Raw genomic sequence first — 110,452 nt, 5'->3', positions numbered from 1 at the left:
CGACAAGGTGCCGGTCGCCACGATCGCGCGGGCAGCCGACGTCTCCGAAGCCACGGTCTTCAACTACTTCCCCAGCAAGGAAGACCTCGTCTACGACGGCATGGAGGCGTTCGAGAACGCCCTCATCGACACGATCCGCGGCCGCCCCGCAGGCACCACGGTGCTGACCGCGTTCCGCGACTTCGTGCTGCAGCCGCGCGGCGCCCTGGCTGGCAGCGAGCCGGCGGGCATCGAACGGATCGCGACCGTCGCGCGGCTCACCGCCGGCAGCCCCGCCCTGCAGGGGCGTGAACGCCAGACCTTCGACCGCTTCACCCGCGCCCTGGCCGAGCTCGTCGCGGACGAGCGCGGCGTGCGTCCCGACGACCCGGAGGCATGGGTCGCGGCCAACGCCCTCATGGGGGTCAACCGGGCCATGAAGGAGTCCGTGCACCGGCAGGCGCTGGCCGGGCACAACGGCAAGCGCATCGCCAAGGATGTCCTGGCCCTCGGCCGCCGCACGCTCGACCTGCTGGAAGACGGGCTGGGCGCCGGCCGGGTGTAGCCTCGCCGAGCGCGACCGTTCCTCACCGAGCAGCGGAGAAACCTGTGGAACACGCACCGACGGAGCCGGCATGAAACAGCTTGACCTGGGCGTCATCGCCCACACCGCCAAGGAGAACGAGCGGCGCCTGCCGATCCACCCCCGCCACCTCGAGCGGCTCACCGAGGCACAGCGTCCGCACGTGTTCCTCGAGGAGGGCTACGGCGAGAACTTCAGCTGGTCCGACGACGAGCTCCGACCGTACGTCGGCGGCATCCTCAGCCGCACCGAGCTGATCCAGCAGTGCGACGTCATCCTGCTGACCAAGCCGCAGCCGTCGGACCTGCTCGAGATGCGTGAAGGACAGACCCTGTGGGGCTGGCCGCACTGCGTGCAGGACCGCGCGCTCACGCAGGCGGCGATCGACCGCAAGCTGACCCTCATCGCGTGGGAGGTCATGAACCACTGGAGCAAGGACGGCACCTTCCAGCTGCACGTCTTCCACAAGAACAACGAGCTCGCCGGCTACTGCTCCGTGCTGCAGGCCATGGAGATCGGCGGGCTGACCGGCACGTACGGCCGACAGCTCAGCGCCGCCGTGATCGGTTTCGGGGCCACCGCTCGCGGCGCCGTGACGGCGCTCAGCTCTCATGGCATCCATGACGTCGACGTCTTCACGCAGCGGGGAGTTCCCCAGGTCAGCGCACCGATCCACTCGGCCCGCATCGTGCACTTCGACCCGGCGGCGTCCCCGGCGGAGAGTCGAGCCAGCATCGATGGCGACTGGGTGCCGATGCCGGCCCTGCTCGCCGAGCACGACGTCATCGTCAACTGCGTTCTCCAGGACCCCAACTCCCCCATGACGTTCCTGACGAACGACGACCTGCCGAAGCTGGCCCCAGGCACGATCGTCGTCGACGTCTCGTGCGACGAGGGCATGGGCTTCGAGTGGGCGAAGCCGACCAGCTTCGAGGATCCCGCCTTCACGGTGGGCAACGGCGTGATCTACTACGCGGTCGATCACAGTCCGTCCTACCTCTGGGACTCCGCGACCTGGGAGATCAGCGAGGCCCTGCTCCCGTATGTGCCTGAGGTGCTGGCCGGTCCCGAGGCCTGGGACGCCGACGAGACGTTGCGCCGGGCCATCGAGATCCGCGACGGTGTCATCCAGAACCCCGACATCCTGGCGTTCCAGAACCGCTCCCCCGAATACCCACACCTCACCTGATCCCGCATGCTGGAGGGCATGGACCGCATCACCACGCCCTTCGACATCGCCTCCACAGCCGCTGACGTCGTCGCCGGCATCGATCTGCACGGCAAGCGCGCGATCGTGACCGGTGGCGCCTCCGGCATCGGCGTCGAGACCGCGCGAGCGCTGGCCGGCGCCGGGGCGGAGGTGACCCTGGCCGTGCGCGACCTGGACGCCGGCGACCGGGTGGCGCGGGACATCCAGGAGACGACGCAGGGCGGCACGGTCGACGTACGCCGCCTCGAGCTCACCGACCTCGCCGGCGTCGACTCCTTCGTGGCCGACTGGACGGGTCCACTCGACATCCTCGTCAACAACGCCGGCGTCATGGCCACCCCCGAGACGTACACCGCACAAGGTTGGGAGCTGCAGTTCGCGACCAACCACCTGGGCCACTTCAAGCTCGCGCACGGGCTCCGCGGTGCGCTCGCCGCCGCCCACCACGCGCGCATCGTCTCGGTCAGCTCCAGCGCGCACTTCCGCTCACCGGTGATCTTCGACGACCTGTTCTTCCGGTTCATGCCGTACGACCCGTGGGCCGCGTACGGCCAGTCCAAGACCGCCAACGTCCTGTTCGCGGTCGAGGCCACGAGGCGCTGGGCCGCCGACGGCATCACCGCCAACTCCTTGATGCCGGGCGCCATCGCGACCAACCTCCAGCGCCACACCGGAGGCGCACAGACCCCGCCGGACAAGCGCAAGACGACCGAGCAGGGGGCTTCGACCTCGGTCCTGCTGGCGACGAGCCCGCTGCTCGAGGGCGTCGGCGGCCGCTACTTCGTCAACAACCAGGAGGCGGTCGTCGTCGACCGTCCGACCAACGACATGACCGGGGTCGCGCCGTATGCCCTGGACCCGGCCAATGCCGAGCGGCTCTGGGACGTGTCCCTCGAGCTGCTCGGCATCTGAGCCGGTACGACTCAGCTGGCAGCTGGACCGTAGACGAGGTGCAGGACACCCGTCGCGAACGTCGTGGCGGACTGGAGCTCCAGCGGCACCTTGGCGCCGTCGGCGAACAGCTTCTTGCCGCCACCGACGACGACGGGATGCACCAGCAGGTGCAGCTCGTCGACCAGGCCCTGCTCCAGCATCCAGCGCACCAAGGTGGCGCTGCCGGTCGTCCCGAGCCGGGTCTCCTGCTTGAGCGCGGTCAGCTCGGCCACGACGTCACCGCTGATGATCGACGAGTTCTCCCACGTCGCCTCGGTCAGCGTGTCCGACACGACGTACTTGCGGGCGCCGTTCATCTGCGCCGTGAACGGGTCCTGCGGGTCGGCGGCCGGCCAGTACGCCGCCATCTCCTCGTACGTCTGCCGGCCGAACAAGGTCGCGTCGGCGTTGCCCATGAGCGCGCCGACCGCCGCGCCCATCTCGTCGTCGAAGTAGTCGAAGTGCCAGGTCTCGGGCGCCTCGATGACGCCGTCGAGCGAGATGAAGAGGCTTGCGGTGATGGATCCCATGATCGTCTCCCGGGTTGTCGTGGACGCCGACTGTCGGCGCCTTCACCCATGCGTCGAACGGACGCGGGGCGATTCGACAACCCGGGACGATCTTTTTTCAGCCGGCCGCCGGACCGTTGGTGTGCTGGCCCAGGAGGTCCGGACCGATGATGTCCATCTCGACGGCCTTCTTGCCGGCGTAGCAGGTCCAGTGCAGCCCGGCCGAGTCCTGGCCGATGCAGCCGCCGGCGATGTTGTCGTCGGCGTCGTTGAACGTCTCCTTGGCCCCCTTGTAGTCCGGGAGGATCTCCTTGCTGGGCGCCTTGGCGAGCGTGCAGTCGAACTCGACGTCGCTCTTCTTGGTGCACGTCGGGTCGGTGTCGATGAAGATGACGCTGCTGCCCGGCATGCCCTGCTCGACGGTGTCGGACGACAGCAGGCTGACCGCCGCCGCTGCCCCGCCGCCGATCACGACGACACCCGTCGTGACGAACGCGGCGATCGTCGTGCGGGAGCGGTGCTTGCGGCGGCGACGCACCACGATGGATCCGGCGATCTGGGCGGCGACGGCTCGTTCGAGGTCGTCGCCGATGCGGGTGAGCTCGGTGTTGTCGGTCGTGTTCATCAGGATTCCTTGGGGTTCGAGACGGGCTGGAGTGAGGTCCGCATGCGGGCCAGGCCACGAGACACGCGGATGCGGGCCGCGGTCGGCGTGCAGTCGAGCGCCTCGGCGACCTCGTCGTACGGGCGATCGTCGAGGACGCGCAGCTCGACCGCGATGCGCTGGGCATCGGGCAAGCTCGCCAGGGCGGTCTCGAGGTCGGCGTCCATGCCGTCGACCCATGAGGTGTCCGGCGTGACGGACGAGCGACCGTGGGTGATCCGCAGGGCTGCGCTGGCCTCGCTGATCAGCCGGCGCTCGCGAGCCGACCTCAGCAGGACGTTGCGAGCCACGCCGAACAGCCACGGTCCGGCCGAGCCGCCCTTCTGGTCGACGAACCGGTGCCGCGACGTCCACACCTGGGCGAACGTCTCGGCGGTGAGGTCGAGAGCGGCCTCGCGGTCGGACGTACGGCGGAGCAGGAACGCGTGGATGGCCTCGGCGTAGCGGTCGTAGAGCTGGCGGAACGCCTGCGGGTCGTGCCCCGACGACGCGAGGAGCTCGGCGTCGGACTTCACGTGGGGACTTCGATCATGGGTGTGACAACCTCCGGTCGATGTGGACATGACATCACGTACATGCCGCAGCACGGCCCGAATGTTTCACTGCCTCGACACTTTCTGACCTGTTCGCGTGCAACCCCTCGCAGTAGCGTCGGTGGGACACCCGACGGAAGAAGGTTTCACGATGCCCACACGCACAGCTCGCACCGCCTGGGACGGCGGCCTGCAGGACGGCTCCGGACAGGTCGAGCTCACCAGCTCGGGCCTCGGCACGTTCGAGGTCTCGTTCCCCAAGCGCGCGTCGGACGACGGCGGCGGGGTCACGAACCCCGAAGAGCTCGTCGGCGCGGCTCACTCGGCCTGCTACGCCATGTCGCTCGCCGGTCAGCTGAACGCACGAGACGCCACTCCGCAGTCGATGGAGATCACGGCGGAGGTGACCCTCGGCCCTGATCCCGAGGGTGGCTTCAAGCTCACGGGCATCGTCTTGAAGGTACGTGGCGAGGTCGACGGCATCGACGAGGCAGGCTTCCTCGAGGCGGCGCACGCTGCCAAGGTCGGCTGTCCGATCAGCAAGGCGCTGGCCGGAGTCGACATCACCCTCGACGCGGCCCTCGAGACGCCCTAGTCCCTAGGCCCTAGGCCCTAGGCCTTGGGAGCGCTGAGCGCCTTGGAGGTCGAGGTCTTCTCCTCGCCGCCATCGCGGTCAGTGATCTCGAGGCGCGCACGCAGCGGCTTCTCGGGATCGTCCAGGCACCTCAGCGGCACGTTCATGGTGAGCTGCACACCCTTGATCCGCATACCGGCGGTGCACGCGAACTGCTCGTCCTTGCCGTCCTTGACGCGGTAGAACTGCGGGAACACGAAGCCGCCGCGGGAGTCCTGGAACGTCGTCACACGCCACAGCTCCTCCCCGTTGTCCTGGCCCAGCATCAGGTTGACGGTGTCGATCTTCTTGAGGTCGATGTCCGGGAGCTCGGCACCGACGGCGAACACCGTGGACCCGCGCGCGACCGTGGCGGTCTTGATCGTGATCGCCTTCGGCGCGTCGCCGGAGCCCTTGAGCTTGTCCTGCGGCGCCTTCTTCGGAGCTGCCGTGGTCTTGGTCGCCTTGGGCGCCGCCGGGGTGTCGTCGTCGCCGTTGCTGACCAGGAAGATCCCGATGATGATGACCAGCAGGATGGCTCCTGCTGCGGCCGGCACCACGAGCCGGTTGCGTCCTGAGGTCGTCCCAGTACTCATCGATCTCCACCTTCGTCTTGGGTTCTCGCCACGCGAGCCTATTGCACCGCCCGCACGCGTACGCAAAACGTCGGGTTCGTACGAGATGCTGGGCCCGTGAAGCCAACCATCCCGGGACGCCTGCACGCCCAAGGCCTGGTCTCGCCGCGATTCGATTCGGCCGCCGACGTCGTACGTCACCTCGGGTGTGTCCAGTCGCAGCTGCACGACATGGCGCTGTGGGCCGTGGCCCGCCGCACCACCGGACTGACGCTCGCGGACGCGCAGGCCGTGTTCGAGCGCGGCGACTTCCTGCGCACGCACATCCTGCGGCCGACGTGGCACTACGTCGACCCCGCCGACCTGCACTGGCTGATGACCCTCACCGCGCCCCGCATCCGCAGACTCATGAACTCGAGCTGGGCGGCGATGGGTCTCGGCCAGCACCTCATCGACCAAGGCCTGGAGGTCATCCATGCCACGCTCGCCGACGGGGCACCGCACACGAGGGCGGAGCTCGGCGCCGCCCTCGTCGAGGCCGGCCTCCTGGGCGACGGCCGCTTCCTCGTGCACCAGCTCATGAACGCCGAGATCAGCCTGCTCGCGGCCAACGGGCCCATGCGGGGCAAGCAGCACACCTACGTCGCACTGGCACCGACCACGGTCGAGCAGACGTACGACGAGCTGCTCGCAGCCGCCGCCCGCCGCTACGCGCAGGGTCACGGCCCGTTCCGTGACAAGGACCTTGCGTGGTGGACCAGCCTGACGCTGACCGACAGCCGGCGGGCCATCGAGCTCGGAGAGCTTCGGCCGCTCGACGTCGACGGCCAGGCGTACTGGACGCTCGACGGGCCGGTCGACGCCGAGGTGCCGCGGGTCATGCTGCTGTCCAACTTCGACGAGTACATCTCCTACGCGCGCGACCCCGAGGACTATGCCGGATTCGACGGCACGGTCGACGACGTCATGCGCGGCAGCGGGTTGCTCATGATCGAGGGCCGGCTGTGCGCCCGGTGGTCGCGCACCGTCACCGCCAAGGCCGTCACGGTCGTCGTCGACCATCCGCCGCGACTCAGCGGCCCGGTCCGCCGTGCGCTCGATGCCGAAGTGGCGGCATTCGGTGCCTTCGTCGACCGCGAACCGGTGCTCGTGCTGGCCGACTGACCGGCGGTCTGCTCGCGCAAAAGGTGAGATCCACCACGTCGGCGTGTGCCGCGGTGAAGATCACCGGGAATTGCAGTGCGAACCTGCCTGCAGCCGGATGGGGCGCCGCGTTACCCTGTTGAAGGTAGTTTTCGCACGCGCGCCAGCACACAATTCGGAAGAGGCGATCGAGGCTGTGGCCGAGTCCTCACAAGACCATTCAACCCCTGATTTCGGCACCAACCAGTGGCTCGTCGAAGAGATGTACGAGCGGTTCCGGCAGGATCCCGCATCGGTCGACGCCACGTGGGTGACGTTCTTCCAGACCGGCGATGGTGCGGCGCTGGCCAACGGGGCCTCCACCAACGGCACCTCAGCCAACGGCGCGGCCAGCACGACCGCCACGCAGGCACCTGCCGCCAAGGCCGAACCGGCCGAACCGGCCGAGAAGCCCGCCGCCGCTGAGCCGGCCGCCAAGACCGAACCAGCTCCGACCGCGGCCCCCAGTCCGGCACCGACGGCTCCGACGTCGTCGGCTCCCCCGGCACCCAAGACCGAGCCCGCGACCGTGACTCCCGCGCAGAGCCAGATCGCCGCGCCGTCACACGTCGATCCCCCGGCGCCCGTGCCGCCCGTGACCGATGCCCCCAAGGCACCGGCCACGCCCCCGGCGACGCCCAACGCCAAGACTGCCGACGCGCCCAGGACCGGACCCGGCGAGGTCGAGAACGTCGTGCTGCGCGGCGCCGCCGCCCGCACCGTCGCCAACATGGACGCCAGCCTCGCCGTCCCGACCGCGACGAGTGTGCGCTCGGTTCCCGTCAAGCTGCTGTTCGACAACCGCATCGTGATCAACAACCACCTCGCTCGTGCGCGAGGCGGCAAGGTGTCGTTCACGCACCTCATCGGCTGGGCCATCGTCAAGGCGCTCAAGTCCATGCCGGAGATGAACACCGGCTTCGAGGTCGTCAACGGCAAGCCCAACCAGCTCAAGCCCGAGCACATCAACTTCGGCCTCGCGATCGACCTCAAGAAGCCCGACGGCTCGCGCACCCTGCTGGTGCCCTCGATCAAGGCCGCCGAGACGATGGGCTTCGCCGAGTTCTGGGCAGCGTACGAGTCGATGGTCCGCAAGGCGCGCGACGGCAAGCTCGAGGTGCTGGACTTCCAGGGCACCACGGTCAGCCTCACCAACCCCGGCGGCATCGGCACGAACCACTCGATCCCCCGCCTCATGCAGGGCCAGGGCGTCATCATCGGCGTCGGCTCGATGGAGTACCCGCCGGAGTTCCAGGGCGCCAGCGAGCACACGCTCGCGCAGATGGCCATCTCCAAGATGATGACGCTGACCTCGACCTATGACCACCGCGTCATCCAGGGTGCGCAGTCCGGCGAGTTCCTCAAGAAGATCCACGCCCTGCTGCTCGGCGAGGAGAACTTCTACGACGAGATCTTCCGCGCCCTCAAGATCCCCTACGAGCCGATCCGCTGGGCCCAGGACATCGCGGTCAGCCACGACGACGAGGTGCACAAGCAGGCCCGCGTCCTCGAGCTGATCCACGCGTTCCGCGTACGCGGTCACCTGATGGCCGACACCAACCCGCTCGACAACCGGCCGCGCAGCCACGCCGACCTCGACACGGCGTCGCACGGCCTGACGCTGTGGGACCTCGACCGCGAGTTCGCCACCGGGTCGTTCAAGACCGACAAGCGCTTCATGAAGCTGCGCGAGATCCTCGGCATCCTGCGCGACTCCTACGCCCGCACGATCGGCCTGGAGTACATGCACATCCAGGATCCCGACGAGCGCGCCTGGTTCCAGGAGCGCATCGAGCGCCCGCACACCAAGCCGCCCCGCGAGGAGCAGCTGCGGATCCTGCAGAAGCTCAACCAGGCCGAGGCCTTCGAGACGTTCCTGCAGACCAAGTTCGTCGGCCAGAAGCGCTTCAGCCTCGAGGGCGGCGAGACCACGGTCCCCGTGCTCGACGAGATCTGCGAGGCGGCCGCCGCCGACCAGCTCGACGAGGTCTGCATCGGCATGGCGCACCGCGGCCGGCTCAACGTGCTCGTCAACATCGCAGGCAAGCACGCCGGCTCGGTGTTCCGCGAGTTCGAGGGCAACATCGACCCGCGTACGGTCCAGGGCTCCGGTGACGTCAAGTACCACCTCGGCGTCGAGGGTGAGTTCACCTCCGGCAACGGCGACAAGATCAAGGTCTCGGTCGCGGCCAACCCGTCGCACCTCGAGGTCGTCGACCCCGTGCTCGAGGGCATCGCCCGCGCCAAGCAGGACCGGCTCAACCGTGGTGCCGAGTACCCCGTCCTCCCCGTGCTCGTGCACGGCGACGCCGCTTTCGCCGGGCAGGGCGTGGTCGCCGAGACGCTCAACCTCTCGCAGCTGCGCGGCTACCGCACGGGCGGCACGATCCACCTGATCGTCAACAACCAGGTGGGCTTCACGACGGCACCGTCGTCGTCGCGCTCCTCGACGTACTGCACCGACGTCGCCCGGATGATCCAGGCGCCGGTCTTCCACGTCAACGGCGACGATCCCGAGGCCTGCATCCGCGTGGCGCACCTGGCCTACGAGTACCGCCGGACGTTCCACAAGGACATCGTCATCGACCTGGTCTGCTACCGCCGCCGCGGTCACAACGAGGGCGACGACCCCAGCTTCACCCAGCCACTGATGTACGACACGATCAACGCCAAGAAGTCGGTGCGCAAGCTCTACACCGAGGCGCTGGTCGGTCGTGGCGACATCACGCTGGAGGAGGCCGAGGCCGCACTCAGCGACTACCAGGCGCAGCTCGAGCGCAACTTCGCCGAGGTCAAGGAGAGCACGACCGACCCCGGCTACATGCGTACGCCTGACTACCCCGACAAGCCCGAGCACGCCGGCGAGCTGTTGACGGCGATCACGCCCGAGACCATGAAGGCGATCGCGGACTCCTACACCAATGTGCCCGAGGGCTTCACGGTCCACCCCAAGGTGCTGCCGCAGCTGCAGCGCCGGGCGCAGTCGATCAGCGCAGGCCCGATCGACTGGGGCACCGGAGAGATCCTGGCGCTCGGCTCGTTGCTGCTCGACGGCCGGCCCGTACGCCTCGCCGGTCAGGACTCGCGACGCGGCACGTTCTCCTCGCGGTTCGCGACGATCATCGACCGCACCAACGCCAACGAGTGGACGCCGCTGTCCAACGTCGGCGACGACCAGGCCACGTTCTACATCTACGACTCCCTGCTGAGCGAGTACGCCGCGCTGGGCTTCGAGTACGGCTACTCCGTCGCCCGTCCCGAGGCGCTCACGATCTGGGAGGCGCAGTTCGGCGACTTCGTCAACGGCGCCCAGTCGGTCATCGACGAGTACATCTCGGCCGGTGAGAGCAAGTGGGGCCAGAAGTCCGGCGTCGTGCTGCTCCTGCCGCACGGCCACGAGGGCCAGGGGCCCGACCACACGTCGGCTCGCATCGAGCGGTTCCTCGAGCTGTGCGCCAACGACGCCATGACGCTCGCGCAGCCCTCGACCCCCGCGTCGTACTTCCACCTGCTGCGCCGGCAGAACCTGCAGACGCAGCACCGCCCGCTGATCGTCTTCACGCCGAAGTCGATGCTGCGGAGCAAGGCCGCGGCCTCGCAGCCCGACGACTTCACGTCGGGCAAGTTCCGCCCGGTCATCGGCGACGACTCGGTCGACGCGTCCAAGGTCGAGCGCGTGCTGGTCTGCTCGGGCAAGATCGCCTGGGACCTGTTCGCCGAGCGCGAGAAGCGCGAGTCGGGCCAGTCCCGCACCGCGATCGTGCGCCTCGAGCAGCTCTACCCGCGTCCCACGTCGGAGCTCAACGCGGCGGTCGGCCAGTTCGTCAACGCCCGCGAGGTGCGCTGGGTGCAGGACGAGCCGGCCAACCAGGGTCCGTGGCCGCACGTCGCGCTGCACTTCAGCGGCGAGTTCGACGGTCTCCCGCTGCTCCGGGTCTCGCGCCCGGAGTCGTCGGCGCCGTCGGTCGGTTCGCACAACCGGCACGTCGAGGAGCAGGCCACGCTGATGCAGCAGGCCTTCAGCTGATCGATGTACTTCACGGACCGCGGGATCGAGGAGCTCCAGAGCCGGCGAGGTGACGAAGAGGTCACCTTCGCCTGGCTCTCCGAGCGCCTCGTCGAGTTCGTCGACCTCAACCCCGAGTTCGAGATCCCGGTCGAGCGCCTGGCCACCTGGTTGGCGCGGCTCGACGACGAGGACGAATAAGGTCTGCGACCAAGATGTGGCGGCACATCAACCATTCCAATGGCCTTGCGGCTGCAGAACGGTTGATGCGCCGCCGAATCTCGGTGACTAGAGCGTCAGGACGATCTTGCCGAAGACGTCGCCGTCGATGACCGAGGCGAGGCCGTCGGCGGCATCGGCCATCGGGATCTCCCGGTCGATCAGCGGGCGGGTGCCGGTGACGTCCATGAACTGCGCGAGCCGGTGCAGCTCGTCGCGCGTGCCCATCGTCGAGCCGTGCACGCGCATCTGCTGGAAGAAGATCCGGGTCAGCTCGGCGTGTGACGGGGCGTCGCCCGACGTAGCGCCCGCGATGACGATCGTGCCGCCCGGGCGCATCGACTTGACCGAGTGCGACCAGGTCGCCGCTCCCACGGTCTCGATGACTGCGTCGACCTTGCTCGGCAGCCGCGCACCGGACTCGAACGCCTCGTGGGCGCCGATCTCGAGTGCCTTGTCGCGCTTGTCCTCGTCGCGGCTCGTCGCGTAGACACGGAAGCCCGCGGCCCGCGCCAGCGTGATCGCGGCCGTGGCGACACCACCACCGGCACCCTGCACCAGCACGGTGTCGCCCTGCTGCAGGCCCGACTGGGTGAAGAGCATGCGGTACGCCGTCAGCCACGCGGTCGGCAGGCAGGCAGCCTCGGCGAACGACAGGCCGGCCGGCTTCGGGACGACGTTGCGGGTCGGCACCGCGACCTTCTCGGCGAACGTGCCCTGGTGGCGCTCGGAGAGCAACGACCGCTTGGGGTCGAGCGTCTCGTCACCGCGCCACGACGGGTCGCTGATGACGGCGTGCACGAGCACCTCGTTGCCGTCCTCGTCGAGCCCCGCGGCGTCGCAGCCGAGGATCATCGGCAGCGACTCCTCGCGCAGGCCCACACCACGCAGGCTCCACACGTCGTGGTGGTTGATCGATGCTGCCTTGACCGTCACGGTCGTCCAGCCGTCCGGCACCTCCGGGTCGGGGCGCTCGCCCACGACGAGCCCGCTCAGCGGGTCCTTGGGATCGATCGTGCCTGCGTAGACGGCGAACATGCGGCTCCTGTGGTTGATCAGTACGGGCGACGGGCCAGGCCCTCACGCCGCGCGGTGTCCGTGACGGCCCGCGCCACGGCCGAGGCTACCCGCGGATCGAACGGTGACGGGATGACGTACGTCTCACTGAGGTCGTCGCCCACGAGGTCGGCGATCGCATTGGCGGCCGCGAGCTTCATGCCCTCGGAGATCCGCGTGGCCCGCACGTCGAGCGCGCCACGGAAGATGCCGGGGAACACGAGCACGTTGTTGATCTGGTTGGGGAAGTCCGATCGGCCGGTCGCCACGATCCGCGCGTACTTGTGCGCGATGTCGGGGTGCACCTCGGGGTGGGGGTTGGCCATCGCGAACACGATCGAGTCGGGCGCCATCGAGGCGACTGCGGCCTCGGGGACCGTGCCGCCCGAGACTCCGACGAAGACATCGGCCCCGTCGAGGGCGTCGGCGATCGTCCCGGGCTTGGCCCAGGGCGCGGTGGCCTCGGCGATGCCGGCCTTGACCACGTCGAGACCCTCCCGGCCCGGGTGGATGACCCCGGAGCGGTCGACGACGGCGATCTTCCGCACGCCGGCCGACTGCAGCATCTTCATGATCGCGACCCCGGCTGCGCCGGCACCCGAGATGACGACCTTGAGATCGTCGAGCTCACGGTCGGTCACCCGTGCGGCGTTGATCAGGGCCGCCAGCGTCACGACCGCCGTGCCGTGCTGGTCGTCGTGGAACACCGGGATCTCGAGGCGCTCGATCAGCTGACGCTCGATCTCGAAGCACCGTGGGCTCGAGATGTCCTCGAGGTTGATGCCACCGAACGTCGGGGCGAGGCGCACGATCGTCTCGACGATCTCGTCGACGTCGGTCGTGTCGAGCGCGACCGGGATCGCGTCGACGCCACCGAACTGCTTGAAGAGCACGGCCTTGCCCTCCATCACGGGCATCGAGGCGGCCGGGCCGATGTCGCCGAGGCCGAGCACCGCGGTGCCGTCCGTGACGACCGCGACGGTGTTGGAGACCCAGGTGTAGTCGTGGGCCAGCGCCGGGTCGGCTGCAATCGCCTCGCAGACCCGGGCGACGCCGGGCGTGTAGGACATCGCGAGGTCCTGGGCGTTGCGCAGCGGGACCGTCGCGGCGATCGCCATCTTGCCGCCGCGGTGCAGCGCGAAGATCGGGTCGTCGGGGTCTGGAGTGTCGGCGTGCACGTCGATGTCAGTCGCAACCATGGTGGCTATCCCTCGGGGCCGTTCCGTACGTTCTCATCGGGACCGATCAGGTCGCCGGCGCGGCAAGTATGCCGCTCGTTGCTCCCCGCCGAAGCAGGGTCACACGGGTTGTGCCCGGCTGTCAGTCTCTCATACGTGCTGGTCAGCACCGAGCGCGCGGTTGACCGGGGGTGCCAGCAGACAGGCCAACGCGACCGCTGCCGAGGCGCCCACCAGGACGGGGATCCACACCGGTATGTCGGCGAGGTTGAAGGCGATGATGAGCTGGATGACCTGGGTCACCACGAGCGGGCTGCGCGCCCAGTGGTCGCCGAGGTTGACCCGCCACGCGGCCCAGGCCTGGAACCCGCCGTAGATCGCCAGGATCACCGACACCCCGATGCCCGTGCCGACGCTGTCGCCGTCGAGGTCCGCGATGCCGATGACGGCCAGGACGAGGCAGGTGATGGCCTCCGCGACCACGATCACGGCCGCCACGAGTAGCAGGATTCGGGCCGTGCCGGACGGCTTGGCGTTAGCGCTCACGGCATCAGCGTAGGGAGCGTGTGACGGATCCGACAATTCGCGCACGTCGTGGCCCTTGTAATGCAGTTGAAATGTTGAAAACATGGAGGTCAAAGCCTTGGTACCGGGTCAAACAGGCCTGCCCAGGGCGCAACACCGAACGGGAAGGAGTGTCCACATGGATTGGCGTCACAAGTCTGCATGCCTCGATGAGGACCCTGAGCTCTTCTTCCCCATCGGCAACACGGGTCCCGCCATCTTGCAGATCGAAGAGGCCAAGGTCGTATGCCGCCGCTGTGATGTCCGCGAGCAGTGCCTCCAGTGGGCACTCGAGTCCGGACAGGACCACGGTGTGTGGGGAGGCTTGAGCGAAGACGAACGTCGTACGCTGAAGCGCCGCAATGCTCGGGCACGTATTCGTACTGCCTGACGTACGCACGTATCGGTGAACCCCGTGGCCTCGGCCGCGGGGTTCTTTGTATCTAGACGTTGAGCGAGATGGCGACCGTCGTGCCGCCACCGAAGCGCGGCTCGAACGCCAGCGACCCGTGCAGCTCGCCCTCGACCAAGGTCGTCACGATCGACAGCCCGAGGCTGCCCGCGGGGTCGAAGTCCGCCGGGAGGCCGGAGCCGTCGTCGCTGACCCGCAGGCGTACGCGGTCGCGGATGCGGTTGACCGCCAGCGTCAGCGTGCCACCCTGCTCGCCGAACGCGTGCGCCGAGGCGTTCTGGATCAGCTCGGTCAGCACCATCGCGAGCGGCGTGGCGACGGCGCCGGGCAGCAGCCCGAACGAGCCGATCCGGTCGGCGCTCACCCGGCCGGCTCCGGAGGCCTCTTCGGCCACGTCGAGCACCGTGCGCAGCAGCCGGTCCGCGATCTCGTCGAAGGCGACGTTGTCGTCGAACGACTGGCTCAGCGTCTCGTGGACGAGGGCGATCGAGCCGACCCGGCGCACGGCGTCGTCGAGGGCCGCTCGCGCCTCGGGCAGCTCCATCCGCCGGCCCTGCAGTCGCAGCAGGGCGGCGACGGTCTGCAGGTTGTTCTTGACCCGGTGGTGGATCTCGCGGATCGTCGCCTCTTTGGACACCAGCTCACGCTCGCGGAGCCGCAGCTCGGTGACGTCGCGCAGCAGGATCAGCGCACCGCTGCGGTGGCCGCCTGCGCGCAGCGGGATGACGCGCAGCAGCAGCGAGGCGGCGGCGTTCTCGACCTCCGCCTCGGTGCTGGCATCACCGGTCAGGATGCCGCGAGGGCCACGATCGGTCGGCCGGCGGTCGACGAGCCCGGTCGTGACGTGCCCGAGCTGCGTGCCGACGAGGTCGCCGACGAGGCCCAGGCGCCGGTAGGCCGACATCGCGTTGGGACTGGCGTAGCGGACGGTGCCGGCGGCATTCGTACGCACGAAGCCGTCACCGACCCGCAGCGAGTCGGCGACCTCGGAGCGGCTGCCCGGCAACGGGAACTCGCCCCGACGGATCATCTCGGTGAGCTCCCCGGCGGCCTCGAAGTAGGAGGCCTCGAGCGTGCTGGCCGTACGCAACGCGGACTCGGCGCTGCGGCGGGAGATCACGGCGAGCGTGCGGCCCCCATGCGTGACCGGGATGACCTCCACGCGAATGCGACGACCGTCGGACAGCTCCTCGACCCGCTCGGCCACGACCTCACCCGTGCTGAGTGCGGCCTCGAGCTCGTCGATGCGTCCTGACGGCATGAAGGTGCCGGCCACGTCCTCGAAGAGGGTCGTAGGTCCCGTGGTCGGCCGGATCTGCGCTCCTGCCCACATGCCCTTGGCCTCGGCGTCGGGCACCCACAGGACGAGGTCCGAGAACGACAGGTCGGCGATGATCTGCCAGTCCGTCACCAGGGCATGGAGCCACGCGACGTCGTCAGGGCTGAGCGACGTCTGGAAGCGCGCGATGTCATCCAGCGAGGGCACCCCGTCAGGGTAGTGGGAGAAACGTGACACGATGAGTGAGTGTCTGAGGCGTACTGGCAAACCGTGATGCAGGACGGGATGAACGTGCCCGCCGACCGCAGCCTCGACGAGAGCACCGTCGAGCTGGTCGAGATGCTGGGACATTCCAACCCGCGCTGGCGCGAGGACCTCGCCTACCCGTTGCTGACCACGTGGATCACCCGCGGCGTCTATGACGAGCTGCTGTCCGGCCTGGGCGACGGCATCGCCCCCGGGCTGCGCTACGGCCTCGGCCACGACGGTGACGTCTCGGTCATGCGCCGGTCCTACAGCGCGCTGATGCTCGCCGAGATCATCGGCCGCGACAACAACGAGCACCTCATGTCGGCCTCGTCCGTCCTCGACTGGGGCGACCGGGCGACCGCCTGGTACGTCCGCGAGCAGGATCACCGCGGCTGGATTCCCGAGCAGGGCTGGGCCAACTCGATCGCCCACGGCGCCGACCTCCTCGCCGCCCTGGCGCGGTCGCGGCACTTCGGCCGGCTCGAGCTGACGGTCCTGCTCGACGTCATCGCCGACCGCGTGCTGACGCCCACGGCATACATCTGGCGCCACGGCGAGGACGACCGTCTGGCGTACGCCGTCATGACGCTCCTGCACCGCAACGAGCTCGACCCGAGCATCGTCGAGCCCTGGCTCGCCCGGCTCGGCGCCGGCATCAAGCCACCCCGCACCCGCGGCCACCTTGAAGCCGAGTGGCCCTCGCCCAGCGTCCGCAACACGTCGTCGTTCCTGCGCGCCCTCCACCTGCAGCTCGCGCTCGGCGTGCAGGGCCGCGACGACCTGCGCGCCGACGCCGAGTTGTTCGCCGAGCAGCCCGCGCACCGGGCCGACCTGCTGCTGGCGGTGCTCGACCAGATCCGGGCCGAGAGCCCGTGGCTCTACCGGCCGACCACCAGGGCCAAGCCGCTCGCCTGAGGCTCCAGTAACCTGCGTCACATGAGTTCTGAGCCCCGAGAAGGTCACGGCGGAGTCCACGCCGTCGACGTGGCCCGCGCACACGGTGTCGAGACGATGTTCACGCTCTCCGGCGCCCACGTGTTCCCGATGTACGACGCGGCGGTCAAGGCCGAGCCGGCGATGCCGATCATCGACGTACGCCACGAGCCCACGGCCGTGTTCGCCGCCGAGGCGATCGGCAAGCTGACACGTACGCCCGGCCTCGCCGTGCTGACTGCGGGTCCTGGCGTGACCAACGGCGTGAGCCCCATCGCGCAGGCCAGCTTCGCCGGCTCGCCGCTCGTCGTCGTCGGCGGCCGGGCGCCCAACAACCGCTGGGGATCGGGCAGCCTGCAGGAGCTGGACCAGCCGCCCATCGTCGACACGATCTCGAAGTCCGCCACGACGGCGCACAAGGTCGACGACATCGCCCCGGCGATGGACGAGGCGTTCACGCTCGCCGGATCGTCCCACCGCGGCCCGACGTTCGTCGACGTGCCGATGGACGAGTTCTTCAACAGCACGACCGTGACCACGCCGCCTCAGGGCAACACGACGGCTCCGATCGAGCCCGATCCGGACTCGCTGGCGAAGATCGCCGAGCTGATCCGCGCCGCCTCGCGTCCGGTGCTGGTCCTCGGCACCGATGTCTGGGCCGACCACGCCGAGGACGCCGCACTGCACTTCGTCGAGGAGACCGGCATCCCGGTGATCTCCAACGGCATGGGCCGCGGCATCGTGCCCGGCGGCCACCCACAGCTCGTCACCAAGGCACGCTCGACGTCGTTCAACCAGGCCGACCTCGTGATCGTCGTCGGCACGCCGCTCGACTTCCGCCTCGGCTACGGCATCTTCGGCGGTAAGGACGGCGCGACCCCGGCCCGCACGGTCCACGTCGCCGACTCCCCCGGACAGGTGTCGACGCACGCCGAGCTGGCTGCGTCGGCCAGCGGCGACCTGACACTGTTCTTCACCGGCCTGCTCGACACGTTGACGTCCCCGTCGCAGCACGGCCGGCGCCCCGACTGGTCATCGTGGATCGGCGCGCTGCAGGCCGAGGTCGCCGCCGCGACCCAGCGCGACAGCGAGCTGCTCACCGCCGAGGCCGACCCGATCCATCCCGCCCGCATCTATGGCGAGCTGCTCCCCCGGTTGGCCGACGACGCCGTGGTGATCGGCGACGGTGGCGACTTCGTGTCGTTCGCCGGCAAGTTCGTCGAGCCGAAGCGCCCCGGCGGCTGGCTCGACCCCGGACCGTACGGCTGCCTCGGCGCCGGCATGGGCGCTGCGATGGCTGCCCGCATCGCGCGGCCGTCCAGCCAGGTCGTGCTGCTGTACGGCGACGGCGCGGCCGGCATGTCGCTGATGGACGTCGACAGCCTCGTACGCCACAACCTCCCCGTCGTGATGGTCGTGGGCAACAACTCCGCGTGGGGCCTCGAGAAGGGGCCGATGCAGTGGCTCTACGGCTACGACGTCGCGGCCGACCTCGCGCCGCAGACCCGCTACGACCAGGTCGTGACGGCACTGGGCGGTGGCGGCGAGATGGTGACCGACCCCAAGGAGATCGGGCCGGCGCTCGACCGCGCATTCGCGTCCGGCATCCCCTATCTCGTCAACGTCATGACGGACGTCAACGCGGCATACCCGCGCAACACGACCGGCATCTGACGTGGTCGTCATCCGTCCGGCTCTGGAGGCGGAGTACGAGGCCGTCGGCGCGCTGAGCGTCGCGGGATATGACGCCGACGGCTACCTCACCTATCCCGACGGGACGTTCGACGACGCCTACGCCGGCTGGCTCGCCGACGCCGCCGCGCGCGCCGGCAAGAGCACGCTGCTGGTGGCGATCGACGACGACGAGCTGGTCGGCACGGTCACCTGGTGTCCGTACGGCTCGGGTGACGCACAACTGGCCAAGGAGCCGCACCAGGGCGAGTTCCGCACGCTCTCCATCGCGCCTGAGGCGCGCGGGCGCGGCATCGGCCGGGCCCTGGTCGAACGCTGTCTCGAGCTCGCGCGCGAGGCCGGACTGACCGAGGTGCTGCTGTTCTCGCTGCTGGAGATGGTGCCCGCCCACCGCTTGTATGCCCGGCTGGGGTTCGTCCGCCGCCCCGAGCTCGACTGGTCACCCGAGCCCGACGTCCACCTCTGGGCGTTCTCGCTGTCGATGTGACGCGACCTCGGTGACCTCGCCCCCGTCGGTGAGGTTAGCCTTACTCAGTGCCTGTCCCCTCTCCTCCACGGACAGCGGCGGCACTCCTGGCCCGCGGTCTGCGCCGCCACCGTGCCCGACTCTTCGGCTGCTACGCCCTGATCTGCTCGTGGCTCCTGTGCGAGGCCATGGTGCCCGTCGTCATCGGCGTCGTCATCGACCGCGCCGTCGCGACCGGCGACCTGGGCGAGCTAGCCACGTGGGGCGGAGTCCTCGTCGCGCTGTTCGTGGTGCTGAGCTACTCGTACCGTTTCGGCGCGCGCCTCGGAGTCGGAGCGCTCGAGCTGGAGACCCATCTGCTGCGCGTGGAGGTCAGCGAGCACGTCCTTGGCGCAGACGGTGCGCGTACGGGCTTGCTGCCCGGCGAGACGCTCTCCCTGGCCACCTCGGACGCCGAGACGATCGGCCGGTTCCTGTGGCACGTCGGCTACACCCTGGCCGGCCTCGTCGGCGTGCTGGTGAGCGCGATCGTCCTGATCAGGATCGATCTCACGATCGGCATCGTCGTCCTGCTCGGCGTGCCTCTCGTGCTCGCCGTGATCCAGGTGGTGACCCCGCTCATCGCGCGGCACACCAGCGACCAGCAGGCCGGCATCGCCAAGGCGACCGGCATCGCGACTGACCTGGTCAAGGGACTGCGGCCGCTCAAGGGCGTCGGCGCCGAGGACGTCGCGACATCACGCTATCGCACGCACAGTGCGTCAGCACGCGACGCCAGCATTCGCACGGCCCGGTCGATGGGCTACATGTTCGGCCTCACGGCGACGCTGAGCGGCCTCTTCCTCGCCCTGGTCGCCTATCTCGCCGGCACCCGCGCCCTCGACGGCACGATCAGCATCGGCGAGCTCATCGCCATCGTCGGGCTCACCCAGTTCCTCGCCGAGCCGATCACCGGGCTCGGCGAGACCAGCGCGCAGGCGGCCTCGTCGTTCGCCTCGGCGCGGCGGGTCGTCGACTTCCTCCACACGCCGGCCCTCGTGGCGTACGGCAGCACGACCCTCGACGACCCACGGCCCGAGCTCGCGATGACCCGGCTGACGTCGGACCCGCTCCAGGAGCTCGACGTCTCGCCGCGGGGTGGCGAGCTCCTCGGCATCGTCGTCGACGAGACGACGAGCAGCGACCAGCTCGTGCGGCTCCTGCGCAGCGAGGTGCTGCCCGAGGACCGTACGGGCTCGTTGACCCTCGGCGGGCACCCGGTCGACGAGCTCACGATCGACGCGCTGCGCTCGCGGGTCGTCGTGAGCCAGCACCACGTCGACCTGTTCGAGGGCACGCTCCGGTCGACGATCGATCCCGACGGCGCCTTCGACGACGCTGCACTCGACGAGATCCTGGTCGCCTCGGCGGCGCGAGACGTCGTCGACCTGCACGCTGACGGGCTGGATCAACCCGTCACGGCCGGAGCGGCCACATTCTCCGGGGGCCAGCGCCAGCGCATCGCGCTGGCCCGCGCCCTGGCGACGCGCGCTCCGATCCTGGTCCTCGCCGAGCCCACGAGCGCCGTCGACGCCATGACCGAGCAGCGGATCGCCGACGGCATACAGGCGCTCCGGCACTCTGCGGGCTCCGATCTCACCACGATCGTCATCACCTCGAGCCCGGCCATCCTCGCGAGCGCGGAGCGGGTGCTGCTGATCAGCAAGGGCCGCATCATCGCGACCGGAACACACCATGAGCTGGCCCACCAGGACGCCTACCGGGAGGCGGTGCTGCGATGAGTCGACACCTGCTGCCGATCGCCTCTCGGGCCGAGACGACGCGCCTCGCCGCCCGTATGCTGCGCGCGCACCGCGGCCCGCTGCTGGTGTCCGCCACGGCATTCGTGGTCGTCGGACTCGTCGGACTCGTCGCTCCATGGATCCTCGGCGACATCGTCGACACCGTGACGACCGATGGCGACTCGTCGCGCGTCCTGAACGGAGCCCTGCTGATCGCCGCAGCGAGCGTCGTGGCGGGCCTGGGGACGTCGCTGTCGGTGACCTACCTGGCGAAATCCGGCGAACCGGCACTCGCGGACCTTCGCGAGCAGGCGCTCGACCGCGCCCTGCACCTCGACAGCATCCGACTCGAGGAGGCCGGAGCCGGCGACCTGCTGTCGCGGATGGGAGACGACGTGCGGACGGTGGCCCAGTCGCTGACCCAGATCGTCCCCCTGCTGATCCAGTCGCTCATCGCCGTCGCGTTCACGGCCGGCGGCCTGTTCGCGCTCGACTGGCGGCTCGGCCTCGCCGGGCTGGCCTCCGCCCCGTTCTACGTCCTGGGCCTGCGGTGGTATCTCCCACGCTCGGGCCCGTACTACCGGCGGGAACGCATCGCGCAGGGCGAGCGCGCCGAGGTGCTGGTCAGCGGCGTCCAAGGCGCGTCGACCCTGCGGGCGCTGTCGCGGGAGCAGGCGCAGATCGACCGCATCACGCACCACTCCAAGCACGCCATGACGATCAGCCTCGACGTGTTCTCGCTGCTGACCCGCTTCGGCGCGCGGACCAACCGGTCCGAGCTGATCGGCCTGAGCCTGGTGCTCGGCACCGGCTTCCTGTTGGTGCGGGACGACCTGACGACGGTGGGCGCCGTGACGGCGGCGGCGCTCTACTTCCACCGGTTGTTCAACCCCATCGGCGCGCTGCTGATGATCTTCGACGACATCCAGTCGGCCGGCGCCTCGCTCGCCCGGCTCGCCGGTGTCGCGATGCTCGAGCCGCCGTCGGCACCGAGCGGCCCGTCTCCGGTGCGTACCGGGTCCTTCGAGCTGATCGGCATCGGCCACGCGTACGTCGATGGCCACCCCGTGCTCACGGACGTGACACTGCGGGTCGCCGACGGCGAACGGGTTGCCCTGGTCGGCGCGACCGGTGCCGGCAAGAGCACCCTCGGCGCGATTGCCGCCGGACTGTTGGAGCCGACGTCGGGCACGGTCAGGATCGGCGGCTTCGCCCTCGACGCCCTCGACCCGTCCCACGTGCGATCGTCCATCGCCCTCGTCACGCAGGACGTCCACGTGTTCTCCGGCACCGTGCGTGACAACGTCGACCTGGCCCTGCCTGGTGCCGACGACGAGCAGATCCGCGACGCGCTGGCCGACGTACGCGCCCTCTCCTGGCTCGAGGCGCTGCCGGACGGGCTCGACACCGTGGTCGGCGATCACGGTCATCCCCTGACCCCGGCCCAGGCTCAGCAGCTGGCCCTGGCCCGCGTCCTGCTGCACGACCCGCGGGTCGCGGTGTTCGACGAGGCCACCGCCGAAGCCGGCTCGTCAGGTGCGCGCGAGCTCGAGGACGCCGCGATCGCCGCGACCCGAGGACGTACGTCCGTGATCGTCGCGCATCGCCTGACCCAGGCCCAGTCGGCCGACCGGGTCGTGGTGATGCACGAGGGTCGCATCGTCGAGGAGGGCAGCCACGACGAGCTGATCGCCGTCGGGGGCCGCTACGCGGACCTCTGGACCGCCTGGTCGTCGTAGTCTTCTGCGCATGGACACCGCCAGCGTCACGCACCTCGTCACGGCTGCCGACACCGCCCAGGTGCTTGGCAGTGGGGACCTCGCCGTCCTCGGCACGCCTCAGGTGCTGGCGTGGTGCGAGGAGGCGACCTGCGCGGCGCTCGAGCTCGGGCCGGCGCAGAGCAGCGTCGGCACGCGCGTCGACCTCGAACACCTCGCCGCGAGCCCCGTCGGCGCCGAGGTCACCGCGACAGCGACCGTGATCCACACCGACGGCCGGCTCGTACGCTTCCAGGTCGCGGCTCACGACGCCGGCGGCACGCTGCTGGCGACCGGTGAGATCCGCCGGGTCATCGTCGACCGGGAGCGATTCCTGGCGCGAATTGCGCCTGTGGGAGACTGAGACGTCGACTTCCGAGGAGGATCATCATGGGCAAGACCGGCCGCAAGCGTCGTGCGCGTCGCAAGAAGGGCGCCAACCACGGCAAGCGCCCCAACGCGTGAGCTGTAGGACCAACAACAAGAAATCCCCGTCCATCGGACGGGGATTTCTTCGTTGCCGACGTGTCTAGATCGTCTTGCGCTCGGTGATCTCGAGGTGCACCTTGCGGATCGAGAACAGCACCTTCTCGCGCAGCGGCTCGGGGGCCACCTCGGAGCAGGACCGCGACACCAGCGACTTGACGACCCGCTCGAGGTCGTACTCGCTCAGGCAGTCCGAGCAGCCATCGATGTGCGACTGGATCTCGGCGCAGCTCGCGGTGTCGATCTCTTGGTCGATGAAGAGATAGAGGTTCTCGAGTGCCTTCTCGCAGTCGGGACCTTCACACGGCTCGGTCATGACTTGTCACCTGCTCCCGTGACGGCCATGCCGCGATCGCGGGCGTAGTCGGCCAGCATCTCGCGCAGCATGCGACGGCCTCGGTGCAGCCGCGACATCACGGTGCCGATCGGCGTGTCCATGATCTCGGCGATCTCCTTGTAGGGGAAACCTTCGACGTCGGCGAGGTAGACCGCGTAGCGGAAGTCGTCGGGCAGTGCCTGCAGCGCGTCCTTGACGTCGCTGTCGGGCAGGTGCTCGAGCGCCTCCATCTCGGCCGACTTGAGGCCGCTGGACCCGTGCGACTCCGCCCGGGCGATCTGCCAGTCCTCGATCTCGTCCGTGACCTGCTGCGGCTGGCGCTGCTTCTTGCGGTAGGAGTTGATGTAGGTGTTGGTCAGGATGCGGTAGAGCCAAGCCTTGAGGTTGGTGCCGGGCTTGAACTGGTGAAAAGCGCTGAACGCCTTGGCGTACGTCTCCTGGACCAGGTCCTCGGCATCGTGCGGGCTGCGGGTCATTCGCAGCGCAGCGGAGTAGAGCTGGTCGAGGAACGGCAGCGCGTCGACCTCGAAGCGCGCCTGCTGCTGCTCCGAGGTCTCGGTCTCGCGCGGGTCGGCGCTCTCAGGGGTCTCGCCGGTGACGGTCATCGCCTCCCAGCCTACTCCGGGCACAACTGGCTTGCCGAGGGGCGTGATCGACCTCTCAAGCCCGTGATCTGCGTATGTCAGCATCGAACCTCCTGCGGTGTTCAACCGTCTGGAGGCACCCGCTATTCCGGGGGCAGCGGCTTGATCAGGTCCGGCCCGTTGTTGGCGACGTTGTTGACCTCGGTCGAGACCGGGAAGGCGTCGAGACGACCCGGTGCTGCCGGTATCAGCAGCTCGAGCAGCTGCTCGGGCGGCTTGGGCGCGGGATCGAGCCACGCGTCGAAGGCGTCGGGCTCGAGGAACAGCGGCATCCGGTCGTGGATGTGCCCCATGTCGTCCTCGGCGCTCGTCGTGAGGATCGTGTAGCTCGTGACCCACTCGTCGGTCGCGGGGTCCTTCCAGAACTCGTAGAGCCCGGCCATCGCGAGCACCGAGTGGTCCTTGGGGGTGATGTAGAACGGTTGCTTCTTGGGCTTGCGCTCACCCTCGCGAGGCTCACCGGCGTACCACTCGTAGTAGCCGTCGGCCGGCACGAGTCCGCGCCGCTTGCCGAATGCCTTCTTGAACGCGGGCTTCTCGGCCGCGGTCTCGGACCGGGCGTTGATCATGCGGTTGCCGATCGACGGGTCCTTGGCCCAGCTGGGGATGAGGCCCCACCGCGCGGTCATGAGCTCGCGCTGCGGCGGCGCATCGGCGGCCAGCTCCTCGGGACGTCGCCCGATGATCAGCGGCGCGAGCTTGGTCGGCGCCATGTTGTAGTCGGCCTCGAGCTCGACGAAGGAGTTGGCCAGGTCGACCTCGAACGCCTGGTTGAGCGAGGACGAGGTCTGAGTCGTTGCGTATCGCCCACACATGCGACCAGCGTATGCGGTGGCACCGACACCGTCGCCTACTCGGCGAGACCGGCCAGCACGCGGGCGATCCCGTCGACCGACGGGGGCAGCTCCTCGACCCACAGCCTGGACTGGATCGGGCCCCGGAAGACCCGCTCGAGGAGGATGCGCAGCAGGTTCATCGTCAACACATCGGCACGTTCGCGGCCGACCAGTGCGACGAACCGGCGCGGCGAGGTCTGTGCCACGGTCTCGTCACCCGCGAACACCGTCCGCATGGCTTCGGCGACGTCGAGGGCACGGAGCGACTGCTCGAGCTCGTTGCCTGAGCGTTCGCGAGGCAGCTCGACCACGACGAGGGCGGCCCGGTCGGCGACGAGGTGCCCGTCGCGCTCGGCTCCGCGATAGACCTCCCCGAGCCGCGACCTGACGTACGGCGTGGTGGCCAGGGTGGTCAGCGGGTCCTCGCACGAGGTGTCCGCGTGCAGGACCAGCGCCTCGTCGGCCCACGCCAGCACCGCCGCCCGCGTGACGGCGTACGACGGCTCACGGCCGGCAAAGGCCCGCTCCACGTGGTCAACGACCTCATGGAGCGGGATGCCGAGCCGCGCTGCACTCGCTCCCACCTCGAGTGCAACATCGGCGATGTCCGGACGGCCTTCTCGTACGGCTTCGGCGAGGAGCACGTCATCCAGTCCCGAGCTGAGCATGAAGAACCCCTCCCTTCCTCGTTCGGACACATGTGAGACGCACCGGACGTGCGCACATGACGCGGTTACGCGAGAGATTCGTGACCGCCTCGCGGGTGGGTCGTTGTGCTGGTCGGAAGGGACACCGTGTCAGACATCAGCACCACACGCTTCGAGGCCAGCGACGCCCAGCTCATCGCGGCCGTACGCAGCGGCGACACCGACGCGTACGGTGAGCTCTTCGACCGGCATCGCGAGGCTGCGAGGCGGTTGTCCGCGCACCTCGTCCCCGGGCCCGACGCCGACGATCTCGTCGCCGAGTCGTTCACCAGGGTGCTCACCCTCCTGCAGGCCGGCAAGGGACCCGACGAGTTCTTCCGTGCGTACCTGCTGACGTCGATCCGCCGGATCCACATCGACGGCACTCGCCGCAGGAAGCGGGTCAGGCCGACGGCCGACGAGTCCGAGCTCGACCGCACGGTCGCCTTCGTCGACCCCGCCGAGATGCGCTTCGAGCAGGCGGCAGCAGCAGCGGCGTTCGGGTCGCTGCCCCAACGGTGGCAGCTCGTGCTGTGGCACCTCGACGTCGAGGGCCAGAAGCCCGCCGAGATCGCGCCGCTGCTCGGGATGAGTGCCAACAGCGTCTCCGCCCTGGCCTATCGCGCACGTGAAGGACTGCGTCAGGCGTACCTGCAGAACCACCTGGCGCCGACCCTGCACGCGAGCTGCCGCACCACCACGAGCCTGCTCGGCTCGTACGTCCGCAAGGGTCTCTCCGCCCGCGACTCCGCTCGTGTCGAGTCGCACCTGGACGAGTGCAGCCGGTGCACCGGGCTCTACCTCGAGCTGGCCGAGATCAACTCCAATCTCTCCGGGATCCTCGGCCCGGCACTGCTGGGCTCGGCGGCCGCCGGCTATGTGAGCGCTGGTGCGGCCGCGACCGGTATCAGCGCGGTCGTCGAAGCCGCCATGGCTCCGGCGAAGGCCGCCGGCAGTGCCGTCACCGGGGCCGGCACGCAGGGCGTCGTGGCGGCGGCCGTGGTCGCAGTCGCCACGGTCGGTGCCGTCGTGGTGGCCAATGAGCTCGGCACCACCGCCGACGACCGCGCGCCGGCGGCCGCGCCTCGCACGAGCACCCCGAAGCCGTCCGAGACGACGGCCCCGCGGAAGTCCTCGCCAGAGCCGGAGCCGGTGGTCACGACCCCGGCCCCTGCCCCCACCCCGCGGCCGACATCTGCTGCGCCCGCCGCGGTGAGGACCGACAAGCCGGCAGACCCGAAACCATCCAACGAGCCTCCGCCGAAACCGACTGCGCCAGCCGTCGAACCGATCGCGCCGACCGACTACGGCATCGCCTCGGTCCGGGTCACGAGCCAGCTGCTGCCCCTCCTCGAGCGACACATCTCGGTCGACATCGGCGCGACCAACACCGGGCGTCCGGGTCCCGAGACCGTGACCGTGACCTTGGAGTTCCAGCACGCCGTGCACGTCGGCGGTGTCATCAGCCCCGGGTGGAGCTGCGGGAACGCCGCGCCGAACCAGTCGCTCCGGACGCTGACCTGCTCGACCCGGCTCGCGGCGGGCCGCGGCACGACATTCGTCGCCAGCTCGCGCGACCTGATCCAGTCCGGGGGCACGATCTCCGTCTCCGCGCCCGGCGACCCTGCGCCCGGCAACGACTCCGCCTCGTTCGCGGCCGGGCTCTGGCCACTGGGCTGACGCTGCGCTTGCCTCTGCTGCGCAGTCGGGTATGAATGAGGCATGACCCTCCTGCGTACGGTGGCCCGTCCCATGCTCGCCTCGATGTTCATCTACGGCGGTGCGACCGCGCTCAAGGATCCCGGTCCGCGTGCCGCGAAGGCCCAGGCGACAGCGGACCGCATCAAGAAGTTCGCGCCGGAGCTCCCGGTCAACGGATCCAACCTGACCCGGTTCAACGGCGCAGCCCAGCTCGCCGCCGGCCTTGCCCTCGCGACCGGCCGGTTCCCGCGGCTCGCCGCCCTGGGCCTTGCCGCGACGCTGCCGGCCACGACCCTCGCCGGCCACCCCTACTGGAACGAGACCGACCCGGGCGCCCGCGCCAACCAGCGCATCCACTTCCTCAAGAACGTGTCGATGACCGGCGGGCTGCTCATGGCGACGCTCGACCCCGACCCGCACAAGAAGTTCATCGGCCGTCGCGCCAAGGACAAGGTCGTCGACGCCGCCGCGTCGGTGCACGACCAGATCGACCACCTGCGCAGCTGACGCCGCACTTCACCAGGCAACCCATCACTTCTCCGGGCACATCTGCCCGGAGAAGTGGTGGTTTACCAGGTTCTCCTGGTAAACCGCCGGCGTCGCGCCGATAGGCTGGGGGTGATGACTGCCCCGCTGCCCTGGCTCGCGCCCTACCGTGACACGCCCTTCGACGGCGAGGTGCTGGTCCCCGGCTCCAAGTCGCTGACCAACCGGATCCTGATCCTTGCCGCCCTCGCCGACGGGCCGTCGGTGCTGACCCGGCCGCTCGGGTCGCGCGACACGACGCTGATGCTCGGCGCGCTCACGACGCTCGGCGCAACGATCGAGCGCGACGGCGTCACGTGGACCATCACGCCGTCGGCGTGGGATCGCACCGAGCCCGCCGACATCGACTGCGGCCTCGCCGGCACCGTCATGCGCTTCGTCCCTCCGCTCGCGGCCCTCGGCACGGCACCGGTGACGTTCGACGGTGACGAGCACGCCCGCGTCCGCCCGATGGGCACGACGATCGCCACGCTCCGCGACCTCGGCATCCAGGTCGACGACGACGGCCGCGGTGCACTGCCGTTCACGGTCCACGGAGCCGGTCACGTCACCGGAGGCGCCCTCGAGGTCGACGCGTCGGCGTCCAGCCAGTTCGTCTCGGCCCTCCTGCTGGCCGGCGCGCGCTTCGACAAGGGTCTCGAGCTGCGGCACACCGGCGCCACCCTGCCGTCGATGCCGCACATCGACATGACAGTCGCCGAGCTGCGCCGCCGCGGCGTACGCGTCGACACCGACGAGCCCAACCGGTGGCACGTGCACCCGGGCCCGATCAGCGCCCTCGACGTCGAGATCGAGCCCGACCTGTCCAACGCCGGAGTGTTCATCGGCGCCGCCCTCGTCACCGGCGGCCGGGTCCGCATCCGCAACTGGCCCGTCGACACCGACCAGGCCGGAGACGCCTGGCGGACGATCGTCCCGGCGTTCGGCGGCACGGTCGAGCAGGACGGTGCCGACCTCGTCTTCGCCGCCGGCCCGGTGCTCAACGGCGTCGAGCTCGACCTGCACGACGTCGGCGAGCTGACCCCGGTCGTGGCAGCCATCGCGGCCCTCGCCGAGCGGCCGTCGACCCTGGTCGGCGTCGCGCACCTGCGGGGTCACGAGACCGATCGCCTCAAGGCACTCGTCACCGAGATCAACCGGCTCGGTGGCGACGCCGAGGAGCTCGACGACGGCCTGCTGATCCGTCCTCGCCCGCTGCACGGCGAGACATTCCAGACGTACAACGACCACCGCATGGCCCACGCCGGCGTGATCCTGGGCCTGCGCACACCTGAGCTCTTCGTCGAGAACGTCGTGACGACGGTCAAGACGTACCCCAACTTCGCCCCGGTCTGGGAACGCCTGATGTCATGAGCGCGCTGAGATGATGGACGTGGCCACATGAGGGAGCAGGACGAGCACGCGCAGTTCGAGCGGCCGCGCCGGCACACCAAGCCGCGCACCAAGATCCGCCCCAACTACGACGACGCCGACACCGCCCGGGTCGTGACGATCGACCGCGGCCGCTACACCGTCACTCTCGACGATGACGGCAGGACCGTGACCGCGATGAAGTCGCGCAACCTCGGCCGCAAGGGTGTCGTCGTGGGCGACGAGGTCCGGGTCGTCGGCGATGTCACCGGCGACGAGGGCTCGCTCGCCAGGATCGTCGAGGTCACCCCGCGCCGCACGGTCCTGCGCCGCACCGCGGACGACGACGACCCGATCGAGCGCATCATCGTGGCCAACGCCGACCAGCTCGTGATCGTCGCGGCACTCGCCGATCCCCCGCCCCGCGCCGGCCTGATCGACCGCTGCCTCGTGGCCGCGTTCGACGCGGGCATGGAACCGCTGGTCTGCCTGACCAAGTCCGACCTGGGCTCCCCCGACGAGATCGTCGCGATGTTCGAGCCCCTGGGCGTACGCGTCGTGGTGACGCGCCGTGACGGCGACCTCGATGACATCCGCGAGGCGTTGCGCGACCGGGTCAGCGTCCTGGTCGGCCACAGCGGGGTCGGCAAGTCGACGCTGGTCAACGCGCTCGTGCCGGACGCCAACCGCTCGGTCAGCTACGTCAATGCGGTGACCGGGCGAGGGCGGCACACGTCGACGTCGGCCATCAGCCTCGAGCTGCCGTTCGGCGGCTGGATCATCGACACCCCCGGCATCCGGTCGTTCGGCCTCGCACACGTCGAGATCGACGACCTCATCAAGGCGTTCCCCGACCTCCAGGACGTCACCCGCGACTGCCCGCGAGGCTGCCTGCACTCGGCGACCGAGCCCGAGTGCGCCCTCGACATCGCTGTCGCCGACGGAACGCTCTCACTTGAACGGGTGGAGTCGTTCCGTCGCATCCTCGCGAGCATGAACCAGAAGGACGACTACTGACGGCCAGCCGCAGGGCGTTTCGGCGCCTCAAAGCCGTACTCTGAGGGCCATGGCTCACTCGTACAACGACGATCTGCGCCTCGCTCACGTGCTCGCCGACAACGCCGACAACCTCTCGATGGACCGCTTCGGCGCGATCGATCTGCAGGTCGACACCAAGCCGGACATGACGTACGTGACCGAGTCCGACGAGGCTGTCGAGGCCGCGATCCGGCGCACCCTCAAGTCGGCGCGCACCCGTGACATCGTGCTCGGCGAGGAGAACGGCGAGGTCGAGGGCACGTCAGGGCCCGGCGGTCGGCGTTGGATCATCGACCCGATCGACGGCACCTCCAACTTCGTCCGCGGCGTCCCCGTGTGGGCGACCCTCATCGCGCTCGAGGAGGACGGCGAGATCGTCGCCGGCTGCGTCTCGGCACCCGCGCTCGGCCGTCGCTGGTGGGCCAGCAAGGGCACCGGCGCCTACACCGGCAAGTCACTCATGGCATCGCGCGAGATCCGGGTCTCCCAGGTCTCCGACCTCGACAGCGCCTCGCTCTCGTACGCCTCGCTGGGTGGTTGGGACGCGATCGGCAAGGCGGATGCGTTCACGGCGTTCCTCCGCCGGTGCTGGCGCACCCGCGCGTACGGCGACTTCTGGTCCTACATGCTGCTCGCGGAGGGCGCGATCGACATCGCCGCCGAGCCCGAGCTCAAGATCTGGGACATGGCGGCACTCGACATCGTGGTGCGGGAGGCCGGCGGCACGTTCACGAGCCTCGCGGGCCAGCCCGGACCGTGGGGTGACAACGCCCTGGCGACCAACGGCCGGCTGCACGACGCCGCGATGGCCTATCTCGGCCACTTCCCCGACCAGGGACCGCCCGACGAGTCGTGGACGGACGAGCCGGAACCGGAACCGGAACCGGAACGAGACAACGTGCGCAGCTTCGACTTCACGCGGGAGCAGGTCGAGGACTCTCCCTGATCGCCCGCAGGGGAATCTCCCCGTTGGGGGCGAACCGGGACTACGCTGCGAGAAAGAGACTAGGAGTGTGTCCCGTATGCGCGTGAGCGATGTCCTGGCTTCCAAGGGAAGCGACGCTGTCTACACCATCACCCCCGACTCCACGGTGCGCGAGCTGCTCGACGTGCTGGCTGAGCTCAACGTCGGCGCCCTGATCGTGAGCGACGACGGCAAGGCGATGCTGGGCATCGTGTCCGAGCGCGACATCGTCCGCAAGCTCCGCACGGTCGAGAACGCACGAGACATGACGGTCGCGGAGATCATGACCACCGACGTGCAGCTGTGCGCGCCGGAGGACTCGTTCGGCGGGCTCATGACGATCATGACCGAGCACCGCGTCCGCCACATCCCCGTGATCGACGACGGCGCCATCGTCGGCGTCGTGAGCATCGGCGACGCGGTCAAGTACCGCATGGAGCAGCTCGAGTTCGAGCGCGACCAGCTCAACAACTACGTCGCCGGCGGCTGAGTCCGCCCGCAGTCAGTGCCCGGTCTCCCCTCGGAGACCGGGCATTTTCACGTTCTCACGAGCCCGCGCTTGCATTCGATCCATTAGCGATATATCGTTTAGCTATCGACAACCGATCGGTAGTCGATCGAAAGACAGAAAGTGGGTCATCCCCATGCGAAGCAATGACTTCTCAGAACAGCGCCGCCCGGCCGATCGCCGACGCGGCAGGCACCACCCCGAGCGCGACTTCGGTCGTGAGTTTGGTCCCGGCTTCGGCCGCGAGATGGGCTTCGGCCCCGGCTTCGGCGGTCCCGGCCGCCCCCGTGGTCGCCGTCGTGGCGGACGGGGCGGCGACGTCCGCGCCGCGGCACTCCTGCTCCTCAGCGAGCAGCCGCAGCACGGCTACCAGCTGATCCAGGAGATCGGCGAACGGTCGAACGGCAGCTGGAACCCCAGCCCCGGCTCGATCTACCCGGTCCTCCAGCAGCTCGAGGACGAAGGGCTCATCACGTTCGAGCGCGTCGAGGGTCGCAAGACCGCGACGCTGACCGACGAGGGCACGACGTACGTCGAGGAGAACCGTGAGCAGCTCGGCACGCCGTGGGAGGACGCCAAGGGCGATCCTGCCAACGACATGCGCGACTTCGCCCACAGCCTCAAGGGATTCATCAATGCCTGGAAGCAGGTCGCGCAGGCTGGCACCCCGGAGCAGCGCGAGAAGGCCACCGCGGTGGTCGAGGACGCCCGGAAGGCGATGTACCGCATACTTGCGGACGATGAGTCATAACGGACGCCTCTCCCTGCCCGAGAGCGAGCTGACCTGGCGGTTCTCCCGCTCCTCGGGCGCCGGCGGCCAGCACGTCAACACGACCGACACCCGCGTCGAGCTGATCTGGTCGCTGACCGACACCACCGCGCTCTCCCCCGCCCAGAAGGAGCTCGCCGCCCAGCGGCTGAGCAACCGGCTGGTCGGCGGGACGATCACGGTGGTGTCGTCGCAGTACCGTTCGCAGCACCGCAACCGCGAAGCCGCGCGCGTACGCCTCGAGGACCTCGTGTCCCAGGCGATCGTGCCGCCCAAGCCGCGCCGCGCCACCCGGCCCAGCCGGGCCTCGAAGCAGCGCCGGCTCGACGCCAAGAAGCGCCGCAGCTCGATCAAGCAGGGCCGTTCAGGGTCGTGGGAATAGTCCCTACCTGACAATCGTTGTCATGTGTGTGGGATTGGCCCACACGAAAGGATCAGACATGAAGGTCCGCAACTCGCTCAGGTCGCTCAAGAACCAGCCCGGCTCGCAGGTCGTACGCCGCCACGGCACCACGTTCGTGATCAACAAGAACAACCCGCGCCTCAAGGCCCGCCAGGGCTGATCAGCGCCGACCGGCGTCCTCCTCGGAGGGCGCCGGTCCTGCGTTGTCCTGCAGGTCCAGCCGCCAGGTCTGGAACTCCGCGACCACGCGCATGCCCAGCCGCTCGTACAACCCGAGCGCCCCGGTGCGCTCAGATGTCGCCAGCTCGCCCGTCGCGCAACCGCGACTCCGACCCGCTTCGAACGCCTGCGCCAGCAGCTCCTGCGCGATCCCCTCACCGCGACGATCGGCTCGCACCGCGAGCTGCGGGATCCAGGTCGTGCCGTCGCTGTCGTGCACGATGGCAGCACCCACGACCTCGCCGCCGGCCTTCGCGACCCGGAAGTGCTCCGGATCAGTGCCGTCGCGCTCGAGCATCACGGTGCGCCAGTCCTCGTACGAGCGCCGGATGCGGCCCTCCCACTCCTCGAACGCGTCCTCGATGACGGTGTGCACGCTGGGCGCGTCCGCCTCTTCGAGCGGGCCGATCGTGACGTCGCCCGGCAGCTCGTGGTGCATCAGCTCCGCGTCGGCTGCCATCCGCAGGACCCAGTCCCGATGCGTCGAGACGTAGCCTCGGCGGGTCAGCAGAGCTGAGGCGTCCGCGTCGGAGACGGCGGTCTCCTGCTCGCCGTACGCAAGACCGCGCGTCCGCGCCCGGTGCTCGACCCAGTCCGCCAGCGCCGTGCCGAGGCCAAGGCTCAGATGGGACGGCAGGACCTCGACCACCAGGTGATGGCGGTCGTCGACCATCGCGCCGGCGATCAGGACGTCGCCCTCGAAGACGCCCAGTGAGTCGACGGCGAGGTCGATGCCCGGCGTCGACCACATGCCCACGATGTCGCCCTCGTCGAGGAACGCCTCACCGACGAAGTGCCGTTCGCACGTCCGGATCACGTCGGCGACGGCTGCCGCGTCGCCCATCGTCAGGGGACGGGTCGTGAGTCCTTCGGGAAACATGCCGTCCATTCAACCAATCGCCGGTCTACGCTGACCGCCATGACTGTTCGCGGCGTCCGGATCATGCTCGTCATCGCGGTCGCGATCGACGTGGCGTACTGGAGCATCTGGTTCACCCAGCGCTCGTGGATCGAGAGCGACACCTCCCGGGCATACGTCGAGTTCGAGAATGCCTTCCCGCTCGCGGATGCCTGGCTCGGGCTCACGTGCGTGCTGGCCCTCGTGGCGCTCAACCGGCGCTCCCCCACGGCGTTGCTCTGGCTGATCTCCGCGGGCTCCGCCGGGATGTACCTGTTCGGCATGGACGTCCTGTACGACCTGGAGAACGGCATCTACGCGACCGGCGCCGGCGGCGTCATCGAGGCCGCGATCAACCTCATCACCCTCGCGTTCTCGGTCATCGCGTTGCACTGGTCGTGGACCCGCCGCGACGCCTTGCTTTCCGGCACCGTGGCCTGACCGATCTGGAACGATGGTGCCGTGCTCGAGCCCCTCGTCGTGGTCCTGGTCGCGATCCTCGTCCTCGGCGCGCTCTGCCGGCGCTTCGGCCTGGTCGAGCCACCGATCCTGTTGCTCGGCGGGCTCGCGATCGGCCTCGTCCCGCACATCAAGGACGTCGAGCTCGCGCCCGAGCTGATCCTCACGATCGTCCTGCCCGCCCTGCTCTACTGGGAGGCGCTCACCACGTCGTTGCGCGAGGTGCGGGCCAACCTGCGGGTCATCGTGCTGCTCGCCGTGGGGCTCGTGCTGTTCACGACGCCGGTCGTCGCCTGGGCGCTGCACGAGTTCAACGACACGGACTGGCCGACGGCGTTCATCATCGGCGCGGTGCTGGCGCCGACCGACGCCGCTGCGGTGGCGGCGATCGCGTACATGCTGCCTCGGCGCTTCATGACGATGCTCCGGGCGGAGAGCCTGATCAACGACGGGACCGCGCTCGTGCTGGTCGCCGCGGCTGTCGACGTCGCGGTCGGCGGCGAGCGGGTGCACTGGGGCAGCATCTGGCTCGACCTCGTGCTCTCGTACGCCGGCGGCATCGCGATCGGGGTCGCCGTGGCTGGGATCGTGATCCTCGTGCGCCGTTACCTCCACGACCCGATGCTGGGCACGGTGCTGAGCGTCGCGACGCCGTTCATGGCGTTCCTGCCGGCGGAGGAGCTCCACGTGTCGGGCGTTCTGGCGGTGGTGGTCTGCGGCCTCACGGTGGCGCGTTATGCCCCGCGACTCATCTCGGCCGAGAGCAGGTTGCGCACGTACTCGTTCTGGGGTCTCACGTCCTACCTGCTCAACGCCGCACTGTTCGTGCTCGTCGGCATCGAGCTGCCCAGGGCCACCGAAGCCCTGGAGTCCCACACGTTGCGCGACGGCGTCCTGGCGGTCGCAGTCGCGACGCTCGCCGTCGTCCTGAGCCGGATCGTCTGGTCCTTCACCTCCACGATCCTGATCCGCACGATCGACAGACGCCCGTCGCAGCGGGCTCGCCGGGTCGACAACCGGCGTCGCGTGCCGACGATGTGGGCCGGCGTACGCGGCGGCATCTCACTTGCGGCAGCCCTCGCCGTGCCGTTGAGGACCGACGCGGGTCAACCGTTCCTCGAGCGCGACTTCATCATCTTCGTGACCGGCGGGACCGTGCTGCTGACCCTCGTCGTCCAGGGCATGACGTTGCCACGCGTCATCCGCTGGGCCCGCTACGACCCCGACGACGCGGCCGCGCGAGAGCACGACCTCGCCCGCCACGCGCTGATCGCCGTCTCGTTGGACCGGCTCGGCGAGGCCTCGGCGGAGACGCCGCACCAGCAGAAGGTGATCGACAGCATCCGCCACTCCCTCGAGAAGCAGCGGGCGACGGTCCCGGCTCCCGACGACGAAGGTCGCGCCGCGACGGTGCGCGACTTCCTCGACTTCGAGACCGATCTGCGGCTCGACCTGCTCGCCGCGCAGCGCGACGCCCTCACGACGCTGCGTGACGAGCAGCAGATCGACGGCGCGATCTACCTGCGCCTCGAGTCCGTGCTCGACAGCGAGGAGCGGAGCCTGCGGCTCGCCCGTGACGCACGCGATGGCGGCCTGCGCGGCCCGGAGTGACTCAGCCGGCGATGACGACGCGGGCGATGCGGTCACCATCGAGCGTGAACGTCATCGAGCCGCCGCCGTTGTAGCCGTTGCCGGTCACCTGGATCGACACGACGTACGACCCGTCGCGCTGCTCGAAGCCCGTCACGTCGATGTGGCTCGAGACGCCCATGTTGTCGGTCTCGTTCCAGCCCGCGATCGCGTCCTTGCCGGCGTAGAGGTGACCCCAGTCGTCGAGCACCGCGTCGTCGGCGAATGCCGCCAGGAACCGGTCGCGGTCGTCGGCGTTGGTCGCCTCGAAGAAGTCGGCAACCGCTTGTGGCAGTCCGTCGGTGGTCATGGGAGCTCCCTTCGTACGTCAGCACGTTCATCGTGCCAGCGATTGGGGCCACCTGTCGCGGGTACGCCTTCGGCACACCGCCGACCAGGAGGAAGCATGACCGTTGCCCCGCCAGAACCCGACCAGGAGCCGACCGGACCCGGGGAGGACGAAGAGAGCGAGCCCAAGGCCCCCGAGCTGCCGGACCCGGCATTCCCCGAGGTGCTGCCTGGTGGCGATCCCGGACCTGGCGGTGCGCCCGAGCCCGAGCCGGAGACCAAGCCGACCGACTAGTTGAGCTGCGCGCGCCAGTCGACCGGGACGGCGCCGGCCGGTCCCGGGACTGGTTGGCCCTCCGGGTGATGGTGTGGCGGGGCGAGCTGCGGGCCGTCGAGCGCCTCGTTGGTCCGGAAGTCCCAGAACCAGTCCTCGCCCGGTTCGTACGACTGCATGATCGGATGGCCGGTCTGTTGAAAGTGCTTGGTGCCGTGCTGCATCGGCGAGGTGTCGCAGCAGCCGACGTGCCCGCACGCGGCGCACCGGCGAAGGTGCACCCACCAGCCGCCATCGGCCAGGCACTCGGCGCAGCCGTCACCCGACGGCGCCTGCGAGACGTTGACGTCTTCCATGCGGCCAGCCTACAAACTCTCAGTCGAGATGGAACTCGACCCACAACGGGAAGCGCCATGGCAGCACAGCCGGGCATCGTGGCGCCGGGTTTCGTAGGCTGCTGCCATGACCCTCGACGCCGGTGAGCTCGAACGCCTCTACGCGTACCCCGACAGCGACCGGCCGTGGGTGCGTACGAACTTCGTGTCGACACTCGATGGCGCTGCGACGGGCCAGGACGGCAAGTCGGGGACTCTTGGTGGTGACACCGACACGCAGGTGTTCGCGCTGCTGCGCTCGCTCGCCGACGTCATCGTGGTCGGCGCCGGCACCGCCCGCGACGAGGGCTACGAGGACTTCGGCGTCGACACCGAGCTGCGGATGCGGCTCGGCCTGTCCCCCGTGCCGACCATGGTGCTGGTGAGCCGCAGCCTCGGCATCCCGCCGGCGCTCCTGCGCCCCGGCATCGTCGTGGTGACGACGGCCGACGCCGAGCCCGATGCGGTCGCGACGCTCCGCGAGACGATCGAGGTCATCGCGGCCGGTCAGGGCGACATCGACTGGACCGCGGTGCTCGCCGAGTTCGCGGAGCGTGGATGGCGCCGGGTGCTGTGCGAGGGCGGGCCGAGCCTGCACGGCGAGCTGGTCAGGCTGGACCTCGTCGACGAGCTGTGCCTCACGATCGCCCCGGTCCTCGCCGGTGGGCACGCGCCGCGGATCGCCCACGGCCACGACGCCGCGCACCACGCCATGACCTTCGGGCACGCGATCGAGGGCGACGGCGGCCTGCTGACCAGGTGGGTCCGCGCCCGCCCCTAGGCTGTCGGACGCACGCACCCAAGGAGACCCATGAACGAGCTCGACGTCGCCGCTGTGATCCTCCGACTCCCGCTGGGAGTCGTGCTGATCGCCCACGGCTGGAACCACGGATTCGGGCCGGGCGGGCTCAAGGGCACGACCGGCTGGTTCGCGAGCATCGGCCTGCGTCCTGCGAAGGTGCACGCAGCGGTCAGCTCCTACCTCGAGCTGGCGGCGGGCGCCGCACTGCTCGTGGGCTTCCTGGTGCCGTTCGCCGCAGCGGCGGGCATCGGCATCATGACGGTCGCGTTCGTGACGGTGCACCGCAAGAACGGCTTCTTCATCTTCCGCGAGGGTGAGGGCTACGAGTACGTCATGACGTTCGCCTTCGCGCTGACCGCCCTCGCCGTGCTCGGCGGCGGGCAGGCATCGCTCGACCACGCCCTCGACCTGGACCTCGACGGCATCGCGATCGGCCTGGGCGCCGCCGCCGCTGGAGTCGTCGGCGCGGCGGGCATGCTCGTCACGAGCTGGCGGCCGTCCCGAGCCGACTGAACCACGTGGCGAGCGGACACACCAGAAATTCATGAAGACCAGCCACGGCCCGGTCCGCATGCCTAGCGTCGACCGGACATGACCTGCCACTGCTCGTCGTGCTTGAGCCAATCGGGGGTGCGTCGCCTCGTGGGCCGTAAGAACTCCTTCACGAACCAGACAAACGATCCCAACAACACCAGGCCCAAACTGAGGACTGTGTATCCGAAGACCCAGCTGTGAGAGCCTCGCCACACTCGACCGACCAGAAGCAAAACTGTCCCGCTCGCCATCATGAATATTCCAGGCAAAGCTGTGAAGCCCATGCCAATGACCAAATGGCGCTTTACCGGCCGGCCAAGCAGGGTGTCGGAACTCAAGCTCCATCCGGTCCTGAACCGCCAATGAAATGTGACATACAGCGCCAGCACCAGCCCACAAACCACGATGGACCAAACAGGCACGGTTGGCGGCGCCGAGGAGGCGGACGATGCGCTGTTCAGTTCCATGGTGATCCATCAATCCGCTGTCGAAGGCTGTGCAGTTTATCCCGTTGCCGACGGCGGAGCCCACGGCGACCGGCCTTCTGCGCAGCGCGTCGCACGGGACGAAGAGTCCCGTCGGGTAGCTGCTCGTCACTGGATCGGTGACCGCGCCTAAGGTCGCCATCTGTGGTTCCTCTTCCAGACCTTGGATCCGGGTGGTTGGTATTCGGGGTGACCGTCGACGGGTGACATCCGGATCGCGGTTGCGGTGTCGTGGATGGTGCGGTGGTGGAACGGGCAGACCAGGACGCCGTCCTCGAGTTTGGTTTCGCCGCCGTCGGCCCATCTGGTGTTCCAGTGGTGTGCTTCGCACCATTCGGGTGGCCTGTCGCATTCGGGGAAGGTGCAGCCGCCGTCGCGGTTCTCCAACGCCTGGCGTTGGGTCTTGGTGAAGGTGCGCTGCTCGTGCCCATGATCGAGCGGGAGGGACTTGCCACCAAAGACCTGAGGGATGATGCCGAGCCGGCAGGCCATCTGCCGGGCCTGCCCGGCAGACAACCGGGTGCCGGTGGACAAGGTGGCGGCTTTGATGCCGTCAACCAAGGTCTCGTGGTCCAGGCGAACGATGAGGGTGGCGCCGAGTCCGCCCTTGCCGGGGAGCTGGTCAGCGGGCAGGTGGCCACACAGCTCGGCGAATCCCATGCCGAGACGGTGCCGGTGGGCCAGGTCGCGGTCGTAGTACGACTCCGCGGCCGGCGAATCGTCGTGCAGATGGTCGCGGCGCGGTGCGCTGATCGCCTCGATCGCGGTGCGCAACATGTCGGCCTGCGCGTCAGGAAGAACGAACCCACCCCGATGGGTGCCGTCGCGGTTGTCGACCATCCAGAACTCGGCCCGCCGCCACGCGTCCTCCTCGCGGCGTTCCAAGTCCTGGTTCTCGATCTGGTCGACCTCCGGTGCTGGTTTGAACTGGTCCGTGATCCGCCTCGATCGGTTGCGCAGGTCCTTCAGGTTGTATCGCCCGGCGTCGCCGATCAGTGTGTCCTCGCACGCCTGCTTCTGCTCCGGGGTGGTGTCGTCGGGCAAGTCCGCCACAGCTCCTGCGATGATCGCCGCCTGCAACGGGCCGATCTCACCACGAGCCAACGCGTCCTCAGTCCGAGACGCGGACTCCAGCGCCTTGCCCATGTTGACCATCTGGTCACCAGCACGCCTGTCGCCACCGAACGCGCCGGCCAGCATCGCGCCGGTCGACGACGCACCCCGAGACTTGGCAAGACCCGACGCGTCCAGAGCTCTGGTCCCGGCAGCCTGCTGCGCCTTGACCCGGGCCTCGACCCGCATCAACCGCTCCACCAGCCCCTGCACCTCAGCTGGCTCCAGACCAGCCCAGGCAGCCAACGGCATACGGTCCAGCGCGCTCTCGATCTGCTCGACCGCACCCACCAACGGGTGCGGGAGCGACACGACCGGAGCAACCGACACGACACACCTCAAGAACGAAGAGCGGTCGCACGCTTGGCCTCTGTCAGATGCGGCACACCCAAGCTCGATGCACCACGGGCCGGTCTCAGTCGAATCCAGTCACGTCGAGAGATTGCTGCGAAGACTTCACCCTCGATCCCACCACCATACCGCCAAACCCCGACTTTGTCGAACACCTGTTCGAATGGTGAGACGCCTTTGAGAACGAGCCCTACGGCGCCGACGGCGCGAGGAACCCGTGCACCTGCGAGACAGCCGCAGCGCCCTCGCCGCTGGCCGACGCGACGCGCTTCATCGAGCCCGACCTCACGTCACCCGCAGCGAAGATGCCCGGTGTCGTGGTCTCGAGCGGCGCCGGTGGCCGGCCGTCGACCCAGCGGTCCATCGGGATCTCACGACCCGTGAGGACGAAACCGCGCTCGTCCTGCACCACCTCGGACGGCAGCCAGCTGCAGCCCGGATCGGCGCCCAGCAGCAGGAACAGACCCTGTGCCGGCACCCGGTCGATCGCCCCGTCGGAGGTCTCGAGGCAGATCCACTCCAGCTGTCCCTCGCCGCCACCGTCGACGACCCGTGCGCCGGTCCGCAGCGAGATGCGCTTGTGCGTCGCGATCTCGTTGATGAGGTATGCCGACATGGTCTCCTCGAGACTCGCGCGGCGTACGACGATCGTGACGCTGTTGGCGAACCGGGCCAGGTGGAGCGCGGCCTGTCCCGCGGAGTTGCCGCCACCGACGATGTAGACGTCACGGCCCTGCATGTCGCGCGCGACGCTGGTCGCCGCGCCGTAGTGCACGCCGCGGCCCTCGAGCTCCTCGAGGGCCGGCACGCCGAGTCGCCGGTATGTCACGCCGCACGCGACGAGCACCGAGCGCGCCCGCAACGTGCCGCCGTCGAAGTCAACCTCGTGCACGTCTCCCACGCGCAGCGCCGTGACGGCGCGACCGGTGTAGAGCCGCGCACCGAAGCGCGTGGCCTGCACCCGCGCCCGCAGCGCCAGGCGCATGCCCGAGACGCCCCGAGGGAAGCCGAGGTAGTTGCGGATCATCGAGCTCGTCCCGGCCTGTCCGCCGATCGCCTCGGACTCGAGGACGACCGTCTCCAACCCCTCCGACGCGCCGTAGACCGCAGCGGCGAGCCCGGCCGGTCCTCCGCCGACGATCAGCAGGTCGGCGACGAAGTCCTCACCCAGGTCGGCCGGCGTGCCGTAGAACGCCGCTGCGACGGCGCGCTCGGTCGCGCCGTTCACGAGGCCCCGGTTGAACGTCTCGACGACCGGCAGCGTCGCCTCGCCGTCGACCGCCGCGATCAGCTCCCGGCCCACCTCGCTGTCCGGATGGAAGCGCTCGTACGCGATGCCCATGCGATCCAGGAAGTCGCGGATCGCCGGCACTGCGCTCTGGGAGCCGTCGTCGACGATGCGGACGCCGGCGACGACTGGGGCGGTGGAGGACCAGCTCCAGTCCGAGAGGTACTCCGAGATCGCGGTGTGGAACTCCTCGTCGCGTGCACCCTGCGGGATGATCAGGTACGTGTCGAGGCGGCCCTGCCCCAGTGCCGGCCTGAGCTCGTCCAGGGCGGCCGCGAAACCCGCCACCGGCACCAACGCCACCCGCCGGCTGGCCGGCGACGCCACGCGCAGCTTGTCGAGCATCGGCAGCGCACCGCCCTCGAGCGAGTGGTCGACCGCGATCAACGCGATCTGCCGACCCTCGGTCATCAGGTAGTGCTTGAGCTCGTACGCCTCGGCGCCGCCCTGCACGACATGCAGGTCGTAGTCGCGGGCGTATCGGCTCGCGAACTCGTCAGACAATGCAGCGTGGTGCTCAGCGGTGGCGACCACGAGGATCACCGGGTTGCCTGGGGACTCCGTCATGGCGCGAAACTACCCGACCGGGCGAACTTCCCGCCTCCCGGTCAGACCGTCACGACGAGCTTGCCGCTGCCGTGACCGTCCTCGAGCGCCCGGTGCGCCTCGACGATCTGGTCGAAGGAGTATGCCCGGTCGAGCGGGACCTGAGCCTCCCCCGTGGCGACGGCGTCGAGGTAGTCCTGGAGAACGGCGGCCGGCAGGTCGCCCGCCTCACCCGAGTAGCCCGTGAGCCGCACGCCACGCGGCAGGTAGCCGATCGGGTAGAAGTCGCGGACGGTCCACTCGTTCGACAACATGCCCGTGAAGCACACGACGCCGTGCACCCTGACGCTGCGCAACGTGTCGGGCAGGGTCGGCGTGCCGACCAGCTCGAGCGCCGTGTCGACTCCGTCCGGCGCGACCGCCCGCACCTGCGCGGCGACATCCCCGTCGTCGACGATCACGTGATCGACGCCGATCGCAGTCAACGACGCTGCTCGCGCCGGGTTGCGAGTCGTCGAGAACACCGTCATGCCGCGCTGCTTGGCCAGGATCGCCGTCGCCATCCCGACCGACGAGGTGCCGCCGCGGATCAGGATGCTCTGTCCGGGCTGCGCGTCGAGCCCGACAGTCAGCGAGCCGTACGAGGTCTGGAGCATCTCGGGCACCGCTCCGAGCGTGGCCCAGTCGAGCCCGCTGTCGAACGCGATCACCTGATCCACCGGGACGCAGGTGTACTCCGCGTAGCCGCCGTCGAACTGGCGACCCATGCCGCCCATCATCGTCACGACCTGCTGACCCGGTTCGAGCTCGCCGCCGGGACAGGCGGCCACCACGCCGGTGGCCTCGATGCCGAGGACCCTTGGGAACGTCACCCCATCGGCCAGACCGAGCCGGGTGTGCAGCTCTGAGCGATTGAGACCGAACGCCTTGACCTCGATGAGGACCCAGCCTGGCGGGGGTGTCGGCACCGGCAGGTCCCGGATCACCAGCGCCTCGGGCGGTCCCGGCGCGTCGAGGACGACCGCCCGCATCGTCTCAGTCATCGTCGCCGCCCTTGGACGTGGCGGAGCGCAACGTCGCGAGCGTCGACGCGAGCCGGTCGAGCTCATCCGCGGAGATCAGCGATCCCAGCCGGACGTCGAGCTCGTCCTCGTACGTCGCCGTCGCCTTCGCCAGCAGTCGCCTGCCGGCCGGTGTGAGCTCGATGATCGACGACCTGCGGTCGCCCGGGTTGGCCGTGCGGCGTACGCGACCGGCCTCTTCGAGACGATCGACGAGCTTGCTGGTGCCGCCGACCGAGATGACCATCTCCTCGGCGATGTCGAACACCCGGCAACCCGACCGGGCCGCGATGATCTGCAGGGGCTCGAAGTGGCTGAGCTGCAGGTCGTGGTCGGCACGAAGCCTCGCGTCGACCGCGTTCCACAGGCCGATCTGGTAGCGGACGAGATCCGCGAACACCGTGTCGAGGTCGGTCATGCTCCACCATCAACATTCCACGTAAGTATATTCCTCGGAATCATGTTTGCTACGCTAGCACATACATTCCATGGAATCTATTTCCGGAGGCACTCATGAACCGGCGCACGCTCGTCGCACTTGCCTTTGGCGCGGCACATCTCGACGTGTGCACCGCCCTGGCGTTCCAGGAGTCCCAGACTCCAGACGATTCGGTCGAGGAGGAGACCGACCGATAGGCTGGCTCGCGCGTCGCCGATGCCGTCAACGCCACACTCCCACTGTCAGCCCGTACGCCCGCGAGGAGCCCTCCCATGCGGATGAGCAAGATCCACAAGGTCGCCGTCACCGCCGTCGTGGCGACGATCGCGACGGCAACCGTGCTCACGTTCAGCCGCGCCGACACCGCGCCGGCCGACCACGTCGCGTCCTTGCCGCAGGCGTCCGCAGACGCCCCTGTCGTCGCGGAACGCCGCCCCGAGGCCATCAAGAAGCCGAAGCCCACGCCACGCGTCACCACCGCCGAGCCCAAGGCTCCCGCCGTCAAGGTCGTCAAGCCGGTCGCCAAGGCCGACAAGCCGGCACCGACCGCCAAGCCTGCGCCCACGACTGCGGCGCCTTCACCGACTCCCACGCCGACCCCGAAGAACCTGCTCGAGATCCTGCTGGGTCAGTAGGACTCACCCGTTGAGCACCGGCGTCATGTGCGCCGCGTACCACTCGGGCCAGTCCGGGTCCTTCTCGCCCAGCTCCTTCTCGTGCGCAGCGTGCGCGGCTGCGGCACTCTCGAGCGCCGCCTGCAGCACCATCGCATCGGCCGGGTGACCCGCCTTCGCCAACGTCTCGGTCATGTGCGCGGCGTACCAGCGCGGCCACTCCTGGTCGTACACGCCGCCGAGCTCCTCGGCCTCGTGCACCCCGTGCGCAGCAGCCGCTTGCTGGAGTGCGGCGAGCACGACCTGCTCCGTCACCATCACGTTCACCGGCCCGGAGCGCGGGTCGTGACCTGCTGGACGACCCACTCGTTGCCGTCCGGGTCGCTGAAGGAGGCGAACGAGCCGTAGTCGGCCCGGTCGGGATGAGCCCCCGAAACCCGCCCTTCGGTGCCTGCGTGGTGGAAGACGCCGCCGGCGTCGTGGAAGACCTCGGAGACGTCGACACCGCGGCCGACCAGCTCGGTCCTCGCCGCATCGATGTCGGACACCACAAGATGCATCCCCCGGACCGATCCGGCGACCGCGGTCGTGAGCTTGTCGCCGAAGATCACCGACGCCTCAGAGCCAGGCGGCGTGAACTGCACGACCCGCAACCCGTCGTCGGCGGAGAAGTCGGCATCCTCCCGCCAACCCAGCGCCCCGTAGAACTCCTTGGCACGGTCCACATCGGAGACCGGCAGCACCACTACCTCGAGCTTCATGTCCATGATTCCTGCTCCTTGACCCTCTCGGGCCCCTCTGACGGATACCGTCCGTCACCGGTCTGACTGGTTATGACTCTCCCACCATGAACGTCACCGGTCAAGGAGGTTTGTTGTTCCGTGCGTCACCTGTCAGAATGGTGACCATGGATCACGCGTTTCCCTGTGGCAACCTCTCGCTCGACTTCATCGGGACCCTTCGCGCACGTCGCGACGAGTCGCCGACCGAGATGCTGACCTCACCCGCGCAACTCGACTCGTGGTTCGACGAGTCCGGGATCGTCGACCAGGTCACGGCCTCGCGCCAGACCGATGTCCGCGCCGCGGTCGAGCTCAGGGAGGCGATCTACGGGCTCGTCACAGAGCGCTTGGCCGGCAAGGCGTACGACCGGACCGCCATGGCCCTGGTCAACGACGCAGCGCGCAAGCCGTCGGTCGTCCCTCAGCTCACCCGGGACGGCCGGCGCACCGACGCGACCGCAGCCCAGGCGCTGTCGACCGTGGCCCGCGACGCCATCAACATCCTCGGCGGTCCCGAGGCGGCCCTGCTCAAGGAGTGCTCACGCCCCGGGTGCACGCAGGCCTACCTCGACACGTCGCGCGGCGGCCGACGCGAGTGGTGCGCCATGGAGACGTGCGGCAACAAGATGAAGGCCGCCGCCTACCGCGCCCGCAAGCGCAACGAGTCCCGCGTGGCGACCGCCGGCTGAACGGGGACAGCAGACGCCCGAGGCGGCCGGAACACCGTCATCGAGACGGCCAGGAGCCCCACGCCCACGATGCCGTCGAGCCAGTAGTGGTTGCCCGTCACGACCACGACCAGGAGGATCGCGACGGCGTACGCAGGGGCGAGCCAGCGCCAGCGCGTACGCAGGCACAGGATCACCGCGATCGAGATCAGCGCTGCCCACGCGACGTGCATCGAGGGCATGGCGGCCAGCTGATTGGTGAAGCCGGTGCCCGGCTTGCCGGCGTACGCGCTCTGGCCGAACTCGGTGCCGGTGTCGACCATCCCGAGTGCCGGCTCGAGGCGCGGTGGCGACAACGGGTACGCGATGTGACCGACCAGAGCGAGCCCTGTCGTCAGGATCAGCACGTTGCGGAACCAGACGTAGACCTCGCGGCGCCGGGCGTAGAGCAGGACCAACGTGCACACCATCGCGGGGAAGTGCACGTACTGGTAGATCGCGTTGATGGCACGGACGGCGGTGTCCGAGCCGAGCACCCAGTCCTGCAGGCGCGCCTCGCTCGGCAGTCGGAGCGTACGTTCGAACGACCAGACGTCGTCGGCGTGCGCTCGGGCCACGTGCTCCGAGCCCTCGAAGAGGTGCCGGCAGAGCAGGTAGGAGAACCAGAGCCCGACGACGAGGGCGACCTGCCCAGCGGTGGCGAGCGCCGCGCGGCCCCGGTCAGCGCCAGATGGACCCGACTGCGCCACTCGCTCCGTCCCTTCACCCCGCCAGACAGTGACAGCCTATCCAGCCCCGGGGACACGGGCGCAGGGTGACGTTGCCACCCGGTTTCGCCCATGGCACTGTACGAGTGAGCCGAGTTCAGGTCATGGTCGAAGCTGGCCTCTCAAGTTGGGATATCGCAGCGATGAGCACAGCCGGGAACACACAACAAACCGAGGGCCCGCGATCCAAGCGCGCGGTCATCATCGCCACCGCGATCGATCGGTTCGGCGAAGCAGGTTTCGAGCACACCAAGTGGGCCGCGATCGCTGAGGATGTCGGTATCGGGCAGACCGCGCTCTACCACTACTTCGAGTCCAAAGCGCATTGCCTGCTGACCATCATGCGGCTCGAGCTCAGCGATTCCGTGGAGCGCTTCAGTGCCGCCACGGAGCCCGCCCCCGACTCGACCAGAGCGCTGTCCGCCGCGGTCGCGAGCGCGTACGAGGCCTCCCCCCGCGACGCGTTGCAGCGACGCATCCTGCACAACCACATGGATCTGCTCGCGACCCCGAGGCACTCAAAGAAAGAGGAAGAAGAGCGGATACTGTGCTGCGCCCTGGTCCATGAGATCGAGCACAACTGGACCGGCCTCGTCCAGAAGGGCATGGACGATGGCGTCTTCCGCGTCACCGACGCTCTGCTGACCGCGCGCATGCTCCTGGCGCTCGTGGGCGGTGCGTGGCGTTGGTACCGACCCGGGGGCGAGATCACCCTGGACGAGATCACCGAGGTCACGGCCGAGGCAGCCGGCCGCCTCGTCGACTCCGACGACGTAGGCGCCTCCTGACAACTCCTTCCGCACGGAAGTTGCTCACCGTCATGTGACCCGAGCGGCCCCCGAGCGGCTCCTGGCGGTCACACGAGCAGTCTCGGTCGCACGGTGAAGAGCCTCTGCCGTGGCGGTGGTCTCCCGATCGATGGATTCCTCGCACTCGGCCACGATCACCGCCACGTGCGCGGCGGTATCGGTGACTGCCTGGGCGACACGGGCTGCCGCCCCGGCAGTGTCGGCCGATGCCGCATCAGCGGCAGCTTGCACGGTCTCCGCCATGCGAACCGCGGCGAGAGCCGAGTGTGCTTCGGTGCCCGAGATGGAGACGAGTCTCTTCGCCTGCGCTGCCGCCTCGGCGAGTCGGCTCGCTTGCACGATGCCCCTCGACCGCATGTCGGCGGCGGCACAGGCTGCCTCGCCGGCGACCAGCCGCGCAGCCTCAGAAGCGGCTAACGCCCTGGCGCGACGCGCCCTCGCCGCCGCACGTACTGCCGACTCGGCCTGTGCCTCCAGCGCGATCTTAACCGCCTCGGCGACCGCGAGATCAATCGCGGAGCGTTTGTCGGGGAGCGGTTCCCGACTCGGATTCTTCGGCATCAACGATTGAACGTCCGACCAGCGGAATCGCCGATGCCCACCAGGAGTTCGCGTGGCGGGGATCTTGCCCGCCTTGGCCCAACGGCTGACGGTCTTCGGGTCCACGTAGACCAGGGCGGCCACCTCTGCGGGGGTGAGCAGCTGCTCCGGTGGTGCCTGTCGTTCGGCCATGGGGCTCTCCTGGAAGGGTCACAATGCGCGCTCGCTCCCCTGCGCAGGACCGCCCCCGTTGCCGTTCCTTCGAGAGTAGCCCCATACCGCGGCATTGAGCCCCGGCCGCGGGCGGTCAGGTGTGAAACGGCCTGGTCGAAAGTCGTCCCTTTCGTACGCAAAGCGGTCCTGTTCGAGCGTTTCGCCGGCCCGGCGTGGCGCGTAGCGTCGCACATGGAGGCACGCTGTCCCAGCCGCCCCACGGTGCTGCTCCGGTGTGGTCTTCATCTAGGAGTCCTTATGGAGCGCTTCGCCCGCTTGGTCATGCATCACCGCCGGATCGTCAGCGCCGTCTGGGTGGCACTCTTCATCGGCGGCATGGTCTCGGTCAGTCCGTTGGCTGACAGGTGGTCGCTGGACTTCTCACTGCCTGGCCAACCGGGCGACAACGCCGAGCAACAGCTCGTCGACACGTATGGCGTGAGCACGTTCGACTCCTACATCGCTGTCGTGACCGTGCCGAGCGGAGAGACCGTCGAGCAGAACAAAGATGCCGTGGCCGGTGTCATCAGCGCCGGCGTGGCCGCTGTCCCGGACGTGAAGCTGCGCGTCGTCGACTTCGCAGGCACGAAGGATCCGGGCTTCGTGACCGACGACGGACGCACGACGTACGCCCTGATCCAGGCCCCGGTGCCGGTGTCGTTCGGTGCGTACATCGAGACGGAGCTCGACCCCGCATTGACCAAGGCGGCCGACGCAGCGGGCTTCGAGAGCAGCCTGACCTCCTACGGTTTGCTCTCCGCAGGCGGTGAGCAGGACGACTCGAGCGTCCTGGTCGAGACCCTGATCGCCGCTGCAGGGGCACTGCTGGTGCTGCTGTTCGTGTACGCATCGTTCCTGGCGCTGCTGCCGCTGCTCATCGCGGCGGTCTCGATCCTGACGACGTTCATGCTCGTGTTGCTGCTCACGACGTTCACCGACGTCAGCATCACCGTCCAGTTCCTCGTCGCGCTCATCGGGCTCGGAGTCGCGATCGACTACTCCCTGATCGTGGTGTCGCGATGGCGAGAGGAACGCGCTCACGGGCGCAGCAACGAAGAGGCGGTCGTGATCGCGATGAAGACGGCGGGACATGCCGTCATGGCGTCGGGCGTCACCGTCGCGATCAGCCTGCTGGCGCTGCTGATCCTGCCTGTCCCGGCCCTGCGCAGCATGGGCGTCGCAGGGATGTTGATCCCCCTGGTGAGCGTTGGCGTGGTGCTCACCCTCCTCCCCGCGCTGCTCTCCAGCGTCGGCCCGCGCATCGACTTTCCCCGCATACGCAAGGAAGGCACGGCCTCGCGCGGCTGGTCCGCCTGGGCTCGTCTCATCGTCAGGCACCGCGTCATCGCCACGGCGACGGCGACGATCGTCCTGGCTCTGCTCATCGCGCCGGTGTTCGGCCTCAAGATCGGGCCCGGCTCCAGCCTCGAGTCCCTTGCGCAGGACGGTCCCCGCTTCGACACCCTGCAAACGCTCACCGACGGCGGCGTCGGCGCCGGAGTGCTGACCCCCATCGAAGTCCTCGTGCCTGCCGGCGACGCCGAGGCAGCAGCTCAGGCAGCCCAAGGGGTCGACGGCATCCAAATGGCTGTCGTCGGCACCATCCGCGGTGACAGCGCCGTCATCGACGTGTTCCCGAGGCAGGCAACGCTCGACAGTGATGCCTCAACAGTCGTCTCCGACATCCGGGCAGCTGTCGATCCAGTGGCCGGCGGCCACGTGGGCATCACCGGCGTCGGCCCCACCATTCAGGACTACTTCAGCGCCGTCTACGACAAGTTCCCGTACGTCTTGGCGTTGATCGCCCTGATCACGTACGTCCTGCTGGTCCGCACCTTCCGATCGGTCCTGCTTCCGCTCAAGGCGGTGCTCGTGAACCTGATCTCGCTTGCCGCCGTCTTCGGATCGGTCGTCTTCTTCTGGCAGCTGGGCCACGGCTCCGGCGCGATCTTCGACGTAGCCCCCACTGGGGCGATCAACTTCTGGCTCCCTGTCGTCATCTTCGCGTTCCTCTTCGGACTGTCGATGGACTACGAGGTCTTCATCCTCACCCGGATGCGTGAGGAGTACGACCGCACGGGCGACACCGGCATGGCCGTCATCACCGGCATCGGCCGGACCGGACGGCTCGTCACCTCCGCTGCCCTCATCCTGTTCTTCTCCTTCTCGGCCATCGCGACGTCACCCGGCACCGACACCAAGGTCCTCGGTACGGCTTTGGGGGTCGGCATCCTCATCGACGCCACCATCGTGCGGGCTCTGCTGGTGCCGGCGTTGGTCAGCCTGTTCGGCCGATGGAACTGGTGGCTGCCCGGTTGGCTTGCGCGCGTCCTGTTCGTCGAGCCATCTCCGCTTCACCCGGTGCGCATCGTGCCACCCGAGGCGACGCCGGACCCCTACAAGGCGCCCGCCGGCATCAGCTGACGTCAAGCCGACACACAGGAAGGCACCTGTCTGGGAGGATGTGGCGATGCGCGCTCTTGTGGTCGCCGCTGCCGGGTCTCAACCCGAGGTACGCGACGTCCCGCGACCCGCGGCTCCGGGCGGTGGCGTCGCCGTCCGTGTCGTTGCGACTGGCATGTGTCGCAGCGACTGGCACGCCTGGGCAGGACATGACGAGGTCTCGTTCCCGCATGTGCCCGGCCACGAGCTCGCCGGTGAGCTCGTGGAGGTCGGCGAGGGCGTGACGAAGTGGAAGGTCGGGGACCGAGTCACCGTTCCGTTCGTCTGCGGGTGTGGGCACTGCGAGTGGTGCCTGGGCGGGAACGCGCAGGTCTGTCCTGACCAGGAACAGCCCGGGTTCACACACTGGGGTTCCTTTGCTGAGTACGTCGCTCTGCACGCCGCGGACAGGAACCTGGTCGCCATTCCCGAGCAGGTGGACTTCGCGACCGCGGCCAGCCTCGGCTGCCGGTTCGCGACGGCGTACCGCGCTCTCGTGGGACGCGCGCGAGTCACCGAGGGTGAGTGGCTCACCGTGATCGGTGCCGGCGGGGTCGGGCTGAGCGCGGTGATGATCGCCCGCGCGCTCGGCGCCCGCGTGATCGCCGTGGACCGCAACCGGGAGGCACTCGCTGTGGCTGCCGAGCTCGGCGCGGACCACACCCTCCTTGCCGACGGCACCGACATCCCGTCGGCGGTCGGTGACCTCACCGGCGGTGGCAGCCACGTCGCGATCGATGCCGTCGGGAGCGAGCAGACCTGTGCCGACGCCATCCTCAGCCTGCGCCGCCGGGGCCGGCTCGTGCAGGTCGGGCTGCTTCCACCGATCGGCGGACACCCGAGGGTGCCGATGTCACGAGTGATCGGGTGGGAGCTCGACGTCCTCGGAAGCCACGGGATGGCCGCGACCGACTATCCCGGCATGATTGCGCTGATCGAGGCTGGATCACTGCAACCGCAACGGCTGATCGAGCGAACCATCGGGCTCGGCGAAGCCGCGGAGCTGCTGCCGCGGTTCGACCAGGCGACGGTTGCCGGCATGACCATGATCGATCCCACCCGCTGAGCTCGGGTGGCCGGCTCGGCTCCGTCAGTCGGGTATCCGCACGAGGCGCTGCGGGCCCGGTCCCTTGCCCGCGTAGGAGCTGATCAGCACCGTGGAGCCGTCAGGGCTCAGTGAGGTGAACGACGTGTTGTCCGGGAAGACCTTCATCTCCTTGGTGTCGAGATCGACCAGGAACTCGCGATCCTGGCCGTCGTCCGTCGTCGCTGCGATACCGGTCCACCGCCCGAGGGCGATGACATCGTGCGGATCGGGGGCAGTGAGCGACCCGACGGGGAATGGGTCGAACTCGGTGGTGCGCCCCGAGGCCTCCTTGATCGTGAGAGTCGCCGGCTCACCGACGCACCACGTCTCCCAGGCCTTGGTGACTTCCGCGCCACAGAAACCAGGATCATCGGCGTGGGCGCTGACCGGGACCGGCATCGTCATCCCGGTCGGCAGGTCGTAGGTGAAGTATCTCGGCTGCTCCTTGTTCTTCGGGTTGCTCATCGCGTACGTCAGTGTTTCACCGGAGATGCGTACGCCCTGGCCGCCTTTCGCGATCATGCGGGGCGTCTTGGACCCGTCGACGGGGACCGCGTAGACCCCCTGCTGTCCCCGCTTCGCCGGGTAGGCGGCCGTGCTGAAGTACGCCGTGTCGCCGGCGAGAGCGAGGTCGTCGCCGTAGACGATCTGTCCATCGGGGTCGTTGAAGGCGCCCAGGGTGGTGACCTGTCCCGTCCGTTGGTCGTACGAGTAGATCGTGAACTCGCTCGTGCCGATGCTGGTGCCAACCAGCTCGGCCCAGACCACGGTGTCCCCATCGCCGGACACATCGACGACCTGCGTGGGATCGGGACGGTCTCGGTCGTCGAGAAGAGTGAACTTCTTCGTGTCGAGGTCGTACATGACGGGGTGCGACTGCGCGAGCGACTCCACCCCTGGTGCGCCCTCGTCCAGCTCCGGTGTCGCTGAACCCACCAGGACGTTGCTCGCGATGAACGAGGAGAAAAGGACCCCGTCACCGTTGTACGTCTTGGGGAGCTCGGCAACGACATCGAGGGTGTCGCCCAGCTTCAGCTTCTCCGCCTTCGCCGGGGTGATCTTCTGGATCTTGTCCTTCACAGGCTCGGCGGGACGCACGTGATCGGGCGGAAGGGAGTGCCGGGCGACCGCGACTCCCGCGATGAGGGCGACGACGGCCGCAGCAACCAGACCGGCACCCATCAGGCGTCCTCTGCGGTTCGTCGTGAGCTTTCCTGAGCCGACTCGACCCTCGGTGATCGCCCGGACCGTCTCGGCCTCCCAGACGGGGTCGATTGCCGGGGGCTCGGGGCGCAGCGCGTCGATGATGTGGTTGTTCACGAGTCCTCCTGCGGATCGGTGTCGGCAGTCGGAACGACCTCGGCCACGTCGATCGCTGCCCGCGCTCTGCTGATGCGTTTGCGTACGGCGGCCGGACTGATGCCGAGCAGGGTCGCGGCCTCCTCGGTGCTCAGTCCGTCCCACGCGGTCAGCAACAGGGCTTCGCGCTCCTTCTCACCGAGCGCCGCGAGCCGCCGGACCGCCTCGAGGCGTTCATGGAAATCCACGTGCGCCGCACTGTGCGCGGTGACGGCAGTCAGCAGTCGGACGCGGTCGTCCAGGCGCCGGCCACGCTGCAACGTACGCACGTGGTTGCTCACGACGTTGCGCGCGACGCCCAGGAGCCACGCGAAGGGCGGCTCCGTGATGTCGTCCCACCGTCGCCACGCAACCGTGAACGTCTCAGCGGTTACGTCATGGGCGTCCGAGGCGCCGACGTGGCGGGCGGCGTAGTTGAAGATGCGCGGCATCTCGTCTCGCCACACCCGCTCGAACGCCAGCTCCCGGTGCCGTACGTCTAGAAAGTTGCTCACAACCCGTAAGTGTCCAGCACCCCTGCCGGTGTGACACACCTGTGAGACAACTTTTCTGACTGAGCGATGCCAAGACGGTCGATCGTGCTTGTCGTAGGTTGTCGGGATGGCTCGATCGCGGCTGATGGGGGTGTTCGCCCTCCTCGCAGGCTTGTCGTTCGCCCCTTCCGGGGCGGCAACTGCGAGTTGTGCCGCACCCACCATCGAGGTGCCCGCCCGGATCCAAGCAGGAACTGACGTCGTCGTCCGCGGACATCAGTTCGTCGACGGCTGTGACGATACTGGCGGCGGCACCGAGGGCGCGTTCGGTTGCGATCACGAGGACGAGCCAGAAACCGTCGAGCCACTGGAGGCCATCGAGCTGCGGCTGCGTCAGGGAAGCCGAGAGTGGTCATTGGGCACGACCGATGCAGCGGCCTCGTCGAAGAAGCTCGGCCGCGCGGAATGGACGTTTGTCCTGCCCGAGGACGTTCGACCGGGCGAGGCCTCCTTGGAGACGGACTACTCGCAATCGGAGCCGATTGTCATTGGCCGATAGCGGTCGGCGCAGCGCCTCTCGGTAGCGAAGGTTCTGATCAGCCACAGGATCAACACGGCGCCATGACGGGTCCTCCGGGCAGTCGGTGGGTCTGGGATGGGCGGAGCGGAATTGTCGCGACGGTGTCGTATGAGGGTCGTCGTGTTCGTTGCACTCTTGAAGGCGCTCGACGCCGGCGACACGATCAGAGGAGACACAGATGCACGCACCGATCAGGCTTTACATGTCGATGTCCCTGGACGGGTTCATCGCCGGACCCGACGACCGGGCCGGGCAGGAGCTCGGCCGCAACGGTGGGCGGCTGTTCAACTGGCTCGACGACCGGTTGGCTCCTGGTCCCAATGGCGAGGTGTACGCCGAGGCGCTGGCGACCGCGGCACTGATCTCCGGTCGTCGGACCTACGAGCTCGCCGGCCGGTGGGGCGGTGACCACCACGACGGCGTACCGATCCACGTCCTGACCCATCACGTTGACGAGGACGACGATCCGCCGGCCCTCGTGACGTACTTCGATGACGTCGTCGCCTGCGCTGCCGAAGCTCGGGCGGCCGCTGGCGATCGCGCGGTGATGGTGCACGGGGCAGGCGCGGCGCAGTCGCTGCTCGCAGCCGGCGAGCTCGACGAGCTGGAGATCCACCTCGTGCCCGTCCTGCTCGGCGCTGGCCGGAGGCTTTTCGAGTCCCTCGACGGTGATCGCGTCGAGCTCGAGCACGTCCGGACGATCGAGGGCCGCGAAGCGACCCATCTTCGCTACCGGGTTCGCCACGAAGGCCGGTCACGCCCGCAAGACTGGCAAGCCTGACGGCGCGCGAACGGGAGGCGCATCTCCTGATCGCCGCTCACGAAGCCAGGCTCGTCCAGGCGCTACGCCAAGCATGGACGCGCCCGGACGAGTCCGGGTGTCCGACCTACGTACGTGGACGAGGCAGTGCGATCACGGGCACCGGTGCGTAGCGCAGGATCTTGGAGGCTCGCGACCCCAGGAACACCGACGCGAGGGGGCCGTGGGAGCTGGATCCGACCATCAGGACATCACCCATCGACCACTGCGCCTGGCCGATCGCCTCACGCCAGCCGTGCCCTTCGCCGATGACCGACTCGAGCCGACTCGGCATGTCGGGGAGACGGCTCAGGTGGTCGAGCTCTTCGTTGATGACCTTGCCGGCCTGAAGAGACCATTCGTCAACCACCAGGCCCTCCCCGGAGCCGGCCAGCGTCGCGGCGAACAGCATCTTGGGCCGCACCGAGAACGACGCGACCCGGAACGAGCCGCCCGCGCGAGCGGAATAGGCGGCTGCGGAGCGTACGAGGGCCCGATCCTTGGGAGTGCCGTTGAACGCGGCAGTGACCCGGCGAACCCGGCCACCCGGCTCGGCCCGGAAGCCGCGAGGTGCGAGTGCCACCGGGATGGGCGAGCTGTGCACGATGCGGTCAGCCACGCTGCCGAGTGCGACATGACCCAGGCCGCCGCTCTCGGAGGAGCCCAGCACCAGCACACTCGCGTCGTGCAGCCGTGCCACCTCCACCAGCCCCGACGGGATCGATGCGGCGTGGTGCAGCACGAAGGTGGCGTCGATGTCGGCCGGCATCCACTTCTCGGCCTGGGCAATCACCTGCTCGCCGCGCTTCGTGAGGTACGTCCGGTACTCCGCATCGACGCGCTCGGTGCTGGGCGGCCACGCTGCCGCGACGACCACTGCGACCACGACGTCCTCGCCTGTCGACCGCGCGAGCATCGCGGCCAGCTCCAGGGTCGCGTTGCCGCTCTCCTTGAGGGTGCACCCGGCGACGACAGTCACGCGTCCTCCGCCGTGGTGGCCGCGACGGGTTGTGCGATGACGTGGGTGACCGGAATCGGGTAGGTCGACCGGGCCCGGTCGACCACGTCGTAGCGCTGCCAGACCGAGTCCGCGAGCGGCCTGGTCGCGATCACGATCTGGTCGGGTCGGAAGGCCTCGACGGCCTGGCTGAGCGCACGAAGCGGTCGGTAGTCACCCAGCTCGCCCGATGCGTCGAGGTTCTCCGACCTGAGCGTCTCGAGGGTGTACTCGAGCCGTTCGCGTGCGGCGAGTGCGGTCGCGTCCCAGACGTTGACGGGACCTTTGACCGCTGCCTGGCCCGTCTCGACGGGACTGGCAGGGACACACACGAAGTACGTCGCAGCGCCCTCAGAATCGATCCGCCGCAGCTCGTCGAGGAGCTCGCCGGAGGTGGCTGTCTCGTTGGCCAGCACCAGCACGCGGCGAGCCTGCTCGGTCGAGGCCGGAGCGCCGACGTCGGAGCGCTTGAGGACGAACTTGTTGACGGCGTACAGGAGGAGCACGACGGCCCACGACAGCAGGCTGAGCACCAACTGCGATCGGACATCGTCGGTCAATCCCATCTGGATCAGAACGCCGAGGATGCCGACCGCCGTCAGGATCGAGAGCGCCGGGAACAGCCACATCTTGACCTTCAGGGTCGAGTCGTCGACTCGCAGGCGGAGCCTGATCTGGGAGATCGAGATGAGCAGGTAGACGAACAGGATGATCGCGCCCGAGGAGTTCAGCAGGAACAAGAACACGCCGTCCTCGTCGATCGCGGCGGCGATGACGCAGAGGAATCCGACGACCGATGACGCGAGGATCGCGACCATCGGCACACCACGGCCATTCACCTTGACGAGCTGTGCGGGCGCCTCGCGACGGGCAGCCAGGACGAACAGCATCCGTGAGGACGTGTAGAGGCCGGAGTTGAGGCACGAGAGCACCGCGGTCAGGACGACGGCGTTCATGATGTCGTCGGCATACGGGATGCCCATCTCGGTGAACGCTGCCACGAAGGGCGAACCGGAGAGGTCCTGGGAGTTCCAGGGCAGGATCACGGCGAGCAGGAACACCGAGCCCACGAAGAACAGGCAGATACGGGTGATGACCGAGTTGGCGGCCTTGGCGACTGCTCGCTCGGGGTTCTCGGACTCGGCGGCCGCGATCGTCGCGACCTCGGCACCGACCATCGAGAAGATGACCGTGACAACACCTGCGGACAGGGCGGTCGGGCCGTTCGGCATGAAGCCGCCGTGGTCCCACAGGTTGCTGAAGTCGAACCCCTTGTCGGGCCAGGCACCGATCACGAAGAGGCTGCCGCACACGATGAAGAAGATGATCGCCGCGACCTTGATGCCTGCGAACCAGAACTCGAACTCGCCGAACGAGGACACCGAGAACAGGTTGGTCGACGTCATCAAGGCCATCAGGACCAGGGCGGAGATCCACAATGGGATGTCGACCCAGTACTGGATGATCTTGGCTCCGGCGACCGCCTCGAACCCCACGACGATGACCCAGAAGTACCAATAGAGCCACGCCACCGAGAAGCCGGCCCAGCCGCCCATCGCGTTGCGCGCGTAGTCGGCGAACGAGCCGGTGGATGGGTTCGCCACCGCCATCTCGGCAAGCATCCGCATCACCATGATGATGAGGACTCCGGTCGCGGCGTACGTGATGAAGGCGCCGGGACCGGCGTCAGCGATCACCGCGCCGGACCCCACGAACAGGCCGGCACCGATGACACCGCCCATGGCGATCATCGAGAGCTGGCGTTGGGTCAGGGTCTTCTTGAGCTCGGGTCCGGCTGACATGCGTGTCTCCAAACGGTGCGTCGATGACGTGGTGACGAGCAGTTGAGGGAGGTGGGGCGAAGGCGACGAGGTTGACGTTGCGGTCCTCGAGCGTCACGGGTCTGCCGAGCAACCCCGGCACCTCGTCAACGACGTCCTGGAACTCAGGTCGCATGCCGTTCCCCCGTGCCCCCCGATCCCGGCATCTTCCCGAGCATGCTCGCTTCCGGGCCGGCAGAACGTTCCCGGCAGCGTATGTCTCGACATCCGGACAAATGACCTGACAAACGTGCGACGGCTGCAGGTCGTGCGCGAGGCGTGACGACGCCCGGAACTCACATAGGCTCACAGGCATGGCCACAGTCATCCTGGTGCGGCACGGGCGTACCACCGCCAACGCGAGCGGCATCCTCGCCGGGCGAGCCGCCGGTGTCGCGCTCGACCAGACGGGCAAGGACCAGTCCGTACGCGTGGGCGAACGGCTCGCGCAGCTCCCGCTGGCCGGCGTCGTGTCCAGTCCGCTGGAACGCTGCCGGCAGACGGCTGCGGCGATCCTCGACCATCAGGCCGGCTCTCCGGCCGAGCAGGTCGACGAAGGCATCACCGAGTGTGACTACGGCGACTGGCAGGGCCGGGCGCTCGGCGATCTCGCCAAGGAGGACCTGTGGTCGGTCGTGCAGACCCAGCCGTCGGCTGCGGTGTTCCCCGGCGGGGAGTCGCTCGCCACGATGCAGGCCAGAGCCGTCGCCGCGATCCGGCGGTACGATGCCGAGTTCACCGCTGAGCACGGACCGCACGCCGTGTGGGTGGCCGTGAGCCACGGCGACATCATCAAGTCGATCCTGGCGGATGCGCTGGGTATGCACCTCGACCTGTTCCAGCGCATCAACGTCAATCCGGCGTCCGCCTCGGTCGTGCGCTACTCCCCCGGCCGGCCCGACGTCGTGGCCGTCAACACCGACTCCGGCGACCTCTCGTGGCTCAAGTCGAAGCCCAGCACGGACGATGCGCCGGTGGGCGGCGGAGCAGGCCCTGAGGGGCCGGCTTCCGCTCGCTCCTAACATGGCTACATGCCTCCCATCGTCCACGGTTTCGACTGGCCCGACCGTTTCGTGATCGGCACGGTGGGACAACCCGGGTCGCGTACGTTCTTCATGCAGGCCCGCGCCGGGTCGAACATCGTCAGCGTCTCGCTCGAGAAGGACCAGTCGGCGGCGCTCGCCGAGCGCATCGAGGAGGTCCTCGACGAGCTCATGGGCGAGGACGGCAATCCTTACAGCGTGCCGGCACTGACTCCCGAGGGCCTGGTCGACAATGACCCGCTCGAGCTGCCGATCGAGGAGCAGTTCCGCGCCGGCGTCATGAGCCTCGGCTGGGACCCGACAACGGCCCAGGTCGTCATCGAGGCGTTCCCGATCATCGAGGTCGACGTCGACGAGCTCGACGACGTGGAGGTCATCGAGGTGGAGCCGGAGGAAGCGTTCATCGTCCGGATCCCGGTCGGCACGGCCCGGGCCTTCGCCAAGCGCACCCGCGAGATAGTCGGTGCAGGCCGGCCGATCTGCCCGTTGTGCCGACTGCCGATGGACTCCGACGATCACATCTGCGAGCTGCCCGACGGGTTCCGGTGACGATCGCCGCCGAGCTCGTCGAGGGCGACCTCGAGCTGTCGAGCCGGATCCTGTCGGCGTCCAACGCGACATTCCTGGCGCACATCGGCGAGGTGGAGGTCGTCTACAAGCCGATCGCCGGTGAGCGCCCGCTGTGGGACTTCCCCGACGGCAATCTCGCGCACCGGGAGGTGGCGGCGTACGCGGTCTCGGAGGTGCTCGGCTGGAACGTCGCCCCACCGACGTGGCTGCGCGACGGGCCGCTCGGACCCGGCATGGTGCAGCTCTGGCAGGAGACCGACCCAACTCAGCAGGCCGTGACCCTGGTGGCCGCCGACGGCATGCCCGACGAGGGTTGGTGCCATGTCTTCGACGGGCTCGACGAGCGCGACCGACCCGTGTCGCTGATCCACGAGGACTCGCCGGCCCTGCGTCGGATGGCGGTCTTCGACATCATCGTCAACAACGCCGACCGCAAGGGCGGGCACGTCCTCGAGATGACCGACGGGCACCGCCACGGCGTCGATCACGGGCTCACCTTCCACACCGACCACAAGCTGCGCACGGTCCTGTGGGGCTGGCTCGGCCTGGACCTCACAGCCGAGGAGCTCGACGGCGTCGAGCGCGTACGGTCAGCGCTGACCGGCGACCTGGGCGACACCCTCGCCGGGCTGCTCACCGAGGTCGAGGTCGCCGTGCTGGCCACGCGCTGTGAGCGGCTGCTGCGCAAGGCCCGGTTCCCGGCTCCACGCGGTGACATGCCCGCGATTCCCTGGCCCCCGTTCTGAGCGAAGCCCTTCAGCTGCCCGCTGACGAATCCGGTGGCATGACGTAGATCTTGCGAAGCGGCTCGTAGATGGTCCATCTGGTCTTCTGTCCCGCCCGGAGATGAACGACGGTCCCAGTGGCCAGAAGGACGCTCGACTCGTCCTCAAAGGTCAAGCGGCCCCTTCCGGACAGCACGACGAACACCTCTTCGGCTTCCGTGTCCGTGACGATCCCGGGCGTGATCTCCCAGATCCCGACAGTGACCCCCTCCACCGCGCCCAGGTCGGTGAAACCCGTGGTGGGCGTGCCGCCTGCGACATCGGAACCAGGCACGGCCGAGTGATCCAGACGGATCCCGGCCGCGTCGGCAGTCAGGAGCGCCGTCTCGGCGAGCTTCTTGGTCATGAGTCGAACCCCAGTCCCAGGCGATCGAGCGTTCTCAGGAGGAGGTTTCTCCGGCCCTCGCGGTGATCGGCACGATCGAGGGACCACTTCGTCGCCTCGATGCCCGCCTTCGCGAACGGCTCCGGCGGGAACGGCAGCGGCTTCTTGCGCACCATCTCCAGCTGCGTACGTTCGGTGCTCTCCCCCGCCAACCGGTCGAGCATGACCTCGGCCGCGAATCGGGTCGAAGCCACACCCAGTCCGGTGAAACCAGCGGCGTACGCCACTCGACCCCGCCGGGCGAGCCCGTGGAAGGCGCAGAACTGCGTCGACGTGTCGATCGCTCCTGCCCACCGGTGACTGAACCGGATGTCCTCGAGCTGCGGGAACGTCGTCAGGAAGTGCGATGCGAGCGTCTCGTGAGACGAGCGGCGATCCTCGTACTCGGCCTTGACCTTGCGTCCCGCGTGATAGATCGCGTCATAACCGCCATACAGAATGCGATCGTCCGGGGTCAGCCGGAAGTAGTGGAACTGGTTGGCCAGGTCGGCCAGGCCTTGTCTGTTGTGCCAGCCGATCGCGGCCTTCTGCGACGCGGTCAGGGGCTCGGTCATCAGGACATAGTCGTAGACCGGCACCGTCATGAGCCGTGAACGCTTCAGCAGAGGTCGGAAGACGTTCGTGGCGAGCGCAACCCGCTCGCTCGCCACGCTGCCCTTGGCCGTTCGCACCGTGACAGGACCCGTCCGCGAGGATTCGAGGCCGATCACGCCTGAGTGCTCGTGGATCTCGACGCCGAGGTCGCCGGCCACGCGCGCGAGCTCTGCCGCGAGTCGTCCCGGATGCACGAGTGCAGTGTCGTCCTTGACCCACCGACCGGCTTTGAAGATGGGACTCGCGACCTCTGCCTGGACCTCTGCCTCGCCCAGCGCCACTCCCTCCGGCATCTCGGCGAGCCATGCGACCTGGTGTGGCTCGTACGCAACGGACAAGACGCCGGTCCGCTCGAAGTCGCAGTTGAGGCTCAGCGAGACCACGTCTGACTCCAGGCCGGCTAGATTCTCCCGGCCCAGACGTTCGAGCGCCGGGTAGTCATCCGGCCACCTGCTCCGGCCGTTCTCCTCGCCGTGCGTCAAGCTCGCTTCGACGAATCCCCCGTTGCGGCCCGACGCAGCCCAGCCGATCCTCTCCGCCTCGAGCAGGACGACCCGAGCGCCGGGGTTGCGACGCTTCGCCAGCACTGCCGTCCACAGACCGCAGTAGCCGCCGCCCACGACCGTCAGGTCCGCGCGGGCTTGACCCTGAAGCACCGGGTGGACCGGCTGCTCAAGCTCGTCGAGCCAGAACACCGACTGCCGGCTTCCGGCGAGGCTCGCGGTGACCGCGGCCACGGACGGAGCCTCGCGCTCGAACACCGTCGAGTGCTTCATATGATGCCGTCCTCGTCCTCTAGTACATCCTTATTTGTAGTGAGTACTATAAAATCAGTTTGCGTCTCTGCAGGCAACCTTCCCGCGCGGATCCCAGAGGAGAAATCGTGGCGGCGCCACTTCGCATCACCCAGATCTGGCGGTACCCGGTCAAGGGCCTCGGGGGGCAGCAGCTCACCTCCACCGACCTCGGCCGGGACGGCATCGCGCTCGATCGCGTCCTGGGCCTCACCCACGATCGGGTCCCGCTGAGCCCGTTCGGACACTGGACGACGTACGACGCCTTCCATGCTCTGGACGCCCGGCCCGACCTCGGGGGCTTCTCGGCCCGGGCGATCGACTCCGAGAACGGCGCCAAGATCGAGGTTCGAACACCCCGCGGCGAGACCGCGGCGGTCACCCTGGACTCCAGCGGCGCCATCGCCGACGACTCCGCACTCACGCCAGGCACCGTGAGCAGATGGTTCGGCACGAGCACCACAACCGCTCGGCTGGTCTCATCAGGAAGCCACCTGTGGGATCTTGCCGACGCGCCGATCTCAATCATCAACGAGGCCAGCGTGCGTGCCGTCGGACGAGCAGTCGGCCACGACCTCGATCCGCGGCGATTCCGGGCCAACCTCTACGTCGACAGCGACGAGCCGTGGAGCGAGCTGCACCTCCTCGGGCGAACCATCACGATCGGAGGCGTCGAGCTGGAGGTCCTTCGACCGATCGAGAGATGCCAGGCCATCTCGGTGGACCCGACGCGGGGTGGCAGGGACATCAACCTCCCCGGCGCGCTCTACGCGCATTTCGGGCACCTGTTCTGCGGCGTGTACGCGCGGGTCGTCAGAACCGGGGAGATCCACGACGGCGATCCGATCGACTCTGACCGCCGGCCCCAACCAGCGGTCAGTCTCGCCGGGGCGACCGTGAACGAGGCGCGTTCTGCGCCACGGCCAGGCTCGATCTCGCGCGTGGAAGCGCCCGCGCGAGACGCCGCCAGCCTCCTGATCGAGGACTCGACCGGAACACTGTCGCAAGCCGCGCCCGGTCAGCACCTGCGACTCCACGGCACGTCCGGCGAGCGGCCATGGTGGCGCAACTACACAATCTCCGGCGTCGACGCTCGGGGCGTACGCATCACCGTGCGCCGACTCGAGGACGGACTTGCCTCGCCGATCGTCCACGACCTTCGCGCATCGGCCGACGTGCTGGTCTCGGGTCCGTACGGTGAAGCCACCGCCGACCCGCAGGGTCCAGACCATCTGGTCGTGCTGACGGCCGGCATCGGCATCACCCCGGCGTTGTCGATCGCCCGCGCCTTGCAGGACGCCAACAGCGACCGCGCCGTCGACTTCGTGCACGTGGACAGGTCGCGCGAAGCCATCCCCCACTGGGACGAGATCGAGCGGGCGGCAACGGCACTGCCGAACGTGCGGCACCATCTCTTCCTCACCAGGTCGGACGCCCACCCGGGAGTCCACCACGAGGGTCGACCGACCGGTGAGTTCCTCAGCTCCTTGATCACGGATGCGAGCCAGACCGAGCTTCACGTCTGCGGGCCCGCCACCTTCCTCCAGGACGTAAGACACTTTGCGGCCGAGCGAGGGATCGGCGACGACGCGATCCACGCCGACCCGTTCTACTCCCCTCGTCACGACGTTCCGGAACCGCGTGAAGCACCTCGAGCTGGGCCGTTCCGGGTCGAGTTCGCCAGGTCCGGGCAGGTGTACGAATGGGACCCGTCGTGCGGGACACTTCTCGATCTTGCAGACAAGCGGGGCCAGAGCTTGCCGGCAAGCTGCCGGGCGGGGGCGTGCGGCACCTGCGCGGTCAAGGTCACCGGCGATGTCTTCTACACGCTCGAGCCGGTGACCCCCGCACCAGCAGGACAGACGCTCATCTGCTGCGCCGTCCCGACATCAGACGTAGTCATCTCCTGAGCTAAGCCAGCGACCGTCGGCAGCTGTTGAGCGCCGACCTCAGCACCTTGACCTGGTGATCAGTCAGGTCGCGCAGCATCGTGCGTTCCAGGTCAGCGACCTCCGCCTCGCAGGCGCTCAGAAAGGCGCGACCCTCGTCCGTGAGCATGACGTTGATCCGCTTGCGATCTGCGGCGTCCTTGACGCGCACCACCAGCCGCCGCGACTCCAGCGCCGACACGAGATCGGCCATCGACTGCGGTCTGACGAACGCATTGCGCGCCAGCTCGGCGGACGACATGCCGTCCCTGTGCTGCAGAACCGTGAGCGCGGTGTACTGCAGCGCGGTCGCGCCGTGAGGGCGCAAGACGGCATCCAGCCTCGCCCGTACGACCTGCTCGACCTGCTTGACCGCGTAAAGCAGGGACGGCGAGCTCGACTCATCCATCACGTCGCCTTTGATCGACACCGCACGCCCTCTCAGATGCTCAGCCTCACCCTATCGACTTTTCGGGCTCCACCCTTCATAATTATCAGGAATCCTGTTAATCAATGTGAGCGAGTCACCGTGTCATCCAACTTCGAAACTCCGTCTCAAGCGAACCCGTCGGTCGACCTGCCCGACAGCGTCTCGCTGGAGCTGATCAACGACATCGCCGTCGTGCGGATCGCCCGCTCGCACAAGAGGAACGCCCTCGACGACCACACGGTCCTCGGACTCCAGTCGCTGTTCACCAACCTGCCCGCCACGGCCGCGGCAGTCGTGCTCACGTCGGCGGGAGAGCACTTCTCCGCCGGACTCGACCTCTCGGACCTGACGGAGAAGACGCCGATCGAGTCCGTCGCGCATTCGCAGATGTGGCACCGCGCGTTCGCGGCGATCGAGAACTCGTCCGTGCCGGTGATCGCCGCGCTTCGCGGCGCGGTCATCGGCGGCGGCCTTGAGCTGGCTTCGGCGACGCACCTCCGGGTCGCCGAGCGCTCCACGTTCTACGCCCTTCCTGAGGGCAGCCGTGGGCTGTTCGTCGGTGGAGGTGGTTCCGTACGGATTCCCCGTCTGATCGGCGCGCACCGCATGGCCGACATGATGCTGACCGGTAGGGTCATCGACGCACAGCACGGTCAGGACATCGGCATATCTCACTACCTGGTCGACGATGGGGCCGGCGAGGCCAAGGCGCTCGAGCTGGCCCGCACGGTCGCCCAGAACAGCCCGATCACCAATTTCGCGATCCTGCAGGCATTGCCGAGGATCGCTGCCGCCGGCACCAGCGAGGGATACCTCCTGGAGTCGCTGATGGCAGCCGTCGCGACCAGCAGTCCCGAGGCTCAGGTCCGCATGCAGGCATTCCTTGACGGACGAGCGAAGCGGGTGACGCAAGCATGACCGAAACACCCGAGCTGCTCTGGAGCCCCGACCCGTCCCGCTCCAAGGAGCACCACGTCGAAAAGTTCATCTCGTGGCTCTCCGAGACGCGAGATGTGCAGGTAGGCGACTGGGACGGCCTGTGGGACTGGTCAGTGAGCGAGCCAGGCGCGTTCTGGGCAGCGATCTGGGACTACTTCGGGGTGACCTCTCACGCGCCTGTCACGGGCAACCTCGAGCCAGGGGTGATGCCGGACGTCTCCTGGTTCCCGGGCGCGCGCCTCAACTACAGCGAGCACCTGCTGCGCGACACCCTTGGAGACCACACCGTTGCCGTGGTCGCGCACTCCCAGACGCGTCCCGAACACTCCTTGACGTTCGACCAGCTGCATCACGAAGTCGCCAAAGTGCGACAGGGCCTCGAACGACTCGGCGTCGGACGCGGCGACCGGGTCGTGGCATATCTTCCGAACATCCCCGAGACCCTGGTGGCCTTCCTGGCCACCGCGAGCCTCGGAGCAGTGTGGGCCAGCTGCGCCCCGGAGTTCGGCGCCCAAAGCGTGATCGACCGATTCGAGCAGCTGCAGCCCAAGGTGCTGCTGACCATCGCCGGCTATCGCTACGGGGACAAGGAGATCGACCGCACTGAGCAGTGCGTGCAGATCATCGCGGCGCTGCCGAGCCTCAGCGCAGTTGTCCACGTCCCCTATCTCGGCGAGGGACCCGCGGGAAGCATCAGCTGGGCGGACCTCGTGGGCACCGCCGACGCCGCACCCGCGCTGCAGTTCGAGCCCGTGCCGTTCGACCATCCCCTGTTCGTGCTGTTCTCCTCGGGCACCACCGGCAAGCCGAAAGCCATCGTGCATGGCCACGGTGGCATCTTGCTCGAGCACCTCAAGAATCACACCCTGAGCTGGGACCTGGGCAGAGACGATCGGATGATGTGGTTCTCGACGACCGCCTGGATGATGTGGAACATGCTGGCCTCAACGCTGCTGACCAAGGCCTCCATCGTCATGTTCGACGGCAATCCGATGTTCCCGGACGTCTCCGAGCAGTGGCGCATTGCCGGTGCGTGCGACGTCACGATGTTCGGCTGCAGCCCTGGTCTGCTGATGTCGAGCCGTGAGCACGATCTCCGACCACGCGAGGAGCACGGACTCTGGCGTCTTCGGCAGGTCGCCGTGGCGGGGAGTCCATTGCCTGCAGAGGGCTACCGATGGGTCGCTGAGCAGTTCGGCGACGACGTCCTGTTGAACGTGGGAAGTGGCGGAACAGATCTGTGCGCCGGCATTGTCCAGGGCAGTCCGGTCCAGCCGGTCTGGGTCAACGAGATCTCCGGAGCGTGCCTCGGCGTGGCGGCCAAGGCGTACGACGAGCTGGGTCGGCAGGTCGTCGGTGAACGCGGCGAGCTGGTCATCACGGTGCCCATGCCCTCGATGCCGGTCGGGTTCTGGGGCGACGACGACGGCAGCAAGTACCGCGCGGCGTACTTCGAGACCTACCCCGGTGTATGGCGCCACGGCGACTGGATCCGGTTCACGGACCGCGGCAGCTGCGTCGTGATCGGCAGGTCCGACGCCACCTTGAATCGCGGCGGCGTGCGCCTCGGGACCGCCGAGTTCTACGGCGTGCTCGAGTCCTTGCCCGCCGTCGGTGACAGTCTCGTCGTCCACCTGGAGGACAGCTCGGGTGGCATGGGCGAGCTCATGCTGTTCGTCGTTCCCGCGATTGGTCACGAGATCAGCACGGAATCACACGCCGACATTCGCCGAGAGCTGCGCAACCAGCTGTCTCCCCGCCACGTGCCGGACACCATCACGGTGGTCCCGTCGATTCCGATCAACCGCACCGGCAAGAAGCTCGAGGTGCCAGTCAAGCGCATCCTGCTCGGCGAACCAGTGGACGCCGTCATGTCACTCGACGTGCTCGCCGATCCGACCTCGATCGACGCGTTCGTCGCCGCGGCAGCACAGCGGTCCGGTCGATGAGTCGCATCGCGGTCATCGGCACGGGGGTGATCGGCCGGTCATGGGCTGCACTGTTCCTGGCTCACGGGCACGACGTGGTCGCCACTGATCCTCATCCGGAAGCCGAAGGAGCCACCCGCGACGCGGTCGACGCCGCGTGGCCGGCGCTGGAACGCCTTGGCCTGCACGAGACTGCGGATCGCGGCCGGCTGGTCTTCGTACCGACCGTCGCCGAAGCAGTGGCTGAAGCGACGTTCGTCCAGGAGAACGGTCCTGAGGACCCGGATCTCAAGCGTGCTCTGCTGGCGACCATCGACCGCGAGTCGCCCCAGCAGGCCATCATTGCCAGCAGCTCGTCGGGCATCACACCCTCGCTGCTCCAGGCCATGTGCGAGCACCACCCCGAACGCGTTGTGGTCGGTCACCCGTTCAACCCCGCGCACCTCATTCCCCTCGTGGAAGTCGTGGGAAACGACCGGACCGCGCCCTGGGTGATCGAGCAGGCGCTCGACTTCTACCGGAGCGTCGGCAAGAAGCCGATCCACGTACGCCGAGAGCTGCCGGGGCACATCGCGAACAGATTGCAGGCGGCCTTGTGGCAGGAGGCGTACTCACTCGTCGCTTCCGGCGCAGCGACCGTCGCTGACATCGACACCGCTATCGCGCATGGCCCCGGCCTCCGCTGGGCTGTTCTCGGTCCCTTGGCCAACCAGCACCTCTCGGGGGGCGATGGGGGCCTGCGGCACGTGCTGAACCACCTCGGCCCCGCGGCCGAGACCTGGATGGACGATCTCGGCGACGTCCGACTCACTCCCCCGCTCATCGACGCGCTGGTCGACGGCGTCGACGAGGAGCTGGCCGGCCGCGACCTGGGCCACCTGATCCAGGAGCGAGACGACCTCCTGCTCGCGCTGCTGGCCCACAAGTCGTCTGCCACCGTCCTGCCCTGACCGCGCAAACCACCAGGAGATTGCCCATGAGCACAGGCCACACGATCGACGTCGACGCACTCGTCGCGATCGACATGCACGTCCACGTGGAGACCGACGGCCACGGCCACTTCTCCCTCGACGACGAGCTGATGGAGGCATCAGCGGCCTACTTCAAGAACCCCGAGGACCGCGCACCGTCCATTCCCGACATCGCCACGCGCTACCGGGCGCTCAACATGGCGGCTGTGATCTTCACGGTCGACGCCACCTCGGCGAGTGGACATCCGGCCATCTCCAGCGAGGCCATCGCCGAGGAAGCGGCCGCGCACTCGGACGTGTTGATCCCGTTCGGTTCGGTTGACCCATGGGGCGGCCGGGCTTCCGTGGATCGGGTCCGGCGGCTCGTCAGCTCGTACGGCATCAAGGGGTTCAAGTTCCATCCGACGCTTCAGGCGTTCGAGCCCAACTCGCGCCAGTTCTACCCGCTGTACGCAGCACTCGAGGAGCTCGGAGCGATTGCGGTCTTCCACACGGGCCAGACGGGAATCGGTGCGGGCCTGCCGGGAGGCGCGGGACTCAAGCTGCGTTATTCCGACCCCATGCTGATCGATGACGTGGCGGCAGACTTCCCCGGTCTGCAGATCGTCATGGCACACCCGGCCGTGCCGTGGGTCGACGCGTCGATCTCGATCGCCACGCACAAGGCCAACGTGTTCATCGACCTGTCGGGCTGGTCCCCCAAGTACTTCCCGACACAGCTCGTCCGCCAGGCCAACACCCTGCTCAAGCACAAGGTCCTGTTCGGGTCTGACTTCCCAGTCATCGACCCCGAGCGCTGGCTGACGGCCTTCGACGCTCTCGAGATCAAGGACGAGGCGCGTCCCCTGATCCTCAAGGAGAATGCGCGCCGTCTGCTCGGACTCTGAGGCGCCTCAGACTGACGCCGGCAGGTCTCGTCGCCTGCTGGGCGTCCAGCCCGGCCGCGGGATCGCGTCGAGCAACTGCTTGGTGTAGTCCTCGGCCGGCGAGTCGAGGACGGACTCGGTGGACCCCATCTCGACGATGCGCCCGCGGTCCATCACGATGCAGTGGTCGCTGATCTGCCGCACGACGGCGAGGTCGTGTGAGACGAACAGATACGTGATGTCGAGAGATTCGCGGATGTCGCTCAGCAGGTTGAGGACCTGCGCCTGGACACTGACGTCGAGGGCCGAGACAGCCTCATCGAGGATCAGCAGCTTGGGCTCGAGCGAAAGCGCCCGGGCGATCGCGACGCGCTGCCGCTGCCCGCCCGAAAGGCGGCGCGGCAGCTCGTCGGCGTGTCGCTCGTCGAGACCGACCTGGGCAAGCAGCTCCATCGTCCGATCGCGACGCCACGCCTTGTCGTGATCGAAGTGCGCCGCGAGCAGCTCGTCGATGCACGCACCGACCTTCTGGCGCGGATCCAGCGAACCGAACGGATCCTGGAACACCATCTGGATCTCTCGCGCCTTGAGCCGGCGTGAACGAGGGCTGTCCGGCGAGGCGAGCGGCTTGCCGTCGAGCTCGATCGAACCACCCGTCGCCGACTCCAGGCCCGCGATGATCCTCGCGGTCGTCGTCTTGCCGGATCCTGATTCGCCGACCACGGCCAGCGAGCTGTTCCGCTCCAGCGAGAAGCTCACGTCATCGACGGCGACCAGCTCCTCGGAGCGGCCCTTGGCCCTCCCGACATGGAAGACCTTGCGCAGATGGTGAACGTCCAGCAGATGCGTCGTCATGCGCTCAATCCTTCGAAGAGCTCGGATGCGATGTCCTCGGCCCGGTGGCACGCCACGGACCGCCCGCCCACCTGGCGCAGCGCGGGGCGTACCTCACGGCACTCCTCGGTCGCGAACGGACACCGCGCGGCGAAGACACAGCCCGGGCCCGCCTCGTACGCCGAGATCGGCCGGCCGGGGATCGTCTCGAGGCGCTCGACCTTGACCGCGCTCGGCCGCGACTTGAGGAGCGCGGCGGTGTAGGGATGGCGAGGCTTGGAGTACACCTCGTCCGACGGTCCGCGTTCGACGATCACGCCGGCGTACATCACTGCGAGGGTGTCCGTGACAGCCGCTGCCAGGTCGAGGTCGTGGGTGATGAACAGCATGCCCAGAGAGCGCTCGCGGATCTGCTCAGCAAGGATCGCCATGACTTCGGACTGGACCGTGACATCCAGCGCCGTGGTGGGCTCATCTGCGAGGATGAGCTCCGGCGACGGCATCAGGGCCATCACGATCATCATGCGCTGGAGCAGACCGCCGGAGAGCTGGTGCGGATACTGCAGCATCCGCCGCTCGGCGTCGGTCACGCCCACGTCCACCAGCAGGGCGCACGCCTGGTCGAGCGCGTCGGCGCGACTCATCTGGCCCGTGGCGACGACGCCTTCGACCAGGAAGTCCCCGATGGTCAGCAGGGGGTTGGTGTGGGCGCGGGGGTCTTGATAGATCATCGAGACCTTGCGCGACCGGTAGGCCGCGAGCTCCTTGCGCGAGTAGTCCAGCACCGACTCGCCCCGGAAGGTCAAGCCTCCCGAGACCTTCGCTCCCGGCGGCAGGAGCCGCATGGTCGCCTTGGTGGTCATGGACTTGCCCGACCCCGACTCCCCGACCAGCCCAACTGACTCGCCGTCGTCCACGCTCAAGGTCACGTCGTGGATAACGGTCCTGCGCTCACGCGACCCCGACCGACTCGGGAGGTCGACCCTCAGGCCCTCGATGCTGAGCAACCGATCTGACGTCATCCGCTGGCTCCTATACGACTGGAAAGGCGCTCACCGACGATGTTGAACGACACGACGGTCAGGACGATGAGGGCGCCCGCTGAAAGGCTCTGCTGCAAGGCGCCGTCGAGGAGCTCGGAGCGGCCGTCGCTGACCATGAGACCCCACTCAGCACTCGGCGGCTGGACGCCCAGGCCGAGGAACGAGGTGGCGCCGAAGTCCATCAACGCCGAGCCGAACCCGATCGTGGCCTGCGCCATGACGATGGGGAACACATTGCGGAGGATGTGGCGCGTGCAGATCCGCCACGCTGACAACCCGGCGAGCTCGCACGCCTCGACGTACGGCATCCGGCGCTCGCGCACCGCTGCCGACCGTACGACGCGGGCGACGTAGGGAATGTAGACGAGCGAGAGGGCGAGGACAGGAGCCCAGAACCCAGCCCCGAACACCGCGGCCGCCAGCACCGCGACAAGGATCCCGGGCACCGCGAACATGACGTTCAGAACGCGGTTGAGTCCTCGATCGAGCCACCCGCCGTGCCATGCCGCAGCGATCGCCAACGCCGTGCCGGCGGTGGCACTCACGACCACGATGATGCCGGGACCGAGGAAGCTGAGCCGAGCACCTGCCAGCAAGCGGGAGAGAATGTCGCGACCCAACGAGTCCGTGCCGAGCAGGTGCTGGCCGCTCGGGCCCTGACTGGTTGCGAGGATGTCCGTCTGCGAGGGCGGATGCGGAGCGAGGAGTGGCCCGAACACGGCCATGAGGATCAGGAATCCGCAGACCGTCCCGAAGACCAGCACCACCTTGTCGACCGAACCAGTCCTCGTGCGCCTACTGCTGAGACGTGCCGTCAGAGTGCTCATCACACCTTCCCTCCGTCACGGAGCCGCGGATCCAGAGCTGCCTGAGCGAAATCGATGACCGTGGTCACGAGGACGAAGACGATCACGATCAGCAGCGAGATCGCCGTGACGACCGAGTAGTCCTTGTTGGAGACGCTCTTGATCAGCAGCGAGCCGATGCCGTCGACGGCAAAGGCCGACTCGATCACCACCGACCCCGCGACGAGGCCCGCAACCGTGAGGCCGGACGCCGTCAGAACCGGGATGGACGCGTTTCGCATGATGTGCCGGCGAAAGACGAGCTGGCGGGGAAGGCCCCGCCCGGTCGCCGTCATGACGTGCTCCCGGCTCGCCTCCTCCTTCACAGCAGCGGCAGTCATCTGAGCGACGTAAGCCGTCCATCCCAGCGACAGCGCGACGGCCGGCAACGTCAGGTGCCAGATCCGGTCGACGAACCCAGAACCCGCGCCGTACGTCGGGAACCACCCGAGCTTGACCGCGAAGATGCTGATCAGCACGCTGGCGGCGACGAATCCGGGAATCGCGACCCCGAAACCGACGACCCCGTTGACGACCGGACGCCAACGCTGACTGGTGCCACCGAACGCGCCCAATGCGACACCGACCAGCAGGATGATCACCGCCGACATCACCACGAGGGCGAGCGTGGTCAGGATGCGTGGACCCAGCAGGCCCGACACGCTCTGCCGATAGGTCAGCGACGTGCCGAAGTCGCCGTGAACGACGCCCGTGAGCCAGTGCCAGTAGCGCACGAGCAGCGGGTCGTCGAGGCCGAGCTGAGTCCGCATCGCGGCTCGTTGAGCGTCCGTGGCCTTCTGCCCGAGGATCTGGGAGACCGGATCACCCGGTGCAACACTGAGTGAGGAGAAGATCACGAACGATGCGGCCAGGACGGTGCCCACGGCGCCCGCGAGCAGGCGAACCGGCGAAGCCGCCCGCCGGCCCCGCGAGGGACCGGCGGCGGCGTCCGGAGGACTGACGCTCACCGAAGGCGTCCGGTGTTCGAGATCACTTGGCCGCTCCGATCGGAGCCATCTGCGGCATCGCCCAGTAGGCGAACGATGTCACGGCGCCGGTGTACTTCTTGTTGAGCACTGTCACGGTGTTCGTGCTGAGCAGCGGGACTGTCGCCGAAGCCTGCTCGAACGTCGTCTGCGCCTTGATGAACAGCTCGGCGCGCTTGTCACCGTCGAACGTCTCCCGAGCGGTGTTCAAGGCATCCGTCACGGCCGGGTCATCAAGGTCGGTGTAGTTGTAGAAGGCCTTGGGCAGGTAGACGAAGCCGGCCGGCTCGAGTGGATCCTGCACACCGTTGAACGAGGTGCCGAGCAGGAAGTCGATGCCCTTGCGCTTGGTGGCGTCGTAGCCTGCCTGGCTGTAAACGAGCGGCTGGAGCGACAGGATCTTGATCGTGACGCCCGCCTGCTTGGCCTGCTGCTGGAGCAGCTGGGCCGTCTTGGAGAGGACGGAGTTGCCGGCCGGGATCGCGACGACGAGCTTCTGCCCGTCGTAGTCCGACTGCTCGATGAGCTTCTTGGCTCCCTTGGCATCGAACGCGCGCTCCTTCTCCAGCACGTCGTACGCCTTCTGGTAGGTGGCGCGCTGATCGTTGGGCCAGGTCGTGGGAGTGATCGCGGAGTAGAGGGGCGTTGCGGCGCCCTTGTAGATCACCTTCGCCAAGGCCTTCCGATCCACGATCTTCTGCAACCCCTGCATGAACGTCCGGTCAGCAGTCACGCCGCCCGGGTTCGCCACGTCGAGCTTGAGCGACTGGGTCGACGGGCCGAACACGACCGCGTTGCGGCCATTGGATTTCAGCGACGTGATGGCGTCAGGCGAGACCTCGTAGGCCCCGTCGATCTCGCCGGCGTTCAGAGCCTGCGTCAGCGCCGTCGAGTCAGTCACGAAGGTGAACTTCACCGACGCCGCGTGCGCCTTGTAGGTGTCGTTCCAGTAGTTGTCGTTGCGGCTCATCGTGATGCTGTCGCCGGTCTTCCAGCTGTCCAGCTTGAAGGGTCCGCTGCACATGAGACCGCCTGCTGACGTACCGAATGTCTTGGCGTTCTTCTCGGTGTACGCCTTCTCCACCACGAGTCCGGCGATCGTGCTCATCTCGTTGTTGAAGAGCTCATCCGGCTTGGTGAACGTGACCGTGACCTCCTTGTCGCCGGTGGCCTCGATGGACTTCACGTTGGCGTAGATGAAGCTCACGATCGAGTCGGGCGCCTTGGCCCGGTTGAGGCTGAAGGCGATGTCCTCGGCGGTGACGGGCTTGCCGTCCCAGAACGTCGCGTCCGCGACGAGCGTGTAGACCAGCTTGGTCGGAGTCACCTGCTTGAACGACACGAGGTTCGGGGTGAGCTTGTAGTCGGCGTCGACACGCACCAACGGATCACAGAGGTTGCTGGTGACCTGGCCTCCGCCGTAGGTCGCCGCGTTGCGCGGGTCCAGGGTGTCAGGCTCGCCCGCCGTCAGGTTCCAGGTGAGCTGGTCGATGTCACCCTTGGCCGGCGACATGGTCGACGCGAGGTCTTTCGACACGTCGACGGTCTTGTCGTCGTTGCTGGACCCACCTGAACACGCTGCGACGAGCAGGAGCGACACCCCGGCGGCTGCTGCGGCGCACCGTCGGCGACCTCTCACGAACCTCTGCGACTGCAACATTCAAACTCCTCCAAAAGGGGTGCCGGGCCGGGTGACCCGCATCACGTAGAAGCGAATTTATAGCAAGCACTATGGATCCAACAAGGGTTCTGAGAATATTTCTCGCGATCGTAACAATCATCAGGCTTCCTGTTACATCTTCGACCTCTTTTCCTGTCATTCCGGGGTGGTCTCGCAATCGTTGGTCTAACACGGTGCCCCACCGATGACTCGTTTGCGCTGGCACTGGTCAGCCAAACGATTCATTTGTATAGTGCGCACTACACACCCAATGGAGGATCCAGATGCCGACGCTTGTCTCACCCTCGCAGCTCGACTCGCTGTTCACGCCGCAGCACGTGGCCGTGATCGGAGCGTCGGCCAAGCGGGACGACGCCGGAGGGAATCAGGCGATCCGCAACCTCCAGAGCTCTGGATTCGGCGGCAGGATCAGCGTCGTCAATCCATCGGGCGGCACCATCGAGGGACTGATGGCCCACACCGCCATCGCCGAGCTGGTCGATCGGCAGGTGGGCGTGGCACTGGTCGCGCTTCCGGCACAAGCAGTGCTTCAGGCGCTGCGCGAGCTCGACTCGATCGGCTGTCCTGCGGCTGTGGTGCCGAGTGCCGGACTGTCAGCTGAACACATCGCTTCGATCCGCGAGTTCACCGCCAGCTCCGGAATGCTCGTCCACGGGCCCAACTGCATGGGCCTCATCAACGTGTCCGACCGCATCCCCTTGTGGATCGACGAAGGCATCCTCATGGACCTGCCCGCGGGCGACATCTCGCTGGTCACCCAGTCCGGGTCAGCAGCGATCTTCGTCGCGCGATCGGCCGCGCCCTCGGGCTTCTCCAAGATCATCTCGACCGGCAACGAGCTGGGGACCACCACCGCCGACTACATCTCGTGGCTGGCCCACGATCCACAGACCGCCGTGATCGGGCTGGTCATCGAGTCGATCCAGGATGCCGAGGCGTTCACCACGGCAGTGCGTACGGCCCGCTCGGCCGGCAAGCCCGTGGTCGCCCTCAAGGTGGGCCGCACCGCCCTCGGCGGTCTGGCCACCACGGCTCACACCGGCGCCGTGCTGTCACGAGATGCCGCGTACACGAGTCTTTTCGAGGCGATCGACGTGCCTCTGGTCGACGACTACGACGAGCTCGCCAGCACGCTGCAGTGCCTGTCGATGCTTGGGGACCGCACGGTCGCGGGCACCCGTGTCGGGGTCGTCACGATCTCGGGTGGGCAGGCGGCAATGACGGCCGACCTCGCCGACGGGCTTGGGATTGCACTCCCGCAGTTCGCCGACGCCACGCAGGGCCTGCTCGAAGGACTCCTCCCGGACATGCCCGTCCACAATCCTCTCGATGCCGGGGGCAGTGTGGTCGCGGGCGATGACGCCTACGACAAGTCCCTGCTTGCGCTGGCTGCCGACGACGGCATCGATGCCGTCCTGGTCGTGCTGGACGCCCAACAGACGCTGAGCATGGCGGAGCTCGAGTTCGAGGACTGCTACATATCTGCGGTACGCGCCGCCGCCGCGCAGCACCCGAACCGGCCTTTCGTCATTGCCTCGAGCTCGTCGGTCAGCATCCACGAACGCACGCTGGAGCTCGCCGGACCGGACCTCCCGGTGATCCGCGGAATCCGCAACGCACTCGTCGCATTGCGGGGTGCAGCGGCCAACAGCGCGGCGATCATCAGGCCTCCCCACCGGCAGGGTGACCTCCCGAGTGCCACCACGGTCACTGACCTTCGCGACCGCATCCTGCGGGCCGAGAGCCTCGCCCCCACCCTGCGTGATGAGGTGCTCGCGGCATACGGCATACCTACTGTCGCCTCGGGCACTGTGGCCAGCGCGGACGAGGCCATCGTGTGGGCACGCGCGCACCGTTTTCCCATCGTCCTCAAGATCGCGTCGCCCGACATCGCGCACCGGTCGGACGTCGGCGGAGTCGTGCTCGACATCCGAACCGAAGCAGAACTGCAGCGGGCAGCCGAGCAGATCTTGGCCAACGTACGTCTTGAGGCTCCTGGTGCGAGAGTTGCCGGATTCGAGGTCCAGGAGCAGGTCGGGGCCGCCTTCGAGGCTTTCGCCGGCTACGTGGCCGATCCCCGCCTCGGCGCGACGATCGGACTCGGGATGGGCGGGACACTCGTCGAGCTGATCGGCGACGCAGCAGAGGCGCTGGCGCCGATCGACCCGATGCGGGCTGCCCGGCTGCTGTCGACCACTCGGCTCGGCACCCTGCTCAGGGGATATCGGAACCTCGCGCCCGACACCTCCGGCGAACCGTTCACCGAGCTCGTCTCGCGGCTCTCATGGCTCGCCTACGACCTGGGCGACCTCGTGAAGGAGGCCGACCTCAACCCCGTCCTGATCGAGCACGGCAGCGGCCGCGTCATCGTGGTGGACTCGCTGCTCGTGAAGTCTGCTGACACCGCCTAGGAGGAGAGTGATTCCTTGAGGCTCAGCGACCGCATCGCCGCATCGATGACGGCCAGCTGGTCGTCACGGCTCCACAGGTTCGGGTGCTCGACCGTCGAGAGCACGACGCCGTTGACCGTCGCGCGCAGCAGGCTCACGGCCGCTTCCAGCTCATTGGCGGGGACGAGACCCATGAGGTGCGAGCGAAGCAGCCCGCGCATCCGGTACTCCATGACGTCGAAGAAGCGGTCGATACTCGCGTGCTCCCCCCGGTGTGGGATGAGTGCGATGCGTCCCGACTCGTTCGCCACGTCCTCCGGATCCAGGGGCAACAACCACTCCAGCAGGATCTTGAGACGTCCGACGGCGTCCGCACCCTCTTCGAGCTGAGCCAGCTCCTCATCCCAACCGGCGACGAGGTCGTCGACGACTGCAGCGAAGATCTCCGCCCTGCTCGAGAAGAAGTAGGTGACCAGGGTGATGGACCCTCCGAGCTCTTCAGCAAGACTTTTGAGGGTGAGCGCCGAGGTTCCGCCGCGTCCGAGAATCCGGATCGCGGCCTGCGCGATCTCTCTCTTGCGCTCTACGTGATCGACGTGGCGTGCCATGCAAACCCCTTCGTAGTCCCCTCGGATGCGCGAGCATTCGCCCGATCCACGTCCACGATCAACGCGGCCAGACTCAGGCGCGTGCCAACTATAGTAACCGCTACATTCTCCAGTTATAGTGGTCACTACATTTTGATTCTGCCCGATGAGGACGTGACAGTGACGCCATCCACCACCGACATCACCACCGTGTCCTCCTCCTGGGGAGACATCTCGAGCATGCAAGGTCGGGAGTTCACCGGAGGATGGTTCTCGGTCGATGCCGATCGCCTCCAACCGTTCGACTTCGCGACCTACACCGACCAGAACACCGTCGCTCTTGAAGGTTCGAACTTCCCCGATGGCTTGGTCGAGGGCTTCCATCTGCTGAGCCTGCTCGACCACCTCTCCAACCAGATTCTCTACATCGACGATCCGGCGTGGACCGGCTGGAACTACGGTCTGGACCGCGTGCGATTCGTCAGCCCTGTGACGGTGGATGACGTCTTCCGGATCCGCGGCACCGTCTCTGAGGTGATCCCCCGCGGTGATGGCCAGCTGCTGCTCCTGAGCTGTTGGCTCGAGGTGCGCGATCGAGTCAAACCCGCGATGACAGCCGAATGGCGAGTCCTCTGGACACTGGGCGACGGTGACCGCGCATGAACACCGAGATTGTGTGGATGCCTGGCCACGAGCTCGCTGACAAGATTCGTGCGCGGGACATCTCGCCCACGGAGGCCGTCACCGCGGTCCTGGAGCGACTCGAAAAGGTCGAGCCGGCGATCAACGCCTTCGTCACCGTCACCGCTGACGCGGCACTGGCGGGCGCCAAGGTCGCCGAGCAGGCGCTCCTCGACCCCAAAGCCGATCTTGGCCCGCTCCACGGCGTGCCGATCACGGTCAAGGACCTGTGCGACACGGCCAGCGTACGCACGACGTACGGGTCCAAGAGCTTCACCGACCACATCCCTGAACGCGACGCCGTCACCTGGTCCCGCCTCAAGTCGGCCGGTGCCATTCTCATCGGCAAGACGACGACACCGGAGTTCGGCATGCTCGGGGTGACCGACAGCCAGCTGACCGGACGCACCAGCACCCCATGGGCGACGACCCACACGTCGGGCGGCTCCAGCGGCGGGGCGGCGGCATCCGTCGCGTCCGGGGTTGCACCCTTTGCCTGGGGGTCCGACGGCGGCGGGTCGATCCGCGTACCGGCGGCGTGCTGCGGTGTCGTTGGCCTGAAGGCATCGATGGGTCGTTTCCCAGTCCAGACGCCTTGGGAGTCCGTCGGGACGGACGGCCCGCTGACGCGTAACGTCCGCGACGCAGCCCTGCTGATGTCAGTCGCCGTGGGCCCGGACGCCCGGGATCCACTGTCCTTGCCATGGACGTCGGATGACTGGGTTGGCGCCACCATCGGTGCATCGCTCAACGGGATGCGAATTGCCTATTCGCCTGACTTCGGGACGGCCGACGTCGATCACGAGGTACGTCAGATCGTGGAACTGGCGCTCGCAGACCTGCGCTCAGGCGGCGCCGTCGTCGAGCAGGTCGACCTGAACCTGCCTGACCCGGTTTCCTACTTCCAGGCGTTCTGGACACCTGCGTTCGCGGATGAGCTCGGCGACGATCTGCTCTCCGGCGCCGCGGACTCCTCCACCGTGCATCCCATGATGCTGGAGATGGCTCGGCAGGGTCAGCAGCTGGGCGCCCTCGAGTACTACCGAACAACGATGCGAACCCGAGGCGAGATATCGAACGGTTTCGCGGAGGTGTTCGACTCCTTCGACATCCTCGTCACCCCGACCATGCCGGTGACGGCATTTCCCCACCCGGGCCGCGAAGCAGGTCCGACCGAGATCAACGGGAAGCCCGTCAGCCACCCAGCGACAGACTTCCACCGCTTGACCGAACCGCCCAGCCATGCCGGCCTTCCGGCGATCACTGTGCCGTGCGGATTCAGCGCGGAAGGCCTCCCGGTCGGGATCCAGTTCATCGGCCCACGACATGCCGACGCCGCGACCCTCAGAGCTGCCGCCGCGTACGAGTCGCTCACCGAGTGGTCCTTGCGGCGGCCGCCTGTGTAGGGTCAGCGCCCAGTTGCTCTCGAACCGAGAAGCAGGAGGAGCCTTGATGGACATCGTTCTGAAGAACGCGAAGGTCTACACGTCGGACGAACAACAGCCGTGGGCTGACACCATCGCCGTACGTGAAGGGCGCTTCGTGTTCGTCGGGCAGGAATCGGACTGGAGCGACGACGGTTCGTTCACAGTGCACGACATGCTCGGCAGGCTCGTGCTGCCGGGCCTCATCGACTCGCACACCCACCCCTCCCTCGTCGCCGAGAGCCAATGGCACGTGCGACTTCCCTGGACGCACGATGTGGTGGCGCTTCTCGAGTTCATCCGGGCCTTTGGGGAAGCCCACCCGCCCGAGGAGATGCCTTTCCTCTACTTCGAGTACTACCCGAGCACCCTGTTCGGCGGAGGACAACCAACGAAGGAACTGCTCGACGGCGCCATATCCGATCGACCCGTTCTGTGTCAGGACTTCAGCGAGCACTCACACTGGGTGAACTCGAAGATGCTCGAGCTGATGGAGATCACCGCCGCGACTCCCGACCCTGTGCCAGGGCTCGAGATGTTCGCCCGCGACGAGACCGGTGAACCCACCGGACATCTACTCGAAAATGTCCACCATCACTTCATCGAGAGGATGTACGCGCGCCTGGGGTGGCGGCCCCCGACGGGATTGACCGCCGAGGGCATGCGGCCGTTCTTCCAGTTCATGACCGAACATGGCGTGACCGCGCTCTTCGAGGCACTCGTCGCCGACGAAGACACACTGCGCTCGGTTGCCGAGCTCGACGCCGCTGGAGAACTGCACGTCCACTACGAAGGGGCGCCACGATTTCGCACGCTTGACGATCTTCCGGAGGCCATCGAGACAGTTCATCATTATCAGGCCACGTATGGGAATGACCACATCCGGATCCGAACGCTGAAGCTCTTCCTGGACGGAACGAACGAGAGCGGGAACAGCGCACTTCTCAAACCGCAAAGCGACGACCGCTGCGGAGAGAACCACGGCGAGATCCAGATGGACCTCGATGATCTGACGGCGTGCCTGGTGCAGTGCAACAGGTCGGATGTGGACCTGCACATCCACATGGTGGGGGACAGGGCCTTTCGCAACGGGTGCGATGCGGTAGAGACAGCTCGCAAACGGGCCACCGAGGACGGCGACGAGTGGCGGATCCAGGTCACGTTCGCCCACTGCGAACTGGTCGACCCTGCCGACATGAGCCGTCCGGCAGAGCTGGGCATCATCGTGAACTGGACGACGCACTGGTCTGGCGGATACTTCGGCGAGGAGGCCAAGAAGTACCTCGGAGACGAGCGCTGGAACCGCATGTACGCGTTCAACGACATCGCGACGAGTGGCGCCGCGTTGACCTTCTCCAGCGATGTGGTCACCCAGTACGAGCTGAACAGGGGCAACCCGTTCTTCGGCATCCATGTGGCACACAACCGCGTCGATCCTCAGTACCCCCTCGACCCGTCGCGGCACCCCGACAGCGTCCGGCCCGATGCTGCGTCGAAATTGAGCTTGGAACGGTTGATCAAGGGCTACACGATTGACGGCGCGCGGCAGCTCCGGATCGATGATCGGACGGGATCTATCGAACCTGGCAAGATCGCGAACTTCGTCGTCCTCGACGAGGACCTCTTCTCCTCAGATACCGACACGTTTCTGGAAACGAAGCCACAGGTGGTGTTCTTCGAAGGACGCGCAGTCTCGGGTTCGCTCTGACGAGGACCTCCGTCACCCATGGGGATCTGCTGGTCGGCTGCGTCATCAAACGCATCGCAGTGTCGGACCGATCAGAAGCCGATGGGCAGGCCGGCGTAGTTCTCGGCCAGCCCTGCGGCGCCGGCTTCGCTGGAGGTGACCCAACGCAGCTGCGACAGCTGCAGCTGGGCGTCGAACGGGTCGTCGCTGGTGTGCAGCATGGTGGTCATCCACCACGAGAAGTGCGTGCAGCGCCAGACCCGTCGGAGCGCGTCGTCGGAGTACGAGTCGGCGAGGGTCGGGTCCTTCTTGCGCAGCAATGCGGCCAGAGCAGGCGCGAGCATCGCGACATCGGCGACAGCGAGGTTGAGGCCTTTGGCTCCGGTCGGCGGCACGATGTGCGCCGCGTCGCCGGCGAGGAACAGCCGGCCGTGCCGCATCGGCGTCTGCACGAAGCTGCGCATCGGGAGCACGCTCTTCTCGGTGATGGGACCGGGATTGAGCTGCCAACCGTCCTGCCCGTGACCCAGCCGGGTGGCGAGGCCGTCCCAGATGCGCTCGTCGGACCAGTCAGCCACGTCCGTGCCGTTGGGCACCTGCAGGTAGAGGCGGCTGACGGTCGACGAGCGCATCGAGTGCATCGCGAAGCCGTCGGGGTGCCAGGCGTAGATCAGCTCGTCGGTCGAGGGCGCGACATCCGCGAGGATGCCGAGCCACGAGTACGGATAGACCCGCTCCCAGGACTGCTTGACCGAGTCCGGGACCGCTCCACGGCTGGGGCCGAACGAGCCGTCGCAGCCGACCACGACATCGGCGTCGAGGCGTTGCGCCACGCCGTCGACATCGGTGAACGTCACGTACGGGCGCTCGGTGTCGAGGTCATGCAGCGCGGTGTCGGTGACTTCGTAGTGGATCTCCTGCCCTGCGCTGGCGCGGGCGGCGACGAGATCCTTCTGGACCTCGGTCTGCCCGTAGATCCACACGCTGCGGTCGGTCAGGTCGACGAAGTCGATGTGATGCCGCTCTTCTGGCCACTGCAGGTGGATGCCGCGGTGCTCATCGCCCTCGCGTCGCAGCCGCTCACCGAGACCCACCGACTCGAGCAGCTCGACGGTGGAGTGCTCCAGCACACCGGCCCGGATCCGGGACGCGACGTATTCGGCCGACCGGATCTCGACGACGACGGACTCGATGCCGTCCTGGGCAAGGAGGTGGGACAGCAGGAGACCCGCGGGGCCGGCGCCGATGATGGCGACTTCAGTTCGCATGCCGTCAGTCAATGCCCCGTGCCGTCGCCAGACCATCTCGGTCTTCCATCCAGTGGAACTAGACGCCGAGGCTCCGGCCAACGCCTTGCGCCGCCACCTGGAGCGCGGCGACCAGCCTCGCCCGGTCGCGCTTGAGCGTAGGGACCACGATGCCGAGCGCCGCGACGACCTGACCGTTCGACGCCCGGATCGGAACCGCGACGGAGCACGCGCCGAGGCTCATCTCCTCGACCGTCGTGGCATACCCCTCGCGATGCACCCGGCGGAGCTGATCGCGCAGCAGCCCCGGCTGCGTGATCGTGTAGGGAGTGATGCGGGTGAGATCGGACAGCACCGCGGTCTGGACGTCCTCCGGCGCGTACGCCAGGAGCACCTTGCCAACACCCGTGGCGTGCAGCGGCAGGCGCGAGCCGATCTGGCTCACGACGGGCACCGACGCGTGGCCCGAGAGCCGGTCGAGATAGAGCACGTCGAGCTCATCACGCACGGCGAGGTGCACCGTCGCGAGGGTCGCGCCGTAGATGTCGTGCAGGAACGGCGAGGCGACCTGTCGGAGTCCCGACTGGGTCGGCGAGAGCAGCCCGAGGTCCCACAGCCGGCGCCCGATGACGTACTTCCCCGAGCTGCGCCTGACCACGGCACCCCAGTCGACGAGCTCGGAGACAAGTCGATGGGCGGTGGGCAACGACAGACCGGCCCGCCGGGCCATCTCGCTCAGAGTCAGCGCTCGGTGCTCGGGATCGAACGAACCCAGCAATGCCAGCACGCGCGAGGCGACGGTGATCCCGGACTCCGCGCTGTTGCCGGCCACGGCGACCCTTTCGTTCAGTGGAAGACAAGTCTCGCACCACCCACCGCCTCGCGCCTAGCGTGCTCATCGTGACCCAGGCATCCGAGCTGTCCACGCAGGCAGAGGTCAGCGACGAGATCGCTGCCGCCTCCAAGGCGTATGAGGCCGGGGACCGGGGCGACGCCCAGCCGCTGCTCGACTACCCGCCGTACCGGAGCAGCGTCCTGCGGCACCCGACGAAGGACCTGCACCACACCGATCCGGAGACGATCGAGCGCTGGGCGCCGTGCTTCGGCCCGCAGGACGTCAGCCCGCTCGAGGCCGACCTGACGATCCAGCACAGCGGCGAGCCCATCGGCGAGCGGATCACGGTGGCGGGAAGAGTGGTCGACGGCGACGGCCGGCCGGTCGCGCACCAGCTCGTCGAGATCTGGCAGGCCAACGCAGGGGGTCGCTACATCCACAAGCGCGACCAGCACCCCGCGCCGCTCGACCCCAACTTCACCGGCGCCGGCCGGCTGATCACCGCGGCCGACGGCTCGTACTCGTTCCAGACGATCAAGCCCGGGCCGTACCCGTGGAAGAACCACCGCAACGCCTGGCGTCCCGCCCACATCCACTTCTCGCTGTTCGGCACCGACTTCACCCAGCGGCTGGTCACGCAGATGTACTTCCCCGGCGATCCGCTGTTCGCTCTGGACCCGATCTACCAGTCGATCACCGATGCCGATGCCCGGGCGCGACTCGTGGCGACGTACGACCACGACCTCACGACTCCCGAGTGGAGCACGGGCTATCGCTGGGACATCGTGCTGACCGGAAGTCACCGCACGTGGCTGGAGGACGAAGCATGAGCACCTTGATGCCGACGCCCGGCCAGACCGTGGGGCCGTTCTTCCACTACGGCCTGCCGTACGAAGGCGGAGCCGAGCTCGTGCCCGCCGGCCACCCCGATGCGATTCGCCTGCACGGCACCGTGCTCGACGGCGCGGGCGACCCGGTGCCCGACTCGTTGATCGAGATCTGGCAGGCCGATCCCGAGGGACGCATCGTCCAGGCGCCCGGCTCGCTGCACCGCGACGGCTGGACGTTCACGGGCTGGGGCCGCGCCGCCACCGATGCGGCTGGGCGCTACTCCTTCACGACAGTGCTGCCGGGCGCGGCCGAAGGAGACGCACCGTTCTTCGCCGTCACGGTGTTCGCCCGTGGACTGCTTGACCGGCTGTTCTCCCGGGCGTACGTGCCGGAACACCCCGCTCTGCACGATGACGCCCTCCTCACCTCGCTGCCCGAGGATCGACGCGGCACCCTCATCGCGTCCTCCGACGCATCTGGGCTCGTGTTCGACATCCGCCTGCAGGGCGAGGGCGAGACGGTGTTCCTCACGTTTCCCGACAACGGCAGACTGCAGGCATGACTGATCTGTTCTGGCCCGGCAACGAACGCGCCGGTGAGCTGATGTCCGAAGCCACGCTGCTCGAGGCGATGGTGCAGGTGGAGAACGCCTGGCTCGACGCCCTCGTCGTGGCCGGGCTCGCGCCTGCGTTGAGCGACGGCGACCTCACCGGCCTCGTCACCTCCGACGACGTCGACGAGCTTGCCCGCAGCGCCGAGGCGGCGGGCAACCCCGTGCCTGCGCTCGTCGCCCTGCTCCGCTCCCGCACCGGGATCGACAGCGCCACGTGGCTGCATCGCGGCCTGACCAGCCAGGACGTGCTCGACACGGCCCTCATGCTCGCCCTGCGTGGCGTCCTCGACCGGCTGCTGGACGAGCTGCGCTCGCAGGTCATCGCGGCGTCGATCCTCGCCGAGCGCCACGTGTCGACGCCGATGGTCGGCCGTACGCTCACCCAGCACGCCGTCCCCACCACGTTCGGCGCGGTGGCCGCCGGCTGGCTCGACGGCATCCTCGACGCGGCCGACCTCGTCGTCGACGCCCGCGCGCTCCTGCCGGTGCAGCTCGGCGGTGCTGTCGGCACCCTCTCGGCAGCGACCGAGCTCGCAGCACTGCGTGGGCTCGACGACCCGCAGTCCGTCGCCGCAGAGCTCGTCACGATCACCGCAGAGGCTCTGGGTCTGCGCGAGCTGCGGCCCTGGCACACGTCGCGTGGTCCGGTCACCCGCACGGCCGACGCCCTGGTGTCGTGCACCGACGCGTGGGGGCACGTGGCCACCGACGTGGCGACGCTGTCGCGCACCGAGATCGCGGAGCTGGCCGAGCCCAGCGTCGAGGGCCGCGGCGGGTCGTCGACCATGCCGCACAAGCACAACCCCGTCCTCTCCGTGCTCGTCCGTCGCGCGGCCCTGGCCGCCCCGGCCCTCGCGTCGACCCTCCACACGTCGTCGGCCATCGCCGGTGACCAGCGGCCCGACGGCGCTTGGCACGCCGAGTGGTCGACGCTGCACACCCTCGGCCGCCGCACCGCGGTCGCCGGGTCGCAGACGACCGAGCTGCTCCAGGGCCTGCACGTCGATGCCGAACGCATGCGCGCCACGCTCGACCGCTCCGCCGACGACGTGCTCGCCGAACGACGCAGCATCGCCGACCTCCTCGACGCGAAGGCCGATCCCGACCCCACGACATACCTCGGCATCGCCGAGGACCTCGTCGCCGGCGCCGTCGAACGCGCCCGCATCTTCCTCGAGGAGAACGCATGACCGTCCCCCAGGTCACCGCCGTGCGTCTCGGCGGATCACCGGCCCTTCCGCTGCTCGTGCTCGGCCCGTCGCTCGGAACCTCCGCGCGTACGCTCTGGACGCGATGTGCGCCTGAGCTGGCCAAGAGCTTCGAGGTGCTCGCCTGGGACCTGCCCGGGCACGGCACCAACGTGGCCGCGGCCAAGCCGTTCACGGTCGCCGAGCTTGCTGCCGGGGTGCTCGCGATGGTCGACGACATGCTCGCCGAACGCGGCGAGCAGGGCACGACGTTCGCGTACGCGGGCGACTCGGTCGGCGGCGCCGTGGGGCTGCAGCTGATGCTCGACGCGCCGGATCGCGTCGACACCGCAGTGGTGCTGTGCACCGGCGCCAAGATCGGCGAGCCCGAGGGGTGGCACGAGCGCGCCGCGACCGTACGCGCGTCCGGCACTCCGGCGGTGCTCGAACGCTCCGCCGCGAACTGGTTCGCCCCGGGCTTCCTCGAGCGCGAACCCGAAACAGGAGCCGCGCTGTTCCATGCCTTGCAGGACGCGGACCGGGAGGGCTACGCGCTGGTCTGCGAGGCGCTCGCGACGTTCGACGTACGGCCCCGCCTGCACGAGATCACGACACCGGTCCTCGCGGTCGCGGGCGCGGACGACATACCGGCGCCACCGGCAGGCCTCGAGGAGATAGCCATCGGTGTGAAGAACGGGCGGCTCGTCGTGCTGGACGGCGTCGGGCATCTTGCTCCCGCCGAGAGTCCCGAAGAGGTCGCCCGCCTCATCCGCGAGCACGCCACGGGAGAACCACCGGACGATCCGTCGCCGACCGTCGCCGAGGTGCGCGAGGCCGGCATGACCGTGCGCCGCGAGGTGCTCGGCGACGCGCACGTCGACCGCGCGATCGCCAGCACGACCGAGCTCACCGCCGACTTCCAGGACTTCATCACGCAGTACGCCTGGGGATCGGTCTGGACCCGTCCCGGCCTCGACCGGCGCAGCCGTTCCCTCATCACGCTCACCGCACTCGTGGCGCGCGGCCATCACGAAGAGCTCGCGATGCACCTCCGCGCCGCCCGCACCAACGGACTCACGAACGACGAGATCAAGGAGCTGCTCCTGCAGACCGCGATCTACTGCGGCGTCCCCGACGCCAACACCGCCTTCCGCATCGCCCAGGACGTCCTGGCCGAGATCGATCAGGAGAGCTGATGCCCAGCGCCCACCTCTATGCCGCGACCCGTACGCCCTTCGGCCGGTTCGGCGGTGCGCTGTCGGGCGTACGCCCTGACGACCTGGCCGCGACCGCGCTGTCGGGTGTGCTGGCGAAGGCGCCGGGGCTGGATCCGGCCGCGATCGGCGACGTGGTCTGGGGCAATGCCAACGGCGCGGGTGAGGACAACCGCAACGTCGGGCGCATGGCCGTGCTGCTGGCGGGGTTGCCGTCCAGCGTCCCGGCGACGACGGTCAACCGGCTCTGCGGTTCGAGCCTGGACGCGGCGATGATGGCCTCACGGACGATCGAGACCGGCGATGCTCACGTGGTCGTCGCGGGTGGGGTCGAGTCGATGACCCGGGCCCCGTGGGTGCTGCCCAAGCCGTCGCGTGGGTTCCCCGCCGGCGACATGGCGGCGGTCTCGACGACGCTGGGCTGGCGCCTGGTCAACGAGCGGATGCCGAAGGAGTGGACGGTCTCGCTCGGAGAGTGCAACGAGCAGCTGCAGGACAGGTTCGGCATCAGCCGCGCGCGGCAAGACGCATTCGCCGCCCGGTCACACGAGCTCGCGGCAGCCGCATGGGCCGCCGGGTTCTACGACGACCTCGTCACCCCTGTCGAGGGAGCTGAGCTGACGCGCGACGAGTCGATCCGCGAAGGCACCACGCCCGAGAAGCTGGCCGGCCTGAAGACCGCGTTCCGCCCCGACGGCACCATCACCGCAGGCAACGCCTCCCCCCTCAACGACGGAGCATCGGCGCTGCTGATCGGCTCGGCCGAGGCCGCGGGCTCGATCGGCATCAACCCGGTCGCGCGCATCGCCGGTCGCGGCGTGCATGCGCTCGACCCGCAGTACTTCGGCTTCGCCCCGGTCGAGGCCGCCAACGCGGCGCTGGCGCGGGCGGGCATCAGGTGGTCCGACGTCGGCGCTGTCGAGCTCAACGAGGCGTTCGCCGTGCAGTCGCTGGCCTGCGTCGACGCGTGGAAGGTCGATCCGGACATCGTCAACACCAAGGGCGGCGCGATCGCGATCGGCCACCCCCTCGGCGCGTCGGGCGCCCGCATCCTCGGCACCCTCGCCAAGCGACTCACCGAGTCCGGCGAGCGCTGGGGTGTCGCGGCGATCTGCATCGGCGTCGGCCAGGCGCTCGCCGTGGTGCTCGAGAACGAGTCGAGCCGATGACCCTGATCGCCCAGACCGCCCTCGAGGCCGTCGAGGGCATCAAGGACGGGTCGACGGTGCTGGTCGGCGGGTTCGGCATGGCCGGCATGCCGGTCGCCCTGATCGACGCGCTGATCGAGCAGGGCGCCACGGACCTCGAGGTGGTCAGCAACAACGCGGGCAACGGCGACACCGGGCTTGCTGCCCTGCTCGCTGCCGGCCGGGTCCGCAAGGTCATCTGCTCGTTCCCGCGCCAGTCCGACTCGTACGTCTTCGACGACCTCTACCGGGCCGGGAAGATCGAGCTCGAAGTCGTGCCGCAAGGCAACCTCGCCGAACGGATGCGCGCCGCCGGCGCCGGGATCGGTGCGTTCTTCTGCCCCACCGGCGTCGGCACGCCGCTCGCGGAGGGCAAGGAGACCCGTACGATCGACGGCCGCGACTACGTCCTCGAGCTGCCCATCCACGGCGACGTCGCCCTCATCGGCGCCCACGCCGGCGACCCCATGGGCAACCTCGTCTACCGCAAGACCGCCCGCAACTTCGGACCCGTCATGGCCACCGCCGCTGCCACGACGATCGCCCAGGTAAGCCACATCGTCGCCCTCGGCGACCTCGACCCCGAAGTCGTGGTCACCCCCGGCATCTTCGTCGACCGCATCGTCCACGTCGCACAGGAGACACCATGACCATCACCGTGACCCTCGACCGCACCATCGAGCACCTCGACCGCGGACCGCTGACCCGCGACGAGATGGCACAAGCCGTCGCCCGCGACATCCCCGACGGCTCCTTCGTCAACCTCGGCATCGGCCAACCCACCCAGGTCGGCGACCACCTCTCCCCCGACTCCGGCATCGTCCTGCACACCGAGAACGGCATGCTCGGCATGGGCCCAGCAGCCACCGGCGACGACATCGACACCGACCTGACCAACGCCGGCAAGGTCCCGGTCACCGAGCTGCCCGGCGCGTCGTACTTCCACCACGCCGACTCCTTCGCCATGATGCGCGGCGGACACCTCGACGTCTGCGTCCTCGGCGCCTTCCAGGTCTCCGAACGCGGCGACCTCGCCAACTGGCACACCGGCGCCCCCGACGCGATCCCCGCCGTGGGCGGAGCCATGGACCTCGCCATCGGCGCCAAGGACGTCTTCGTCATGATGAGCCTGTTCGCCAAGGACGGCGCACCCAAGCTCGTACGCAAATGCACCTACCCGCTCACCGGCCTGGCCTGCGTCAGCCGCGTCTACACCGAACACGCCACATTCCTCGTCGGCGGCAGCGGCGTCACCGTCGTCGAGACCTTCGGGACCACGGTCGACGAGCTGGCCGGGCGGCTCGACCTCGAGCTGGGACTGATCGGGTCCTGACCCTGCGACTGCTGAGCCGCGAGCATGGCCTGCGCCTTCGCCGGCTGGCACATCAGCCCGCCGCTGCTTCCCAGGCGAACCCGTCGGGGTCGTTGAACGATCCCGCGTCGCCGCCGATCTGGAGCCGATGCGATCCGCTGCCCTCGGGTGCGACGCCCGCGTCCTTGGCCAGGGCCCGCCGCCCGTACAGGGCCACCTTGATGGGGCTGGTCTCGAGCTCGACGTACTTGCTGCCGAAGCTCTTGCCCACCGTCAGGCCCTTGCCGACATAGAACGCCTTGGTCGCCTTGACGTCGTCGACCCCGAGCAGCAGCACGATGTCGTCGACATCCCGCGAAGCCGGGGCGGAGTCCTTCTTGGCCGAGGAGGCGATCTTCCAGACCGCCCCGTCGGGGGCCTGCACGACCCCGCCGTAGCCCCAGAACGACTTGGCCGCCGGCTTCAGGGCCGTGGCGCCGGCGGCGAGCGCGGCATCGACCAGTGCGTTGACGTTGGCGGGCTGGGACACCACCAGGGACATCGTGAAGCCCCGGAACCCGTCGGTCGGGGCATCCGAAGCGCGTACGCGCACCCGTGAGCCGAGCGCGAAGGCGGTGTCGTAGAAGGCGGCGGACGCGGGGTCGGCCGATTCGAGCGTGATGTGATCGATGGTTGTCATGCGATTCACGCTAGGTGCGCGCTCGTCGACGGCGCTTCTCGATTCGTGACCGTCTGGGACTCAGGGCGCCTCGGCGAGCACCCATCCTGAGGGAAGCCCGGCGTCGAGGATGCGGACTCCGTGGCGTACGACTGCTCCGGCGACCTCCGCCGTCGACGCCGTGCCACCCAGGTCCGGCGTGCGAATACCCTCGGCCAGAGTGGCCTCGATGCTCTCGACCAGCACCCGGGCAGCGATGTCCTCACCGAGGTGTTCGAGCATCATGGCCGCGGACCAGATCTGGCCGATGGGGTTGGCGATGCCCTGGCCCGCGATGTCGGGCGCTGACCCGTGAACGGGTTCGAACATCGAGGGATGCCGTCGAGGCGGGTTCAGGTTGGCACTCGGTGCCACGCCGATCGAACCGGCCGCTGCGGCCGCGAGGTCCGAGAGGATGTCGCCGAACAGGTTGGAGGCGACGACCACATCGATCGATTCGGGCTTGAGGACCATGCGAGCTGCAAGGGCGTCGATCAGGACACTCTCCACCACCACGCCGGGAGTGGCGTCCACGCAGCTCTGCACGACTTCGTCCCAGAACGGCATCGTGTGGATGATCCCGTTGGACTTCGTCGCGGAGATGAGCCGCCCCTGACGTCGTTGGGCGAGCTCGGCCGCGTACGTGGCCACCCGCTCGACACCTGTCCGGGTGAAGATCGACTCCTGCACCGCCATCTCCTCCGGCTGCGCGCGATACAGCCGTCCGCCGACCTCGGAGTACTCCCCCTCGACGTTCTCCCGGACGACCATGATGTCGAGGTGGCTCACACCGGCGAGTGGCGACACGACACCCGGTAGCAGCCGGACCGGTCGCAGATTGACGTACTGCTCGAAGTCCCTGCGGATCGGGATCAGCAATCCCCACAGGGTCACGTCGTCGGGAATGTCGACGTCGCCGACGGCGCCCAGCAGGATCGCGTCGCCCGTGGCCATCTGGTCGAGGCCGTCGACCGGCATCATCCGGCCGTGCTTGCGGAAGTGGTCCGAGCCCCACTCGCGGGGCCGCCAGCTCATCGTGAAGCCCAGAGATGGCGCTAGCGCGTCGACGCAGGAGACAGCGGCCGCCATGACTTCGGGGCCGATGCCATCGCCTGCGATCACGTCGACCGTATGCGCGCGCCCTGTCATGACCGGACCGGGATCGAGATGTACTTGATCTCGAGGAACTCGTCGATCCCGACGCGTCCGCCTTCGCGGCCGAGGCCCGACTGCTTGACCCCGCCGAACGGTGCGGATGGGCTCGAGACGACGCCAGAGTTGATGCCGACCATGCCCACCTCGAGTCGCTCGGCGACGTCGAGGGCGTTGTCGATGTCCTGCGTCATGACGTATCCCACCAGGCCCCACTCGGTGTCGTTTGCCCGGTCGATCACGTCGTCGAGGTCCGTGAATGTCTGGATCGCCGCAACCGGACCGAAGATCTCGGTGGAGGTCATCGCGCTGTCGGGGTGGGTGTTGAGCAGCACGGTCGGCTGGACGAAGTAGCCCGGCCGATCAGGGCTGTCGCCGCCCACGAGCACCGATGCGCCCCGATCGACGGCATCGGCGATCAGCGTACGAACCTTCTGCCGGCTGGCCTCGTCGATCAGCGGACCGACATCGACCCCATCCCGTGTGCCGTCGCCGACGATCAGCGCGCCCATGCGTTGTGCGAGTCGGGCGGAGAACTCCTCAGCCACCGCCGTGTGGACGAAGAACCGGTTGGCTGCCGTGCAGGCCTCGCCCATGTTGCGCATCTTCGCCTGGAACGCTGCCTCCACGGCCCGGTCGAGGTCGGCGTCCTCGAGCACGAGGAACGGCGCGTTGCCTCCCAGCTCCATCGACGTCCGCAGGACACCTTCGGCGGCCTGTGCCAGGAGGTGCTTGCCGACCGCCGTGGAGCCCGTGAAGGAAAGCTTGCGGATGACACCGCTGTCGAGGATCACCTTGACGACCTCGGCCGACTGGCTGGTCGGCAGCACGCTGAGCACGCCCTCGGGCAGTCCGGCTTCGGTGAGGATCTGCGCGAGCGCCAGCGACGAGAGCGGCGTCTGCGGCGCCGGCTTCAAGATGCTGACGCAACCGGCAGCGATCGCCGGGCCGATCTTGCGGGCACCCATGGCCAGCGGAAAGTTCCACGGGATGATCAGCAGGCACGGGCCGACCGGCTGCCTGACCTGAAGGTTGCGAGCGGCACCGTCCGGGCGGTGGCTGTATCCGCCATCGACGCGCACGGCCTCCTCGGCGAACCAGCGGAAGAACTCCGCGGCGTACGCAACCTCGCCACGGGCCTCGGCGAGCGTCTTGCCCATCTCGAGCGTCATCACGTGCGCGAGGTGCTCGGTCCGCTCGACCATCAGGTCGTACGCGCGGTAGAGGATCTCGGACCGCACGCGCGCGGGGGTGCGTCCCCACGACCGCTGAGCGAGCCGCGCGGCCTCGACCGCGACCCGCGCATCGTTCTCGTCAGCGTCGGCGACCTCGGTCAGCTCGGTTCCGGTGGCCGGATTGACCACCGGCATCCGGCGACCGCCGGTGGCGGGTGTCCAGGTCCCGGCGAGGAACAGGTCCCGCGGAACCTCGGCCAGCACGTCGGCCGTGTCGAGCGAGTTGGCGGGCGGGGCGAGCTGGGTCTGGGTCATGATGTCGTCCTTCTCGTGAGGTAGGCGTCCAACGCCTGGGCGATCGTGGTGGCGATCAGGTCGAGCTCGTCCTCGGTCGTGACGAACGGCGGGCAGATCTGCAGCGTGTTGTCGTGGATGACGCGGATCAGGACGCCGGCATCCGTGCAAGCCTCCGCAATCGAGTCGCCGACCACGCCGTCGTGCAGGTGGATGCCCGCCATGAAGCCGGCACCCGCCCGCACCTCCTCGACCAGCTCGTGGTCCGTGAGCGGCGCGACGACCTTCTCCAGGACGTTCTCCAGCCATGCCGCGCGCTCGACCAGCTGCTCCTCCTCGATCACGTCGAGGTTGGCGAGCGCGACCGCGCACGCGGTGGCGTGGCCGGAGTAGGTCAGGCCATGGCGGAACATCGGCGCGTCCGCGCCCTCGAAGAACCGATCAGCCACCTGCGGGGCCACCAGGACGCCACCGAGCGGCGCATAGCCCGACGTGACGCCTTTGGCCATCGTGACCAGGTCCGGGCGGATGCCCCAGCGCTGGGACGCGAACTGCCGACCCGTGCGGCCGAAGCCGGTGATGACCTCGTCGGCGATCAGGAGGATGTCGTGACGACGGCAGAGCTCCTCGAGCCCCTCGAGGTAGCCCTCGGCCGGACCGATCACCCCGCCCGTCCCGATGACGGGCTCGGCGATGATCGCCGCGATGTTGTCGGGTCCGAGCTCGGTCACCGACCGGCGTACTGCGTCGATGTCGTTCGTGGAGATCCGGGCCGTCTCCGGGATCAACGATGGCGTGCCATAGCCATCGCGGTTGTACTGCAGCCCGGCCACGCTCGTGCCGAAGGCATGCAGGCCGTGGTAGCCGCCGTCGCGGCTGAGGATGATCTTCTTGTCGGCTCGACCCTCGAGCTGCCAGTGGCGCCGCGCCAGCTTGCAGGCGAGGTCGACCGAGTCCGATCCCCCGCTGGTCAGCATGACCTTGGCGCCCGGAATCGGTCCCATCTCAGCCAGCCGATCGGCCAGCTCGAGCGCCGGCTCGTTCGAGAAGCGCCCGAACGTGTGATAGGTCTCCAGCTTCACCATCTGGTCGTACGCAGCACGGGCCAGGCGCTCGCGACCGTGGCCGATGTTGGCGTGCCACAGGCTGGCCGTGGCATCCAGCAGCCTGTCACCCGTCGACGTCTCGAGCCACGCGCCCTGGCCTCCGGTGATCACGAGGCGCTTGGCGCGGGCAGTGGGCATGTGCGCCTGCGGGTTCCAGAGCGCTGCACCCGGCTTGGCGGCGGTAACGATCGTCATGTGTTCAACTGTAGAACAGTTGAACTGTAGCGCGCAAGAGCTCGTGAGCGGCTATTCTTCTCGGTATGTCAGCACTCGAGGGCCTCATCGTGACCCGGTCGACCGCCGCGCAGCAGGTGGCCGCCGGGCTCGCTTCGCGGATCGTCGCCGGCGCCTTCGCCCCGGGATCTCGCTTGCGCGAGAGTGCCATCGCCACCGAGCTCGGCGTGGCTCGCAACACGGTGCGCGAGGCCGTCCGCATCCTCGAGCTCAGCGGTCTCGTGCGACACGAGGTCAACCGTGGCGCCGTCGTCATCTCCCCGACCCCCGAGAAGGTGGAGGAGCTCTACGCCGCTCGCGAACGCCTCGAGACCGCTGCGGTGTCCCGCGCTGCCGAGGCGCCGGAGCTCGACGCGCTGCGCAAGGCGTACGAGGACCTCGTCGACGCCGCCGCCTCGCACGACGTGCTCCGCATCGTCGACGTGGATCTCACCTTTCACGCGACCATCGTCTCGATGCTGCACAGCAGCCGGATCGACGAGTTCTATGCCGGCCTGCTGGTCGAGCTTCGCTTCTACCTGACGGTGCTGTCGCTCGAGGATCGGGAGTTCGAGCACCCGGACGACATCCTCACCGAGCACCGGGAGATCCTCGAGGCCATCGAGTCGGGCGACCCCGCCGCCGCCGCTCAGCACGTCCGAAGCCACATCGAGCGCAACGGCAAGCGCGTCCTCGAGATCCTGCACGGCCGCGACTGACTGCTTCGCCGGCCGTGCAGGGACGAGCCGACCCCGAGTGCCTGACTACAGGCCGAGGTGCTTGTTGACCTCGTCAAGCGACTGCATCGCGACGTAGTCGTAGCCCTCGGTGACGGGGTCGTAGCCACGGTCCAGCAGCACCAGGTTCCGGAACCCCATGTCGTGCATCGGCATGGGGTCGTACCGCGTGTGCGACGAGATGTGCAGGAAGTCCTCCGGCGACGCGTTCAGGGTGTCCAGCATGTACTCGAAGGCCTGGTAGCGCGGCTTGTAGGCCTGGGCCTGCTCGGCGGTCAGCACCGCGTGGAACTCAGCGCCGAGCTTGGGCATGCTGATCTCCAGGAAGCTGTCGTCCGCATTGGACAGAGCCACCAGCGGGTAGTTCTCACCCATGAGCTTCAGCGGAACCGGTACGTCCTCGTGAGCATCGAAGCTGCGTACAGCATCAGCGAACTCCGCGCCGGCACCTTCGGTCGGCCCGATGCCGAACCGCTTGCACACCCGGTCGAACGAGTCCTGCAGGATCTGCTCATAGGGCTTGTAGTCACCGCACACCTCGTCGTACCGGTAGCCGCGGAACACCTTCTTGAACGTCGGCCACTGCTCTTCGGGCAGACGGCCGGCGAGCAGCCGGCGGGTCGTGGGATCGGTGTCCCAGCTGATGAGCGTGCCGTAGACGTCGAAGGAGATGTACTTCGGTCGGACGTTCGTGGTGGTCATGATGTGCTCCGTTCCTGGTCGTCCTGCATCACGGTTTGATGCAAAGCTGGAAATTGTGAGTGGCTCAGCTCAGAGCCAAAGAAGTGAGTCGCGCGTCAGGTCCGAGGAACCTGGCGGGGTTCATGAAACCGACGTCGGTGGCAGTGGTGCCGTCCAGGACCAGATCGGCCGCAACGGCGCCCAGCGCAGAGGCCATCTTGAAGCCGTGTCCGGAGAAGCCGACCGCCACGACGACGCCGTCCATCCCGGGCACCGTCCCCAAGGCGCCGGTGTGGTCGGGGAGATAGCCGTCCGCGCACGTGGCAACCCGCACGGGCTCCGGTATCAGTCCCGGGATGAACTCCCGGACCCATGCCCGGATGGAGTCCAGGTGGCTGGCGTCCCAGGTGGGAGGCTTCTCCATGGACTCGACCTCGTCGAGGAAGACACTCGCCACGGCCTTCACCGTCCAACCATCAGCGCTCGGGAACCCGTAGAACTGGACGTCGTCCGACCGTCCGGCCTCCTCCGCACGCCTGAGGAAGACCGGCAGGTCCGCCCTGCTGAATGCTGATCGGTCCGCGATGGGGAACCAGGTCAGCACCTGCGGCAGAACCGAGAGGTGGACACCGAGCTCCTTGCACACGGCGCCGGCACCGTTGCCCTGCGAGATGATCACCCGGGAGGCGATGATCTCCTCGTGCTCGGTCCGGACGATGTAGCGGTCATCGTAGGTCTCGACGCTGTGCGCCTTCCTGCCTCCCAGGAACGTGACACCCAGCCGGGTGGCCTCCATAAGAGCGGCGGTCACCGCCTTCTCCGAGCTCAGGTAACCACCCTCCGGATCGAAGACCGTGACATCGGTGTCCCTGATCAGGTGCTCGGGATACGTGTTCCTGGCCTCGTCGCCGCGCAGAAGCCTGGAGTCGAGGCCGTGCTCGTGAGCAGCCGCCAGGAGTGAAGCCAACCGTGGATTGTGCTCGTCATAGATCGTGACCGCGCCCGTGGTGTTGAGCAGGCGGGTCCCGCTGATCTTCTCCAGCTCACGCCACAGATCCTGCGCCCTCTGCAAGAGGGGCGTGTAGTGCCCGCCTTCCACATAGACCTTGCGAAAGATGCGGGACTCCCCGGCGTACGCAGAGAAGGGACCGGGAATCGAGAACCTGTCCACCCCGATGACGCGCAGGCCGCGCGAGGCCAGCTGCCAGCAGGCCATGCTTCCCACTGAGCCGGCCCCGACGACGACGACATCCGCCTCGAGCCGGCCACCGGTCATACGAGCACCTTTTCGAGGAACTGCTGGGTGCGTCGTTCCTGCGGATTGCCCAGGACCTCAGCAGGCGGGCCCTGCTCGACGATCAGGCCGCCGTCCATGAAGATGACCTTGTCGGCGACCTCCTTGGCGAAGCCCATCTCGTGGGTGGCCACCAGCATCGTGATGCTCTGCTCGGCAAGGCCCTTCATGACGGCCAGGACCTCGCCCACCCGCTCGGGATCAAGCGCGCTGGTGGGCTCGTCGAAGAGCATGACCTTCGGGTCCATCGCCAGGGCGCGAGCGATCGCGACGCGTTGCTTCTGGCCTCCGGACAGCTGCCACGGGTAGTGGTCGCCATGTCCTTCCAGACCCACGCTCGACAGCAGCTCGTCAGCGCGCTGCGCTGCCGGCTTCTTCGGTGCTCCCTTGACGAGCACGGGGCCCGACATCACGTTCTCGCGGGCGGTCATGTTCGGGAACAGGTTGAACTGCTGGAACACCATCCCGATCCGCGTGCGCTGCGCCGCGACCTCGACCCGGCTCATGGCCCGGTATGCGTTCTCGGTCTCGAAGAACCCGAGATCGTCGCCGTTGACCCGCAAGATCCCGCGATCGACCTCTTCAAGCCCGTCAACGCACCGCAACAGGGTGGACTTGCCCGAGCCGGAGGGCCCGATGATGCACACGATCTCGCCGCACGTCACGTCCAGGTCGATGCTGTCGAGCACCACCCGGTCGCCGTAGCACTTGCGGAGCCCGCGGGCGTAGACGGTTCCGTCACCCTTGACCATTGCTTCGCCGTTCATCGTGCCTCCCCTCCTGCCAGGACGTCATCGAGGATGACGGGTTGGTTGCTGACTCGTGACCTGACAGTCGAGTAGCGCTTCTCGATCAGTGACTGTGGGTAGCTCAGCGCGAGGGTCATGATCAGGTACCAGAGGCAGGCCACGATCAGCAGCGGGATGGTCTGGTAGGTCCGCGCGTAGATCAGCTGGGTGCTCTGCAGCAGCTCAGCCACACCCAGCACGCTGACCAGCGAGGTCTCCTTGAACATGCCGATCACCTGATTGCCCGTCGCCGGGATGATCGTGGGCATCGCCTGGGGGATGATGATCCGCCGCAGCTTCGTCGCGCTGCTCATCCCCAACGAGTCCGCCGCCTCGATCTGACCCCGATCCACCGACGCGAAACCGCCCCGGATGATCTCGGCCAGGTACGCCGCCACGTTCAACGACAACCCGATGATCGCCGCGGTCGTCGCACTCAACAGCTTGTTGACGTCAACACCGTGGGAGACGTCGGTGAACGGGATCCCGATCGCGATGTTCGGATACAGCGCCGCGATGTTGAACCAGAAGATCAGCTGCACCAGCACCGGCGTCCCACGAAAGAATGTGATGTACGCCGACGCCAGCAACCGCACCGGCCTGATCGACGATGCCCGCATCACCGCGACACCCATCGCCAGGATCGTGCCGAAGAACATCACCACGACCGTCAAGACGATCGTCAACCGCAAGCCCCGCAGCACTGTTGAGGTCGTGAAGTACTTCGCCACCACGTCCCACTGATAGTTCTCGTTCGTGATCAGGGTGTGAGCCACACCCGCCGCGACCAGCGCGCACGCAGTCCATGCGGCGTACTCGAGCCAACCCCGCCTGTGCAGCCTCGGCTTCTCGGTGGCATCCATGCGGGTCACCTCCTCCTCAGATAGGACGGTGGTCATTACTTCGCCACAGACGCGCTGGGAATCGCGCCGGAGCCGAGCCCCCACTTGTCCAGTGTCGCCTTGTACTCGGGTCCGTCAATCAACGACTGCATCGCCGCGTGCAGGGCCGGCGTCAGAGGCGAACCCTTGTCCAGGCCCAGGGCGACGATGTTGTCGCCCTCCTTCTTGACGTACTGCTTCGGCAGGAGCTCGAATGCCTGTGGCTGCTGCTTGGCGGCCCACGCGAGCGACGGCGTGTCGTAGAACACCGCTTCGATCCGCTTGGACGACAGCTGGGTCAGCGCCGCTTGGACGTTCGGCAGGACCACCGAGTCGATGGCGGACTTGCCGTTGGCCTTGCATGCCGCGGAGATCTGCGGCACGTACGTCTCCTGCTGCGTCGTGCCGGTGATGACCGCCATCTTGCGCCCGCAGAAGGACTGGTAGTCACCGGCCATCGTGAACTTCTGCGGATTGCCCTTGCTGACGACCACCGACGAGCCGTCGGACCAGTACTTGACCATGTCCAGCACCTGCAGGCGCTCAGGCGTCGGCGTCATGTTCGTCGCCGTGAAGTCGTATCGTCCCGCCGAGATGCCGGGGATCACGCTGTCGAACGACACATTCTTGATCTTGATCTTGAGGCCCATCTTCTTCCCGAGCAGCTGCGCGATCTCGACGTTGTAGCCGATCGGCGTCTTGTTGTCCTCGGCAAGGAACGACGTCGGCGGGTAGTGCAGGTCTGCCGCCATCGTCAGGCTGCCCCGCTTCTTCACATCCGCCGGAACCAACTTCTCGACCGCGGGATCGGCCTTCACCTGCCCGATGTCGATGGAGCCCTTGCGCGCGCCATCTCCACCAGTGCTGCTGGTGTCGCTTCCGCAGGCGGCGGTCGTGACCAGGAGCACTGATCCGACGGCGGCTGCTGCGAGTTTCGTTCCGACTCTCATGGGTCGTTCCCTTCAAGCGATGTGAATGAATTCACTCATCGAAGCACGTTCACAGCCGATTGTCGACAATCTGCAAGAAAAACTTTTCGTCCCATGCGAATGCTCCGCCTGCTGCGCGAAGTGCGACGGCCTGACTCCCGACGCCATGAGAGTGATCCACAACCCCGACCCTCGCCACGTCGGTCGTCGCGCGGGCGCACACGAATGCCCCCGACTGAACAGTCGGGGGCATTCGTGTGAGAGTCGGCGGGCCGCTAGGCCGGCCGGGTGGTGAGGTTGGTCGCGGCAACCGTCAGGTGATCGGTGATGGCCTTGACGACCACGTCCCGTTCGCCGGTGGCGAGAGCGTCGATGAGGGCGCCGTGGTCATCGATGATCTCCTCACCGGACGGCAACACGATCTCCAGTCGGTTGATGCAGGTCAGAGCTTGAGCAGACAGGATGGAGTAGGCATCGACCAGGCGAGAGTTGTCCGCCGTGGCGACGAGAGTCATGTGAAAGCTCAGGTCCGTCGTCGAGATTTCCCTCGGATCTCCGCGTTTGACCGCTGCCGACAAGGCTCCGAGCGCCGTGCGCAACGCATCTGTCGCGCGCACGCGCGCCCCTGGTCCGCCCTCGAGTATGCGTACCGCAGCGTGGCTCTCGATGGCGCACCTGGCGTCGTAGATCTCCCAGATGTCCGAGGGCGTGAATGTCACGACCGAGACGCCCTTGTTGCGCGTGGCCACCACCAGCTTCTGTTGCACCAGCTGCTGGAGTGCTTCGCGGACCGGCGCTCGAGACACACCCAGCTGGTCGGCGATACGCGCCTCACCCAGCTGTTCTCCAGGCAGCAGCGCCCCCTCGATGATCATCTGTCGCAGCTCGCTGCTGATGCGGTCCGACGTCGAGGTGCGCTCCAACGCCTTCAGCCTGCTCAGGCCGGACTCTGCCACGTTCCGCTCCCATCGTCGTGCTCCGCGAGGCGACACCGAGTCGCCACACATACATATCTTGGTTACCACATTGTAACTTGTCAACAAACCTGTTGCCGACGGTCGACAATCTGCAGTCCGTGAGTTACGTTCGTCTCCATGGCGTTGCCGGGACGGCTCGCCAACATCGCTCACGACTCTGACGAGCTCAACACGCTCCTCGGGCTCTGACCCGTAAACCAGGAGGCACATCATGAAGCTCACGCCGTACTGGCTCGACACCGCGACTCCTTCTGGCGACCACCGCCAGAATCCGGTGCCTGAGCGCGCCGACATCGCGATCGTCGGCGCCGGCTTCACCGGCCTGTCCGCGGCCCTCGAAGCCGCCAAGAACGGCGCGAGCGTCGTGGTGCTCGACCAGCACACGGTCGGCTGGGGCGCCTCCGGCCGCAATGGCGGCATGGCGACGACCGGCCTGGCCATTGGTCTCGGCAAGGCGATCAAGCGCTACGGCCGAGACCGGGCGATCGAGATGTTCGCGGAGTACAACCGGGCCATCGACACGATCGAGGACCTCATCAAGGAGAACTCGATCGACTGCGACTTCGAGCGCTCGGGCAAGCTCAGCCTGGCCATGAACGCCAAGCAGGTCGATGGCATGCGCAAGACCCAGCAGATCCTCGCCGATGCAGCCGACTACTCGGTGCGCGTGGTCGGCAAGGAGGATCTCCACACCGAGATCGGCAGCGACTTCTACGCGGGCGGCATGGTGGACCCGCTCGGGGCCGGAATGCACGTCGGGAAGTTCGCGCACGGCCTGGCCGGAGCCGGCACCCGCGCGGGCGTCACGATCTGCGAGGACGCAGCAGTCACCGAGCTGGCGGACCGCGCGGGTGGCGGGCACACGGTTCACACGAGTCGCGGGACGACCCAGGTCGACCAGGTCCTCATCGCGACGAGCGGCTACACCGGCTCCGTGACCCCGTGGCTCAGGCGCCGGACGATCCCCGTGGGCAGCTTCATCGTCGTGACCGAGCCGCTGCCGCAGGAGACGGTCGACCGCATTCTGCCCAACCGGCGCATGGCTGCCGACAGCAAGATGCTCACCTACTACTTCCGGATCACTCCGGACAACCGATTGCTGTTCGGAGGACGGGCGAGGTTCGCGCTGTCGAGCCCGGACTCGGACCTCAAGAGCGCCGAGATCCTCAAGGACGCGATGAGCACGGTGTTCCCCTACCTCTCATCGACCCGCATCGACTACACGTGGGGCGGCTTGGTGGACCTGAGCATGGACCGCATGGTGCACGCGGGCCAGCACAAGGGCATCCACTACTCACTGGGCTACAGCGGCCACGGTGTCCAGATGGCTGCCTACATGGGCAAGCAGATAGCCCTCTCGATGGTGGGCAAGCCGTCACGCAACGCCTGGGAGAACCTCCCCTACCGCGCCGTGCCCGGCCACTTCGGCCCGCCGTGGTTCCTGCCGTTCATCGGCGGCGGGGCCAAGATCATCGACCGATTCAACAGCTGAGGAGCGCCGCGATGTCGACATCCGAGCAGTGCCTGGAGACCGAACAGCCCGCCCTCACCATGCCCGGTGGCGCGTTCATCGACGGTGAGTGGCAGCGCAACGACCTCACAGTGCCGGTCTTCGACCCGGAGGACGGTCGACTGCTGGCGTACGTCGCGGAGTCCTCGCCGGCAGACGTGGCGGCGGCCGTCTCGGGCGTTCACCATTCCGTGTCGGACGACGTCTGGCCCCTGTGGGCGCGCAGCGAGAGTCTTCGCGAGGCAGCGCGGCTGATGCAGGAACAAGCCACCCGATTCGCCCACCTCATCGCGTCCGAAGGTGTCAAGACCCTGGCCGAGGCGCGACGTGAGGTGGCCCGTTGCGCGGAGACCCTGCGCCTGTCCTCCGAGGCCGGGGTGTTCCTCAAGGGCGAGACGATCCCGTTCGAGGCCAGTCGCAACGGACAGAACAAGATCGGCTGGTTCACCCGCGAACCCGTGGGCGTGATCGCCGCCTTGACGTCGTTCAACGACCCCCTCAACCTCGTCGCGCACAAGGTCGGCCCGGCGCTGATCGGTGGCAACGGGGTGGTCCTCAAGCCTTCGGACCACACACCGCTCACCGCCCTGGCCTTTGTCGACCTGCTCCTGTCCGCCGGCGTGCCCCCGAGGCGCATCGCGGTGGTCTGCGGGGGCGCACACACCGGCCAGTCCTTGGTGACGGACGAACGCGTCGCCGTCGTGTCGTTCACGGGTGGACCCAGCACCGCCGCGAAGATCACTGCCGCCGCAGGTCCTCGCAAGATGCTGATGGAGCTCGGCGGCAACAATCCGACGATCGTGTGCCACGACGCCGACCTGTCCGACGCCGTCAAGGCGGTCGTCGCCGGAGCGTTCGGAGTCGCAGGCCAGAACTGCCTGTCGGTGCAACGCGTGTACGTCGATGCGTCCGTCCACGCCGACTTCCTCCGCCGGACCGTCGAGGCGACCCGTCGCCTCAAGGTCGGCAGCAAGATGGATCCCGAGACCGACATCGGTCCCCTGATCGACGTGTCCGCAGCACGACGCGTCGAGGCCTGGGTCGACGCCGCTGCGGCCGAGGGTGCCGTCATCCATGTCGGCGGCGTTCGCAAGGGTGCCTTCTACGAACCGACAGTCCTCACCGAGGTGGCCGAAGGTGCCAGGGTCCTCACGGACGAGGTCTTCGGCCCGGTCGTGACGATCATCCCGTTCGATGACCTCACTGATGCCGTCTCGGCGGCCAACACCGGTGATTACGCACTCCAGGCCGGGGTGTTCACCCGTTCGGTCCAGACCGCCTTCACAGTCTCGGCGCAGCTGATGACCGGCGCGGTCGTCGTCAACGGCACGAGCGACCTGCGCATCGACTCGATGCCGTTCGGTGGGTTCAAGGGCTCCGGCATCGGTCGCGAAGGCGTGCAGTTCGCCGTCGAGGCGATGACCGAGCCCAAGAACACGATCATCAACCTGGCGAGCTGACCTGCACATGCGACTCGAGGGCGTCAACGCGCTGGTGACCGGCGCGACGAGCGGCATCGGCACGGCAGTCGCCGAGACGCTGAGTCGAGAGGGCGCGCGCCTGGTGCTGACCGGGCGCAAGCCGGAGCTCACGACACCTGACGAAGGCGATCTCTACGTGAGCGGCGACCTCAACGATGAGGACTTCGTACGCGACCTGGCCCGTCGCGCCGCAGTGCACTGCGGCGGCCACCTCGACGTGGTCGTCCTGTGCCATGGCCGGCAGGTCAGCGCCCTCATCGTCGACATGGAGCTGGCCGACGCCCAGGACGTGCTGCACGGCAACCTGCTCAGCGCGTTCATCGTCATGAAGCACACGATTCCGTTGATGCCGGACGCCGGCGGTTCGATCGTCTGTGTCAGCTCGCGCCTCGGCATGGTCGGGAAGCCCGAGGAGACGATGTACTCCGCCGCCAAGGGCGGTCTGATCGCGCTCGCACGTGGTGCGGCGATCGAGCTCGCCGATCGCAGGATCAGGGTCAACGTCGTTGCACCCGGCCTCACGGCCACCGAGATCATCGAAGCGTCCTTCGAGCGCCAGAGCGACCCCGCGGCGTACAGGCGTATGCGTGAGTCGGCGATCCCGATGAACAGGCTCGCGGTCCCACAGGAAGTGGCCGACGCGGTCCTGTTCATGGCCTCGCCGGAGTCCAGCTACGTCACCGGCGCCGTGCTGCCGGTCGACGGGGGCTACACCGCGTACTAAGGACCTCAGGGCGGTCCTCAGGGTCAGCTCAGGGGTGCGTGGGGGCTGCGGGTCACGGTTTCCCCGATGCGCCAAGGGGCCCGCCACACCGACAGTGGAGCCCATGATCACAGTCGATTCCCTCACCAAGACGTACGGCGGCTTCACCGCGGTCGACGACGTCACGTTCACCGCCCGGCCCGGACGGGTCACCGGCTTCCTCGGCCCCAACGGCGCCGGGAAGTCCACCACGATGCGCGTCATGGTCGGTCTCACACCTGCGACCTCCGGCGGCGTCACGGTCTGCGGCCGCCAGTTCCGCGACCTGCCCAACCCGGGGCTCGAGGTCGGGGTCCTGCTCGACGCCTCCGCCCAGCACGCCGGCCGCACGGGTCGCGAGATCCTCACCGTCGCCCAGCGCACCATGGGCCTGCCGTCGTCGCGGGTCGACGAGATCATCGACCTCGTCAGCCTGACGCCGAGCGAGGCCGACCGGCGGGTGCGCAACTACTCCCTCGGCATGCGCCAGCGGCTCGGCATCGCCACGGCCCTGCTGGGACAGCCCGAGGTCCTGATCCTCGACGAGCCGGCCAACGGCCTCGACCCGGCGGGCATCCGCTGGATGCGCGACCTGCTGCGTGGGTACGCCAACCAGGGCGCCACCGTCCTGCTGTCCTCGCACCTCCTGCACGAGATCGAGGTCATCGCCGACGACCTGGTGGTCATCGGCAACGGCCGGATCGTCGCCCAGGGCGCCAAGTCCGACCTGCTCGCGACCGCAGACACCCTCGTACGTACGACCGACGTCACGGCCCTCTCCCAGGCACTCGCCGCGTCGGGCATCGGCTTCAGCGCAAGCGCCGCGACCGGGAGCGATGACGCCCTGCGGGTCGAGGCCGACACCGACCTCGTCGGCAAGGTCGCCCTCGAGGCACGCATCCAGCTCCGCGAGCTGCGACCTGCCGAAGGCGCGGGCCTCGAGGAGATGTTCCTCGAGCTCACCGCCGACACCCAGCGCGAGACCATCACCGAAGGAGCAGCAGCATGAGCACCATCACCGCCGCACCCGCGACCACCACGGCCCGGGTCGAACGACGTGAGCCGCGACCCATCCCGTTCACCCGGCTCCTCTCCGTCGAGCTGCGCAAGTGCTTCGACACCCGGGCCGGCTTCTGGCTGATGGCCAGCATCGGCATCGCCTCTCTGCTGGCCACCGGCGCCGTCCTGCTGTGGGCCCCGGATTCCGAGCTCACCTACTCGACCTTCGCCACCGCGATCGGTTTCCCCATGGCCATCATCCTGCCGATGGTCGCGGTGCTGTCCGTGACGAGCGAGTGGAGCCAGCGCAGCGGACTCACGACCTTCACGCTCGTGCCGCACCGCAGCCGGGCGATCGCCGCCAAGGCCGGGGTCACGGTCGGCATCAGCGTCGTGTCGATGCTCATCGCGATGGCCATCGGCGCCGTCGGCACCGTCGTCGGCTCGGCCATCCTCGGCATCGCCCCGGTGTGGGATGCCGGATTCGTCGACCTGGCCAACATCGTGCTCGCCCAGGTCCTGGGGATGCTGGTCGGCTTCATGCTCGGTGTCGTGATCCGCAACTCGTCGGCCGCGATCGTCGCCTACTTCGTCTACTCGTTCGCGCTGACCGCGATCACCGAGGTGCTGGCTGCGACCCAGGATTGGTTTTCCAACCTGCAGCCGTGGGTCGACTTCAACTACGCCCAGGGCGCGCTGTTCAACGGATCGCTGAACGGCGAGCAGTGGGCCAACCTCGCCGTTACCGGCGTCGTCTGGCTGGTCGCACCCATGGCGTTCGGCCTCTGGTCGCTGATGCGCTCCGAGGTGAAGTAGCACCAGCTGCCTGAGATCCCCTGACCCGCATCACTGCTGGTCAGGGGATCTTCAGGTATGCCTCCAGGATGTCGACGACGAGCTGGTGATCCTCCAGCTGGGGCAGCCCGGAGACCGCGACAGTCCCGACGCAGCCGGTGCCGCGTACGAGGATCGGGAACGCTCCCCCGTGGGCCGCGAAGTCGGCCACGTCGAGCCGGGAGTCCTCGTCGAACGAGCCGCCACGGACCCGGAACTGCTCGCCGACGCGCAGCGACGACTGCCCATAGCGGTCGACGACGGCGCTCTTGCGTGCGAGCCAGCCGTCATTGTCGGCCGAGGCGCCGGGCAGCGCGGCATGGAACAGTCGCTGACCGTTGCGCCGGACCGAGATCGCTATCGGCAGCGCAGCGGCCAGACCGGCCTCACGCAGCGCGACGCCGAGGTCCCACGCGGTCTGCTCGTCGAAGCTGTCGAACACGAGCCGCGCCTCTTGGGCCGCCAGCTCGTCGAGCAGCTCGCGGCCGGTCATGACGCGACTCCGGGGCGGACCGTCGAGCCGGTCGCGACACCGACTCGTGCAGCCTCCAGCACGTCCGCCGTGGCGACCGCGTCGGCCGCCTGCACCGGCGGTGCACCCTCACCGCGTACGGCTCGGGCGAACGCCGGGTAGTACGTGTCCCACGCTCCGCGCGCGAGCTCGACCGGCTCCGAACCGCCCGCCGTGAAGATGCGGTCGAGGTCGGAGGCGGCCTCCTCGCCCCAGACGTCGATCGTCGCCGGGTTCTCGCCGGCGACGAGGGCCTCCTCCTGGGTATCTCCGGTCGTGATCACCAGCGACCCGTCTGTGCCGGTGACCCGGAAGCGTGGGCCCACGGCGTACTGGCTCCAGCTGCCCCAGAGGTGCGAGATCGCGCCGTTGACGTGGCTCAGTGCGACGAAGACGTCGTCGTCGAGACCGGACTCGCGGGTGCGTGCCTCCGCGTAGACCGACTCCACCGGGCCGAGCAGCACGAGCGCCTGGTCGACGAGGTGGGCGCCGAAGTCGAGCAGCGTCCCGCCGCCTGACTCGCCGGGACCGTTGTCGGGTGCGTACCTCTCGAACCTCGACTCGAACCTGCGCACCTCCCCCAGCGTCCCGTCATCGACCAGCCCACGCACCGTCAGGAAGTCCGAGTCCCAACGGCGGTTCTGGTACGGGCTCAGGGTCACGCCGCGGGCAGCAGCGAGCTCGACCGAGCGGCGAGCGGCCGGCGGATCGAGCGCGAACGGCTTGTCGCAGACGACCGAGAGGCCGAGCGAGCTCGCCCGGTCCGTGAGCTCTGAGTGGGTCGCCGCAGGAGTGGAGATGCTGACCGCCTCGGCGCCGGCGGCGGCCAGGTCCTCGAGCGAGTCGAAGGCGGCAGCGGTCGGGTGTTCCGACGCCACGAGCTCACGTCGCTCGGCCGACGTGGTGACCACCCCGACGAACTCGCACTCGGGCGCCGCGGAGATCAGCGGCGCGTGGAAGTAGCGCCCGCCGAAGCCGTAGCCGACCAGTCCGATCTTGACCGGGTCCATACGTGATCACTGTCCTTGCGTCGAGGTTGCCTGCCACCACATCATGACGTCCGCAGGACCTTGTCCATCGACTTGCCCCTCGCCAGCTCGTCGACCAGCTTGTCGAGGTAGCGGATCTTCTGCATCAACGGGTCGTCGATCTGCTCGACGCGCACCCCGCACACCACGCCGGTGATCAACGATGCGTCAGGACTGAGCCGCGCGTCGGCGAAGAATTCCTCGAACGTCGTCCCGGCCGCCAGGTGACGGCTCAGCGCCGCCTCGTCGAAGCCGGTCAGCCACTCGATGACCTGATCGAGCTCGGCCTTGGTGCGCCCCTTCCTCTCGACCTTCGCCACGTAGAGCGGATACACCGAGGCGAAGGTGACGGTGAAGATGCGGCTCATGTTCGGCAGCGTAGTGGCTCGCTCGGCGCCCGGTCCGCGCGAAGACCCTCTATCGTTCAGGTCAACCAAGCGCTTGCTACGGAGGAACGGTCCCATGGGCATCAACCAGCGGTCACAGGTCGAGATGACGGACGAGGAGATCGCCGGCTACATGCCGACGCGGCGCACCGCGAGCCTGGTCACCCTCGGGCGTACCGGCCATCCCCACGCGGTGGCGATGTGGTTCGCCGTCATCGACGGGGTCATCTGGTTCGAGACCAAGGCCAAGGCCCAGAAGGCGGTCAACATCCGACGAGACCCCCGGGCGACCGTGCTGCTCGAGGACGGCCTGACGTACGACACCCTGCGCGGCGTCTCGTTCGAGGGACGCTGCACGATCGTCGACGACCCCGACGCGCTGTGGGCCGTGGGCGTCAACGTGTGGGAGCGCTACAACGGGCCCTACACCGAGGAGATGAAGCCGCTCGTCGAGCTCATGCTGCACAAGCGCGTGGCCGTACGCTTCGACCCCGAACGCACCCGCTCGTGGGACCACCGCAAGCTCGGCCTCGACCCGATCCCGCTTGGCGGCACCACGGCACCCGCCGGGGAGCGCTGACGTGGGACGTTTCTCCCTGCCGGACGAGCGGCCGCCGGGGCTGGACTCGCGGTTCACGGCCAGGCTGATCAAGTACGGCTCCAAGGCCCAGGTACGTGCCTTCCGGCTGACGAACGGCCGGATCGGCGCGACGTGGCGCATCGGCGCGGGCTTCCGCAAGCCGGTGCCGATCCTGCTGCTCGAGCACGTGGGGCGGAAGTCGGGCAACGCATTCACCGCTCCCCTGCTCTACCTTCCGAACGGTCCCGATCTCATCATCGTCGCCTCTCAGGGCGGGCTGCCGAAGAACCCGCAGTGGTACGCCAACCTGGTCGCCCACCCCGAGACGTACGTCCAGCTCCCGAAGGAGAGCTCCCGCCCCGTACGGGCGCGCGTTGCCACCCCGCAGGAGCGAGACGACCTGTGGCCCCGGCTCATCGACCTGTACGCCGACTTCGCGAAGTACGACTCCTGGACCGATCGCGAGATCCCCGTCATCGTCCTCGAGCCGCGCTAGTCGCCCGGGCGCTCGACGACCTCCAGTCGCTCGAGCAGGAACAGGAACGCGGCAGCGAACGGGTTGTCCGCGGTCGCCGTGCGGACCTCGGCCCAGTCCACCTGCTCACGGACCGCGCGGGCCACCGGCAGCTGCCGACCGAAGTCGCAGGCATGCTCCTCCAGAGCGTTGAGCTTCTGCCCCATCAGCTCGGTCGCCGACAGGACCGGCATCAGGATCGACTCGACCTCGAGCTCCTCGACCTCGGCCAGCGTCTCGCGCACCATCGGGACCCCGTTGGTCTGGAACAGCACGTCGACCATGCACTCGTCGACGTACACCTTGAACAGCCAGTCCTCGGGTGGGTGCACGACGTCCAGGCCACGTTCCGCCAACGTCTCGGCCGCCTTGGCTGCATCGTCCTGCGCGACCACGAAGTCGACGTCGTGGTCGGGCTCCGGCCCGCCACGCGCCCACAGCGCGTAGCTGCCCGCCAGCGCAAAGGGGATGTCGCTCTCCTTGAGGTGCACTGCTACGACCTTGAGCGCCTCGCGCAGGTCCGGGCCCGCGTCCTTGTTGTTCGTCACCTCACACGTGTACCCGCGTCGGGGCGCGTCATGTCACCCATCGCGGGTACGTCCTGATCGATGCGAGTGGCGACCTTCAACATCCTCAACGGACGCAACGCGTCGGACGACCACGTCTCGCTGGACGTCTTCCGAGCGGCGGTGGCGTCGCTCGACGCGGATGTCCTGGCGCTGCAGGAGGTCGACCGCAACCAGCCCAGGTCCGGGCACGCCGACCTGACCGCAGCGGCAGCGGACGCGATGGGGGCCGTCGATCACCGGTTCGTCGCGGCTTTGAGCGGGAGCCCCGGCGCCACCTGGATCGCGGCGACCGGCAGCGAACAGCCGGACGCTGCCGCGTACGGCATCGCGCTGCTCAGCCGGCACCCCGTCGTCGCGTGGGAGGTCATCCGGCTGCCGACGCTGCACACCCCCGTGCCGATGTGGTTCCGCGGCAGCCGGCTGCCGACCTTCGTGCGGGACGAGCCCCGGGTCGCCGTGGCGGCACTCGTCGACGCTCCCGGCGGGCCCTTGACGGTGGCCAACACCCACCTGTCCTTCGTCCCCTGGTGGGGTCGACGGCAGCTGCACTCGCTCGCCAGGTCGTTGAGCGGGCTCGGCCGGCCCCTCGTGCTGGCGGGTGACCTCAACATGGTCCCTGAGCGGGCCGCCGCCATCACGGGAATGCGCAGCCTGGTCACGGCACCCACATTCCCCGTGCAGTCGCCACACGAGCAGCTCGATCACGTGCTCAGCGGCGACGCGTGGCCGCGAGCGGCGGGCGAGGCGCGGCAGCTGCCGATCTCTGACCATCGAGCCCTGGTCGTCGACCTGACCGGATAGCATCGGGGCGCCTCCACGAGGTGGCGAGACGAGAGGAGCGCCGGTGCCGGTACTCGGAGTGGGCGGGATCTTCTTTCGCGCGCAGGATCCCGAAGCCCTCGCTGCCTGGTATCGCGACCACCTCGGCGTCGGTGCCGGTTGCGCAGCACCGGACACCGGCGAGCCGGAGGAGTGGAGCTGGAAGGTGCAGGGCGGCCCCCTCGTGTTCGCGCCGTTCGAGGCCGGGACCGACTACTGGCCGGCGGACAAGCAGTTCATGCTCAACCTCCGTGTCAGCGACCTCGACAGCCTTCTTGCCCAGCTGCAGATCGGCGGGACAGAGGTCACCGTCAAGCCCGAGTGGGACTCACCCGAGACCGGCCGCTTCGCCCGGATCCACGATCCGGAAGGCAACGCGATCGAGCT

General features: G+C 68.2%; 117 protein-coding genes and 2 pseudogenes (2 of these 119 running past the window's edge). 67 read left to right on the top strand and 52 right to left on the bottom strand.

The features are described 5' to 3' along the window. The 3 genes from BOSE46_RS02845 to BOSE46_RS02835 form a co-directional block, all read left to right on the top strand. Positions 1-544 carry the 3' portion of a TetR/AcrR family transcriptional regulator gene (locus BOSE46_RS02845; protein ID WP_159538085.1) on the top strand. Its footprint begins 95 nt before the window's first position, so only the last 544 of its 639 coding nucleotides appear in the window; its start codon lies off the left edge, out of view; its stop codon occupies positions 542-544. Between the two features lie 70 nt (positions 545-614). Further along, a complete protein-coding gene (locus tag BOSE46_RS02840) occupies positions 615-1,751 on the top strand; it encodes a N(5)-(carboxyethyl)ornithine synthase (RefSeq protein ID WP_159538083.1) in 1,137 nt (378 codons plus the stop codon). An 18-nt stretch (positions 1,752-1,769) separates the two neighbouring features. Continuing rightward, positions 1,770-2,684: an SDR family NAD(P)-dependent oxidoreductase gene (locus tag BOSE46_RS02835; RefSeq protein ID WP_159538081.1), complete on the top strand. Its 915-nt coding sequence runs from the start codon at positions 1,770-1,772 to the stop codon at positions 2,682-2,684. Between the two features lie 11 nt (positions 2,685-2,695). Here BOSE46_RS02835 and BOSE46_RS02830 read toward each other — a convergent pair whose 3' ends face one another. The 3 genes from BOSE46_RS02830 to BOSE46_RS02820 form a co-directional block, all read right to left on the bottom strand. After that, positions 2,696-3,235, bottom strand: coding sequence for a dihydrofolate reductase family protein (locus BOSE46_RS02830; protein ID WP_159538079.1), 540 nt, complete (start codon positions 3,233-3,235; stop codon positions 2,696-2,698). A gap of 97 nt (positions 3,236-3,332) precedes the next feature. Beyond that, a complete protein-coding gene (locus BOSE46_RS02825; RefSeq protein WP_201299488.1) occupies positions 3,333-3,839 on the bottom strand; it encodes a hypothetical protein in 507 nt (168 codons plus the stop codon). Beyond that, positions 3,839-4,393 (bottom strand): RNA polymerase sigma factor, encoded by a 555-nt coding sequence (locus BOSE46_RS02820; protein WP_159538077.1) that lies wholly within the window; start codon positions 4,391-4,393, stop codon positions 3,839-3,841. Before BOSE46_RS02820 ends, BOSE46_RS02825 begins: the two co-directional genes overlap by 1 nt. Positions 4,394-4,562: 169 nt before the next feature. Here BOSE46_RS02820 and BOSE46_RS02815 point away from each other — a divergent pair, with 169 nt between their 5' ends. Further along, positions 4,563-5,006, top strand: coding sequence for an OsmC family peroxiredoxin (locus tag BOSE46_RS02815; protein WP_159538075.1), 444 nt, complete (start codon positions 4,563-4,565; stop codon positions 5,004-5,006). Positions 5,007-5,023: 17 nt separating this feature from the next. On the opposite strand, the gene BOSE46_RS02810 is transcribed toward BOSE46_RS02815, so the two are convergent. Further along, positions 5,024-5,620, bottom strand: a complete 597-nt coding sequence (locus BOSE46_RS02810; RefSeq protein WP_159538073.1) for a hypothetical protein — start codon at positions 5,618-5,620, stop codon at positions 5,024-5,026. Positions 5,621-5,716: 96 nt separating this feature from the next. Between BOSE46_RS02810 and BOSE46_RS02805 the strand changes: the two genes are divergently transcribed. The 3 genes from BOSE46_RS02805 (at position 5,717) to BOSE46_RS02795 (ending at position 10,988) form a co-directional block, all read left to right on the top strand. Then, on the top strand, positions 5,717-6,763 hold the full coding sequence (locus tag BOSE46_RS02805; RefSeq protein ID WP_159538071.1) for a DNA glycosylase AlkZ-like family protein: 1,047 nt from the start codon (positions 5,717-5,719) through the stop codon (positions 6,761-6,763). A 175-nt stretch (positions 6,764-6,938) separates the two neighbouring features. Then, positions 6,939-10,808 (top strand): multifunctional oxoglutarate decarboxylase/oxoglutarate dehydrogenase thiamine pyrophosphate-binding subunit/dihydrolipoyllysine-residue succinyltransferase subunit, encoded by a 3,870-nt coding sequence (locus BOSE46_RS02800; RefSeq protein WP_236551597.1) that lies wholly within the window; start codon positions 6,939-6,941, stop codon positions 10,806-10,808. Between the two features lie 3 nt (positions 10,809-10,811). Further along, positions 10,812-10,988 carry a DUF6104 family protein gene (locus BOSE46_RS02795; protein ID WP_201299487.1) on the top strand — a complete coding sequence of 59 codons (177 nt, stop codon included), beginning with the start codon at positions 10,812-10,814 and terminating at the stop codon, positions 10,986-10,988. A gap of 87 nt (positions 10,989-11,075) precedes the next feature. Here the strand turns inward: BOSE46_RS02795 and BOSE46_RS02790 are convergent, their stop codons facing one another. From BOSE46_RS02790 to BOSE46_RS02780, 3 genes are all read right to left on the bottom strand, one after another. Continuing rightward, entirely contained in the window at positions 11,076-12,044 is a 969-nt protein-coding gene (locus BOSE46_RS02790; protein WP_159538067.1) for a zinc-binding dehydrogenase, read from the bottom strand. A gap of 17 nt (positions 12,045-12,061) precedes the next feature. After that, a complete protein-coding gene (locus BOSE46_RS02785) occupies positions 12,062-13,261 on the bottom strand; it encodes an NADP-dependent malic enzyme (RefSeq protein WP_159538065.1) in 1,200 nt (399 codons plus the stop codon). Between the two features lie 129 nt (positions 13,262-13,390). Further along, entirely contained in the window at positions 13,391-13,786 is a 396-nt protein-coding gene (locus tag BOSE46_RS02780) for a hypothetical protein (RefSeq protein WP_159538063.1), read from the bottom strand. 157 nt (positions 13,787-13,943) lie between these two features. Here BOSE46_RS02780 and BOSE46_RS02775 point away from each other — a divergent pair, with 157 nt between their 5' ends. Beyond that, positions 13,944-14,195, top strand: a complete 252-nt coding sequence (locus BOSE46_RS02775) for a WhiB family transcriptional regulator (RefSeq protein ID WP_082530375.1) — start codon at positions 13,944-13,946, stop codon at positions 14,193-14,195. A gap of 52 nt (positions 14,196-14,247) precedes the next feature. Here BOSE46_RS02775 and BOSE46_RS02770 read toward each other — a convergent pair whose 3' ends face one another. After that, a complete protein-coding gene (locus BOSE46_RS02770; RefSeq protein WP_159538061.1) occupies positions 14,248-15,702 on the bottom strand; it encodes a sensor histidine kinase in 1,455 nt (484 codons plus the stop codon). A 39-nt stretch (positions 15,703-15,741) separates the two neighbouring features. Here BOSE46_RS02770 and BOSE46_RS02765 point away from each other — a divergent pair, with 39 nt between their 5' ends. From BOSE46_RS02765 to BOSE46_RS21680, 7 genes are read left to right on the top strand one after another with little or no spacing between them, the layout of a single operon-like run. Then, on the top strand, positions 15,742-16,659 hold the full coding sequence (locus BOSE46_RS02765; protein WP_236551596.1) for a DUF2785 domain-containing protein: 918 nt from the start codon (positions 15,742-15,744) through the stop codon (positions 16,657-16,659). 21 nt (positions 16,660-16,680) lie between these two features. Beyond that, positions 16,681-18,351 carry an acetolactate synthase gene (locus BOSE46_RS02760; RefSeq protein ID WP_159538059.1) on the top strand — a complete coding sequence of 557 codons (1,671 nt, stop codon included), beginning with the start codon at positions 16,681-16,683 and terminating at the stop codon, positions 18,349-18,351. 1 nt (position 18,352) lies between these two features. Beyond that, positions 18,353-18,856, top strand: coding sequence for a GNAT family N-acetyltransferase (locus tag BOSE46_RS02755; RefSeq protein ID WP_159538057.1), 504 nt, complete (start codon positions 18,353-18,355; stop codon positions 18,854-18,856). Positions 18,857-18,903: 47 nt separating this feature from the next. After that, positions 18,904-20,616: an ABC transporter ATP-binding protein gene (locus BOSE46_RS02750; RefSeq protein ID WP_159538055.1), complete on the top strand. Its 1,713-nt coding sequence runs from the start codon at positions 18,904-18,906 to the stop codon at positions 20,614-20,616. Further along, positions 20,613-22,355: an ABC transporter ATP-binding protein gene (locus BOSE46_RS02745; RefSeq protein ID WP_159538053.1), complete on the top strand. Its 1,743-nt coding sequence runs from the start codon at positions 20,613-20,615 to the stop codon at positions 22,353-22,355. The genes BOSE46_RS02750 and BOSE46_RS02745 overlap by 4 nt, the downstream gene beginning before the upstream one ends. A gap of 10 nt (positions 22,356-22,365) precedes the next feature. Further along, the gene (locus BOSE46_RS02740) at positions 22,366-22,737 is read left to right on the top strand and encodes a thioesterase family protein (RefSeq protein ID WP_159538051.1); all 372 of its coding nucleotides are present in this window, start codon (positions 22,366-22,368) and stop codon (positions 22,735-22,737) included. A 26-nt stretch (positions 22,738-22,763) separates the two neighbouring features. After that, positions 22,764-22,838, top strand: a complete 75-nt coding sequence (locus tag BOSE46_RS21680) for a 50S ribosomal protein bL37 (protein WP_369797015.1) — start codon at positions 22,764-22,766, stop codon at positions 22,836-22,838. Positions 22,839-22,902: 64 nt separating this feature from the next. Here the strand turns inward: BOSE46_RS21680 and rsrA are convergent, their stop codons facing one another. The 4 genes from rsrA to BOSE46_RS02720 form a co-directional block, all read right to left on the bottom strand. Then, a complete protein-coding gene (gene rsrA / locus BOSE46_RS02735; protein ID WP_159538049.1) occupies positions 22,903-23,175 on the bottom strand; it encodes a mycothiol system anti-sigma-R factor in 273 nt (90 codons plus the stop codon). Continuing rightward, on the bottom strand, positions 23,172-23,801 hold the full coding sequence (locus BOSE46_RS02730) for a sigma-70 family RNA polymerase sigma factor (RefSeq protein WP_159538047.1): 630 nt from the start codon (positions 23,799-23,801) through the stop codon (positions 23,172-23,174). Before BOSE46_RS02730 ends, rsrA begins: the two co-directional genes overlap by 4 nt. A gap of 122 nt (positions 23,802-23,923) precedes the next feature. Further along, positions 23,924-24,655, bottom strand: a complete 732-nt coding sequence (locus tag BOSE46_RS02725) for an SOS response-associated peptidase (protein ID WP_159538045.1) — start codon at positions 24,653-24,655, stop codon at positions 23,924-23,926. A 35-nt stretch (positions 24,656-24,690) separates the two neighbouring features. Next, complete coding sequence (locus BOSE46_RS02720; protein WP_159538043.1) at positions 24,691-25,344, bottom strand: hypothetical protein; 654 nt, start codon at positions 25,342-25,344, stop codon at positions 24,691-24,693. A gap of 126 nt (positions 25,345-25,470) precedes the next feature. Between BOSE46_RS02720 and BOSE46_RS02715 the strand changes: the two genes are divergently transcribed. The 9 genes from BOSE46_RS02715 (at position 25,471) to ykgO (ending at position 32,801) form a co-directional block, all read left to right on the top strand. Then, positions 25,471-27,042 (top strand): sigma-70 family RNA polymerase sigma factor, encoded by a 1,572-nt coding sequence (locus BOSE46_RS02715; protein WP_159538041.1) that lies wholly within the window; start codon positions 25,471-25,473, stop codon positions 27,040-27,042. A 42-nt stretch (positions 27,043-27,084) separates the two neighbouring features. Next, complete coding sequence (locus BOSE46_RS02710) at positions 27,085-27,570, top strand: DoxX family membrane protein (protein WP_159538039.1); 486 nt, start codon at positions 27,085-27,087, stop codon at positions 27,568-27,570. Positions 27,571-27,684: 114 nt separating this feature from the next. Further along, entirely contained in the window at positions 27,685-28,962 is a 1,278-nt protein-coding gene (aroA, locus tag BOSE46_RS02705) for a 3-phosphoshikimate 1-carboxyvinyltransferase (RefSeq protein ID WP_159538038.1), read from the top strand. Between the two features lie 27 nt (positions 28,963-28,989). Then, positions 28,990-29,976: a ribosome small subunit-dependent GTPase A gene (gene rsgA, locus BOSE46_RS02700; protein ID WP_159538036.1), complete on the top strand. Its 987-nt coding sequence runs from the start codon at positions 28,990-28,992 to the stop codon at positions 29,974-29,976. A gap of 49 nt (positions 29,977-30,025) precedes the next feature. Further along, a complete protein-coding gene (locus BOSE46_RS02695) occupies positions 30,026-30,943 on the top strand; it encodes an inositol monophosphatase family protein (protein WP_159538034.1) in 918 nt (305 codons plus the stop codon). Between the two features lie 76 nt (positions 30,944-31,019). Then, positions 31,020-31,451, top strand: a complete 432-nt coding sequence (locus tag BOSE46_RS02690) for a CBS domain-containing protein (protein WP_159538032.1) — start codon at positions 31,020-31,022, stop codon at positions 31,449-31,451. A 154-nt stretch (positions 31,452-31,605) separates the two neighbouring features. Then, positions 31,606-32,220: a PadR family transcriptional regulator gene (locus BOSE46_RS02685; protein WP_159538020.1), complete on the top strand. Its 615-nt coding sequence runs from the start codon at positions 31,606-31,608 to the stop codon at positions 32,218-32,220. Then, positions 32,210-32,620, top strand: coding sequence for an alternative ribosome rescue aminoacyl-tRNA hydrolase ArfB (arfB, locus tag BOSE46_RS02680; RefSeq protein ID WP_159538018.1), 411 nt, complete (start codon positions 32,210-32,212; stop codon positions 32,618-32,620). The genes BOSE46_RS02685 and arfB overlap by 11 nt, the downstream gene beginning before the upstream one ends. 58 nt (positions 32,621-32,678) lie before the next feature. Further along, positions 32,679-32,801: a type B 50S ribosomal protein L36 gene (gene ykgO, locus BOSE46_RS02675; protein ID WP_159538016.1), complete on the top strand. Its 123-nt coding sequence runs from the start codon at positions 32,679-32,681 to the stop codon at positions 32,799-32,801. On the opposite strand, the gene BOSE46_RS02670 is transcribed toward ykgO, so the two are convergent. Next, positions 32,802-33,749, bottom strand: coding sequence for a GNAT family N-acetyltransferase (locus BOSE46_RS02670; RefSeq protein ID WP_159538014.1), 948 nt, complete (start codon positions 33,747-33,749; stop codon positions 32,802-32,804). A gap of 30 nt (positions 33,750-33,779) precedes the next feature. Here BOSE46_RS02670 and BOSE46_RS02665 point away from each other — a divergent pair, with 30 nt between their 5' ends. Both BOSE46_RS02665 and BOSE46_RS02660 read left to right on the top strand, forming a co-directional pair. Continuing rightward, entirely contained in the window at positions 33,780-34,199 is a 420-nt protein-coding gene (locus tag BOSE46_RS02665) for a hypothetical protein (RefSeq protein ID WP_159538012.1), read from the top strand. A gap of 21 nt (positions 34,200-34,220) precedes the next feature. Further along, positions 34,221-35,828 (top strand): Na+/H+ antiporter, encoded by a 1,608-nt coding sequence (locus BOSE46_RS02660; protein ID WP_159538010.1) that lies wholly within the window; start codon positions 34,221-34,223, stop codon positions 35,826-35,828. Between the two features lies 1 nt (position 35,829). Here the strand turns inward: BOSE46_RS02660 and BOSE46_RS02655 are convergent, their stop codons facing one another. After that, positions 35,830-36,156 (bottom strand): nuclear transport factor 2 family protein, encoded by a 327-nt coding sequence (locus BOSE46_RS02655; RefSeq protein WP_159538008.1) that lies wholly within the window; start codon positions 36,154-36,156, stop codon positions 35,830-35,832. A gap of 96 nt (positions 36,157-36,252) precedes the next feature. Here BOSE46_RS02655 and BOSE46_RS02650 point away from each other — a divergent pair, with 96 nt between their 5' ends. Beyond that, positions 36,253-36,429, top strand: a complete 177-nt coding sequence (locus BOSE46_RS02650; RefSeq protein ID WP_159538006.1) for a hypothetical protein — start codon at positions 36,253-36,255, stop codon at positions 36,427-36,429. Here BOSE46_RS02650 and BOSE46_RS02645 read toward each other — a convergent pair. Further along, positions 36,426-36,764, bottom strand: coding sequence for a UBP-type zinc finger domain-containing protein (locus tag BOSE46_RS02645; RefSeq protein WP_159538004.1), 339 nt, complete (start codon positions 36,762-36,764; stop codon positions 36,426-36,428). The genes BOSE46_RS02650 and BOSE46_RS02645 overlap by 4 nt on opposite strands. A 106-nt stretch (positions 36,765-36,870) precedes the next feature. On the opposite strand from BOSE46_RS02645, the gene BOSE46_RS02640 reads away from it, so the two are divergent. Both BOSE46_RS02640 and BOSE46_RS02635 read left to right on the top strand, forming a co-directional pair. Beyond that, entirely contained in the window at positions 36,871-37,563 is a 693-nt protein-coding gene (locus BOSE46_RS02640; protein WP_159538002.1) for a pyrimidine reductase family protein, read from the top strand. Between the two features lie 30 nt (positions 37,564-37,593). Next, positions 37,594-38,097, top strand: a complete 504-nt coding sequence (locus BOSE46_RS02635; protein WP_159538000.1) for a DoxX family protein — start codon at positions 37,594-37,596, stop codon at positions 38,095-38,097. Positions 38,098-38,732: 635 nt separating this feature from the next. Here the strand turns inward: BOSE46_RS02635 and BOSE46_RS02625 are convergent. The 4 genes from BOSE46_RS02625 to BOSE46_RS02610 all read right to left on the bottom strand — a co-directional run bounded on the left by BOSE46_RS02625 (position 38,733) and on the right by BOSE46_RS02610 (position 43,380). Further along, positions 38,733-40,046 (bottom strand): HNH endonuclease signature motif containing protein, encoded by a 1,314-nt coding sequence (locus BOSE46_RS02625; RefSeq protein WP_159537996.1) that lies wholly within the window; start codon positions 40,044-40,046, stop codon positions 38,733-38,735. A 211-nt stretch (positions 40,047-40,257) separates the two neighbouring features. Further along, complete coding sequence (locus BOSE46_RS02620; RefSeq protein ID WP_159537994.1) at positions 40,258-41,922, bottom strand: FAD-dependent oxidoreductase; 1,665 nt, start codon at positions 41,920-41,922, stop codon at positions 40,258-40,260. A 41-nt stretch (positions 41,923-41,963) separates the two neighbouring features. Continuing rightward, positions 41,964-42,944, bottom strand: coding sequence for a zinc-binding alcohol dehydrogenase family protein (locus BOSE46_RS02615; protein ID WP_159537992.1), 981 nt, complete (start codon positions 42,942-42,944; stop codon positions 41,964-41,966). Further along, the gene (locus tag BOSE46_RS02610; protein WP_159537990.1) at positions 42,937-43,380 is read right to left on the bottom strand and encodes a MarR family winged helix-turn-helix transcriptional regulator; all 444 of its coding nucleotides are present in this window, start codon (positions 43,378-43,380) and stop codon (positions 42,937-42,939) included. The genes BOSE46_RS02615 and BOSE46_RS02610 overlap by 8 nt, the downstream gene beginning before the upstream one ends. Positions 43,381-43,475: 95 nt before the next feature. Here BOSE46_RS02610 and BOSE46_RS21545 point away from each other — a divergent pair, with 95 nt between their 5' ends. Together BOSE46_RS21545 and BOSE46_RS02605 are read left to right on the top strand one after the other, a co-directional pair. Further along, the gene (locus BOSE46_RS21545; protein WP_256366691.1) at positions 43,476-43,598 is read left to right on the top strand and encodes a hypothetical protein; all 123 of its coding nucleotides are present in this window, start codon (positions 43,476-43,478) and stop codon (positions 43,596-43,598) included. 75 nt (positions 43,599-43,673) lie between these two features. Further along, positions 43,674-44,036, top strand: coding sequence for a hypothetical protein (locus tag BOSE46_RS02605; protein ID WP_159537988.1), 363 nt, complete (start codon positions 43,674-43,676; stop codon positions 44,034-44,036). A 3-nt stretch (positions 44,037-44,039) separates the two neighbouring features. Here the strand turns inward: BOSE46_RS02605 and BOSE46_RS02600 are convergent, their stop codons facing one another. Further along, complete coding sequence (locus BOSE46_RS02600; protein WP_159537986.1) at positions 44,040-44,333, bottom strand: hypothetical protein; 294 nt, start codon at positions 44,331-44,333, stop codon at positions 44,040-44,042. 5 nt (positions 44,334-44,338) lie between these two features. Next, positions 44,339-44,776 carry a VOC family protein gene (locus BOSE46_RS02595; protein WP_371415494.1) on the bottom strand — a complete coding sequence of 146 codons (438 nt, stop codon included), beginning with the start codon at positions 44,774-44,776 and terminating at the stop codon, positions 44,339-44,341. 146 nt (positions 44,777-44,922) lie between these two features. Here BOSE46_RS02595 and BOSE46_RS02590 point away from each other — a divergent pair, with 146 nt between their 5' ends. Then, on the top strand, positions 44,923-45,486 hold the full coding sequence (locus BOSE46_RS02590) for an ABATE domain-containing protein (protein ID WP_201299486.1): 564 nt from the start codon (positions 44,923-44,925) through the stop codon (positions 45,484-45,486). Here the strand turns inward: BOSE46_RS02590 and BOSE46_RS02585 are convergent. Beyond that, positions 45,438-46,214 (bottom strand): phosphatase PAP2 family protein, encoded by a 777-nt coding sequence (locus BOSE46_RS02585; protein WP_159537982.1) that lies wholly within the window; start codon positions 46,212-46,214, stop codon positions 45,438-45,440. The two genes, BOSE46_RS02590 and BOSE46_RS02585, sit on opposite strands and share 49 nt — an antisense overlap. Before the next feature lie 122 nt (positions 46,215-46,336). Here BOSE46_RS02585 and BOSE46_RS02580 point away from each other — a divergent pair, with 122 nt between their 5' ends. Next, a complete protein-coding gene (locus BOSE46_RS02580) occupies positions 46,337-47,020 on the top strand; it encodes a TetR/AcrR family transcriptional regulator (protein WP_236551595.1) in 684 nt (227 codons plus the stop codon). A 579-nt stretch (positions 47,021-47,599) separates the two neighbouring features. On the opposite strand, the pseudogene BOSE46_RS21675 reads toward BOSE46_RS02580, so the two are convergent. Beyond that, positions 47,600-47,773 (bottom strand): annotated as a pseudogene (locus BOSE46_RS21675) (BldC family transcriptional regulator); the annotation flags it as partial. A 279-nt stretch (positions 47,774-48,052) separates the two neighbouring features. Between BOSE46_RS21675 and BOSE46_RS02570 the strand changes: the two are divergent. Beyond that, positions 48,053-50,218: an MMPL family transporter gene (locus BOSE46_RS02570; protein ID WP_159537978.1), complete on the top strand. Its 2,166-nt coding sequence runs from the start codon at positions 48,053-48,055 to the stop codon at positions 50,216-50,218. Between the two features lie 46 nt (positions 50,219-50,264). Further along, on the top strand, positions 50,265-51,302 hold the full coding sequence (locus BOSE46_RS02565) for a zinc-dependent alcohol dehydrogenase family protein (protein ID WP_159537976.1): 1,038 nt from the start codon (positions 50,265-50,267) through the stop codon (positions 51,300-51,302). Positions 51,303-51,326: 24 nt separating this feature from the next. On the opposite strand, the gene BOSE46_RS02560 is transcribed toward BOSE46_RS02565, so the two are convergent. Continuing rightward, entirely contained in the window at positions 51,327-52,643 is a 1,317-nt protein-coding gene (locus BOSE46_RS02560) for a hypothetical protein (RefSeq protein WP_159537974.1), read from the bottom strand. Then, positions 52,640-53,176, bottom strand: a complete 537-nt coding sequence (locus BOSE46_RS02555; protein ID WP_159537972.1) for an RNA polymerase sigma factor — start codon at positions 53,174-53,176, stop codon at positions 52,640-52,642. The genes BOSE46_RS02560 and BOSE46_RS02555 overlap by 4 nt, the downstream gene beginning before the upstream one ends. 106 nt (positions 53,177-53,282) lie before the next feature. Here BOSE46_RS02555 and BOSE46_RS02550 point away from each other — a divergent pair, with 106 nt between their 5' ends. Together BOSE46_RS02550 and BOSE46_RS02545 are read left to right on the top strand one after the other, a co-directional pair. Beyond that, on the top strand, positions 53,283-53,714 hold the full coding sequence (locus tag BOSE46_RS02550; protein ID WP_159537970.1) for a hypothetical protein: 432 nt from the start codon (positions 53,283-53,285) through the stop codon (positions 53,712-53,714). A gap of 199 nt (positions 53,715-53,913) precedes the next feature. Next, positions 53,914-54,516, top strand: a complete 603-nt coding sequence (locus tag BOSE46_RS02545) for a dihydrofolate reductase family protein (protein ID WP_159537968.1) — start codon at positions 53,914-53,916, stop codon at positions 54,514-54,516. Between the two features lie 106 nt (positions 54,517-54,622). Here the strand turns inward: BOSE46_RS02545 and BOSE46_RS02540 are convergent, their stop codons facing one another. Together BOSE46_RS02540 and BOSE46_RS02535 are read right to left on the bottom strand one after the other, a co-directional pair. Continuing rightward, a complete protein-coding gene (locus tag BOSE46_RS02540) occupies positions 54,623-55,513 on the bottom strand; it encodes a universal stress protein (protein WP_159537966.1) in 891 nt (296 codons plus the stop codon). Then, positions 55,510-57,333 (bottom strand): amino acid permease, encoded by a 1,824-nt coding sequence (locus BOSE46_RS02535; RefSeq protein ID WP_159537964.1) that lies wholly within the window; start codon positions 57,331-57,333, stop codon positions 55,510-55,512. The genes BOSE46_RS02540 and BOSE46_RS02535 overlap by 4 nt, the downstream gene beginning before the upstream one ends. Positions 57,334-57,665: 332 nt before the next feature. Between BOSE46_RS02535 and BOSE46_RS02530 the strand changes: the two genes are divergently transcribed. The 3 genes from BOSE46_RS02530 to BOSE46_RS02520 are packed head-to-tail and all read left to right on the top strand — an operon-like array spanning position 57,666 to position 59,710. Continuing rightward, positions 57,666-58,373: a histidine phosphatase family protein gene (locus BOSE46_RS02530; RefSeq protein WP_159537962.1), complete on the top strand. Its 708-nt coding sequence runs from the start codon at positions 57,666-57,668 to the stop codon at positions 58,371-58,373. A 9-nt stretch (positions 58,374-58,382) separates the two neighbouring features. Next, positions 58,383-58,943 (top strand): DUF3090 domain-containing protein, encoded by a 561-nt coding sequence (locus BOSE46_RS02525; protein WP_159537960.1) that lies wholly within the window; start codon positions 58,383-58,385, stop codon positions 58,941-58,943. Then, positions 58,940-59,710: an SCO1664 family protein gene (locus BOSE46_RS02520; protein WP_201299485.1), complete on the top strand. Its 771-nt coding sequence runs from the start codon at positions 58,940-58,942 to the stop codon at positions 59,708-59,710. Before BOSE46_RS02525 ends, BOSE46_RS02520 begins: the two co-directional genes overlap by 4 nt. Before the next feature lie 10 nt (positions 59,711-59,720). Here BOSE46_RS02520 and BOSE46_RS02515 read toward each other — a convergent pair whose 3' ends face one another. Together BOSE46_RS02515 and BOSE46_RS02510 are read right to left on the bottom strand one after the other, a co-directional pair. Further along, entirely contained in the window at positions 59,721-60,095 is a 375-nt protein-coding gene (locus BOSE46_RS02515; RefSeq protein ID WP_159537958.1) for a cupin domain-containing protein, read from the bottom strand. Beyond that, entirely contained in the window at positions 60,092-61,504 is a 1,413-nt protein-coding gene (locus tag BOSE46_RS02510; protein ID WP_159537956.1) for an FAD-binding oxidoreductase, read from the bottom strand. Before BOSE46_RS02510 ends, BOSE46_RS02515 begins: the two co-directional genes overlap by 4 nt. Positions 61,505-61,611: 107 nt before the next feature. On the opposite strand from BOSE46_RS02510, the gene BOSE46_RS02505 reads away from it, so the two are divergent. Further along, positions 61,612-63,432 (top strand): MOSC domain-containing protein, encoded by a 1,821-nt coding sequence (locus BOSE46_RS02505; RefSeq protein WP_159537954.1) that lies wholly within the window; start codon positions 61,612-61,614, stop codon positions 63,430-63,432. A 1-nt stretch (position 63,433) separates the two neighbouring features. Here the strand turns inward: BOSE46_RS02505 and BOSE46_RS02500 are convergent, their stop codons facing one another. Beyond that, positions 63,434-63,859 carry a MarR family winged helix-turn-helix transcriptional regulator gene (locus BOSE46_RS02500; RefSeq protein WP_159537952.1) on the bottom strand — a complete coding sequence of 142 codons (426 nt, stop codon included), beginning with the start codon at positions 63,857-63,859 and terminating at the stop codon, positions 63,434-63,436. 120 nt (positions 63,860-63,979) lie between these two features. Here BOSE46_RS02500 and BOSE46_RS02495 point away from each other — a divergent pair, with 120 nt between their 5' ends. The 4 genes from BOSE46_RS02495 to BOSE46_RS02480 are packed head-to-tail and all read left to right on the top strand — an operon-like array spanning position 63,980 to position 68,605. Continuing rightward, the gene (locus tag BOSE46_RS02495) at positions 63,980-64,798 is read left to right on the top strand and encodes a crotonase/enoyl-CoA hydratase family protein (RefSeq protein WP_236551594.1); all 819 of its coding nucleotides are present in this window, start codon (positions 63,980-63,982) and stop codon (positions 64,796-64,798) included. After that, a complete protein-coding gene (locus tag BOSE46_RS02490) occupies positions 64,795-66,768 on the top strand; it encodes an acetoacetate--CoA ligase (protein ID WP_159537948.1) in 1,974 nt (657 codons plus the stop codon). Before BOSE46_RS02495 ends, BOSE46_RS02490 begins: the two co-directional genes overlap by 4 nt. Further along, positions 66,765-67,697, top strand: coding sequence for a 3-hydroxyacyl-CoA dehydrogenase NAD-binding domain-containing protein (locus BOSE46_RS02485; RefSeq protein ID WP_159537946.1), 933 nt, complete (start codon positions 66,765-66,767; stop codon positions 67,695-67,697). Before BOSE46_RS02490 ends, BOSE46_RS02485 begins: the two co-directional genes overlap by 4 nt. A gap of 26 nt (positions 67,698-67,723) precedes the next feature. Continuing rightward, the gene (locus BOSE46_RS02480; protein ID WP_159537944.1) at positions 67,724-68,605 is read left to right on the top strand and encodes an amidohydrolase family protein; all 882 of its coding nucleotides are present in this window, start codon (positions 67,724-67,726) and stop codon (positions 68,603-68,605) included. Between the two features lie 6 nt (positions 68,606-68,611). Here BOSE46_RS02480 and BOSE46_RS02475 read toward each other — a convergent pair whose 3' ends face one another. The 5 genes from BOSE46_RS02475 to BOSE46_RS02455 are packed head-to-tail and all read right to left on the bottom strand — an operon-like array spanning position 68,612 to position 73,952. Further along, a complete protein-coding gene (locus BOSE46_RS02475; protein WP_159537942.1) occupies positions 68,612-69,439 on the bottom strand; it encodes an ATP-binding cassette domain-containing protein in 828 nt (275 codons plus the stop codon). After that, on the bottom strand, positions 69,436-70,440 hold the full coding sequence (locus tag BOSE46_RS02470; protein ID WP_159537940.1) for an ABC transporter ATP-binding protein: 1,005 nt from the start codon (positions 70,438-70,440) through the stop codon (positions 69,436-69,438). The genes BOSE46_RS02475 and BOSE46_RS02470 overlap by 4 nt, the downstream gene beginning before the upstream one ends. After that, on the bottom strand, positions 70,437-71,288 hold the full coding sequence (locus BOSE46_RS02465; RefSeq protein WP_159537938.1) for an ABC transporter permease: 852 nt from the start codon (positions 71,286-71,288) through the stop codon (positions 70,437-70,439). The genes BOSE46_RS02470 and BOSE46_RS02465 overlap by 4 nt, the downstream gene beginning before the upstream one ends. Beyond that, entirely contained in the window at positions 71,288-72,274 is a 987-nt protein-coding gene (locus BOSE46_RS02460; protein ID WP_159537936.1) for an ABC transporter permease, read from the bottom strand. The genes BOSE46_RS02465 and BOSE46_RS02460 overlap by 1 nt, the downstream gene beginning before the upstream one ends. A 22-nt stretch (positions 72,275-72,296) precedes the next feature. Next, positions 72,297-73,952 (bottom strand): ABC transporter substrate-binding protein, encoded by a 1,656-nt coding sequence (locus tag BOSE46_RS02455; RefSeq protein WP_159537934.1) that lies wholly within the window; start codon positions 73,950-73,952, stop codon positions 72,297-72,299. A 284-nt stretch (positions 73,953-74,236) separates the two neighbouring features. Here BOSE46_RS02455 and BOSE46_RS02450 point away from each other — a divergent pair, with 284 nt between their 5' ends. After that, on the top strand, positions 74,237-76,384 hold the full coding sequence (locus BOSE46_RS02450) for an acetate--CoA ligase family protein (RefSeq protein ID WP_159537932.1): 2,148 nt from the start codon (positions 74,237-74,239) through the stop codon (positions 76,382-76,384). On the opposite strand, the gene BOSE46_RS02445 is transcribed toward BOSE46_RS02450, so the two are convergent. After that, positions 76,381-76,971 (bottom strand): TetR/AcrR family transcriptional regulator, encoded by a 591-nt coding sequence (locus tag BOSE46_RS02445; protein WP_159537930.1) that lies wholly within the window; start codon positions 76,969-76,971, stop codon positions 76,381-76,383. The two genes, BOSE46_RS02450 and BOSE46_RS02445, sit on opposite strands and share 4 nt — an antisense overlap. Before the next feature lie 81 nt (positions 76,972-77,052). On the opposite strand from BOSE46_RS02445, the gene BOSE46_RS02440 reads away from it, so the two are divergent. Genes BOSE46_RS02440 through BOSE46_RS02430 form a run of 3 tightly spaced genes read left to right on the top strand, consistent with a single transcriptional unit; the run spans position 77,053 to position 80,763 of the window. Further along, a complete protein-coding gene (locus BOSE46_RS02440) occupies positions 77,053-77,613 on the top strand; it encodes a hypothetical protein (protein WP_159537928.1) in 561 nt (186 codons plus the stop codon). Next, positions 77,610-79,037, top strand: coding sequence for an amidase (locus BOSE46_RS02435; protein ID WP_201299484.1), 1,428 nt, complete (start codon positions 77,610-77,612; stop codon positions 79,035-79,037). The genes BOSE46_RS02440 and BOSE46_RS02435 overlap by 4 nt, the downstream gene beginning before the upstream one ends. A 46-nt stretch (positions 79,038-79,083) precedes the next feature. After that, entirely contained in the window at positions 79,084-80,763 is a 1,680-nt protein-coding gene (locus tag BOSE46_RS02430) for an amidohydrolase (protein WP_159537926.1), read from the top strand. A gap of 71 nt (positions 80,764-80,834) precedes the next feature. On the opposite strand, the gene BOSE46_RS02425 is transcribed toward BOSE46_RS02430, so the two are convergent. After that, entirely contained in the window at positions 80,835-82,010 is a 1,176-nt protein-coding gene (locus BOSE46_RS02425) for a 4-hydroxybenzoate 3-monooxygenase (protein WP_159537924.1), read from the bottom strand. Between the two features lie 58 nt (positions 82,011-82,068). Then, positions 82,069-82,821 (bottom strand): IclR family transcriptional regulator, encoded by a 753-nt coding sequence (locus BOSE46_RS02420; protein WP_159537922.1) that lies wholly within the window; start codon positions 82,819-82,821, stop codon positions 82,069-82,071. Positions 82,822-82,889: 68 nt separating this feature from the next. Between BOSE46_RS02420 and pcaH the strand changes: the two genes are divergently transcribed. The 8 genes and pseudogenes from pcaH to BOSE46_RS02385 all read left to right on the top strand — a co-directional run bounded on the left by pcaH (position 82,890) and on the right by BOSE46_RS02385 (position 89,189). After that, complete coding sequence (gene pcaH, locus BOSE46_RS02415; protein WP_159537920.1) at positions 82,890-83,654, top strand: protocatechuate 3,4-dioxygenase subunit beta; 765 nt, start codon at positions 82,890-82,892, stop codon at positions 83,652-83,654. After that, a complete protein-coding gene (gene pcaG, locus BOSE46_RS02410; protein ID WP_159537918.1) occupies positions 83,651-84,217 on the top strand; it encodes a protocatechuate 3,4-dioxygenase subunit alpha in 567 nt (188 codons plus the stop codon). Before pcaH ends, pcaG begins: the two co-directional genes overlap by 4 nt. Further along, positions 84,214-85,458, top strand: a complete 1,245-nt coding sequence (locus BOSE46_RS02405) for a lyase family protein (RefSeq protein ID WP_159537916.1) — start codon at positions 84,214-84,216, stop codon at positions 85,456-85,458. Before pcaG ends, BOSE46_RS02405 begins: the two co-directional genes overlap by 4 nt. Continuing rightward, positions 85,455-86,207 (top strand): annotated as a pseudogene (locus BOSE46_RS21670) (alpha/beta fold hydrolase); the annotation flags it as partial. The gene BOSE46_RS02405 and the pseudogene BOSE46_RS21670, both read left to right, overlap by 4 nt. Positions 86,208-86,294: 87 nt before the next feature. Further along, positions 86,295-86,651 (top strand): 4-carboxymuconolactone decarboxylase, encoded by a 357-nt coding sequence (gene pcaC, locus BOSE46_RS21665; RefSeq protein WP_371415501.1) that lies wholly within the window; start codon positions 86,295-86,297, stop codon positions 86,649-86,651. Beyond that, positions 86,651-87,838 (top strand): thiolase family protein, encoded by a 1,188-nt coding sequence (locus tag BOSE46_RS02395; protein WP_159537912.1) that lies wholly within the window; start codon positions 86,651-86,653, stop codon positions 87,836-87,838. Before pcaC ends, BOSE46_RS02395 begins: the two co-directional genes overlap by 1 nt. Next, positions 87,835-88,506, top strand: coding sequence for a 3-oxoacid CoA-transferase subunit A (locus tag BOSE46_RS02390; protein ID WP_159537910.1), 672 nt, complete (start codon positions 87,835-87,837; stop codon positions 88,504-88,506). Before BOSE46_RS02395 ends, BOSE46_RS02390 begins: the two co-directional genes overlap by 4 nt. Next, positions 88,503-89,189: a 3-oxoacid CoA-transferase subunit B gene (locus BOSE46_RS02385; protein ID WP_159537908.1), complete on the top strand. Its 687-nt coding sequence runs from the start codon at positions 88,503-88,505 to the stop codon at positions 89,187-89,189. The genes BOSE46_RS02390 and BOSE46_RS02385 overlap by 4 nt, the downstream gene beginning before the upstream one ends. Before the next feature lie 52 nt (positions 89,190-89,241). On the opposite strand, the gene BOSE46_RS02380 is transcribed toward BOSE46_RS02385, so the two are convergent. From BOSE46_RS02380 to BOSE46_RS02365, 4 genes are read right to left on the bottom strand one after another with little or no spacing between them, the layout of a single operon-like run. Beyond that, positions 89,242-89,847, bottom strand: a complete 606-nt coding sequence (locus tag BOSE46_RS02380; protein ID WP_159537906.1) for a glyoxalase — start codon at positions 89,845-89,847, stop codon at positions 89,242-89,244. Between the two features lie 60 nt (positions 89,848-89,907). Further along, complete coding sequence (locus BOSE46_RS02375) at positions 89,908-91,014, bottom strand: tartrate dehydrogenase (protein ID WP_159537904.1); 1,107 nt, start codon at positions 91,012-91,014, stop codon at positions 89,908-89,910. Further along, positions 91,011-92,507, bottom strand: coding sequence for an NAD-dependent succinate-semialdehyde dehydrogenase (locus BOSE46_RS02370; protein WP_159537902.1), 1,497 nt, complete (start codon positions 92,505-92,507; stop codon positions 91,011-91,013). Before BOSE46_RS02370 ends, BOSE46_RS02375 begins: the two co-directional genes overlap by 4 nt. Continuing rightward, on the bottom strand, positions 92,504-93,787 hold the full coding sequence (locus tag BOSE46_RS02365; protein ID WP_159537900.1) for an aspartate aminotransferase family protein: 1,284 nt from the start codon (positions 93,785-93,787) through the stop codon (positions 92,504-92,506). The genes BOSE46_RS02370 and BOSE46_RS02365 overlap by 4 nt, the downstream gene beginning before the upstream one ends. 65 nt (positions 93,788-93,852) lie before the next feature. Between BOSE46_RS02365 and BOSE46_RS02360 the strand changes: the two genes are divergently transcribed. Beyond that, complete coding sequence (locus tag BOSE46_RS02360) at positions 93,853-94,524, top strand: GntR family transcriptional regulator (RefSeq protein WP_159537898.1); 672 nt, start codon at positions 93,853-93,855, stop codon at positions 94,522-94,524. A gap of 45 nt (positions 94,525-94,569) precedes the next feature. On the opposite strand, the gene BOSE46_RS02355 is transcribed toward BOSE46_RS02360, so the two are convergent. The 6 genes from BOSE46_RS02355 to BOSE46_RS02330 all read right to left on the bottom strand — a co-directional run bounded on the left by BOSE46_RS02355 (position 94,570) and on the right by BOSE46_RS02330 (position 100,332). Next, the gene (locus BOSE46_RS02355) at positions 94,570-95,244 is read right to left on the bottom strand and encodes a haloacid dehalogenase type II (protein WP_159537896.1); all 675 of its coding nucleotides are present in this window, start codon (positions 95,242-95,244) and stop codon (positions 94,570-94,572) included. A 64-nt stretch (positions 95,245-95,308) separates the two neighbouring features. Further along, the gene (solA, locus tag BOSE46_RS02350; protein ID WP_159537894.1) at positions 95,309-96,499 is read right to left on the bottom strand and encodes an N-methyl-L-tryptophan oxidase; all 1,191 of its coding nucleotides are present in this window, start codon (positions 96,497-96,499) and stop codon (positions 95,309-95,311) included. Next, positions 96,496-97,284 (bottom strand): amino acid ABC transporter ATP-binding protein, encoded by a 789-nt coding sequence (locus tag BOSE46_RS02345; RefSeq protein WP_201299482.1) that lies wholly within the window; start codon positions 97,282-97,284, stop codon positions 96,496-96,498. Before BOSE46_RS02345 ends, solA begins: the two co-directional genes overlap by 4 nt. Next, positions 97,281-98,168 carry an amino acid ABC transporter permease gene (locus BOSE46_RS02340; protein WP_159537892.1) on the bottom strand — a complete coding sequence of 296 codons (888 nt, stop codon included), beginning with the start codon at positions 98,166-98,168 and terminating at the stop codon, positions 97,281-97,283. Before BOSE46_RS02340 ends, BOSE46_RS02345 begins: the two co-directional genes overlap by 4 nt. 35 nt (positions 98,169-98,203) lie before the next feature. Beyond that, positions 98,204-99,136: an ABC transporter substrate-binding protein gene (locus BOSE46_RS02335; protein WP_159537890.1), complete on the bottom strand. Its 933-nt coding sequence runs from the start codon at positions 99,134-99,136 to the stop codon at positions 98,204-98,206. Between the two features lie 254 nt (positions 99,137-99,390). Further along, entirely contained in the window at positions 99,391-100,332 is a 942-nt protein-coding gene (locus BOSE46_RS02330; protein ID WP_236551592.1) for a GntR family transcriptional regulator, read from the bottom strand. On the opposite strand from BOSE46_RS02330, the gene BOSE46_RS02325 reads away from it, so the two are divergent. From BOSE46_RS02325 to BOSE46_RS02305, 5 genes are all read left to right on the top strand, one after another. Next, positions 100,304-101,584 (top strand): FAD-binding oxidoreductase, encoded by a 1,281-nt coding sequence (locus BOSE46_RS02325; protein ID WP_159537886.1) that lies wholly within the window; start codon positions 100,304-100,306, stop codon positions 101,582-101,584. The genes BOSE46_RS02330 and BOSE46_RS02325 overlap by 29 nt on opposite strands. Before the next feature lie 11 nt (positions 101,585-101,595). Then, entirely contained in the window at positions 101,596-103,062 is a 1,467-nt protein-coding gene (locus tag BOSE46_RS02320; protein ID WP_159537884.1) for an aldehyde dehydrogenase family protein, read from the top strand. Positions 103,063-103,069: 7 nt separating this feature from the next. Then, positions 103,070-103,807 (top strand): SDR family NAD(P)-dependent oxidoreductase, encoded by a 738-nt coding sequence (locus BOSE46_RS02315; RefSeq protein ID WP_159537882.1) that lies wholly within the window; start codon positions 103,070-103,072, stop codon positions 103,805-103,807. A 103-nt stretch (positions 103,808-103,910) separates the two neighbouring features. After that, a complete protein-coding gene (locus tag BOSE46_RS02310; protein ID WP_201299481.1) occupies positions 103,911-104,834 on the top strand; it encodes an ABC transporter ATP-binding protein in 924 nt (307 codons plus the stop codon). Then, positions 104,831-105,640: an ABC transporter permease gene (locus BOSE46_RS02305; protein WP_159537878.1), complete on the top strand. Its 810-nt coding sequence runs from the start codon at positions 104,831-104,833 to the stop codon at positions 105,638-105,640. The genes BOSE46_RS02310 and BOSE46_RS02305 overlap by 4 nt, the downstream gene beginning before the upstream one ends. Positions 105,641-105,680: 40 nt before the next feature. Here the strand turns inward: BOSE46_RS02305 and BOSE46_RS02300 are convergent, their stop codons facing one another. The 3 genes from BOSE46_RS02300 to BOSE46_RS02290 are packed head-to-tail and all read right to left on the bottom strand — an operon-like array spanning position 105,681 to position 107,565. Further along, entirely contained in the window at positions 105,681-106,151 is a 471-nt protein-coding gene (locus BOSE46_RS02300) for a heme-degrading domain-containing protein (RefSeq protein ID WP_159537876.1), read from the bottom strand. Continuing rightward, the gene (locus BOSE46_RS02295; protein WP_159537874.1) at positions 106,148-107,179 is read right to left on the bottom strand and encodes a Gfo/Idh/MocA family protein; all 1,032 of its coding nucleotides are present in this window, start codon (positions 107,177-107,179) and stop codon (positions 106,148-106,150) included. The genes BOSE46_RS02300 and BOSE46_RS02295 overlap by 4 nt, the downstream gene beginning before the upstream one ends. Positions 107,180-107,220: 41 nt before the next feature. Next, on the bottom strand, positions 107,221-107,565 hold the full coding sequence (locus BOSE46_RS02290; protein WP_159537872.1) for a DUF2200 domain-containing protein: 345 nt from the start codon (positions 107,563-107,565) through the stop codon (positions 107,221-107,223). Between the two features lie 94 nt (positions 107,566-107,659). On the opposite strand from BOSE46_RS02290, the gene BOSE46_RS02285 reads away from it, so the two are divergent. Both BOSE46_RS02285 and BOSE46_RS02280 read left to right on the top strand, forming a co-directional pair. Beyond that, positions 107,660-108,163 (top strand): pyridoxamine 5'-phosphate oxidase family protein, encoded by a 504-nt coding sequence (locus BOSE46_RS02285; RefSeq protein ID WP_159537871.1) that lies wholly within the window; start codon positions 107,660-107,662, stop codon positions 108,161-108,163. Position 108,164: 1 nt separating this feature from the next. Further along, positions 108,165-108,659, top strand: coding sequence for a nitroreductase family deazaflavin-dependent oxidoreductase (locus tag BOSE46_RS02280; protein WP_159537869.1), 495 nt, complete (start codon positions 108,165-108,167; stop codon positions 108,657-108,659). On the opposite strand, the gene BOSE46_RS02275 is transcribed toward BOSE46_RS02280, so the two are convergent. After that, positions 108,656-109,225: a hypothetical protein gene (locus BOSE46_RS02275; protein WP_236551591.1), complete on the bottom strand. Its 570-nt coding sequence runs from the start codon at positions 109,223-109,225 to the stop codon at positions 108,656-108,658. The two genes, BOSE46_RS02280 and BOSE46_RS02275, sit on opposite strands and share 4 nt — an antisense overlap. Before the next feature lie 60 nt (positions 109,226-109,285). Here BOSE46_RS02275 and BOSE46_RS02270 point away from each other — a divergent pair, with 60 nt between their 5' ends. Next, positions 109,286-110,047 (top strand): endonuclease/exonuclease/phosphatase family protein, encoded by a 762-nt coding sequence (locus tag BOSE46_RS02270; protein WP_159537858.1) that lies wholly within the window; start codon positions 109,286-109,288, stop codon positions 110,045-110,047. Between the two features lie 43 nt (positions 110,048-110,090). Beyond that, positions 110,091-110,452, top strand: the 5' portion of a protein-coding gene (locus tag BOSE46_RS02265; RefSeq protein WP_159537856.1) for a VOC family protein. 22 nt of this gene lie beyond the right edge of the window; the window shows 362 of its 384 coding nt (coding positions 1-362); the start codon lies at positions 110,091-110,093; the stop codon falls past the right edge of the window.

The organism is Aeromicrobium sp. 9AM, assembly GCF_902506105.1.
In the GTDB taxonomy this organism is placed as follows: Bacteria; Actinomycetota; Actinomycetes; order Propionibacteriales; family Nocardioidaceae; genus Aeromicrobium.
Note: the sequence above shows the minus strand (reverse complement) of the source record. Positions and strands in the feature narration are given on the sequence as shown.

What these genes read in the sequence shown, in the direction of transcription:
- BOSE46_RS02840 (WP_159538083.1), top strand. Translation starts at nt 615, where the DNA reads ATGAAACAGCTTGACCTGGGCGTCATCGCCCACACCGCCAAGGAGAAC.
- BOSE46_RS02835 (WP_159538081.1), top strand. Translation starts at nt 1,770, where the DNA reads ATGGACCGCATCACCACGCCCTTCGACATCGCCTCCACAGCCGCTGAC.
- BOSE46_RS02830 (WP_159538079.1), bottom strand. Translation starts at nt 3,235, where the DNA reads ATGGGATCCATCACCGCAAGCCTCTTCATCTCGCTCGACGGCGTCATC.
- BOSE46_RS02825 (WP_201299488.1), bottom strand. Translation starts at nt 3,839, where the DNA reads ATGAACACGACCGACAACACCGAGCTCACCCGCATCGGCGACGACCTC.
- BOSE46_RS02815 (WP_159538075.1), top strand. Translation starts at nt 4,563, where the DNA reads ATGCCCACACGCACAGCTCGCACCGCCTGGGACGGCGGCCTGCAGGAC.
- BOSE46_RS02810 (WP_159538073.1), bottom strand. Translation starts at nt 5,620, where the DNA reads ATGAGTACTGGGACGACCTCAGGACGCAACCGGCTCGTGGTGCCGGCC.
- BOSE46_RS02795 (WP_201299487.1), top strand. Translation starts at nt 10,812, where the DNA reads ATGTACTTCACGGACCGCGGGATCGAGGAGCTCCAGAGCCGGCGAGGT.
- BOSE46_RS02790 (WP_159538067.1), bottom strand. Translation starts at nt 12,044, where the DNA reads ATGTTCGCCGTCTACGCAGGCACGATCGATCCCAAGGACCCGCTGAGC.
- BOSE46_RS02785 (WP_159538065.1), bottom strand. Translation starts at nt 13,261, where the DNA reads ATGGTTGCGACTGACATCGACGTGCACGCCGACACTCCAGACCCCGAC.
- BOSE46_RS02775 (WP_082530375.1), top strand. Translation starts at nt 13,944, where the DNA reads ATGGATTGGCGTCACAAGTCTGCATGCCTCGATGAGGACCCTGAGCTC.
- BOSE46_RS02760 (WP_159538059.1), top strand. Translation starts at nt 16,681, where the DNA reads ATGAGTTCTGAGCCCCGAGAAGGTCACGGCGGAGTCCACGCCGTCGAC.
- BOSE46_RS02745 (WP_159538053.1), top strand. Translation starts at nt 20,613, where the DNA reads ATGAGTCGACACCTGCTGCCGATCGCCTCTCGGGCCGAGACGACGCGC.
- BOSE46_RS02740 (WP_159538051.1), top strand. Translation starts at nt 22,366, where the DNA reads ATGGACACCGCCAGCGTCACGCACCTCGTCACGGCTGCCGACACCGCC.
- rsrA (WP_159538049.1), bottom strand. Translation starts at nt 23,175, where the DNA reads ATGACCGAGCCGTGTGAAGGTCCCGACTGCGAGAAGGCACTCGAGAAC.
- BOSE46_RS02730 (WP_159538047.1), bottom strand. Translation starts at nt 23,801, where the DNA reads ATGACCGTCACCGGCGAGACCCCTGAGAGCGCCGACCCGCGCGAGACC.
- BOSE46_RS02725 (WP_159538045.1), bottom strand. Translation starts at nt 24,655, where the DNA reads ATGTGTGGGCGATACGCAACGACTCAGACCTCGTCCTCGCTCAACCAG.
- BOSE46_RS02720 (WP_159538043.1), bottom strand. Translation starts at nt 25,344, where the DNA reads ATGCTCAGCTCGGGACTGGATGACGTGCTCCTCGCCGAAGCCGTACGA.
- BOSE46_RS02710 (WP_159538039.1), top strand. Translation starts at nt 27,085, where the DNA reads ATGACCCTCCTGCGTACGGTGGCCCGTCCCATGCTCGCCTCGATGTTC.
- aroA (WP_159538038.1), top strand. Translation starts at nt 27,685, where the DNA reads ATGACTGCCCCGCTGCCCTGGCTCGCGCCCTACCGTGACACGCCCTTC.
- rsgA (WP_159538036.1), top strand. Translation starts at nt 28,990, where the DNA reads ATGAGGGAGCAGGACGAGCACGCGCAGTTCGAGCGGCCGCGCCGGCAC.
- BOSE46_RS02695 (WP_159538034.1), top strand. Translation starts at nt 30,026, where the DNA reads ATGGCTCACTCGTACAACGACGATCTGCGCCTCGCTCACGTGCTCGCC.
- BOSE46_RS02690 (WP_159538032.1), top strand. Translation starts at nt 31,020, where the DNA reads ATGCGCGTGAGCGATGTCCTGGCTTCCAAGGGAAGCGACGCTGTCTAC.
- BOSE46_RS02685 (WP_159538020.1), top strand. Translation starts at nt 31,606, where the DNA reads ATGCGAAGCAATGACTTCTCAGAACAGCGCCGCCCGGCCGATCGCCGA.
- arfB (WP_159538018.1), top strand. Translation starts at nt 32,210, where the DNA reads ATGAGTCATAACGGACGCCTCTCCCTGCCCGAGAGCGAGCTGACCTGG.
- ykgO (WP_159538016.1), top strand. Translation starts at nt 32,679, where the DNA reads ATGAAGGTCCGCAACTCGCTCAGGTCGCTCAAGAACCAGCCCGGCTCG.
- BOSE46_RS02670 (WP_159538014.1), bottom strand. Translation starts at nt 33,749, where the DNA reads ATGGACGGCATGTTTCCCGAAGGACTCACGACCCGTCCCCTGACGATG.
- BOSE46_RS02665 (WP_159538012.1), top strand. Translation starts at nt 33,780, where the DNA reads ATGACTGTTCGCGGCGTCCGGATCATGCTCGTCATCGCGGTCGCGATC.
- BOSE46_RS02655 (WP_159538008.1), bottom strand. Translation starts at nt 36,156, where the DNA reads ATGACCACCGACGGACTGCCACAAGCGGTTGCCGACTTCTTCGAGGCG.
- BOSE46_RS02650 (WP_159538006.1), top strand. Translation starts at nt 36,253, where the DNA reads ATGACCGTTGCCCCGCCAGAACCCGACCAGGAGCCGACCGGACCCGGG.
- BOSE46_RS02645 (WP_159538004.1), bottom strand. Translation starts at nt 36,764, where the DNA reads ATGGAAGACGTCAACGTCTCGCAGGCGCCGTCGGGTGACGGCTGCGCC.
- BOSE46_RS02640 (WP_159538002.1), top strand. Translation starts at nt 36,871, where the DNA reads ATGACCCTCGACGCCGGTGAGCTCGAACGCCTCTACGCGTACCCCGAC.
- BOSE46_RS02635 (WP_159538000.1), top strand. Translation starts at nt 37,594, where the DNA reads ATGAACGAGCTCGACGTCGCCGCTGTGATCCTCCGACTCCCGCTGGGA.
- BOSE46_RS02620 (WP_159537994.1), bottom strand. Translation starts at nt 41,922, where the DNA reads ATGACGGAGTCCCCAGGCAACCCGGTGATCCTCGTGGTCGCCACCGCT.
- BOSE46_RS02615 (WP_159537992.1), bottom strand. Translation starts at nt 42,944, where the DNA reads ATGACTGAGACGATGCGGGCGGTCGTCCTCGACGCGCCGGGACCGCCC.
- BOSE46_RS02610 (WP_159537990.1), bottom strand. Translation starts at nt 43,380, where the DNA reads ATGACCGACCTCGACACGGTGTTCGCGGATCTCGTCCGCTACCAGATC.
- BOSE46_RS21545 (WP_256366691.1), top strand. Translation starts at nt 43,476, where the DNA reads ATGAACCGGCGCACGCTCGTCGCACTTGCCTTTGGCGCGGCACATCTC.
- BOSE46_RS02605 (WP_159537988.1), top strand. Translation starts at nt 43,674, where the DNA reads ATGCGGATGAGCAAGATCCACAAGGTCGCCGTCACCGCCGTCGTGGCG.
- BOSE46_RS02600 (WP_159537986.1), bottom strand. Translation starts at nt 44,333, where the DNA reads ATGGTGACGGAGCAGGTCGTGCTCGCCGCACTCCAGCAAGCGGCTGCT.
- BOSE46_RS02595 (WP_371415494.1), bottom strand. Translation starts at nt 44,776, where the DNA reads ATGAAGCTCGAGGTAGTGGTGCTGCCGGTCTCCGATGTGGACCGTGCC.
- BOSE46_RS02590 (WP_201299486.1), top strand. Translation starts at nt 44,923, where the DNA reads ATGGATCACGCGTTTCCCTGTGGCAACCTCTCGCTCGACTTCATCGGG.
- BOSE46_RS02580 (WP_236551595.1), top strand. Translation starts at nt 46,337, where the DNA reads ATGGTCGAAGCTGGCCTCTCAAGTTGGGATATCGCAGCGATGAGCACA.
- BOSE46_RS02570 (WP_159537978.1), top strand. Translation starts at nt 48,053, where the DNA reads ATGGAGCGCTTCGCCCGCTTGGTCATGCATCACCGCCGGATCGTCAGC.
- BOSE46_RS02565 (WP_159537976.1), top strand. Translation starts at nt 50,265, where the DNA reads ATGCGCGCTCTTGTGGTCGCCGCTGCCGGGTCTCAACCCGAGGTACGC.
- BOSE46_RS02550 (WP_159537970.1), top strand. Translation starts at nt 53,283, where the DNA reads ATGGCTCGATCGCGGCTGATGGGGGTGTTCGCCCTCCTCGCAGGCTTG.
- BOSE46_RS02545 (WP_159537968.1), top strand. Translation starts at nt 53,914, where the DNA reads ATGCACGCACCGATCAGGCTTTACATGTCGATGTCCCTGGACGGGTTC.
- BOSE46_RS02535 (WP_159537964.1), bottom strand. Translation starts at nt 57,333, where the DNA reads ATGTCAGCCGGACCCGAGCTCAAGAAGACCCTGACCCAACGCCAGCTC.
- BOSE46_RS02530 (WP_159537962.1), top strand. Translation starts at nt 57,666, where the DNA reads ATGGCCACAGTCATCCTGGTGCGGCACGGGCGTACCACCGCCAACGCG.
- BOSE46_RS02525 (WP_159537960.1), top strand. Translation starts at nt 58,383, where the DNA reads ATGCCTCCCATCGTCCACGGTTTCGACTGGCCCGACCGTTTCGTGATC.
- BOSE46_RS02515 (WP_159537958.1), bottom strand. Translation starts at nt 60,095, where the DNA reads ATGACCAAGAAGCTCGCCGAGACGGCGCTCCTGACTGCCGACGCGGCC.
- BOSE46_RS02510 (WP_159537956.1), bottom strand. Translation starts at nt 61,504, where the DNA reads ATGAAGCACTCGACGGTGTTCGAGCGCGAGGCTCCGTCCGTGGCCGCG.
- BOSE46_RS02500 (WP_159537952.1), bottom strand. Translation starts at nt 63,859, where the DNA reads ATGGATGAGTCGAGCTCGCCGTCCCTGCTTTACGCGGTCAAGCAGGTC.
- BOSE46_RS02490 (WP_159537948.1), top strand. Translation starts at nt 64,795, where the DNA reads ATGACCGAAACACCCGAGCTGCTCTGGAGCCCCGACCCGTCCCGCTCC.
- BOSE46_RS02485 (WP_159537946.1), top strand. Translation starts at nt 66,765, where the DNA reads ATGAGTCGCATCGCGGTCATCGGCACGGGGGTGATCGGCCGGTCATGG.
- BOSE46_RS02480 (WP_159537944.1), top strand. Translation starts at nt 67,724, where the DNA reads ATGAGCACAGGCCACACGATCGACGTCGACGCACTCGTCGCGATCGAC.
- BOSE46_RS02475 (WP_159537942.1), bottom strand. Translation starts at nt 69,439, where the DNA reads ATGACGACGCATCTGCTGGACGTTCACCATCTGCGCAAGGTCTTCCAT.
- BOSE46_RS02470 (WP_159537940.1), bottom strand. Translation starts at nt 70,440, where the DNA reads ATGACGTCAGATCGGTTGCTCAGCATCGAGGGCCTGAGGGTCGACCTC.
- BOSE46_RS02465 (WP_159537938.1), bottom strand. Translation starts at nt 71,288, where the DNA reads ATGAGCACTCTGACGGCACGTCTCAGCAGTAGGCGCACGAGGACTGGT.
- BOSE46_RS02455 (WP_159537934.1), bottom strand. Translation starts at nt 73,952, where the DNA reads ATGTTGCAGTCGCAGAGGTTCGTGAGAGGTCGCCGACGGTGCGCCGCA.
- BOSE46_RS02450 (WP_159537932.1), top strand. Translation starts at nt 74,237, where the DNA reads ATGCCGACGCTTGTCTCACCCTCGCAGCTCGACTCGCTGTTCACGCCG.
- BOSE46_RS02445 (WP_159537930.1), bottom strand. Translation starts at nt 76,971, where the DNA reads ATGGCACGCCACGTCGATCACGTAGAGCGCAAGAGAGAGATCGCGCAG.
- BOSE46_RS02435 (WP_201299484.1), top strand. Translation starts at nt 77,610, where the DNA reads ATGAACACCGAGATTGTGTGGATGCCTGGCCACGAGCTCGCTGACAAG.
- BOSE46_RS02430 (WP_159537926.1), top strand. Translation starts at nt 79,084, where the DNA reads ATGGACATCGTTCTGAAGAACGCGAAGGTCTACACGTCGGACGAACAA.
- BOSE46_RS02425 (WP_159537924.1), bottom strand. Translation starts at nt 82,010, where the DNA reads ATGCGAACTGAAGTCGCCATCATCGGCGCCGGCCCCGCGGGTCTCCTG.
- pcaG (WP_159537918.1), top strand. Translation starts at nt 83,651, where the DNA reads ATGAGCACCTTGATGCCGACGCCCGGCCAGACCGTGGGGCCGTTCTTC.
- BOSE46_RS02405 (WP_159537916.1), top strand. Translation starts at nt 84,214, where the DNA reads ATGACTGATCTGTTCTGGCCCGGCAACGAACGCGCCGGTGAGCTGATG.
- pcaC (WP_371415501.1), top strand. Translation starts at nt 86,295, where the DNA reads ATGACCGTGCGCCGCGAGGTGCTCGGCGACGCGCACGTCGACCGCGCG.
- BOSE46_RS02395 (WP_159537912.1), top strand. Translation starts at nt 86,651, where the DNA reads ATGCCCAGCGCCCACCTCTATGCCGCGACCCGTACGCCCTTCGGCCGG.
- BOSE46_RS02390 (WP_159537910.1), top strand. Translation starts at nt 87,835, where the DNA reads ATGACCCTGATCGCCCAGACCGCCCTCGAGGCCGTCGAGGGCATCAAG.
- BOSE46_RS02385 (WP_159537908.1), top strand. Translation starts at nt 88,503, where the DNA reads ATGACCATCACCGTGACCCTCGACCGCACCATCGAGCACCTCGACCGC.
- BOSE46_RS02380 (WP_159537906.1), bottom strand. Translation starts at nt 89,847, where the DNA reads ATGACAACCATCGATCACATCACGCTCGAATCGGCCGACCCCGCGTCC.
- BOSE46_RS02375 (WP_159537904.1), bottom strand. Translation starts at nt 91,014, where the DNA reads ATGACAGGGCGCGCGCATACGGTCGACGTGATCGCAGGCGATGGCATC.
- BOSE46_RS02370 (WP_159537902.1), bottom strand. Translation starts at nt 92,507, where the DNA reads ATGACCCAGACCCAGCTCGCCCCGCCCGCCAACTCGCTCGACACGGCC.
- BOSE46_RS02365 (WP_159537900.1), bottom strand. Translation starts at nt 93,787, where the DNA reads ATGACGATCGTTACCGCCGCCAAGCCGGGTGCAGCGCTCTGGAACCCG.
- BOSE46_RS02360 (WP_159537898.1), top strand. Translation starts at nt 93,853, where the DNA reads ATGTCAGCACTCGAGGGCCTCATCGTGACCCGGTCGACCGCCGCGCAG.
- BOSE46_RS02355 (WP_159537896.1), bottom strand. Translation starts at nt 95,244, where the DNA reads ATGACCACCACGAACGTCCGACCGAAGTACATCTCCTTCGACGTCTAC.
- solA (WP_159537894.1), bottom strand. Translation starts at nt 96,499, where the DNA reads ATGACCGGTGGCCGGCTCGAGGCGGATGTCGTCGTCGTCGGGGCCGGC.
- BOSE46_RS02345 (WP_201299482.1), bottom strand. Translation starts at nt 97,284, where the DNA reads ATGAACGGCGAAGCAATGGTCAAGGGTGACGGAACCGTCTACGCCCGC.
- BOSE46_RS02340 (WP_159537892.1), bottom strand. Translation starts at nt 98,168, where the DNA reads ATGGATGCCACCGAGAAGCCGAGGCTGCACAGGCGGGGTTGGCTCGAG.
- BOSE46_RS02335 (WP_159537890.1), bottom strand. Translation starts at nt 99,136, where the DNA reads ATGAGAGTCGGAACGAAACTCGCAGCAGCCGCCGTCGGATCAGTGCTC.
- BOSE46_RS02325 (WP_159537886.1), top strand. Translation starts at nt 100,304, where the DNA reads ATGAAGCTCACGCCGTACTGGCTCGACACCGCGACTCCTTCTGGCGAC.
- BOSE46_RS02320 (WP_159537884.1), top strand. Translation starts at nt 101,596, where the DNA reads ATGTCGACATCCGAGCAGTGCCTGGAGACCGAACAGCCCGCCCTCACC.
- BOSE46_RS02315 (WP_159537882.1), top strand. Translation starts at nt 103,070, where the DNA reads ATGCGACTCGAGGGCGTCAACGCGCTGGTGACCGGCGCGACGAGCGGC.
- BOSE46_RS02310 (WP_201299481.1), top strand. Translation starts at nt 103,911, where the DNA reads ATGATCACAGTCGATTCCCTCACCAAGACGTACGGCGGCTTCACCGCG.
- BOSE46_RS02305 (WP_159537878.1), top strand. Translation starts at nt 104,831, where the DNA reads ATGAGCACCATCACCGCCGCACCCGCGACCACCACGGCCCGGGTCGAA.
- BOSE46_RS02300 (WP_159537876.1), bottom strand. Translation starts at nt 106,151, where the DNA reads ATGACCGGCCGCGAGCTGCTCGACGAGCTGGCGGCCCAAGAGGCGCGG.
- BOSE46_RS02295 (WP_159537874.1), bottom strand. Translation starts at nt 107,179, where the DNA reads ATGGACCCGGTCAAGATCGGACTGGTCGGCTACGGCTTCGGCGGGCGC.
- BOSE46_RS02290 (WP_159537872.1), bottom strand. Translation starts at nt 107,565, where the DNA reads ATGAGCCGCATCTTCACCGTCACCTTCGCCTCGGTGTATCCGCTCTAC.
- BOSE46_RS02285 (WP_159537871.1), top strand. Translation starts at nt 107,660, where the DNA reads ATGGGCATCAACCAGCGGTCACAGGTCGAGATGACGGACGAGGAGATC.
- BOSE46_RS02270 (WP_159537858.1), top strand. Translation starts at nt 109,286, where the DNA reads ATGCGAGTGGCGACCTTCAACATCCTCAACGGACGCAACGCGTCGGAC.